Raw genomic sequence first — 115,343 nt, 5'->3', positions numbered from 1 at the left:
AGCATTTTTGATTTTGCCTTCCGCAATATTCTTACGGACAAAATAACCGATGACAAAAGCGACGATTATACCGATAGATAAGATAATTATTAGTATGTCTATAATTTTCACCTCCTCATAAATATTATTTAGAATTTTACTATACTCATCATAAACACTATTTTATACTTTTTTTAAAATAGTGTCAAGAAACAAAGGTGAAAGGGTGTTTGTTATTTTCACAACCTTTAATTATTTCATAAAATGCCGGCAACTAATTGCGTAGCGGTATTCGTATGCACCTTGACTGCGCATCCGGCTTTATTTTAAGCAACGCCTGTTTTTAACAGCCTGTGTTTAATTTTAATCAATTTCTTTTCTTGCTGTTCAAACGCAAAAAAGGAACCAGTTAATGGTTCCTTCAGCTTGTCGGCCAAGCTCAGTTTTTAGTCTGGACTATTTTCTTCGTCAAAAAGGGATTTTTCAGCCGGTTGCTCTTTTTCGATTGCATCGGGTTTAGCCGCCGCATTTTTCAAGGCATTCTGCGCGCGAATTTCCTTCTCGATGGTGTCAGTAAGATCCGGGTTGGCCATCAGGTATTCTTTTGAGTTGTCACGTCCCTGACCCAGGCGCTGCTCTTTATAGGAAAACCATGATCCGGATTTGTCGACGATATCCATCTCAACGCCGACGTCCAGAATATCGCCTTCTTTGGATATTCCTTTGCCGTACATAATATCGAACTCAGCCTGTTTAAAAGGCGGTGCCATCTTGTTCTTGACCACTTTTGCACGGGTCCGGTTGCCGATCAGTTCGGTCCCCTTTTTGAGGGATTCAATCCGACGCACTTCAATTCTGACCGAGGCGTAAAATTTAAGCGCCCGGCCGCCGGTGGTTGTTTCCGGATTCCCGAACATCACGCCAATTTTTTCTCTGAGCTGATTGATGAAGATGACCGTTGTATTTGATTTATTAATGATACCGGTTAACTTTCTCAATGCCTGGGACATCAGTCGGGCCTGCAGCCCCATGTGAGAATCACCCATTTCGCCATCGATTTCCGCCCGTGGCACCAGCGCCGCTACCGAGTCAACGACCACCACATCCAGCGCATTACTTCGCACCAGTGCTTCGACGATTTCCAGGGCCTGTTCACCGGTGTCGGGTTGCGCCACCAGTAAATTGTCAATGTCAACCCCCAGTGCTTTGGCATAGGTGGGGTCCAAGGCATGCTCGGCATCAACAAAGGCCGCATTCCCGCCGGTTTTTTGGGCTTCCGCAATGATATGAAGAGTAAGGGTCGTTTTTCCGGAGGATTCCGGACCATAGATCTCGACAACACGTCCCCGGGGAACTCCGCCAATGCCTAAAGCCAAATCCAAGCCGATTGAAGATGTGGAAATGACATCAACATTGAGTTTTGCACTATCGTCACCCAAACGCATGACCGCCCCTTTTCCAAAGCTCCGCTCAATACCTTTCAGTGCAGCCTCCAAAGCTTTCTGTTTATCCGTGATCTGATCGTTTGTTTTCGTTTTTTCAGCCATTTGCGCCCATCCTTTTCATTATTCGAACATTCGTTCTCTGTTTATTATAGCCAACTTAACTATTTTTGTCAATAACGGTCTTTCTGATCAGATGAAACACCTTGTTGGCCGTTTTTATCTGAACCATTTTTCGTTCCCCGTTAAAATGGCACTTGGTAATCTGGGTTTTCCCCTTGTAGCAGATGCCGACATAGACCAGTCCTACCGGTTTTTCGGCTGAACCGCCTTCGGGTCCGGCAATGCCGGTCACCGATACCGCCAGCTCGGCATCGGCAATTTTTTGCAGGTTTTCGCACATTTCCCGCGCGGTTTCTTCACTGACCGCGCCGAATTTGTCCAGCGTTTCTTTTCTGACATTAAGCAGCTTCATTTTTGTTTGATTGGAATAGGATATGATCCCGGTTCCGAAAACTTTTGAAATGCCTGCCTGTTCCGTGAGTTGTGAAGCAATCAGTCCCCCAGTGCAGGATTCCGCGGTCGCAATGCTGATGTTTTTTTCAATCAACAGCTTGCAGACCGTTTCTCGCAGCGACTCTTTGGAAAAGGTGAAAATATTCTCCTCGAACCGTTCCAGCATGATGGCCTCGTATTGATCCAGCAAGGTGTTGAGCGCTTTTTCATCGTCGCCGTTGGCGGTGATGCGCACCAGCACTTCGCCCATTTTAGCATAGGTGGCGATGGTTGGATTCGTCTGCGTATCGATCAGATCCAGCAGCCGGTCTTCCGCTGCCGACTCGCCGATATCGGACAGATTGTAGTAGCGCGATATCACCAGCTGTTTGCTTTTCTGGGTAATCAGCGGCACGACATCTTCGTCAAAAACACGTGTCATTTCTCGGGGTGGTCCCGGCAGCATGATGATGACTCTGCCCTGTTCCCGCATTAAAATACCGGGCGCCGTTCCACAGGGATTCGCCAGCACTTCGGCGTTTTCGGGCACAAAGGTCTGTTTGAGATTGTTGGGTGTAAATGAAAATTCCCGGTTGGTAAAGTACTGCAGCAGTTCTTCTTTGATTTTTTCATCCTGAATCAGTTCGCGGTTGAATAATTCTGCAATCACTTCTTTGGTCAGGTCATCCTGGGTCGGTCCCAGTCCGCCGGTTGTAATAATCAGGTCACTGCGTTCAAAAGCAATCTTCACCGCTTCTTCCAGCCGTTTGGGATTGTCGCCAACCGTGGTATGATAACAAACGCTCAGCCCCAGATGGGACAGCTCTTTTGATAAATAATTGACATTGGTATTGAGCGTGTCCCCAACCAGAAGCTCGGTTCCCACGCATATTATTTCACATTTCATTTTCTTTCCTTTCAATCTTACGAGTTCAGCAGGTTGTTGATAAAACCCGTACCGACCAATTGTTAATCTGTTGTGGTGCTGCAGAATCGGACACTCTTCGAGATGTCCGCTCTGATGCACACAACATGATGTAACAATTGTCGGTACTCCGTTTGATTTTTACCTTTAGTCCGTTACATCGTGCGGAATACTTTTCGGTTCAGGATGAAATAATCGACGCCGGAGATAATCGTCATGATCGTGGCAATGTAGATCATGATCGTACCGGCGGGAATGTTGATCAGATAGAACGGCCAGTTGCCGAACAGAATGATCACGATGGCAATCATCTGGGTCATTGTTTTGGCTTTTCCCCATTTGCTGGCAGCGATCACGATTCCGTCGGCGGCGGCCAGGGTGCGAAGGCCGGTTATTGCAAATTCACGGGCAATGATGATGATCACGATCCATGCCGGCACCGACCCCAGCTGAACAAAGCAGATCAGGGCGGAACAGACCAGCAGCTTGTCTGCCAGCGGATCCATGAATTTTCCGAAATCGGTGACCAGATTCCGGCTGCGGGCCAGATAACCGTCCAGGCTGTCGGACAGCGCTGCAACAATAAACAGGACGGCGGCAATCGGCTGATGATAAGGGAATTCAATTAACAGGGCAGCGATAAAAAATGGAATCATGATAATACGTAAAAGAGTAATCTTATTCGGCAAGTTCATTTTTAATATCTCCTATCAAATCATATTCTAATGCATTGACTATTTTCACAGCATAAAATTCGCCAATGGTCAGTGGGATTTCCCGACTGTCGACAAACACCGTGCCGTCGATATCCGGGGCATCGCCATAAAAGCGTCCGGTATAGGTATCTTCATCAATCCCTTCAATCAGTACGTCCAGCGTTTTACCGATAAAACGCTGCTTGTTCTTTAATGAAATCGGCTGCTGGGCCATCATGATTTCATCGTAACGTTTTTCCTTGACCGCTTCCGGAATCTGATTTTCAAAATCCGCGGCCGGGGTACCGTCTTCCTGGGAATACCGGAACACCCCCAGGTGATCAAATCCCAACTGCTCAATGCTTTTTAACAGCGCAGTGTGATCGGCCTCGGTTTCACCGGGAAAACCGGTAATGATCGATGTCCGCAGCACCGCCTCCGGCAACGCCTCCCGAATCAGCGCAACCAGGTTTTTGATCTGCGCAAAAGTCATCTGGCGCCCCATTCGCTTGAGGATGACATCCTGGGTATGCTGCAGCGGGATATCAAAATACTGACAGATAGCCGGATACTGCCGGACCACCGCCAGCAGCTGCGGCGTAATCCCTTCGGGATACAGATACATCATCCGGATCCATTTGAAATCAAAATCCCGGGCGATTGTTTCAAGCAGTTTCGGCAAATCATAACCTTCAGCAAGATCTTGGCCATACGGGGCAATGTCCTGACCGATCAGAATCAGCTCGCGGATGCCTTTTTGCTCCAGATAGCGCAGTTCATCAAAAATAGCCTGACTTTTCCGGCTCCGGTAATTCCCCCGGATCTGCGGAATGGCACAGTAGGTGCAATGATGATCGCAGCCTTCACTGATTCTGACATACGTGGATACCGTCCCTTCTTCAATATACCGATTGACCTTGCTTGTTGATTCCTTTTCGATATCGCCGAGATAGGTTTCATCCTGACGGATGATCTGACTGTCGGCAGTGCTGGACGCTTCAAAGCGGTTGATCAGATCGATGATATCATCGAAGTGGCCGACGCCCAGAAATCCGTCAATTTCTTCAATCTCTTCGCTTAATTCCTGATGATAGCGTTCCGCCATGCATCCCGCGACGATCAGCACGTCGCATTGGCCGTTTTTTTTATAATCCACATATTCCAGAATATAATCGATCGATTGTTCCTTTGCCTCCTGAATAAAGCAACAGGTATTGACAATGATGATGTCGGCTTTCTGCGGATCGTCCTGGATTAAAAAATTCTTTTCCTCGATCAGCCCCAGCATCCGCTGCGAATCGATGGTGTTCTTATCGCAGCCCAGCGTTGTTACATGGATACTTTTATTTCTCATTCTTCACCTACTCTTGATTTCTAAGTTCATCTTCTGTTACCAGTATCTGCCGTGGTTTGCTTCCGTTCGGACCGGAAATAATGCCGCGCTCTTCGAGATCATCGATGATCCGGCCAGCCCGTGCATATCCCACTCCCAGTTTACGCTGCAGCATTGAAGTGGAGACCTGATTGTATTCAAAGGCGATTGTGATGGCATCCGCCAGCAGCGCATCGCCTTCGCGCTTATTGCCGGTTTTCTCTTCCGGTTCTTTGGAGATTTCATCTTCAATGGCGGCATCATAATGGTTGCCTTTTTTGACTTTTACCGCATCGATGACGGCGTTGATCTCATGATCGGAAACATAGGTACATTGGGCCCGCGTCGGTTTCGACTGGCCCACCGGGAAATACAGCATATCGCCTTTTCCCAGCAGTTTTTCCGCGCCGCCGGTATCCAGGATCGTCCGTGAATCGGTATTGGAAGCCACCGCAAAGGCGATCCGCGAGGGAATATTGGCTTTAATCAACCCGGTGATGACATCCACCGAGGGTCGCTGGGTGGCAATGATCAGATGGATCCCGCAGGCTCGGGCCAGCTGGGCAATCCGGCAAATGGCGTTTTCAACCTCTTTGGGGGATGTAATCATCAGATCCGCTAACTCATCGACAACAATGACAATGCGGGGTAATTTTTTCGCGCCCGAATTGACCATGATCTCATTGTAGCCTTCAATATCCCGGACGCCGGATTCTTTAAACAGCATGTAGCGGTCAGTCATTTCTTTGAGTCCCCAGTTCAGTGCATACGCGGCCTTCTTGGGATCGGTCACGACCGGTATCAGCAGATGCGGAATGGCATTGTACTGACTCAGTTCAACCATTTTGGGATCGATCATAATGAAACGCACTTCGTCCGGCGCTGATTTGAAAATCAGACTTGTGATGATGCTGTTGATGCAGACACTTTTTCCTGAACCGGTGGCACCGGCAATCAGGACATGCGGCATTTTCCCGATATCGCCGATGATGCTCTCGCCGGTCAGGGTTTTTCCCAGCGCAAAGGTCAATGGGCTCTTGCTCTCCTTAAATTGAGGAGTGTCGATGATTTCGCGCAAACCGACAATTTCTGAAATCTCATTGGGCACTTCAATCCCCACTGCCGCTTTCCCGGGAATCGGCGCTTCAATCCGAATGTCCGAGGTCGCCAGGCTCAGGGCCAGGTCATTGGACAGATTCACAATTTTATTGACCTTCACACCGGCGGCCAGCTGCAGCTCAAAGCGGGTGATGCTGGGTCCGACATTGACTTCGATGATTTTCGCCCTGACCCCGAAGTTTTTCAGGGTATCCTCGATGATTTTCGCCTTTTTGATCACATCATCTTTTTTTGATTTTTTTTTTGCTGCCGGCGGATTGAGCAGATCCATTGATGGAAAGACGTAGTCCTCGATGGGCTCCGGGGCATCAATTGTTTCCTGATTGCTGACCCGGGTTTCTGCTTTTTCTGCTTTCCCGCTGCTTATTTTACCTCTGCTCAAGCCACTTAAATCCGAGATGTCAAGCAGGTCTTCATGAATCTTGATCGGCTCGTTTTTGACCTCAACCTGTTCTTCAATGAAGCCAAACGGATCTGTCTTCGTTATCTTTTTTGGTTTTGCTGCCGGCTTCAGTGGTTCAAACAGGGATTTATTATTGGCATTGTCATTGATCTGAAAGGGTTCAAATAAGGTGGCGTCGCTCGCTTCGTCGCTGACCAGGGGAATCATTGTCGTCTCTGACGTACGGTCTTTGGTCGCCTTGACTTCATTTTTGATTTTTCGTTTGTCTTTGACCGCATCAATTTTATCTTTAATGCGATCTTTTAACGGCGGCGCATTTTTGTTTTTATCTTTTAAATTCTCCCAGTATTTCTTGAGGCTGTTCTTGAAGATAATTGCCAGCATCAGCACCGAGCTGATAAAAATAAGCAGAATCGTTCCCTTGACGGCAAACAGTTTGATAAATAAGGCGGCCAGCAGAATGCCGATGATCCCGCCATATTGACCGTACTGTGCCAGCGTAAACAGTTCCAGAATGCTGTAATCCATTAAGTTTGGCGTATTGATACTGAAGACGATCATCATATTAACCAGCAGCAAAAGAATGAGGACAAAGTTCTGCGCCCAGTCATCAATTTTATTGACACAGAAAATAACGCCCAGCGCCATCAGGTAAAAACAGATAAACAGCGTGACGGTTCCAAAACAATAACTGAAACCCTGGCTGACGATATCGCCGACAATCCCCGCATTGAAATCAATGTATGCGTAGGCCGTAAAACAGCCTAATAAGATCAGGAAAATGCCGATCGCCAGATTGCTGCCAAATGCTTTTTTGGCGGCTTTCCCGGTTCGTCGTTTTTGTGGTGCCGTTCTTTTTTTCTGATTAGGTTGGTTCGTTTTTTTTGTAGCCATGCTTCTCCTCGAATTAATAAAAGATATGATAAAAGGTGTAGGAAAACCTACACCTCGGAGTGTCGACAATCAATAAGGTGCAACAATCATGGTGATCCAAGTTTTGCGACAGCTCCTAGTGCTTGTATATTGTTTTGCTGATATGAAAAAGCGGGACGATCCGGCGTCTTATTTTCCGGAGTGGCCAAAGCCACCGTCACCGCGTTCGCTCGATTCCAATTCTTCAATGCTGGCGACAGCCATGAAATCCGCTTTGATGTATTCGGAAAAAACCATTTGCGCGATTCGTTCCCCCGGTTCCAGTTGATAGGGTCGGTCCAGCAAGTTTATCAGAATAATCTTAATTTCGCCACGGTAGTCCGGATCAATCGTGCCAATTCCATTGACCAGCGCGAGGCCGTGCTTCAGGGCCAAGCCGCTGCGCGCCCTGATTTGGGCTTCAATGCCAAGCGGCATTTCGATGAATATTCCGGTCGGAATCTGATAAACCTTTTTCGGCATGATAATCAGTTTTTCCTCGATATTTGCCCGTAAATCCACACCGGCAGAGCCCTGGGTCTGATACTCCGGCAACGGATAATCGGATTTATTTAAAATCTTGACGTTGCAGTTTTTCATCATCAATCCTTTGGCAGTACTGCCTTGCGCGATAGATTGATTCTTCCCTGGCCATCAATTTCCATGACTTTAACGGTGACTTCATCGCCGATTTTGACCACATCTTCAACGTTATTGACGCGTTCATTGGCCAATTTGGAAATGTGAATCAGACCGTCTTTACCGCCTGGTAACGACACAAAAGCGCCGAAGTTCATGATTCGTACGACCTTGCCGGTTAATATTTCGCCAACTTCGACGACGCGGACAATGTTTTCGATGATTGCCTTGGCCTTAGCGCCGGATTCTGAATCTGTGGCGGCAATGAATACCCGGCCATCATCTTCAATATCGATTTTCACACCGGTTTCATCAATGATTTTATTGATGACTTTTCCGCCGGAGCCGATGACGTCTCTGATTTTATCCGGATTAATCTGCAGAATGATGATCTGCGGTGCGTTCGCTGACAGTTCTTTTCGCGGTTCGGATATCTCTTCGTTCATGATGCCCATAATATGGAGTCTGCCGATACGGGCCTGTTCCAGCGCTTCGGTCAATACTTCTTTGCTGATCCCGTCGACTTTAATGTCCATCTGGATCGCGGTGATGCCTTCAGCCGTTCCAGCCACCTTGAAGTCCATATCGCCCAGGGCATCTTCCATTCCCTGAATGTCTGAAAGAATGGCCAGTTTATCGCCTTCTTTAATCAGTCCCATGGCAATTCCAGCCACGGCTGCCTTGATCGGTACGCCGGCTGCCATCAGCGAAAGCGAACTGCCGCAAACACTGCCCTGAGAAGTCGAGCCGTTTGAACTGAGCACTTCGGATACCACCCGAATCGCATAAGGGAACACTTCTTCTGATGGCAGCACTGGGATCAGCGCCCGCTCAGCCAGATTTCCGTGTCCGATTTCACGACGTCCCGGTCCTCGGGAAGGACGGGTTTCGCCGACACTGTAGGAGGGGAAATTGTAGTGATGCATATAGCGTTTTGACTCATCATTTGACAGGCCATCCAGCGTTTGCGCATCGCGTAAAACGCCGAGTGTCGTCACCGACAGTACCTGGGTTTCCCCGCGGGTAAACAGTCCTGAACCATGAGGTCGGGACAGGTAATCCACTTTGGCGGAGATTGGTCTGATTTCATTCGTTTTGCGATTGTCCGGACGGATCCGTTCTTCAAGAATCAGTCGTCTGATTTCTTTCTTCAGCATTGATTTGAGAACATCATCGACTTCATTTCCCTTGTCCGGAAACAGCTCTTCACAATGTGCTTTGACGGCCTCGTTGATTTTGTCGATATTTTCCATTCGCTCCAGTTTATCAGCCGTATTGACGGCGTTTTTCAACTGGTCGCCGATAAATGTAACAATTTCAGTTGCAACTTCTTCGCAAGGCAAAAAGAGTTTGTATTCCTTTTTTTCCACGCCGACAGTTGCAATGATTTCTTCCTGAAAAGCGACAATTTTTTTGATTTCTTCATGCGCCAGCAGGATGGCATCGAGCATCAGTGCTTCGGAAACGATGTTGGCACCGGCTTCAACCATCATGATGGCTTCCTTGGTTCCTGAGACGATTAAGCTGAGATCGCTTTTGCCCCGTTGTTCTTCGTTGGGATTGATAATCAATTCTCCATCCACGCAGCCGACGGCAACTGCCCCGGTCGGTCCCTGGAACGGAATATCGGAAATCGACAAGGCAATCGATGATCCGATCATCGCTGCGATTTCAGGTGCATTATCCTGTTCGACTGACATAACGGTTGCAATCACGGTCACATCATTTCTGAATCCCTTGGGAAACAGAGGACGAATCGGTCGGTCCATCAGTCTTGAGTTTAAAATGGCTTTTTCGGTGGGTCGGCCTTCACGTTTGATAAAGCCGCCGGGAATTTTCCCAACCGAGTATTGCTTTTCTTCATAATCGCAGCTTAATGGGAAAAAGTCCATTCCTTCCCGTGGCTTTTTAGAAGCGGCTGCCACTACCAGCACTTCTGTTTCTCCGTATCGAATCATGGCAGCGCCTTTTGCGAGCTGGGCTACTTCACCAATTTCCACTTTGAGTGGACGCCCGGCAATTTGAGTTTCAAAAATATTCATCTCTTTCTCGCTTTCTATTTAATTTAAAAAAAAAAGGCGGAATACTCCGCCCCAAATTATTTTCTTAAGCCTAATCTCTGGATTAGTTCACGATATCGGTTGATATCTTTGTTTTTCAAATAAGTTAATAATCTTCTTCGTTGTCCGACCAGTTTTAACAAACCACGTCGGGAGTGATGATCTTTTTTATGAACGGCAAGATGTTCGTTGATATCATTGATTCTGGCCGTTAACAATGCGATCTGAACTTCCGGTGAACCGGTATCGCCTTCATGTGTTTTGTAGTCCGCTACTACTTGTTCTTTTACTTCTTTACTAATCATTTGTTTCTCCTTGTTTTTAAATTATCCATAGACCGAGTAGTTTGTTGGAGTTTCAAAAAACTAAGTGGATGGAATTAACTTATTAAGTATATCATAAACACAAAATTGTGTAAATGCCTTTATTTTATATAGTGATTGCGAATGTCTTCGATATCACTTCTTATTTGGGCAATCAGATCATCGACGGTATCAAATTTAATTTCATTCCGAATTTTATTTTTAAAGACAATCGTCAGTTCCTCGCCGTAAATGTCCTCGTCGAAATCATAAATGTAGGTTTCAATGCTGAAAGGATGTTTTTCGAAGGTCGGATTGCAGCCCAGATTGGTCAGTCCGTTCAGGCATTTTCCCTGATAATAGACCTGGGTGTAGTATACACCGGTATTCGGCAGCACTATTTTGGGATCGAGCTTGATGTTGGCGGTGGGAATGCCGTATTGTCGGCCCAGTTTTTTTCCCTCCACCACCTTGCCGGTTAAGGCATAGTCGCGGCCCAGAAAATCTTTGACCTCGTCAACCTGTCCGGTGCTGATCATCTCGCGGATGAAAGATGAACTGACGGAGTGCTTCTCAATGGTATACTGCGGCAAAATTTCGACTGCAAAACCGTAGATCTGGCCCAGTTCTTTTAATTTTTCGGTGGTCCCGGCACCCTTATAGCCAAAATTGTAATTGTATCCCACTACGACCGCTTTAACGTTGTATTTTTTCAACAGATAGTCCGTAATGAATTTCTCGGGGGTCAGTTTCATCAGGTGTTCCGTAAAAGGGTTTAAAAACACATACTCCAGGCCAATTTTTTGAATCAGCGCTTGTTTTTCAGCATTTGAAGTGATCAGCCAGGGCGTGTAGTTTGGAAAAATCCGTTCCAGTGGATGCTCTTTAAAAGTCATCACACCGGTTTTTATGCCCATTTGATCACCAATCTCTTTTGTTCTTTTCAGCAGGGCCTGATGGCCAAGGTGCACGCCATCAAAAAAGCCGAGTGCCAGAACAATTTCTTCTTCATGATACAATGTCTCTGTCATCTTTTTTCCTCACAGTAATTTGCTGGGTTTTACGTAGTTTTCATCCTCAATGCAATAAAACTTGCCCATTCCCACCAGTTTTTCATCATCATACAGCCGGATGATCTCGGCCGGTTTAAAATCATCAAATGGCTCGACGACATTCCATTGATAAAGTTTGTTCCCATTGATCAAATACTTTCGCCCGGCCTCGGTTGCCGTGATCCGTTTGTATTTGTCGAGCGAATAGGCCAGCGGATAAATATGCGCATCGAGCTGGTCGTCCGTCATTTTTTCTTCGATTTCAGACAGTTTAAGCGCCTCATCAATCATAAACTCGCCGACCTTGTGTCGGATCAGGCTGCCCATACACCCGCAGGTCCCCAGCGCGATCGCGATATCGCGGCATAGTGAGCGCATATAGGTTCCCTTTGAACAGGCGACCAGGATTTTGCCGCGTTGCGTCTGCTCATTGAATTCCAGTAATGTAATCGCAGAGATCTCGACCAGGCGGCTGGGAATATCGACTTGTTCGCCATTTCTGGCATAGTGATAGAGCTTTTTGCCGTTGACGCGAATCGCCGAATAGATGGGAGGAGTCTGGGAAATGGTTCCGCAAAACTGCACCAGTGCTTTTTCGAAGTCCGCCCGGGTAATGCCCCTGTCCGGTTTTTGATTGATCACGGTCCCCGAGGTGTCGCAGGTGTCGGTTTCGATTCCCAAGACCACTTCCGCTTCATAGACTTTTTCGTGATCGGTAATATACTCGACCATTTTTGTCGCCCGGCCAATACAAAGAACCAGAACGCCTTCAGCATCTGGATCAAGCGTTCCGGTATGTCCTATTTTTTTTGTCTGCAGGATTTTTCGGGCTTTGAAGACGACATCGTGGGATGTCATGCCCTTTTCCTTATAGATATTGAGATAACCATTATATTGTTTCATCTTGTTCACACTGAGTTTGATAGACTTCCATCAGATCATCCTTGATCTCTTGAATATCCCCTCTGAAATTAAAGCCGGCTGCCCGTTCATGACCGCCGCCACCGTATTTCAACGCAATTTTATGAATATCAAACGGGAATTTTGCCCGCAGCGACACCCGGTAATCACCCGGTCTGACTTCTTTCAGCAGCGCCGTAATGGCAACGCCGATGGTATTCTGACCGACATTGGCAACATCATCGCTGATGTTGATGGTGCCACCGTATTTCACGATGGTATCGTAATCCAGAACCATCAACGCGATCGGCATGCTGTCGAGAATCTCCAGCGAGTGGATGGCCGCACCGGTCATCTTCATCTGATCCATGTTCTTCTGGTTGTGCAGCCGTTTGGACAGATTGGCATAGCTCGGCTTGACCTTGTAGAGCTCGCCGGCAATGATATGGGTATCGTTCGTCACGTTGGAGAACTGAAAGCTGCCCGTATCGGTGGTGATCGCTGTGAAAACCGCATCCGCCATTTCCTCGTCGATTTCCACTGCCAGAGCCTTCAGGATCCGGTACACAATTTCTGCGGTTGCACCGGTGATTTCAACACAGTTGAGATCACCATAATGCGCATTGCTTTTATGGTGATCAATCACCAGTTTCACCTTGGCTTTGGGCATGGTCTGCGGCGAATAGGCGAAACCGCTGCTGGAACAATCCAGAAAGAGAATCACATCGTAGCTTTCCTTCAGTTGCCGGTTGAAGCAGTCAATCTCTTCAAAGAAAAGCAGTTTATCTTCGATCGGCGTTTCAATATAATAATCAACCGACTTGTTCAGCTGCTTTAAACCCTTTCCCAGCGCAATGGCAGAACCAATTGCATCGCCGTCGGGTTTTTGATGAAGCAGAATTAAATATTCTTCATTTTCCTTCAGGCACGCTACTATTTCATCAGGAATCTTCTTCATTTTCTTCCTTCAATTCTTGATCGTCTTTGGTCGCTTTATTATCCTTCAGGTTTTTTAAGATTGATTCGATGTGCATGCCATATTCGATGGAATCATCAAGTTCGAATTTCAAAGCCGGAATCGAATGAACGGTGATCACTTTTCCAAGACTGGATCTTAAAAAACTTTTGGCATTATTCAACAATTCCACGACCACTTTTTTCTGAGTTTCGTCGCCAAAAACACTGACGTAGACCGTGGCCGATTTCAAATCCGGAGTTGCCTTTACTCTTGTGATACTCACATTGCTGTCTTTGATGCGCGCATCCTTCATTTTATGAATAATGATCAGACTCAATTCTCTTTGAATCTGGCCGTTTACTTTTTCGTTACGATGAGATGCCATATGATTGACCTCCTTGGCCATGGAAGATAAGGTTTTGCTTATCTTTCGATTTTTTCCATGATAAATGCTTCGATGTTGTCGCCATTTTTCAAATCGTTGTATTTTTCGATGCTGATACCGCATTCATAGCCGGTATTTACTTCCTTAACATCATCCTTGAATCGTCTGATTGAAGCAATTTTTCCTTCAAATACGACAATGCCATCGCGGATGATTCGGACATCATCATTTCTGGTGATTTTTCCGTCCGTCACGTAAGATCCGGCAATGGCACCGACGTTCGGTATTTTGAATACTTCCCGCACTTCAGCATTACCCATGATTTTTTCACGGAATTCCGGTGCCAGCATGCCTTCCATGGCTTTTTTGATGTCTTCAATGGCATCGTAAATAACCCGGTAAAGGCGAATGTCAACATCCTCCGTGTCCGCAAGCTTAACGGCATTCTTGTCCGGTCTGACATTAAAACCAATCACAATCGCATTGGAAGTGGCCGCCAGTAGAATATCTGTCTCGTTGATGGCACCAACAGCGCCATGAATCACATTGATGCGTACCGCTTCATTATCAAGTTTTTCCAGCGATTGTTTGACGGCTTCAACTGACCCCTGCACATCCGCTTTGATTACGATGTTAACATCCTGGATATTGCCGTCCTGAATCTGGCTGAAAAGATCATCCAAATTAATATTTGAGCGACGTTGTCGTTCTCCTTTTTGCATTTCTTTTCGTTTTTCGGCCAATTGTCGGGCTTCTTTTTCGTTTTCCAGGACAATAAAATCATCACCGGCTACCGGAATATCAGAAAGACCGGAAATTTCAACCGGCGTGGATGGCCCCGCTTTTTTAAGTCGTTTCCCCTTGTCATCAATCATCGCTTTGATCTTGCCGTGGGTTGTTCCTGAAAGGATACAGTCTCCCACATGCAAGGTTCCCTGCTGAACCAGCAGCGAGGCAACCGGACCTTTTCCTCGTTTCACCTGGGCTTCAATAACAGTTCCACGGGCTTCACGGGTTGGATCAGCGGTTAATTCTTCGACTTCGGACATCAGCAGAATCATCTCTAACAGCGAATCAATGCCCTCGCCCGTTTTTGCCGAAACCTGAACAGCAATGGTTTCGCCGCCCCATTCTTCAACAACAAGACCATATTCGGTTAATTCCTGTTTGACCCGATCGGGATTTGCCCCGGGTTTGTCAATTTTATTAATCGCCACCAGAATCGGTACCCCGGCTGCTTTAGCATGATTAATAGCCTCAACCGTCTGTGGCATCACCCCATCATCCGCAGCCACCACCAGGATCGCAATATCGGTTATCTGAGCCCCTCGTGAACGCATTGCGGTAAACGCTTCATGCCCCGGTGTATCAATAAAAGTAATGGCCTGTTTCTTGATGTTGACGGTATAGGCGCCGATATGCTGAGTAATGCCGCCCGCTTCGCCGGCAATGACATTAGCTTTACGGATCCGGTCAAGCAGTGATGTTTTACCATGATCAACATGACCCATAACGGTAACAACCGGCGGACGTGAAATTTCATTTTCAGTTTCTTCTTCGTCGTATTCTTCAAGAATTTTGGACACGACATCTTCGATCTCAATGGCCTGAACTTCAAGACCGAATTCGGCAGCAACAATGGCGGCTGTTTCAAAATCGATCTCCTGGTTAATGCTGACCATGGAACCTGCTAGCATTAATGTTTTGATAACATCAGTTACGCCGATTTCAAGGATTTCAGCCAGTTCACCGACCGTTACGATGTCGGGAATTTCAAAAACCTGGTTCTGCTGGACGCTTTTTTTCTTTTCGTCCTTCATCTTTTTGTAAACGCTTCGTGCTGTCTTTTCTTTTTTACTGTGGTCTCTTACTTTATTCTGTGGGCCCTGATTTGTTGCAGGTCGTTTTTTATCCGTTGTTTTTTTAGGCACATTGCCCCCTATATTGTTTTGATTTTTTTGATTTTTTTGCGGTGTCTTAGGCTGACTTTTCACAGCCGGCGCTGCCTTCTTTTCGGCATTGACCGGTTTTGGGGCCACCTTGTCCTTAATCACTTCTTTTTTACTCTCTGTTTCTAAACTCTTTTGATACTTGTCTTTGTCGAATTTCTCTTCAAATTCGGCGACTTGCTGATCAGTCAGGGCACTCATATGATTTTTCACAGGAATATTGAATTTATTTAGAATAGCCACGAATTCTTTGCTTGGAATATTATATTTTTTTGCAAAATCGTATACTCTTAATTTTGACATATTATTCCTCCCTTCAAATTTTATTATTTTATTTCATCATTTTTACTCTCTCAGATAATTTTTGTCGAACTGCTTCGACGACTTCTTTATCAACTTTTCGTTTAAATGCCCGTTCAAGGTAATTTTTAGTCAAGAACTGTTCCAGGCAGGCTTCAGATTTGCACACATATGCGCCGCGTCCATTCGCTTTTCCAGTAGGATCAAAAAAAATTTCTCCAGATTTATCTGACACAATCCTTAACAAGTCACGCTTGTCAAATTTTGAATGGCATATAACACAGGTTCTCTGTGGAATTTTTTTCATATATTACCTCTCCGATATTGCTTTAACCGATATTATATCATAAAAAGCAATAGTATTGATTAAAGCTTTAACTTTCCAGTTCCGGCTCTGCCTCCGGTTCGGAATCTGCCAATTCAATTTCTTCAAAATCATCAAGCCCGTCCAACTCTTCCGGCAGCTCAAAATCATCCGCTGATTGACGTTCCTCCTGCTCAAGCTCTTCTTTTAACTCGGCCAGGATATCATCCGGATTATCAGCCGATTTTTTTTCTGTCTGATATTTATTGACATAGTCAATTTTGCTTTTGATATCGATTTTCCAGCCGGTTAATTTAGCGGCCAGTCGGACGTTTTGTCCTTCTTTGCCAATGGCCAGTGAGAGCTGATAATCATCCACGATCGCAACGGCTGTTTTTTCATCCTGATTGGGGATGACTTGGACAACCTTTGCGGGGCTTAAAGCGTTTGAAAGATATTCTTCAACATTTTCGCTCCATTTGATGACGTCAATCTTCTCCCCTTTAAGCTCATTGATGATATTCTGGACCCGAACGCCTTTTTGTCCGACGCAGGCGCCAACCGGATCAATACTGGGATCATTCGCCTTTACCGCGACCTTGGTTCGGGAACCTGCCTCTCTTGATATCGAGATAATATCGACAATGCCATCAAATATTTCCGGCACTTCCGACTCGAACAGGCGTTTCACCAATCCAGGATGGGTTCTTGATACGTTAACCTGAGGTCCCTTAGTCGTCTTTTTGACCATCAGCAAATAAACTTTGATCCGCTGGTTAACCTCGTAAACTTCACCCGGTGTCTGTTCCGATGGCAGCATCACGGCTTCCAGTTTACCAACCTCAACATAAACCATGCCTTTTTCGACACGCTTGATGATTCCCGTCAGCACTTCATCCTGCCGTTCAAGATAATCGTTGTAGATGACATTTCGTTCGGCTTCTTTGATGCGCTGGATGATTAACTGTTTGGCATTTTGGGCAGCAATTCTGCCGAAATCTCGCGGTCGCACCTCTTTGCGGAAGATATCGCCGATATTATAGTTGATATCGATCTCTCTCGCTTTATCCAGTGAAATCTGATTCTGATCATTCTCTGGCACTTCAACTATTTCTTTCAATGCGAACACCTGAATATCACCGTTCACGCGATCGATGGTGATTTCCACGTTGTGCGCATTACCATAATTTTTTTTATAAGCCGTTGAGATTGCAGCTTCAATGGATTGAATCAATTCTTCTTTATCAATCGATTTCTCTTCTTGAATTACATCTAGAGCTCTTATAAACTCCGCATTCATATTTTTTCCGCCTTCCGTCTTATTCAGCAGTTGGTTGAGGTTTGAAATTCAACTCATCCACTCGATTTGCTTTTGCAATTTTACTCATTTCCAGTTCCAGCACTTCGCCCGTTTCAATTTCCAGCGAAAGCGTTTCAGGACTGTATGCCTTTAATATCCCCTGGAAATCTTTTTTTCCATTCAGCGGTGCAAAAAGATGAATGGCTATTTTTTGGTCGATGCACTGCTGGAAATGGCGGTCTTTTTTTAACGGGCGATCCACTCCCGGTGAAGAGACTTCTAAAATATAACTCTGTTCAATCGGATCTTTTCCATCCAGAAATTCACTGACTTTCCGGCTGACATTTTCGCAATCATCCAGTGAAATGCCTGCTGCTGAATCAATATAGAGAACCAGGTACCAGTCCTTGCCCCCTTTTTCAAAGGTAAGATCGGTCAGTTCATAGCCAGTTGCTTCCACAACCGGAGCAATCATTTCTTCTAAAAATACTTCTTTAGATTTTTTTTTCATTTTTAATCCTTTTTGTAATAATCAGGCGTCTGGCGGTTTTCACTGCGTCTCTAACAGCAGTCAGCCGCTTGCCTTTAAAAAATAGTTAAGAGTGGGTCGCCCCACTCTTAATGAAATACTATTTAATTGAATAAACAATTAAAAAATTCATCTTTCGAAAAAACAATTAAACTTCTAAAATTTCAGTTTCTTTGTCTTTTAGAATCCGTTCAACGTTTTTAATCTCGTCATCCGTTACTCTCTGGATTTCCTTCTCACCCTGTTTTAAATCATCTTCGGTGATCAGCCCTTCCTTTTGGCTGTCTTTTAAATCCTGAATGGCATGTCGGCGGATATTACGGATTGCCACTTTACATTCCTCGCCATATTTTTTAACCAGTTTTACCAGGTCTTTTCGACGTTCTTCCGTCAGCTGAGGAATCAGCAGGCGAATGATTTTTCCATCGTTGGAAGGGTTAAAGCCCAGATCCGATTTGATGATTCCTTTTTCGATGGCCGCTATTGCCGTTGCATCATAGGGCTGAACGACAATCATTCTCGCTTCTGGCGTGCTGATATTGGCAAGCTGGTTTAATCCAGTCGGCGAGCCGTAGTAATCAACCATCACTTTATCGAGTATCCGGGGATTTGCCCGACCAGCTCTTAAGCTGCCCAGACTTTCATTTAAACTCTTCAGCGCTTTTTCCATCTTTTCATTTGTGGTTGCTTTGATCTCATTTACCATCTTCTACACCTCCTGAACTATTGTTCCAATTTTTTCGCCCATAACGGCGCGCAAAATATTTTCCGGTTCGTTTAAACCAAACACGAGAATGGGAATGTGATTGTCCATACACAATGATGTTGCCGTTGAATCCATGACTTTAAGGCCTTTGTTCAGGACATCAATGTATGATAATTCGGTATATCTTTTTGCATTCGGATTGATTAGCGGATCTGAATCGTACACCGCATCAATGCTTTTTGCCAGTAAAATAATTTCGGCATCAATTTCCGCTGCTCTTAACGCAGCCGTTGTATCCGTTGTAAAAAAGGGATTCCCGGTACCTGCAGCAAAGATGACAATTCTTCTTTTTTCGAGATGTCGAATTGCTTTTCGTCGAATATATGGTTCCGCAATTTGTTTCATTTCAATGGCGGTTTGAACACGGACCGGAACGCCCATCTCTTCGAGCACGTCCTGGAGTCCGAGGGCATTGATACAGGTTGCCAGCATTCCCATATAATCCGCCGTTGATTTATCCATGCCTTCTCCACTGCGGCCTCGCCAAAAATTGCCGCCACCGACGACAATGGCAATCTCTACGCCTAATTCAAACACTTCTTTGATCTGTCGACAGATGGTTTCAATCGTTGGTGTATCGATTCCGTGACCGGCATTGCCGGCCAATGCTTCCCCACTTAATTTTATGATTACACGTTTGTATTTTGGTTCCAAAAAAATTCCCCCTTTCCTTTTCGTTCATTATATCGTAATTATCTTAAATTCACAACGCCATCAACTGTAAAAAAAGAACACGAATGTGTTCTTTTAAGAGTTTATGCTTTAATTTGTTTTGCAACTTCCTCTGCAAAGTTTTCTTCCTTTTTCTCAAGACCTTCGCCCATTTGGAAACGAGCAAATCGTCTGATTTTTACGTTCTCGCCAATGCTCATGATTTGTTCTTTTACCAAATCCTCAATGGTCATATCCGGATTCTTCACAAAAGGTTGCTCTAACAGGCAAATTTCTTTATAGAACTTGCTGATCCGTCCTTCAACCATTTTTTCAATGATTTTTTCAGGTTTTCCTTCATTCAAAGCTTGTACGCGAAGAATTTCTTTTTCTTTTTCAATTTCTTCAGCTGGTACTTCTTCTTTTGTTACATACAAAGGATTGCTGGCTGCAATATGCATTGCAACATCTTTTACGAAGCTTTTAAATCCTTCGTTTTTCGCAACAAAGTCTGTTTCACAGTTTACTTCAACCAAAACACCGATTTTTCCGCCCATATGTATATATGATTCAACGATGCCTTCAGCTGCAATCCGTCCTGACTTTTTGTTGGTTGCTGCCAGTCCTTTTTCTCTCAACAAAACCATAGCTTCTTCAATGTTTCCATCAGTTTCCACTAGCGCTTTCTTGCAGTCCATCATACCGGCGCCACTTTTGGCTCTTAATTCTTTTACTAATTTTGCGTCCACGTTTATCCTCCTGGTAAGTCTTTAATTAAAATTATTCTGCTTCAGTAACAGTTGCGGCTTCGGTAACTGTTGCTGTTTCAGCAACTGGGGCTGTTTCAACAACAACTTCAGCTTTTACTTCAACTTCTTCAGCTACAACTGGTGCAACTTCAATTTCTTCTTCGATTTGTTCTCCCTGACGGCCTTCGATGATCGCATCTGAAACAACAGACAAGATCAGGGCAACTGCACGGATCGCATCATCGTTACCTGGAATGATATAATCTATTTCGTCTGGGTCGCAGTTGGTATCAACGATTCCGATAATGGGAATCCCTAATTTTTTTGCTTCGGCGATTGCAATTCTTTCTTTCTTTGTATCAATAACAAAAATCGCGCCTGGTACACCCTTCATGTCTTTGATGCCGCCCAGGAATTTCTGCAATTTTTCTCTATCGCGTTTTAATTTAATAACTTCTTTTTTAGGCAGAAGATCAAATGTGCCATCTTCTTCCATCTGTTCCAATTCATTTAAACGATCAATTCGTTTGCTGATTGTCTGGAAGTTTGTTAAAGTTCCACCTAACCAACGGTGATTTACACAGTAGCTACCACTACGTTTTGCTTCTCTTTCGATACTGGTTTGAGCTTGTTTCTTTGTTCCAACGAAAAGAATCTCTTCGCCGTTAGCCGATAATTCCTTGACGAAATTATATGCTTTCTCAATTCTTTTTACCGTTTGCTGCAAATCAATGATGTAAATTCCGTTTCTTTCTGTGAAAATGTATGGTGCCATTTTTGGATTCCATCTTCTTGTCTGGTGTCCAAAATGCACCCCTGCTTCCAATAACTGTTTCATCGAAACACATGCCATAATCTTATTCCTCCTTGGTTTTTCCTCCATTCCCGTCAATTAAGATCATCGACCTGAAAACAGGCACCTGATGTCTCTCGGGGAATGTGTGTAATACATACTTGCTTATAATAGCACATTCAAACTCTTTATGCAAGTTTTTTCATTTATCTTAAATATTAAAACAAATAATTTAAAGTAAATACTTCTGATAATTTTCCCGTTTTTCGGCGATATTGAAAATTCGCTCGACATAATCTTTGTTGATTACAAAATCTTCCTGTTCATAATCGGATGCATAAAAAGAGATTTCTTCCAGCAGCTTTTCCATGACGGTATGAAGGCGTCTGGCGCCGATGTTTTCCTCTTCTTCATTCTGCAGAAAGGCAATCTTTGCAATATGCCGGATCGCATCCTCTTCAATGATCAGATTAACGTCTTCCGTGCGGATCAGCTCCTGATACTGCTTGATGGCTGAATTTTCAGTATTCATCAGGATTTCAATAAAGTCTTCTTCGGTCAGGCTATCCAGCGAAACATTAATCGGGAAGCGTCCCTGCAGTTCCGGAATCATATCTGATATCTTGGACACATGAAAAGCCCCAGCGCCAATAAAGAGCATATAATCGGTTTTAACCGGGCCATATTTGGTGTTGACGGTGCTGCCTTCGACAATTGGCAAGATATCCCGCTGGACACCTTCTCGTGATACATCCGGTCCGTGGTTGCTGCCATTGCCGATTATTTTATCGATTTCGTCAATAAAAATGATGCCGTTCTGCTCCGCTTCCTTGACGCCGATTTCCTGAACCTGATCCATATCGATCAGCTTCTGCGCTTCCTGGTTGATCAGGATTTTTCGTGCTTCTTTAATCGGCACCGTTTTCTTTTTCTTTTTTTGCGGCAGCATGTCACCGAAAATATCGCCCATATTAAACGACATACTGTCGTTGTTCATCCCCTGCATGATCCCGATTGTTTTTGAGCCATCGTCATCGACTTCAATTTCAATGATTTGGTCCTCCAATCGGCCTTCCGCAAGTTCTTTGGCGAGAGATTCTCTTTTTTCTTTTCGGGTCTGTTCTTTTTCGGCATCACCCGCCAGCTCAGCTTGTACGGGTGCGGCTGGCTGGCTCGGTTTCATGAACAAATCAAAGGGCGTTTTCAGCGTCTCTTTTATTTTTTTGGATGGCACCAGAATATCGAGAATGATCTTGTTGACATTCTGTTCGGCTTCTGAATAGACTTCTTTCATTTTTTCCTGTTGCACATTGCGGATCGAGGTGCTCACCAGATCCCGGATCATCGATTCGACGTCTCTACCAACATAACCGACTTCCGTAAACTTGGTTGCCTCCACCTTGATAAACGGCGCTTTGATGAGCTTTGCCATGCGTCGGGCAATTTCCGTTTTTCCCACGCCGGTAGGCCCCACTAAAATAATATTCTTGGGGGTAAACTCATCGATCAATTCCGGTGGCAGCAGCGTTCTTCGGTAGCGGTTTCGTAGCGCCACCGCCACGGCTTTTTTGGCTGCGCCCTGTCCGATAATGTAACGATTCAGTTCAGCGACTATTTTTTTTGGTGTTAATTCTTTCATCACTTATTCTTCCATTTCTATAATACTTCTACAGAAATATTATTATTCGTGAAAACGCAGATTTCAGATGCAATTTTCAGTGACTCGAAAGCCATTTCCCGGGCGCTGAGACTTGAGTGTTTTTTTAACGCCCGGGCCGCTGAAAGCGCATAGGAACCGCCTGAACCGATTGCAGCAACATCGTCATCCGGTTCAATGACTTCACCAGTCCCTGACAAGACCAGCGTTTCGGTTTTATCCATGACGATCAGCAGGGCCTCAAGCTTTCGCAGCACCTTATCCGAGCGCCATTCCTTAGCCAGTTCAATCGCTGCACGTCGCAAATTCCCATTGTATCGCTCCACCATCTGCTCGAATTTCTCGCATAAAGTGAAGGCGTCAGCAACCGAGCCGGCAAAGCCAACCAGAATTTCATCGTGATAAATTTTGCGGATCTTTGTGGCGGTGTTTTTCATAATGATATTTTCACCCATGGTAACCTGACCGTCTCCCGCGATGGCAACCTCGCCATTATGACGTATTCCAACTATTGTCGTTGCATGAAACATTTTATATCTCGCTTTCTTTCATTGATTTATTATTCCCCGGCCGGGGCGATGTATCCGCAATCCTGCTTATCGCAGTAGATTTTCTTGCGTTTGCCCAGTCCTTTTTGAAACAGTGTCGATCCGCATTGTGGACATTTTTCCGGAATCGGCAGATCCCAGTTCATATAGTCGCAATCCGGGTAATTACTGCAGGAGTAAAACGTTCTGCCGGTTTTAGACATTCTTTTGACGATATCACCGCCGCAGATCGAGCAAATTCCACCGGTCTTTTCAAAATAGGGTTTGGTATTCTTGCATTCGGGAAAGCCGGGACAGGCCAGGAATTTTCCATATTTTCCTTTTTTGATCACCATCCGGCGACCGCACAGTTCACAATCTTCGTCTGATTCAGGATCCGCGATGATGACCGACTCCGCCTTTTCCTGCGCATTGGAAAGATCTTTTTCGAATCCAGTGTAAAAATTCTTTAAAATATCTTTCCAGTTGTTTTTACCTTCCGCAACCGAGTCCAGACGGTCCTCCATTTCGGCCGTAAACGAAATGTTGACAACATCCTTGAAATATTCTTTCATCAGCTTGGTCACGGTCACCCCCAACTCCGTTGGTTTGAAGTGCTTATCCTCCACTTCAACATAATCACGGTTTTTAATGGTGGCAATGGTTGGCGCATAGGTACTGGGTCGGCCAATCCCTTTTTCTTCCAGAATTTTGACCAACGATGCTTCGGTATAACGCGCCGGCGGCTTGGTGAATTTCTGGTCTTTGGTCGTTTTTAAACGGATCAACGGATCGCCAACGGCCAGCTCCGGCAGGATGCTGTCATTATCTTTACCGCTGTTTTTGCCGACTCTGGTGAAGCCATCGAATTTCTGGGTTTCACCTTTGGTTTTAAAAATCAGGTTGCCGCAGGCGACATCCACATCGGTCACATAATACTCCGCATCGGCCATCTGACTGCAGATCAGTCTTTCCCAAATCAGTTTGTATAATTTATGCTGATCCTTTTCCAGCGATTCTCTGGCAATATCCGGAGTGATCATGATCGATGACGGCCGGATCGCCTCATGGGCATCCTGGACATTCTTCTTCTTGCTTGTCTTCTTCTCGGTTCCCAGATATTTATCGCCAAAATGCTGGGCGATGTATTCCTTGCTCTCGGCAACCGCTTCATCCGCAATCCGCGTGGAGTCGGTTCGAAGATAGGTGATCAGACCGGTCAAACCGCTGCCCTTTATTTCAACACCTTCGTAAAGCTGCTGCGCCAGGCGCATGGTCCGCTGAGTTGTAAACCCCAGGGTCTTGTAGGCTTCCTGCTGCAGGGTACTGGTGGTGAAAGGGAGCGCCGGTTTCTGTTTTCGCGTCCGTTTTTTTACGTTGTCGACAACAATTGCATTTTCCGACACAATCTGCTCTAATCGCACCGCCTCTTCGACGTTGGCAATGGTCTTCTTTTTGCCATCTTCGGAATAAAATTTCGAAATGAATTGCTTTTCGTCGTCTTCCTTTTTCAGCAGCAAATCAAGATTCCAGTATTCTTCTGGAACAAAAGCAGCGATCTCTTCTTCGCGATCGACAATGATCCGGGTGACGACGGACTGAACCCGGCCACCGCTCAATCCTTTTTTTACTTTTTTCCATAAAAAAGGACTCAGCGAATACCCAACCAACCGATCAAGAATACGACGGGCCTGCTGCGCGTTAACCAAGTCAATATCAATGTTTCGTTTATTGTCGATCGCTGCATTCACAGCTTTTTTGGTAATTTCATGAAATTCGATGCGGCATTTTGTCTCTAAATCGATCTCCAGAAAATTGGCCATATGCCAGGAGATCGCTTCGCCCTCGCGGTCAGGGTCAGTTGCCAGATAGACCTGGTCCGCTTTATTGGCAGCCGTTTTGAGTTTTTTCAGCAGCTGCGCTTTACCTCTTATTTTTATGTATTCCGGTTCAAAATTCTCTTCTATATTAATACCAATGCGACTCTTGGGAAGATCGATCACATGTCCCATAGTTGCTTCAACTTCAAAGCCTTTTGGCAGGTATTTCTTAATTGTTTTAGCCTTAGCCGGTGATTCGACAATCACTAACGTTTTCCCCATTGAATACCTCCTTTTTCTATATCTCTATCTTGATTTTTATTGATTTTTTAACGTAAACAGGCACATTATAGCAAAAATGAACGCTAAATACAAATGAATGTCTTAAAATATACCCGATGTATCTTAAACTAAAACGATATTTCCATATTTTACTTCGATAATTTCGGCAATTTCCATCATCGTCAGCAGACTGTTGACGGTATTGACCGGTAATTCCGACTGGACCACGAGCTCATCAATGGTCCGGTAGCCTTTTTTTATCAGCGTATACAGACGTTGTTCATCCGGACTTTCCAGAATTCTTTCGTCTGTTTGAATGGCGTGGTCTTTTTTTGAGCGCTGATCGATCACGATATAATCCTCCAGAATATCCTCGGGCACGGTCACCAGCTTGGCACCTTCCTTTAATAACTGATTTCCGCCAGCCCACTGCGATTCACTGATCGCCCCCGGTATCACATAGACATTCTTGCCTTGCTCCAGAGCATGATTGACGGTGATTAATGAGCCACTTTTTTTTCGAGCTTCAATGACAAGAACTCCCTGGGATAAGCCGCTGATGATTCGGTTCCGTTGTGGAAAGTGATACGGCAGTGGCTTCGCACCCAGCGCGAACTCCGATAGAATCAAGGCTCTCTCAGCCATTCGATCAAATAATTTCTGATTCGACCGGGGATAGCAAATGTCAATTCCCGTTCCCAATACGCCAATGGTACCACCGATTTCCTCAACACTTCCCCAGTGGCTCTGTCCATCGATCCCGGCGGCCAGGCCGCTGACAACCGTCATCCCAACCGACGATAATGCACTCGCGAATGTCTGGGCATATTTTTTGCCCAGCACCGTTGGATTGCGGGATCCGACAATGCCTATTTTTATCGAATCTTTCAACAGCGCTAAATCACCTTTAGCAAAGAGGCCGACCGGCGGCATATAAATATTTCGCAACGCCTCGGGAAAGAGCGGATCTTCCCGGGTCATCAGATGAATATCATTATCCTTAATATAGTCCATCGAACGATGCGCTTTTTCCAATGATTTGGACTGTTCAAAATAGTCGAGATTTTCTTTTCTGAGAATGCTTGTATTTTTCAGTGATTCACCGCTCATCGGATAAATACATTGGGGTGAACCAAATCGGTCCAACAGCAGGTTTTTTTGTTTGACCGAAATTTTTTCCAACCCCAAAAACCAGATCCAGTAAAGTGTCTCTTCCATCTCTCAGTCTCCCATCTTGAAAACGTTTATATCTATATTATCACAATTCCGGTACTTTATGAATATTTTATCGCATCAAAAAAACTTGATGCGCAAAACATCAAGTTTCAGAAATAATCAATCCCGATTTCCGGGGATCAGCAAAACAGAAGTCGGCGCATTTCTGGCAATATTGTGACTCACACTCCCCACAAATACTTCCCGGACAAAGCCCCGTCCCTGGGTCCCCATCACGACGAGTGAAATATTCTGTTCATTGATAATTTTCAAAATCTCTGATGTTGGCACGCCAAACGGGATTTGCACATCCACTTCGATGTCGCCCAGTGTCAGTAATTCATTTTTTATTTTTTCAAGTCGCTCTTTATCAATTTTGTTGAATTCCAATAGTCGACTCGAAAGATAGGGCTCAATTTTTGACTGATCCTGGACATGAACAAGCGTTACTTTTGCAACACCGCAGCCGGCCATTTCTTTTACATACTGGAATGCGATGTCCGCATTTTCTGAAAAGTCCGTTGAAAAAAGAACGTGATTGATCAGTTCTTTTGGGGCCGGCAAATCTTCGTATTTGCGGTTCTCACGGATCAGGAGGACCGGGATACTGGAGTGATTGACAATGTTATTGGCAACCCCATTAAAAAACAGTGCCCCCATCATCGTGCGTTTTTCGAAATTGATGACGATTACCGAACAGTCTTCCTCAACTGCAATCCTGTTGATTGCATTTTTCTGGGTGCCGGAAATAATGCGTGTTTTAACTTCGAACCCCTGTGCGGTCAGGATCTGCTTTTGTTTTTTCAGATTTTCCTCAAACATTGATATCAAATCCAAATACTTCGAAATCCCGGCATCCACTTCCTTGGGGTTAAAGCACTGCACCAGCAGGCATTCTTTCGTTCCCAGTGCTTTCAAACCGCCAATGCGCTTGATCATTTCAGGAAAAGCGGTCGATATTTCAGAAACAATTGCCATTTTATTAAACATAATAGACCTCCTCAATTCTCAACTCTAACTTGAAATCTCCGGATTTTTAATTATTATATCCAATTTCTATTGTCATCTATCTTTCTGTTCCCAGAAAAAACAGAGCGACGGTACCGGGGCCACAGTGTGCTCCAATCACCGGTTCAATCAGGTGAATCAGAATATCCTGAGTCCCGAATTTTTCGCGGATCTTGTCGGCTAGATAATTCGCATCATCCAGACAATCGCCATGCGAAATATAAACGGTCTGGTTTTCGGGATGAATCGCCGTTTTCTCCATTTGTTCGAGCAAAGCACGCAGTGAATTTTTTCTTCCGCGCACTTTTGAAACCGGAATAAGATAGCCGCCATTATCCATATGCATCACCGGCTTGATGCTGAGAACCGTTCCGACCAGCGCGCTTGATGCCGAAACTCTACCACCACGCATCAAAAAAAACAGATCATCGACGGTAAACCAGTGGCATAGGTGCAATCTGTTCTCCATCAGCCAGTCATATACAAACTCGATGGAATTTCCCTGTTCACGCAGTCTTGCTGCATGGGTTACCAATAAGCCCTGCCCCAACGAAGCGCCAAGTGTATCAACCGATAAAATTTTTCGGTCCGGATATTCGAGCTTCAATTCTTCCAAAGCCTGACACCCGGTCTGATAGGTTGCACTCAGTGCTGACGAAAAACCGATATAGAGCAGGTCTTGACCTTTTTTAAGGATCGCTTCAAATACGGTGCGACAGGAACCAGAACTCATGCAGGAGGTTGTAATCACTTCCTTATTGCGCATTTTGGTATAAAATTCCGTCAGATCAGTTTTTTTGCCGCTGATATAACTTTCATATTCAGTATCGCCAATACGGTATAAAAGAGACAAAATGTGCAAATCATATTTTTCAATCAGTTCGTCCGGTAAATTGGCGGATGAATCTGTTACTATTTCAAAGTTCATTCCCTCTACTCCTTTTTTTAGTGTCGATAACATATTAATACAGATTCATCAACTAATCAAGCAGAAGAGTATATTTCCAGAAATATAGTTGCCATTACGTCATTTTTATTTGCTTGCAGGAGCCATGATCACAGACGCGTTCTGAAGCATCTAGATTATATTTAAAATCTCATCTTCAGGCTTTTGCTCTTGTTCATTAATTACGGCGTCCTCTTTATTGTAATCAGCTTCTTTATCCCCGTGATCTTCATCATCAAGCCGATTAGTGTTTTCAAACGTTCTGCCAATCAGCAAGCTGACGTCTTCTTTTTCATACTTTAAAATATCCAAGGTCCTCTTGATGCTTTCAGAAATCTTATCGATGTTTCTTTGGCGTTTTTGTGAGTATTCGTAAGCCCGGGACTCAAATTCGGCAATTATTTTCTGGGTATTCAATTTTATTTTTGTGGTGATATCCATTAATTCTTCGTTCTTTTGATTGAATTCCCGCAAATCATTCGACAGTCTTCTGTTTTGTTCCGTTAAAACACTGTTTTCGGCCAACAGGGTACTTTTTTCTCTGACAATTTCCTCATACTGTTCCTTCAGGACTTTATTTTCAGAGCGCAGCCCACTTCTTTCCGGTGAAGCTTCATACTGTTCCTGCAACTGTTCTTTTTCAGCCAGCAGGATGTTTCTTTCCCTGGCCACTGTTTCAACCTGTTCTTTTAACCGCTCGTTTTCAGCTATCAGGGTATTTCTTTCACCAGCTGCTGCTTCAGCCTGCATTTTTAACGCCTCTTTTTCCGCCAGTAAGTTCTCATATTCCGCTTCCGACAACTCGGATTTTGAATAGTTTTCAAGCTCGCAACTAAGATCCTTAACCATTAATTTCACCTGATCAAGCTGCTCCTTCAGATTCTCGCATTCCTGTTCGTAATTTCTGTTTTCATTTAGTTCACTTTTCAATTGCAGATTTTGAACGGCGATCTCATCGTACAGGTGATTTTTTTCCTGATAAATATTTGCTTCTTGTTTCAATTCTTGGTTTTCTTTTGTCAAGCTGTCAATTTGAGCTTCCAGTTCAACTTTTGAATCTTTGCAGCTGTTGAACATTTCCCCATACTGGTCTCGTTCCTGTTTCAACATGATTGTCATGGAAGCATATTCATCCAATCGATTATTAAACGACTCCTCCGCATTTTGCAAATTTTCCGTCAGGTTTTCAATATATTCCGATACCTGCTTCGCGTTATACCCTCCCAGAAATTTCTTTTTGAATGGAACTTCAGTATGCTTTTCCTGAGCTTCGTCCCTTAGTTGATTTAGTGTCATCTGATCTGTTTTTTTGGACATTTCATTTTCCTCCTATAGCTGCATTTGCCTTTGTAAACGTGATTTTTTGATGTGTTTCCAGCTTCTGTCTGGCCACCGCCCCGGATTCAAGTTCAAGGACCCAGTATGCTTCTTTGACGTGACGGCTGATCCGGCCAGGGACCATGTTTTTTTCCAGATCCAGTATTTCGCCTTCACGCGATAAAAAAACGACATCGATGTTAAACTTCATTCCAAAAGTATGCACTTGCCGGCATTTTTTGAGCAACAGACCTTGTTGCGAATCCAGTGATTTTGTTTTTAAAAGTCCAACCAGTCTGGTAAAAAAATCATTCGCCAGCTTCACCTTTGTAAAAAGCACGATATCGTCGCGAATTGCCTGATAAATTTCCATGTCTAAATGCCTCCGAATTGATCAATCACCTGCAAGATGGTCGGGCCCAATAACACAATAAATAGAACGGGTAGCACAAAAACGACCAGCGGAATCATCATCTTTACCGGCGCCTTCATTGCTTTTTCTTCCGCTCTTTGTCTTCTCTTGATCCGCAGTTCTTCGGCCTGAGCTTTCAGCACCTGATTGATGGGAATCCCCAGTTGCTCTGCCTGAATAATCGAACCCACAAAGGTCTTCAATTCTTCAACCGAATTTCTCTCCGCGAGGCTTTTGAGTGCCTCCCGTCGCGGTTTTCCATAGTTAATCTCGGTTTGCGCAATATTCAGCTCGGCTACCAGCACACCGCTTAAGCGTTCACCTATTTTCACCATTGCGGCATCAAACCCCAGTCCCGCTTCCATCGATACACACAAAAGATCCATCACATCCGGCATCTCATTGGCGATCGCGCCCTGTCGCTTGGTGATTTTCAGCTTAAGAAATAACGTCGGTATGATTAGTGAAAACAGAACACTTAACAACACGATCAAAGCCTCAAGAGCCAATCCCAATCTCACGAAGGCCATCAATATAATTGTCGCCAATACAACGACTCCTGAAAAAACCAGTCTTGCCGCATTGTATTCATTGACGGCGAGATGCAAACCCGCCAGCCGCAGATTTGTCTCAATCTTCTGCGTATTGTTTCCTTTTTTCTTTGGAAAAAGACCAGACAAACGCTTAATGATTGAATTGTACAATGGCAGGATGACCCTTTGAAAAAACGGTTTCTCAAACTCATCATCCAGCGCCGGCCGGTTTCTTTTCCGGATCAAGTCAAGCCGTCTGCTTTTGGTATCAATGGTCTTTCCTTTACTGTAAAAAAGAATCATCGTCAGCACAAACGCAAGCAAAGATCCGCTTATTGTTAATAGTATCATCATCCTGACCTCTTTTCATCAACTTTGATTTAAAACTTTATATCAACAATTTTTCGAATCACCAGGTAGCCAATGGCTTCCATCGCCACCGCAACCACCAGCATCATGATGCCAAGATTCGACTCAAAGAAAATGGTCACGTAGCTTGGGTTGAACAGCAAAAATATCAGGATAATAAAAATCGGCATCAGACCAACCACCATCCCTGATGTTCTTCCCGTCGCAGTCAGTACCTTGATTTCATTTTTTATTTTAAACCGTTCCTTGATGGTTCCGGAAATATTGGTTAAGATTTCGGATAGATTGCCACCGGTTTGACGCTGAATCAAAATTGCCGACACGATCATCATAAAATTCTGACTGTTTATTTTTTCCGAGAGTTTTGTCAGCGAGGTCTCAATTGAGCTGCCCAGCTTCAGTTCCTTTACGACGCGTCCAAATTCACCCGATATCGGTTCCGGCATTTCTGTTGAAATGCTGACAAGTGCCTGCTGAAATGTCAATCCCGCTTTTAAACAGCTGCTCATGATGCTGATGGCATCCACCAGCTGCTGTTCAAATAGTTCAACCCGCTTGACTTGTTTTTTATGCACATAAAAGGGTGGAATAAAAACACCGATCAGTAATGCAATCAGTGCCAGAATAAGATTGTGACTTAAGAGGATCAGCAGGATTGACGGCACAAACGCCATCACAACCCAGATCATCAGGAACTCAGACGGTCTCATTAGAATTCCCGACATGGATAAGTCATTTTCGAGTTTCTTCAGCATTTTGATCTTTGAATCATCCACGCCGTTGCGTTTTCTTTTTTGTTTTATTTGAGCCAGCAGATCCACTTTATGCAGATCCGTTATTTTGTCAATTCTGTTTTGCATGTGGCGCTTTTCCCTAAACAGAAAAGACAACAGTGTCAGCACGAGAACAAAAACACCGGCCGCGACAATTAAAGCGATGGAAAATGCATTCATTTTTTTTACCTAGTTGATGATCCCTTTCCGCATCCGGTTTATTCAATAAACCAGTCGTCATTGACTTTGACACCATTATGCATAATTTTATCCAGACACCGTGGTTTGATACCGAGGCTCCGGAACCGGCCTTTGAATTTTCCGTCACTGTCCAGTTGCCCGGTCATTTCATAGTTGAAAATATCCTGCATGACAACGACTTCGCCTTCCAGGCCATTGACTTCGGTAATGTTGACCACTTTTCGGGTTCCATCCCGCAGCCGCGATTGCTGGATAATGATATCAATGGCCGAAGTGGTCTGATCCCTGATTGCCCGAAGCGGCAAATCCATGCCGGACATCAGCACCATCGTTTCGATTCTCGACATGGAGTCACGCGGCGTATTGGCATGAATGGTTGTCAGTGAACCATCATGCCCGGTGTTCATGGCTTGAAGCATATCAATGGTTTCTGCTGAACGAACCTCACCGACAATAATTCGGTCCGGTCTCATTCTCAGCGCGTTGACAACCAGCTCCCGGATCGAAACTTTGCCTCTGCCTTCGAGATTGGCCGGCCGGCTCTCCAACGTGATGACATGGTCCTGCAGCAGCTGAAGTTCTGCCGAATCTTCGATTGTAATAATGCGCTCATTGTTGGGAATAAAACTGGACAGCACATTGAGCATCGTGGTTTTTCCGCTGCCGGTTCCTCCGGAAACGATAATATTGAGTTTCCCTTTGACACACGCTTCCAAAAAAGCCACCATTTTTTTTGAAATGGAGCCAAACTCCATCAGCTGTTCCACGGTAATCGGTGTTTTTGAGAACTTACGAATGGTGATGACGGGCCCAACCAGCGAAAGCGGTGGAATGACCACATTCACTCGGGATCCATCCTGCAGTCGCGCATCCACCATCGGGCTTGATTCATCAATATGTCGACCGACTGATGATACAATCCGGTCAATGACATTCATGACATGCTGATCATCTCTGAAAACAACGCCCGACAACTGAATTTTTCCCTTTTTTTCTATATAAATACGATCATAACCGTTAACCATGATCTCTGTGATATCCGGATCGCTGAGGAGTTTTTCCAGCGGACCATAGCCGATAATCTCGTTGAGCAATTCTTCCGTCATTTTTGTTCGGTCGCGATTATTGATGTGTTCCGCTTCAACCGCCATGACGTCTTCCAGAATTTTCAGAATTTCTACCGTGTTGTCCCGACCGACTGATTCGATCTTGCTGTCATTTATTTCATTGATGACTTCCTGATGAACCCGATTTTTTAAATCTTCGTGAATATCAACGTAGTGACTGTCCCTTTTCCCTTCATCCGGAACTTTCTCTTTTTGACCCTGTCGCTGCTGCTCCATCTTTTCCAGTAGTCCCATCGTTTTACCTCATCTATTTCTTTTCTAAATTATACATTATCATCAATCATGCTCACGACATTTTTGGCCAGTTTGACCAGATCTTTTCCAATCTCGGATTTCGGCGAATCCAGTACAATCGGAAGTCCCTTGTTGTGACAGTTCGCAGCGATTTTAAAATCCAAAGCGATGGTATTTTTCACCTGCACGCCAAGCACCCGCTGCATATCTTTGATGCTGATCATCCCCTTGGTCAATCGATTGACAATGATTTCCGTCTTCTCCCGCTGCTGCAGCGATTCAAGAATATTCAGGCTTATTTTGGTATTCCGCAACGTTGATATATCGGGAGCGGCAACCAGCAGCACCAGATTGGCATTCTCAATGGCGGCCATGGTCACATCATTAAACTGCGGTGCGGTATCAACTAAAACATAATCGTAATACGGTCGCATCGTGTTGATCATCGTTTCAACGATAGTGGCAGTGACGTACTCGGCATATTCAGGGCTTTTGGGGGCGCACACGACGCTGACGCCGGAAAAGTGCAGCGCCATGATGCGTTTGATTGCATCGATATTTCCCGAGTCTTTTCCCTGGGACAGTTCGGCGATTGTATCCTTGGGATCGATGTCAAAATATACATTCACATCACCAAACTGCAGGTCCGCATCGATGATGGCGACCTTTTTCCCCATTTTAGCAAGCAGAACAGCCAGGTTTACGGCTATCGTCGTTTTTCCGATACCGCCCTTGGCGCCGAAAACCGTGATGATCCGGGACTGCATATTGGCAGTCGTTAAATCAGCATTTTCCAGCCGTGATTTTTCAATATTATAAGCGATTTCGATATTTTCCATTAATATCTTTACGTCAATGGGAAGTTGTAAAACTTTGCGCACACCGGCCAGCATCACTTCTTCAATCATCGATCCATCAAAATAATCGCACAGAAAGATGACGGCACAGCCCGGCATTTTCATATAGATTTTTTTTGCTAAATCGATGGCATCACGATAGTCATCATCACACTGCAACAGAATGACATTGGGTTTCAATCCAACGGCCTTTTCAAGCGCTATTTTATCTTGCTTCGAAAAGCCGACAAACGCGATTCTGTCGGTTCGCAGCAGGCTTTTTATTTCATATATTCGATTATCGTTATTGCCGATAATCATTACCTTGATTTTTTCCACAACCATCCCTCATTTCATTTGAAAAGCCGCGATTATCACACGTCTATTTATTCGCAACACTAAGGTGTATAAGTCACAGGGCCTGCAATTCCATTGTCAACTGGTGAACGTAAAACAAGACGATAAAGCCCCGTGTCAACGTCAGAAACCAATGAATAACTCAATTTCGTCACATCTCCTACCGGCACAGCAATGGTAACCGAAGTATAATCTTCGCCATTTTTATTGGTTGCTGTCGATCCGATCTCCAGAATCTCAACATTTTCCACTACAAACTGCGTCACCCCGGATATGGATGTCGACACAACATCGACATGATCACCTTTTGTCAAATAGCCAGCTACCCCAACTACTTCATCAGTCTGAATCGTCACGGCCCGATAATTTGTAGGAATTGCATATGACAAACTGTTATTCTCCTGATTCACATCACTTAATCGGCTTGTCAGCACTTGTTCATCAGCTTCAATCGTTTCTTTCGTGATGCGACCAGCAACATCCTCGACGTTGCCAATTGACAACGGATGAACCGCATCGACCGGCAGCTGTTTTACCAAAACCATTTCCGGTAATATTGTTGTACCTTTTGGAATCGTTTTTGTTGCAACAACCACTGGCTGCGTTTTTTGATTCGATCCGTTTTGCAGCGAAGAAGCAAATTGAAAAACCGCAAAACCAGTAATAATCGCAACCGCTAAGGCAATAAGAATAAGTTTTTTCATTGAATTCTCCATTTTTCAGCATCATCAAATCATCGTCTGAAATCATGCGATGTTTGACTGATTCTATCATTCCGATAATAATAAATTGTATAAACCAAAATCCGCTTCTGAACCTTCGCCGACGTTGGCTCCGGAAGGTGATCCGTCAGATACCATATTCAGGAAAGTACCGGTAATATAGCCGTCGTTGGTTTGCGATTCCAACAGAAAGGCGGCAAAGCCCTCAACGACGATTGTTTTTTTGTCGATCCCATACGAATAGATGGGCACTTTGACAATCCGGAGACAGGACGGTTCGTAGTGATCAGCCGTGCAACCGGAACCGCCGATCGGGGCAACACCCGTCGTCCTGATCACTGGTGAAAGTTTCGCAACTGCCGATCTGCTGATATTGAGCGAATCAACCCCAAAAACTCTGGCGAAATTCATGACGACTGTTTTTGACACGGTTACCTTAATATCGGTATACTGCCCATTCTTGACGTTGCCCAGCGTAACATCACCGCTTTGCAAAGCATCAAACTCATTCAGACTGGCATAGTGAATGGCCGAGTCTTTGATTTCATTGATCGCAGTGGTATCACCCGTATCGATTGGAAGCAGTCGGCCGGCCGAATATACCGCTGCATCAGCTACTTTCTGCTGATAATTGGTGCTCAGATATGCTAGCCCCAAATCAATAACCAAAGCCAGGATAATCATGATCACGACCATTGAAACGGCAACCAGGATGACAACATTGCCATTCTCACACTGCCGGATGCGATTAACCGCTTGAAAAACACTTCGCGGGTCATCTCTGTTCTTTTTTAGTTGAAAAAAAGAGTCTGTTTTTCCAGCCGTCTGCCTGCCGCTAAGCGCTTTTAATTTAAAATAGTCCCTTTTTTTTTGCATTTCTTATTCCACCTTCATGGTGGAGGATGATTTCAAGTTCATCGTGTCACCCTGAACAAATACGCCCGTTAAGGGAGTCAGAACATCGACATCGCTGCTGACTTCAACCTTCACATCTCCTAACCTTGGACTTGCAGAATTCGTAAATGTCACTTTGATAACCAAAGAATCAGCGAGATAATCCGGAGCAACTGCGCGGACGTGGTCGGCAATGGCGGTTGTGCTTGATGAATGAACGATTGCAAACCGTGCCCCCTCCCGGGAGCAGTTATCAATGCTATTCTGGTTTGTGAACAGCCATCCAAAGTCGATGATTGCGCACAAAATCATAATCAGAATCGGCAGCGTTATCGCCAGCTCCACAACTGCCTGACCTTCTTCTTTTTTTACCCATCTGATTATATTCGCAAACATTTTTCCTCCCCGATACCCAAAAGCTCCGGACATTCTATTTAGTAAAAGTTTAGTCTAACAAATATTTGGAATGCTCCATTTCGTTTGATATTAACCATAAAAGGCATATCCGCAACGTAAATGATTGGTTCAACGCACATTGCTGATATGCCGGTGGTTATACTTAATGAATGCTCTTTTCAAGTTTAAGTTAATTTTGTATTGATGTTGGTGAACATTGTTGATAATGTGGGGCCCAGTAACCAGATGGCCGCAATTGCGGCAAGTGCGATGCCGGCAATGATCAATCCATACTCTACCATTCCCTGACCGTCTTCTTCTCTGATTATTCCTTTGAACATGTCTTTCATTTCATCTTTCTCCTTATCTGATTCTCATTTTATTTACGCTAATTCTGTATTAACTTCAGTGAAAAATGTTGCTAATGTGGGGCCTAATAACACAATCGCGGCAATGGTGGCTAACGCTATGCCGGCAATAATAAAAACGTATTCAACGATACCCTGACCATCTTCCTGACTGCAGATGCCTATTAATATGCCTTTAATCACCTTTTTCTCCTTGTAATGTTATTACCCATTAATGAAAACACCCAGATCAAACAATGAATTGTTGCTGTTGATGATATTCAAGACCAGTACGGCGACAAATCCTGAAGCCATGAATGGTCCCAAAGCAATTTTTGATTTCAAGCTCCCCTTCCCTGTGAGAATGATGTAAACCGTATATAACGCCAGAAACAATGTCATAATCAATACGGCAGCTAATATTCCATACGCTCCCAAACAGAATCCAACAGCAGCAGCATATTTCACATCTCCCCAACCGGCTCCTTTTCCTATCATCGCCGGCAAGAAGAATATAATAAAACCAAGAACAAATCCGAAAATATTGATCCCCAGGCTCCCGATCGGCTGACCGGTTACCAAAAATGAAGCGCCAATGACCAGTGTCATGAGAATGAGTTCATTGGGGATTTTTTTAATGCTGATGTCGACTGCCGATAGTACCATGCAAACCGACAACATCATCATGCATTCCAGGGTATTGGACTGTAACCCATTGATCCTAACCAGAATCAGCCATCCTACCGCATTGACCATGCCCCAAAGAATCGTTTTCCCGATACTTCCAGAAAACCGATACGGCATGAGCAGATTCACTCGTCTTTGGATTAAACAGACTGCGGCTTTCTCCATGAGCACTCCGCAAATTGCTCCGAGTGCCAGAATCACCATGTGCATCATTGTCACTTCATTCATCTCTGAACCTCATTATTCTTCAACCACAAGACAGCCACTTTGCCGGATTTCTTTGAACTGCCTGCAATAAAAAAGCAACGTTTTGACACGTTGCATTAAAAGTACACTCCGAACGAAGTACACCGATTCTTTGCAACTGGCTGTCATGTAAAAAATTATTTAGACCCTATAGCTTTGCGCCCTTACCTTTCGGTAAGTATGCTAAATATTAAGTTGTAAGCTTCTGATTTTTTTCTGCTGCCAGAACCACTCCACCGGTTTTTTTCTTTGCTCAACAGATTCCCCGGCAAAACCCTCACTGCCTGAATCATTTTGACAAATAAAAAAGCAACGTTCTGACACGTTGCATTAAAAACATAACATACACGAAATACCAGGTATATCGTTTGTATATCAATTATCTGCAACTGGCTGTCATGTAATAAAATTATTTAGACCCTATAGCTTTGCGTCCTTACCTTTCGGCAAGTATGCTAAATATTTAATTTAGAATATAGTAATATACTTTTTTTCCATATGTCAATCATTTTATTTCGAAAACAATAAATTTTTGAGCAAAATAATAAACCGGATGAAAAGCGCCGTAAAATGCCGGCAACTCAAATGTGAATTGCCGGCATTGATTAGTCAAACCGTCATCTTGATAAAAAAGATATCCTGCTCCGTTATTATTTATTCTTCTAGTCGCTTCAGTCGCTCCAGTTGCTTTTCTGCCATCTCAAAAATTCTGTTTAAATCTTCTGTTTCATCATATTTTGTACAATAACCGAAGGAAACCGACAGTTTGATCGACTGGACATTTGCCTCATCCATAATCTTTTTAATTCGCTTGATCGCCCGTTCTCCATTGGCGCCCTCTGTTTTTGGCATCAGAATAACAAATTCGTTACCTTCCAGACGGACAACCACATCATCGCCTCGGCAGGTGGTTTTAAGAATTTGCGCTACCTGTTTAATAATCAGATCGCCGACTGCACGTCCATATTTATCGTTGATCTGATCCAGGCGATTAACCGACAGCACAATGATTGACAGTGGATAATACAATTTATCATCGAGTCTTTCCAGTTCCTTCTCGTAATATTTGCGATTGAATGCCCCGGTAAGCTGATCACAAAATGTCAGGGATTCAACGTTATCCTGATTTTTTCTTTCTTCAAGCATCGCCTTTAAGAACCGCTTGTTTTCTGTAACATCCTCAATAAAGCAAACGATACCGGTAATTTCACCCGTTTTGTTTTTTACCGGCGCCCAGTGATTTTTTCCCAATGTCACATTGCCATCCACATCATGATGCTCTTCAACGGAACAAAACTGTTCCCCCGCTAAAACACGATCGAGAAATCCCTTCAGGTTTTTCCATTCCTCATTATCCTCTATTAAATCAAGCATATTCGTCCCGATCTCAATGCTTTTTCCCCATTGGGATTTTGCCATCTCCTGATGCCGATTGTTAAAGCTTACATACCGATATTCGCTATCCAAGGCAAAAATAATAAAATCGTGGGTTGTTTCAAGAATTGCTTTTAAAATGCTATTTGCAAGATCCAGTTTTTCAGACAATGTTATGATGCATTCTTCTAATCCCTGGTCCCCTTGTTTTATTCTTTGATCCGCCATGATTGTTTCAATTGTAATTTTATTTTCACGATTGCTCACTATGTGCCACCCTCCTAAAAGATCATTCCTAGTTTTTACGTCAATTTATGTCAGCCTATTTTCATAACCAACTCCGTTAAATGAAACAACCAACAAGTCATTAGTTTATTTTAACATTTTCATCAGTAACTTTCTACTTCTTTTCATCACATTCCTTCATAGAAAATAAATATTTTATCCATAATTATCCAAACGAGAATTTTGGCCATTATTTTGAGAGAATAAATCCTCTGTCATCACACCTTTTTAATTCCTTTGCGAATATGTTTTGGGTCAAAATCCAGATCACTGCCATAACCTAATCGGTTTCTTTTAATTGACGGTTTTGCCCCGTTGGGATAGAATAATTATATTCAGCAGCGCTTGTCGTCGGTAGTTGTTTAGAGAATTCGCCGTTTCGACTTCCAGCTGTTTGCAAGGAGAGAAAAACACCAGTGAAACCATCCGATGAACGCTCAGAAACAAATAAAAAACTAATTCTTTTCGACCTCGTGTTAATCACATTCATGTCAACTTTGGACACCAGCATTATCAATGTTGCCATGCCCAGCATGGTAAAAGCATTATCAACCACAACTCAACTCATTACCTGGGTCGTGACAATTTATCTCATTGTTATTTCATCAACCATTTTAGTATTTGGCAGACTTGGCGATCTCAAGGGAATCAGCAACATTTTCATTTTTGGTATTGGCCTATTCACTTTTGGTTCTGCTTTATGTGGACTGTCCGGTTCTCTAACGCTTCTGGTGATTTCCCGAATGATCCAGGGAATCGGCGCAGCTGCAACGATGGCGACCAGCTACGGCCTCATCACGCAGGTATTTCCACTTCACGAACGCGGGAAAGCGCTGGGTATTTCCGGAACTTTTGTCGCCATTGGATCGATGACCGGCCCCACTTTAGGCGGTTTCATTGTTGATGCTTTGAGTTGGCACTATATTTTTCTGATTAATATCCCCTTCGGAATCTTCGGCTTTATCTTAGCCGTAAAAATTCTCCCGAAAGCCACCCCCAAAACAGGTGAAAAGCTTGATATTAAGGGTTCGCTTTTATTTGCATTAACGGTTTTATTGTTATTTTTATCACTGAATATTGGCGGAACTTTGGGCTACACACACCCCATCATTATTCTCTGTCTTTCGCTTTCGTTGATATCATTTACTGCTTTTATTCTTGTTGAAAAACGTCTTGCTACCCCACTTCTGCAATTGAATATTTTTAAAAACGCTTTGTTTTCACTGAGCATCTTTTGTGGCTTTATTTCATTCATTGCAATTGGCAGTTTCAATATCATTCAGCCTTTTTATCTGCAAAACACATTGAATCTAACCCCTTCCATGACTGGGTTGGCGATGATCGTTTACCCGTTGTTTCTGTCCGTTGTTTCCCCCATCAGCGGTTATTTGTCAGATAAAATCGGATCGGAAATGCTCACTTTCGTCGGGTTGTCTTTGCTGAGCTTTTCACTTTTCCTGATGGCAGGGCTAACCGAGACTTCTCCCATCTGGCTGTTTATCATTTTTGTTATCATCATGGCCGTTGGAAATGGTCTTTTTCAGGCTCCCAACAATGCCCTGGTTATGTCCAGCGTCCCGGAGGATAAACTCGGTATTGCCGGCAGCGTTAATTCTCTGGTAAGAAATATTGGCGTTATTTTTGGGGTAACCTTGTCCACTAACCTTTTGTACTTTAGAATGAGCAACAAAATCGGATACCTGGTTTCTGATTATGTTGAAGGTCGAGCCGACATTTTCATCTTTGGTATGAAAGGCGTTTATTTAACCATCGCTGCCATTTGTACCCTGGGAGCCGCTATAACCGCAACCCGTTTTTTTAGAAAAAAGGCCGAACTCCGAACCGATAACCTTAAATTATAGTGAAGTGACCACCGGCGCAAGTCTTCTGCCACCATCATCGATATCGATCCATTCAACACACTTTGCCGACTTTCTGCCGGGACGAAAAAAAAGCCCTTCTGTAAAAGAAAGGCAAAACAAAGAGGTGATTGTTTCTCAATTCATTCTTTGTTTTTGGGGGATGTTTCTTCCCTAATTAAATAAATCTGTTCTCCGTTTTCCTTATCCTAGCACAGTTTTTACCACAATTCAATATGTGACAAAAACTGTGCCATGTTTTTTTTCAAAAGCAATTAAAAATTTAGCTCAAAATTGAAGCCTGCAAACAAAAGAGCCATTTCCTACAGTCTTCGGTATTTTTTCAATGCCAGCACATTCACGAAAAACAGTACACCGATAAATGCAGCCGACCCAGCTATCCAGGGCCATATTTCCATAAATCCCTTGCCCTGAATCATGATCTTTTCAAGCGCGGCACAGCCGTAATAGATCGGCGTTAAATAGCACAGGTTGCCCAGTCCAAAGGGAATCGTATCAATCGGGATCAGTCCGGAAAAAAAGATCTGCGGAATCAGAACCACCGGAATAAACTGCACCATCTGCAGTTCATTGTTGGCAAAAATGGATACCAGGGCGCCTATGGACACAGCCGAAAATGCCATTAAAATCATGACTAAAATACAAAGCGATACGGATCCCGCCACACTAAGCTGCAACACATAAACCGCGAAAAGAATGATGACCACACTTTGAATCGCCGACAGCAAACCGTATCCGAGGGTATATCCGCCGATGACATCCATCCGGCTGATCGGTGTCATGAGCATCCGCTCCAAAGTCTGGCCAAAACGCTCCCGCACAAATGACATTCCTGAAAGAATAAAAACAAAGAAAAACGAGATGACCCCGAGAAAAACATAACTCAGTGAATCCAATTGATTGTCGTCCGCCGTTTCATAGACATAACTGATGAGCAGTTCGCTTTGAGCCGGGGCCGGCTGCAGGGCTTTATTGGTATCCTGGATGGCTTTTAAGGCGGTGGCTGATTTGGAATTCTGCTCCAGCAGTTCAATGTGCGTTCCTGTTGTATCTTTCCAGAGCAGCGCTTCTATTCCATTCTCTTCGAGATACTCTTTCGTCTCAGGTTTCTCGTTCAATTCAACAACATGCGCATTTTGTTCCAGTTCAGTAACAAATTTTTCATTCATATCATAAACGGCAATCTGGGGAACATAATTGGAATCGCCCAGAATAAAATAAAGCAGGGTTAATACCAGCAGTGGTGCAAACAACAGCAAGCCCATTGAACGTTTATCGTTTTTTATTTGACCAAGAATTCGTTTGACAATGCTTAACATAATGCCGCCTCCATTTCCGACTCACCGTCCATAAAAAACAATTCTTCAATGTTCCCGCATGACGTCCTCCCGATCAGATTTTCAACGGTATCCTTGGCGATAATATGGCCATTGCGAAGCAATGCCGCATCATCACATTGAGTGACTTCATCCATGACATGGGTCGTAATTAAAATCGTGATGCCGCTGTTCTTCAATTGTTTGAGATATGCCCATATTCTTCTTCTTAAAACCGGATCAACCCCCACCGTCGGCTCATCCAATAACAGCAGTCGCGGCTGATGAATCAGGGCAACTGCCAGGGAAATTCTTTTTTTCATTCCCCCTGAGCAGTCACGCACCAGTTTGTTCTTTTCCGGCAGCAGATCCACCACCTGCAGGAGTTCTGTTGCCTTTTTTTCAAATGTTTTTCGGCTCAGCTTGTGGAGTCCGGCAAAAAACTTCAGGTTTTCCCATACCGATAACTCTTCATACAATGCGTCATTTTGTGGCATATAACCCATTTCAGCAAGGAGTTTTCGGTCGGGAACCTTCGTCCCCCCGACTGTGACCGTTCCGTTTTCAGCAGGAATCGCTCCCATCATGATGCGCAATAATGTTGTCTTTCCTGAGCCGGATGCTCCCAGCAAACAGAATATTCGGCCGGAATCGATGGTCAGACTGATCTGACTCAAGACCCGCTGTTTTTTGAATGCTTTTTCAACTTGATTGACTACTACTTTCATTTAAACCGCTCTCCTCATATTTTTTTGTTACCCACATTGTAGATCTGATACTTCTCCCAATCAACCAACAGTCTTTTTTAAAGTGTCGGATTTTCTTGTGCCGAACACCCGACTGGTTTATAATCATCATAAAATAACTGTGTCAAAGAGGAGGACCTGAAATGAAAAATGCCTTGTCAACCACGGCCAAAATCACCAGACAAAACCTGGTTGATGCATTTTGGCAATTGTATTGCAAAAAAAAGATTGAAAAGATCACCGTAAAAGAAGTTTGTGATCTTGCCGGTTACAATCGTTCAACATTTTATGCCTATTTCACGGATGTATACGAAATTTTGGAAGAAATTGAAGAGCAGACGATTTCGGCGGATGACTTTAAGCAAATTGTTTTAAAAAAGCTCTTTCACGGCAAGCATTTTCATGCCGATCGAAAAAAAATAGTTTTGACCTCGGTTATTGATTTTTTTGAAAAGAACCGAACCTATCTCCCGACGCTTTTAAATTGTGATCCGCTTTTCAGGCAGAAACTCCTGAAGAAACTCACCCCGGCGGTGCTGTCAATGTACAAGCGGTTGACGCCTCAGGAAATAATGGAAGTGAAATATCTGATGGAATACCAGAGCGCGGCAATGCTCAGCACTATTTCCAAATGGTACACCGATGGCAAGGACCTGCCCATGGAACAATTTATCGAACTGCTGCTGTCGGTCACAACAAATGGCATTCAACACGAATTGTCAAAATATTGATTGTTCTCAGAACGACGCGACGCCCCTCTTGCAGTTTTCTCAGCAATACTTATTTGGCACTGCTCTCCATTTTGCGTCAGTTTTTGTTTGAATTATACATCAATATTATAGCAATCCGCTTTATTTTCTGCTATTGTCGTAGCATCCTCCCACTTTCTACCATTTTTGCAACTTCCTGCATATCAAAGCGCGGTTTAACTCGGCCCACAATCAGAGACCGAATTAAACCGCACTTTTCTTTTACAATATCGGTGTTTTTAAGGCAATTAACATATTAATACTGGCCAATAAAACAATGGCCATACCGCCAAGTACCAATGCCCCAACCAATTTACCGCGGCTAAGCTGAGCGACTTCCATGAAAAACAGGATGTACAAAATAGCTTTCCAGATCAGTAACCCAACAAAAGCAATTGAAAAGAACAGACTCCAGAACGCACTGTTCCAAAACAGGAAAAAATAATTCTCCGTGAATGCGACAATCAGTGCACAGAGCAGTGTCGGGATGTAGGTAATTCCCCAGGTTCGAATATAAGTCTGCCAGGGGACTGGACTTCCGAATATTTTTGCGATCGCCCAAAATGCTGTACAGATCGCGCAGTAGGTAGCCACACCGGCGGCCGACAGTGCCATCACCTGAATAACATTGATCCCCGGATTGACGCCGGTTATATCTGCCGTCATTCTCAAAACAGGATCGAGGATTACAGCCATTCCAATCGTTAAAGCCACCAGTGTCCATGACAGTCTGGCATCAGCCCTCCTGAAAGCCTTTACCGGTTTATTGAATGCTTCCAATAATAAATTCATTTTCAACCTCCCAATAGACTCATAATGAAATGTGTATAGCTTGTGCCAAAAATCAGGGTACACACCGACGATTGCACAAAAGCCGCACCGAAGGCAAACCGCCAGGGATAATCAGCGACGATTTTTCTCAGACTGTAGCCTGACCGTGTGGGCTGAATATCTGAATGCTGTCTGACATCAGTCAGAATCGTCTTAAAAATGCGTTCTTTTTGTTCATCAGTGGGTCTTGAAACCTCATCTAGCGTTTTGAACATCGCTTCAAAAAATTGTTTATCTTTTTCCATAACTAAACTTCACCTTCCTGAATTTTCTGATACGCCCTGATAAAGGCGGCTTTGGCCCGCTGCAAAATACTTTCCACTGCTTTATCGGATTTTTCCGTCATTTTCGCAATCTCATTGATGCTTTTGCCGTCGACATATTTAAGCAGCAGCGTCATTTTATAATGATCCGGCAGCTGTTTCAGACATTCTAGAATCTGCTGGCTTTGAAACGATGCTTCTATTCTCATTTCGATACTTTGCGTGGGATCCATCATCTGATCCGCCATTTCGTCGCTGATACCGCATGTTTCAATACACTGCCGGTATTTGGTCCGGTAAAAATCGGAGACCTTGTTTTTGGTTATTCGGTAAACCCAGGTTCGCTCTGAACACAGGCCCTTAAACCGATCCAAACCTTTAAAAACATCGAAAAAGATTTCCTTGGCAATATCTTCGGCAGTCACTTTATCCAGGCCGGTTCGCAGAAAAACATAGTGATAAATTTCGTCGATATAGATTGCATACAGTTTGGAAAAGCGCTGCTCTTTTTCACTTTCATGCATAACGCCACCTCATTTTATGGTGAAAGATTGTTCCGTTACGACCTTATCCCGGTATAAAACCTGAAACGTTAAATTTCCCGGCATCACCTTGTCGGCTTCCAGAGAATAGACAATGATCCCATGCTGATCCGTAAGCATGGCTTTTTCTTCTGATTTGATTTCCTGATCATTCAGCAACCATTTGGCGGTATATTTCATGCCTTTGGGGGACTCAATGAAATAGATACTGGCATACAGCGCATCTTGGGCGGCAAATTCTGCCGGTGTTTCTGCCTGTTCAAGCGCTGCCTGCTCTTCATAGGGCTGATTGTCGATGACGAACTTCATAACCGGATTATCTTCGCAGGCGGTCAGACCGATCATCAGAAACATACTTCCCAAAATGAGGGCGATCATTTTTATTACTTTATTTTTCATCTGTAAAACTCCTTTCACACTGGGTTTCATCAGGATAGTCGTTCGATTCTCGAAAATCCTTCGCATAAAATATTTTTTGTATTTCCAAAATTCAACAAAATTAAATAAACAATGTTATAATATGGTTAAGTATATCATATTTAGCAAACAAGTTGAGAAAAGAGGTGTATTATCATAAATATAGAAATTAAACAAGGCGTCAAAGAATATCTGAATTCAAAACAGACTCGGGATATTTATATCGAAATGGCCAATCGTGGGGGGTGCTGTTCAGGTCCTGTTTTTGTACCGGTCGTCAAACTGGGAAAACCGACTTACAGCAACATGTATGCTCCTTTTGAAAAAGATGAAATGACATTATATCTTCCCAAAAAGGTGATCAACAAAGAAACTGAAAACGTTACGATCAAACTGCGCAATTTTTTAGGACGCAAGTCACTGGCTGTGAATGGCATTCTTGCCTACAAAGAAAAAACATGGGATAAGGATAAGAAAAAATATTAAATCTGCCGTATCCACAGGAAAGGTTTTTATGGAAACAGAAGTAAAATTGACAAAATTGGCAAGTTGTGCCGGTTGCGGGGCCAAAGTCGGCGCCGGTACCTTAGCCGAAATTTTAGATAAATTGCCGACCCGGCACGATCCGCAGCTGATTGTCGGCTTCGACAAAAGCGATGACGCATCCGTCTATGTCATCAATGACGAGCTGGCCCTGGTGCAGACCCTTGATTTTTTTCCCCCGATCGTCGATGATCCCTTCATGTTTGGCCAGATTGCGGCGACCAATGCATTAAGCGATATTTATGCAATGGGTGGTGAACCGAAACTGGCGATGAATATTATGGGTGTCACCAAAGAGATGAGCCAGGATACCATTTATTCGATTCTGCGCGGCGGTTATGAGAAAGCCTATGAAGCCGGCGCAATCATTACGGGCGGTCATACCATTGAGGATGTTGAACCCAAATACGGATTGTCGGTCTCCGGATTCGTCCACCCCCAGCGGGTATTAAGAAATTCCGCTGCCAAAGAAGGCGATGTGCTTATTCTGACGAAGCCGCTCGGGATCGGAATCCTGACAACTTCCGCCAAAGCCAACATGGTCGGTGAGCCAGTTTTAAAACGCATTTATGAACAAATGGCCACTTTAAATAAGGCCGCACGGGATATCATGGTAAAATATGAAATTCACGGCTGCACCGACATCACCGGTTTTGCCCTGCTTGGCCATACCTACGAAATGGCGCAAGGGAGTCATTTGACCATCCATCTGGACAGCAGCGCAGTCCCCTATCATCCGGAAGCCTACAGTCTGGCCGAAATGGGTATGATTCCGGCAGGAGCCTACCGCAATCGGGATTATGCCGAGCAGGGCGTGACGGCATCAAAAAATGTTTCCGTCGCCATGCAGGATATTATGTATGACCCCCAAACCTCCGGTGGACTGCTGATTGCTGTCAGTGAGAAGGATTCCGCCGCTCTGATCCGGGAACTAAAAGACGCGATCCCCTGTGCCGCCGTTGTGGGACATGTTACAAAATACGAATCTTCCTCAATCATCATCGATTGATGCTTTCTCAAGAACATAAAACAACAAAAAGAGACAACGGATGCTGTCTCTTTTGTTGTTTTATGTTCAGATTTATCTTTCGATTCCGGTTACAGGCTGATTTCTTTTTTCCAGCATTCAATCAGTTTCTCCAGGGAGTATCTCGCATTGGCGGGACTTGTGGAGGGCAGCTTAATGATCTTTCGATTGGTCCGCTCAAAACAATAACGGGTATACAGCTCATCGGCCTTGCCGCCGTTGGCATAAATGGCTTCAATATTGGCCTCATTCAACACCTTTTCAATTTCGTTCGGTACCACATTTTTGATCGAACTGTCACTTGAACCATTGATGTCGCAGGAATAGATCACATCCCAGATGGCAATATTGCTTTTTAGAAGCATCGCCTTTTGTTCTGCTATCGTTTCAGGCACCGGAACGCCGACAAGCGCACTGACGACCTTCCAGAAGCGGTTCTGGGGATGCTGATAATAAAAGCTGACCTCCCGTGACTTTACTGACGGGAACGACCCCAAGATCAGAATTCTTGATTTTTTATCGTAAACCGGTCCAAATTCATGTATCATCAGTTTCTTCTCCCTTAAAAGCTTTTATTCATTTTAACATATTTCCCGGACAGCATCTACCAGGCTGGTGCTTCATCGAGCATCTTTTGGAAATCTTTCAGGGCTGCCGGAATGTCAATATTCTGCGGGCAGACCTGTTTACACTGGCCGCAGTCAATGCAGGCACCCGGACGTTTTTCCTCGTCCATTCCGGCAATCGCCATCGGCGCAATAAAGCCCGGCTGAAATTTGTGATCATTATAGTGATGGAGCAGCGTCGGAATATCCAGTTCTTGCGGACACTCGGAACAGCAATATTTACAGGCTGTACAGGGCAGCATCTTCAGCATGCTGTCTCTGATTTCTTCAATCACGGCGACTTCCGCTTCGGTCATGGGTTTTAAGGCTTCAAAGGTTTTTAGATTATCTTTTACCTGTTCGATGTTTGACATCCCGGAGAGAATCACCTTTACCCCGGGAAGCCCCTGGAGAAAACGAAATGCCCAGGCAGCTGTACTTTCATCAGGACGCAGATTTCGGAGTTTAACGGTCATTTCATCCGAAACACTGGCGAGGGCGCCACCACGCACCGGTTCCATCACCCAAATTGGGATATTCTTTTCTACCAGCATCTGATAAATTTCATTGGCTTTCTGCAGCTTCCAATCCAGGTAATTCAGCTGGATCTGGCAAAACTCCATGTGCTCTCCGTAGCGTTCAATAAAACGCTCAATCGTCGGCAACAAGCCATGCGTGGAGAAGCCCAGATGCTTGATCCGGCCGTTTTTCTTTTGTTCAATCAGATACTCAACGATTCCCCAACGTTCGTCAAAATAGACGTCGATATTCCGCTCATAGACATTGTGAAGCAAATAAAAGTCAAAATAGTCGACCCCACATTTTTCCAGCTGCTCCTCAAACTGTGCTTTCGGATCCCAACTCTCTCTGACCTCATGGCCGGGAAACTTGCTGGCTAAATAGTAACTATCCCGGGGATAGTTGCGAAGAATCTGTCCCATCACCCGCTCGGATGCTCCGGCGTGATAGCCATAGGCCGTATCAAAATAATTGATCCCATTTTTGGTGGCAACATCCACCATCTTTGCCGCTTCTTCCTCATTGACCGGGGCATCAAAGCCCTCGCCAATAATGGGCAATCGCATGGCCCCAAAACCCAATGCCGATAGTTTTTTGTCTTGAAAATCCTGATAAATCATTTTTTCTCCATTTTTTTGCGAATACGCAATTTATTTCTGATTAACTTCAATCTTTTTGATGATCTTTGCCGGGACTCCGCCGGCAATCACATTAGCCGGCACATCTTTAGTTACCACCGCTCCGGCCGCAACAATGGCCCCATCACCAATGGTAATCCCGGGAAGCACCGTGGCCTGGGCACCAATCCAGACATTATTGCCAATTCGAATCGGAGCCGGATACATATCTCCGCGTTTTTGCGGATTAATATCGTGGTTGAGGGTGGCTAACACCACATTTGGGCCGATCAGAACTCCGTCACCAATAAAGATGCCGCCCTGATCCTGAAAACGGCAACCTGAATTGATAAACACATTTTTGCCGACGTGAATATTTTTACCACAATCGGTAGAAAATGGCGGAAACAATCCAAAAGTATCATCTACTGGTTTACCCGCCAGTCGGGAAAAAATTTCGCGGATTTCTTCCGGCGGATGATAGCTGCCATTGAGCTCTGCCGTCAGTTTCAATGCTTCCTGTGAGATGGTATGCATCATCATATGCACTTCCGAGCCACCTTCAACCACCGTTCCCCGATTCAACTGTTCCAGGAAATTATTAATATCCATTTTTTACCTCATTGATTCTATTTTTTAATTTATTACATCTATTGAATTCCGATTCTGAATATGCTATACTCTGTTCAATAACTTCGACACCATTGTACAACCTAAAGTGAACTTTAAGTCAAGCTTTTTTTTGAAAATTTTGGGAGGAATTATTATGATTTATACCGTCGGCGAAGCCGCCAAGCAACTTAATGTGACCCCTTCGACATTAAGATATTATGATAAAGAGGGATTATTGCCTTTTCTCGAGCGATCTGGCAGCGGGATTCGAATGTTCAGAGATGAAGATATGTCCTGGTTAAAAATGATTGATTGTCTGAAGAAAACCGGGATGTCCATCAAGGGCATCAAACATTTCATGGACTGCTGTATGGAAGGAGATAGCACCATCGATGATCGTCTAGCAATTATGGGATCGCAGCGGGATTCCGTCGTTCAACAAATGCAAGAAATGCAGGAGATGCTTGATATGCTCAATTTTAAATGCTGGTATTATCAAACCGCGAAAGATGCGGGCACCTGCACCGTTTTTGATACAATGGCGCTTGAAGACTTCCCGGAGCATTACCGGAAATTCATCGACCCTGCCAAAAAGAATCAATAATCATTTTAAAACCCGTTTGTCCTAGAGATAATCTTTTTTGAACAGGGGGCGCAATGACGCAATACATGCAATGACCCCGGAATGAAGTGTCATGGACAGACTTTTCAGGGCCGTCTCGAGCACCTGCTGATCCGCTCCCAGATCCAGGAGTGCCGCAACGGTCATATCGCCACTGATACCGGAATAGCATTCCAGATATAAAGTCTGACTCATGATCGCACGCCCAATCGGTTAATCTGGGTGGCCGTGTAACCCGCACCGTAGCCGTTATCGATGTTGACCACCGAGATACCATTGGCACAGGAGTTGATCATCGTCAGCAGCGCCGAGATGCCACCCAGACTGGCGCCATACCCGATCGAGGTGGGCACACCGATGACCGGCTTGTCTACCAGCCCGCCGAACAGACGGCAATTTTCCCCACGCGCTTCTTGTCGGGTTTTTCTATTTTGATAATCCGGGATATTTCATCGTACACAACTTCCGGATAGGCTGCTTTGATCATTTGATATTGATGCTGCGAGGCCCGAGTTCCCATCACCTCTCCATCTTCTTCGTATAGTTTTCCAAATATATTCAGCAGATGATCATCTGCCTTGCCGCTGCAGAAGATCACCTCGGCAAAACCGGACCGCATCTTTCGGTGAGTATCCAGTTTGGCATAACCCATTTCTTCAAAGGGCTGCCTGCGAAAAAAAAGCTCTGCTTCTTCCACAGAGATCTCGCCCGTTTTTACTTTTTTTAATATTTCCTGTGTTTCCATGTCCACCTCTGGTTTTACTTGTTTTATCTCATTGATATTATCTTATACTTTATCACTTGGAGTTCACTTCAAGTCAATACCTATTTATTCTTTTCTTAAAAAAAACTCCGTACCTTTAAGATACGGAGTTTTTATCAACTATCAATTTGATTCTAAAACTGCTCGGACATTTTTCAACTCCTGGATAATAGCAATGTTCTGGGGACAATGTTCTTCACATTTTCCACATTCAACACAATTCGACGCCTTGGCCGCTTGCGGAAACATCATCCCATATTGACCTTTGGCCTTGGGGAGCATATCAAATAGATAGGCATTGTTATAAAGAGCAAAATGTCCTGGTATATCGACCCCGTTTGGACACGGCATACAATAGCGGCAGCCCGTACAGTTGACCTTCATTTTTTCTTTGATTGTTTTCTTGGCAAAATCCACTAACGCCAGTTCTTCGTCCGTTAAGGAATTGGCGACACCTTCGTTTGCCGTATTGATATTCTCAACCACCTGCGCCATCTCATTCATGCCGCTGAGGACCACTGATACCTCGGGATGATTCATAACCCACCTGAGTGCCCACTGGGCCGGGGTTCTTTTGATTGGTGCTTCCTTCCAGACGTCTAAAACTTCATTGGGTAATTTGTCGACCAGAGCGCCGCCTCTGATGGGTTCCATGATGGTAACCCCCATTCCCTTGCTGGCAGCATATTCTAATCCTTTTGTACCGGCCTGGTAGTTTTCATCCAGATAATTGTATTGGATTTGACAAAAAGACCAGTCATAAGCATCGATAATTTCGACGAATAAATCAAAGTCATCATGAAAAGAAAAACCAGCATGTTTGATTTTACCGTCTTTGATTGCCTGATCCAGAAATTCACCGACGTTCAGTTTTGCCATGTTTTGCCAGAAACTCTTATTCAGTCCATGCAGCAGGTAAAAATCGATTGTATCAGTTTCCAGCCGTTTAAGCTGCTCATCTAATAATCGCTCCATATCAGCTCTGGTCTGAACCATCCACACCGGCAGTTTTGTTGCCAGATTTACCCGTTCCCGATAGCCATCCTTTAATGCCCTGGCCACGAAAGGTTCGCTCGCTCCCCCTTTGTCAGAACCGTTGCCGTGATAAGGATAGGCCGTATCAATATAATTAACCCCATGGTCAATGGCGTATCGCAGCATTTCAATGGCTTTTTCATCATCGATATTCGATTGAACCCCGTCGATAACAGGTAAGCGCATACAACCAAACCCTAAAACAGAAACTTCTTCATTTGTTTTTCCGAATTTTCGATACAACATCTTTCAATCTCCCTAATTTTAGATTTAAACAATCTGTGACAGACTATTTAGTCAAATATATCTATATTGGATTATTTGTCTACTAATATTATAGTACCATCTGAACTTTACACCAAGTCAATATCTTTTATTTTCAAAAAAATCTCCAACCATTTAAGGTGCGGAGATTTTAACAATGTGCATATGCTTCAGTCACTCATTAAGATCTATTTGTCCCAGGACAAAACCCCGGTAACTTCGGCCTTTTCATATCGATCGATTTTGTAATTGAGCTTGTCCATGGTTTTTTGCATGTCTTCCATTTTTTCCAGAAGCTTTCTTCGCTCTTCAACCAAAAGTTCTTTTCTGGCACCGATCGTCGAGTCGCCCTGCTGAGTAAGTGCACAATATTCAATCAGGGCCTCAATGGGAATCCCGGCCGAACGCATACATTTTGCCAACTCAATCCATCCGCAGGATTCTTCTGTATAGTCCCGAATCCCATTTTTTCTACGGTTCACTGCCGGTATCAATCCAATCCGCTCATAATAACGCAGGGTATCCTGCGAAATATCATATTTTTTACTAACTTCTGTTATGGTCATGAAAATCCACCTCGGTTAATTTTTTAATTAGAAATTCAATGGGGCTTCAAATACTTCAGCCACATCTTTCAGAGTGGTGGGATCTTCCTGATTGGTGACGGGTAAGCGCATAAATCCAAATCCTAATTTCTTTTGTGGCATCGTTGTTCTCCTTGTGATTGTATTCGTTATTTATTCTTTTGTTCACTTTATCATCTGGAGTGAACTCCAAGTCAAGACATTTTTTAAATTGCCCGAAATTCTGTCCATTTTCCGGAAAAATACCGCCACACAAAAATAACAGCTTTGACGATCCAGTCTACAAACATGGCTAACCAGGTTCCGATCATGACCATATTAAAATAAACACCAAACACATAGGCCAACAAGATCTGGCAGAAAATCATTGTTACAATGCTGATAACCATTGGAAATTTGGCATCCCCAGCAGCCCGAAAGGTGACTGGCAGGGTATACGCCAGCGGCCAGATCAGAATCATCATGATGGCATTCCCCCAGACAATCTCGGTTGTCCACTGCGTCGCTTCTGGCGAAAGGGCATAAATATTTAAAATCGCGGGCAGTAAAAGAATCACAATGGCTGAACTGATGATCTGGGCTACATAGAGCGCCGCGGTGATTTTCCTGGTATAATATCGAGCCTGTTCATAATCCCCCGATCCAACACAGCGGGATATGACGACCGTTAAGCCCAGTCCCACCGCCATACCAGGCAGCACCTCAAACATAATAATGGTTCCCCCCACCGAATTGGCGGCGATGGCAGCCGTTCCAAAGGTGGACACCAGACTTAAGATGATCAGCCGACCAAAATAGAACATCCCATTTTCAAAATCAGCTGATTGGCCGCCTTGTTGGCTGCTTTTTCCTGCTTATTTCCCAGATACTGCCCGGCAATAACAGCCCCACCGGTTGCTAATGCGGCAAAGACACTGATCAGCAATGCCATCACAAATTCCACCAGCGATACCCCGGATACCGCTGCCTCACCTACATGGGCCACTAGAATGGAAGCAGTCAGACCCACCGAATATTCTAAAAACTGCTCAATAACTAGAGGAATAAAAAGCTTTGACAAATCCCTGTTGGTAAATAAATGCTGACTCAATTCTGACTTTTTGATCTTTAATGCTGCTGTTTTCTCCAATTTTAATTATCGCCTTTCTTTTCTGCTACAAACACTACGCTCTGTTTTATCATTCTAAAGTAGTCTAACTTCCATCGGATTAGAAGCCTTTTGCGCTTCAACAATTGTTAGACTGATTTATATATTAAGCTTAACACTTGGAGTTTACTCCAAGTCAATTGTTTTTTTATGATGGACGTTTTCAAAAAAAACAGCCCACTGATTTTCATTTCATGAAAATCAGTGGGCTTTCCGTCTATTCTTTATTGAGTTTTTTACATCTTATAAAAATCAGTCACTATATTATTGCTTTTGGTTTCAGGCATTTATGCCTTTTTAACAAACTCCGATTTTAAAGACATGGCGCCAAAACCGTCAATTTTACAGTCGATGTTATGATCGCCATCAACCAGTCGGATATTTTTTACCTTGGTTCCCTTTTTCAAATCCTGAGAACTGCCTTTAACTTTCAGGTCTTTGATCAGGATAACCGTATCACCGTTTGTTAAGACATTTCCATTTGAATCTTTGACGATCTTTTCATCGCCGCCGTTTTCGTTTGTTGCCTCCAAAGTCCATTCATGGGCGCATTCCGGACAGATCAGCAGTTCTCCATCTTCATAGGTGTATTCTGAATTGCATTTCGGGCAATTTGGTAATTGTTCCATTTTATTGTTCTCCATTCATAATTGTTTTTACCGGGGCACGAGCCCTTAATATTATCATAATCCGGCTCGATTAACAAGGCTCTTCTAATACTGATATGATTGGTTACCTCATCCTTCCATTTTTTGTTTCTTTTTATCCGCATACATCTGTTCATCAGCAATTTGAAGCAATGCATCAATATTATCACCATCTTCCGGGAATAATGCAGTGCCAATACTGACCGCTATTTTAGCAGGATAGTCGGCCAGATGAAATTGATTTTCAAAACTACTTGTTAGTCTTTCCAGGGCATAATTAAGTCCTGTTCGGTCTTCCATTTCCGGCATGATAACGAGAAATTCATCACCGCCCAGTCGAAAAACTGCCTCTTCTATCCGAGTATTTTCGGTTAAAACCCGTGCTGTTTCAACCAGAACCAGATCACCAACGTTGTGCCCGTAAGTGTCATTGATGTTCTTGAAATGATTTAAATCCATACTTAAAAAACCGACATGCCGATTATTTCTCTTGGCTGCTGCCAAAACCATAGTCTGATATTCATTTAAATAATGCCGGTTGAAAAGACCGGTCAGGGAATCATGACTGGACATAATGCGCAATTGATCATTTGTTTTTATGGCTCTATGTGTTAATAGGCCCGCCCCGGCGGCGATTAAAACTGATAGAAAAATGGCACTCCAAAAAATGAACTGATTATTTTCCCAGCCGTCTTTGGGTGAAACTGACACCTTCCAGTTAATAAAATCCGGATCGATGTCAAAGGTCAGTGCGGATTCTCCAACTGTACTCATGGAACCATAAAAAGGAACCGTTTTATTTTGATCATTGAAGATAGCGACATTTAAGTCGGCATCTTCGGCATAGGCATTAATGTCTTCAATGATTTTATCCCCTTTCAGCACGATACTAATCTGTCCCCAATAGCCGGTGTCCTTTCTGACAATGGGAAGTCGGATAATAAAACCGGTTCCGCCCTGAACCAGTTCAACCGGTCCCTGCAGAATCGGCACCTGTTCATTTTTAACCTTAAGCACCAGCTCTTTCTGACTCTCAGACTTGGATAAGTCAACGCCGATTGCTGCTGTATTTCCTTCCTTTGGATAATTCCAGATGGCGGTCGTATCCTGACATACCCCAACGTTCCTGATTTGATTTTCGTTTTTAGATAAGAGATTATTAAGATAGGTATAGGCCTCTGATTCATCCAGCCCCGGATTCATCAGGATATAAGCCTCAAAGCCCTGAACCAGCGTTTTGTTTGTATAAACCAAATGTTCCACCTGACTTTTAAAATTAATAAATTTATCGGTAGTTTTTAGCATCTCCTGCTGTTTGAGGTTATTCATGAACATGCCAATAATCAGCAAAAAAACCGTCAGTAGAAAAAGGGATAGCGCTATTGAAATGATGATTGCAATTTTCTTTTTAAAAAGACTTTTGTTCTGATCCAACTTTAATTCTCCTGTAAATCCTTCGATATTTTAACCACTTTAGTTTATCATAAAAAATGAATAAACACCATATCTTAATAGATACTGCTGCTATAAATATCGGCAATCTTTTTAAAAGGGTTAGGACTGTCTGGTCAGCGAATTAGACCTATTGAGTGTTTGAAGTTTTACTGGCCATGTTCGATCCTATTTTTTAGACAATAGCTATCCGCTAAAATTAAAACGAGAGCCGATTTTACAGACAATGTGTAAAACCAGCTCTCGTTTTTATAAAACTTTTGCGCGTCTATGTTTTGTTTAGCAGAGTGGTGAATCAGAAAGAGCCCAGCCCTCAACAACACGAACCCCAATATCGCCATCGTTATCCTTGAATTTAACAAATTCCATTGTATTTTGACTTACTTCTTTGCCCGTATCAAGATTCCTGATCTTGACCGTATAGCGAATCGCGCACCAGTCATCCTTGATGATCATGTTTTCAAAGGCACCAAGCTCCATCGTGAAGTGTTCAAACAGTTTTCCCATCATGTCTTTGTATTCCTGCAATGTCAGGCGCTTCTGAGAGCCTTCAAGGGGAATATTGTAATGGGCGTCCGGTTCATACAAGGTGTTGCACCATGTCAGCCAGCCATCATAACCGCCGTTCCAATTTTCAAATCCATTTTCCAATCTGTCTCGAATAGCATCTTCCATTTTTACATTATTCATCGTTTTTTCTCCTTAAAATTATTTATTTATTTATTTGAACAGGTATCGAATAACCCTGAACTAATCTAATGTAATTTTTTGCTTACTCAAAAGCTTTTCGCCTTGCTTCGTGTTAATTTCTTTTGATAGCCTTATATTACGCTTCAACTATTCCTCAACGTTAATATTTTGTTAAGTTCGTGTTAAAGTGACCATTTTCGTAATTTTTTGCACAAAAAAACACCGAAAATTCGGTGTAAAATTAAACTGGACGGCGAGTTGTTATTCCCATCCATCCACAGTTCCATATTCCGCAGTTTTAATCAATGCTCTGACAAGGCAACCGCATAAAAAAGCAAGACATTCAAACTCCAGAAATTCCGGTGCGCTTTCATCAAATTGAGTTTGAATCTCAACCGGGAAGTCCTCGTCGGCTTCCCGATAGATAATCTTAACCGGTATTTTAGGCAGCACTTCCAATAGCCAGCAGCGACTATACGGTTCTTTGCAAAGCTCCGGTTTTCCACCTAATTTTACGACCGCTTCTGTTAATTTATTGACGTCATTGCCAAAAGCTTCAATCAAGGGGGCATCCATCATGCTGGCTTTTCCGGTTTCGCCGCTTGTAAACATAGTGGTCATCCGAGAAAGGGGTTTGAACGAATAAACCGGATCGCCTGTGCCTTGAGACAACACGTAATGAATCAGGATGGATCGGTTATTGATATTGACCGGTTTTCCATCAATCGGTATTACGCCGGTATTGGTAATGCGATAATCCCGTTTTAAAAAATTGATGGTAATCTGTCCATTTGAATCAATGTTCAGGTCAAAACGGGCTGCACTTTCCGCTAGGTTACACTTAGCCAGTTTGGGCAACAGCGCTTCGTAAATAACATCGTAAGAACTCGGCATCGAGTATCGCTTATTCATTAAACAGTACCATGCTGAAATAGGTGACCGTATTGGTTCCATTATTGTAGCTGATATTTAAAGACGGAGCCATCTGCATCACCATGATGCCATAACTTTCGGTGGCCGGATACATGCGATCCTGAAATCGACAGGGCGCATCAGGGTAGGTGCATTTTTTACAGACTGTGCATCCTTCAGTCGATAGAATCAAAGCATCTTTGTCATAGCAGCGAAAAACCGCAGCCACCTGATCAGTTAAGGCCTCATGCTCGACCCGAGCACGCATCCATCCTTTCATATCAAAACTGCTGGCCATTTCAGTGGCTGTGGTAAAAAGCATCGCCTTATCATATGCCTGACATTTTTCTATGCAACTCTCGACACTGCCCACTGCCGGCGGGCAGGCCCAGGATGTATTATACAACCCGCAGCTGTTACCTTCACAGAGATCCCGAACTTCTTTGGAAAAAATAATATCTTCGGGTTTAAAGAATTCATATTCCAGGATCGGCAGTTGCGCCAGCTCTTTTTCGATTTCAGTTTGTTTATTCATCGCTGCTCACCTTTTGAATACAGTGACCACAACGAATTTTCTCTGACATACCAAACTAGTTCTGCTTTAATCATCTCTTTCATATTATGCTTTTTCTCACTTTCTTTTAGTGTATCTACACGATAAAGCTAAAAAATTAAGGCGCTAAGACCTCAATTTTTAATAACAGGGCTTGGAGAGTTTTCGTATCTTCCTGACCCAACTGCGCTTCAATCCGCTTCTGGGCCAGTTCCCAGTAAGCATTGGCTTGTTCGATTCTTTCTCGGCCCGCTGCCGTCAAACAAAGCTGCCGGTTTCGCGTTCCCGGCGGGGCAATATCATGAATCAGTCCCTGCCGTTCAAGCGGTTTTAAATTGCGAACCAAGGTGGTTCGATCCAACCGGATTTCTGCGGCCAACTCACTGACACTCACCGGTTCCATTGCATGGGTATGCTTTAAAATTGAGAATTGACTGACACTGAGCTGGCAGGGAGCCAGGTAATGGTCGTAAATTTCGGTAATCGCCAGGGAGGCCCGCCGCAAATTGAGGCAATTGCATACTGACGATTTTTTGTTTTCTGTTTTCATGTGATCACCCGTTATTTTAGTGTATATACACGATTATTATACAGGACTGCTGCGCTTTTGTAAAGTTAATTGGATATTTTTCAGGACCAAACGCTAAACCTCTTAATATCCCGGTTTTTGATAAAGTTCGGTCTGAAGTCAAAGCAATGAACAATTTGTTTTGTGCTTTGACTTCAGGCCGAAAAATCAAAGAGGATTAAAATTAGCCCAGACATACACCGCCGTCAATAATGATCGAAGCTGAGTTTACAAAGCTTGATTCATCACTGGCCAGATATACTGATAATGGCGCGATATCATCTGCCATCCCGATCGGCTTGCAGGTCCATTCACGGCAATGCGCATTGTACCCGGTTGCAAGATGCACAGCAACGCCGGCTTCATTGCGCGTGATCGAATTAGCAATATTCGTCATAACCGGACCAGGGCAAATTGAATTGCAGCGGATGCCCTTGCGGCCATATTCATATGCAATGGCTTTCATCAGTCCATTTGCCCCTGCTTTTGCGGCACTATATGCCGGGCCACCAGTTGCACTTTCAAATGCAGCGTTGGATGTAATCATAACAATCGAAGCCTTGATCTCATTTGCTACAAAATATCGCAGTGCTGCCCGGCTCATCTTCATCTGCCCAGTTAGATTCACGCTAATCAAGCGATCCCATTGTTCATTGGTAATATCTTCCACCAGTGAAAAATCATCAGCAATACCCACATTGCTGGTCAAGACATTACATGTACCAAAGGTATCCACGCATACCTTCACGGCATTTGCACAATCATCATCATTGGTAATATTGCATTTAACTGCTTTGAACTGTGAGATCAGTCCAAGCTCGGATACTTCCTTCGCCAAGTCCTCCAAACCGACTTCGTTAAAATCAGCCGCAACAACATTTGCACCCTCCTTCAAATAGGCAATCGCAATCGCTTTGCCCATACCGGAAGCTGCACGGAAAGATTTATAATCAGTATCTGCTGAATATTGACAAACACTGGAGTACTTTGTATCTTGAATACTATGCAAAGACTGCTAACGGCTATTGTAAACCGTTAAAAAATTTGCGGGAAAATCCTACCCAACCAACCATCAATATCCGTACATGGAAAAAAGAAATGTCGACAGAGTTTGTTTCTAATTACATTCATTCCCGGGGGCTTAATTACTCCCTTGGTTTTGTTCTGTTTGATACCAACGGCAGACCGCGAACTTTATTTGCCCTGGACAAGACTAAAGACGCAAACTTCACCGACACTGAGTTAATGACACTGTCGCTGGTCGTTCCTCAGCTAAACAATCTCCATAAAAATTTTTTCTGTCAGCAGACACGTCAACAGGCTGTGAATCAGCTCTTCTGGGAAACAACCGACCTAACTGCTCGGGAACTCGAAATTGTCAATCTGCTGTGCCAAGGTATTTCGCCTGCTGTCATCAGTCAGTCGCTGTATATCTCCCAGTCTACCACCAATAAACACATCGCCCATATCTATAAAAAGATGCATGTTTCCAACATACAAGAACTACTTGTCCGCATGCTGGCTAAAGATTGACTGTTAGCCCCCTGGGGTGATCGCTATTTCTTCGGGAACACCTACTCCAGGGGGCAATTCAATATAAAGCAACAGATCATGTTTTTCCGGGAATTCTCAGTCAGGCTATCTTACGGTGTACTTTTGTTCCAATTGGTTTAAAAATTTATCGAGTTCCTTCTCTTCCATGTGGAAACCATGCTTATCTTCAGGATATACGCCAGTCCGGACATCATTGGCCCATCCGCCGTAGGCAGTGGCCGCCCATTTGAAGAAGTCAGCATAGACCTTGGCATGAGAAGCCAGCGACGGCATCATATTGAAGGTGTCAAAATCGACCATTTCTGAACCGTCAGCAGCACCGCCGGCACAGATGGAGACGACCGGTACGCTCAGCTTCTTGGCGATGGCATTGGTGACTTCAATGGGGGTCAGCTCGATGGTCATGCCCATCATCCCGTTTTCCTGATACTCATAAGCCATCCGGAAGACATCCATCGCGTCTTCAGCGGTTTTTCCCAGGCGCTTGTAGCCGCCATGTTTGCTGGTCTGCCAGCCGGACAGAGCGCCGACGTGGCCGAACACGACCAGGTGGTTATCTGCCATGTACTTCAGGGTCTCGTTGCTGACGCCCATCGGAAGCAACGAGTCAGCACCTTCGGCCATGTACATGGAGCCATACTCCAGCGCTTTTTCCTTGGAGCAGAAAGTCGGAGTCATCATATAGAAGTTAATATGGATAATCTGAGCAGCCGCACGGATATCACGGATTCTCCAGGTTGCGTTGGCAATCTGCATCTCGGTGTTCTCACCGGGTGTTGTCAAGCGACAGATGTCGCAGTCGGCCATTTCAGCCGCCATGACAAAATACTTGTCCCGGTCAACCGGGCACATCTGCACGATCTTTTCGCCGTTATCCTTCTTTTCTTGAAGAAATGCAATTGATTTTCGTCCCTTTTTCATCTTGGACGCTTTAATACCTGATTTTTCTTCCTTGCTGATTTCGACTTCTTTGTTTTCTTTTTCATTTGACATACTATGTTTCCTCCTTTATTTTGGGTCATTGCTCACCATCTTTTACAAGTAACTTTACATCAATTCAAATGGATCGTTACTGTTTGCAACATGAACATAAATTTGTCCGTCAGAAGATGTAACCCTTTTCACATTTGCTATGATCACAGTATATCAAAAAGATATTTGCTGGGTAATTAGCAGAATTGCGTATAAAATATTAGTAATTTTAGCCATTTACAAACTTTTTTTCTTCGCTTAGAAAAGACCATCATCATAATGCATAATATTATTTGACAGAATCAGATCCCACACCAGTCCCCACTGGGCAATTATTGAATATCGCAGAGGTGCGCCGTAGGAAACCATCATCAGCACAAAACCCATAAACAAGAATCCTTCATTTGCATGCGAGATAAGTGGTGCGTATGATGTCACCCAAATATTGTCCCAGATCATTGCATGAACAACTATAAAAGAGAGGGTACACATGATTTTGTAATGATCGGTCTTGCGGTAGACAGCCGCAACAATGGCAATCAACGACAGCAACAGAATTCTGCGCATCAGGGAATCCCATTCCAAATACTGATAGGCATCAAAATCTACTGCAAATAAAATGATAAATGCAAATCCTGACGCAGCCAGCGCCAGCAGATTGAATTTCTTATAATGATCATATTTGGATTGGTAAAAATCATTTTTTGCCTTGCCGCGCAATTTTAATAATTCCTTCATGATATACCCTCTTTATCTATCGGCTGTATACGATCCTTACACTAATAGCTGACTGGCCTTTTCACAGGCTTCATAAATCGCATCGTAATTGCTTTCAATCATCGGATTCACACGGTCGGTACTTTTCTTGACATTTTTTTTATAAAGAAAATAGGGTAGTCCCCAGCCGATAAATCCCGGAATTGCCAGCACGATGGACAGTGGAATCATGGCTGCCAGGTAGGCAAAGGTTGCACCGGCTAAAAACACCGTCCCGACTATCCCCACACCCAGAGCTAGCGCCATTGCTCTTGTGTTCTTCGAACGTTCCAGTTTTTCAATGTTGATAAAGGCATCTTCGCACTTTCGCTGGAGATCGCATAACGCCACTCGGTTTCTGATTTTTCTATCCCGCTGGAGTTTCAATTTCACCGTGTCAATCCCGGAACAGGAATTGATAATCGTCCACCCCAAAGCATGATAGCAGTCACTGCAAAGCTGTACTAAATCCGGCTTTACGCTAACCTCCAGGTACTCGTTCATCACCACTCTGTTTTCAATTGTTTTAATTTCACTCATCACACTTCTCCTTTGATCGATGTATTTTCGTTCATTCGATATTTGTATCTTACGCTACAAATGTTCCTCAAAGTTATCGAAACATCCACGGTCCGAGGCGTGCTTTCCGTATCATACCCCCAGAATTCATCCATGAGCTGAGCTCGGGTAAAGGTTCGTTTGGGATAGGACAGCAGTTTGAAAAGAATGTTGAATTCCCTGACGGTCAACTGTACTTCTTCCCCATTGAGTGTTGCGGTGGTTTCCTCTTCATTTAAAATCAGCAAGCCCGCCTCCAGTTTTCGCTCATTGCGGATATTTGCCCGACGCAATAAGGCCGAGACCCGCAAAACCAGTTCGTCCATCTCGATGGGTTTGACCATATAATCATCTATGCCCAGGCTGTAGCCCTTCTGTTTGGCACTAATATCGTCCCGCGCGGTCATAAACAGAAGCGGAATGCTTTTATCCTGCTTCCTGATTTCAGAGGCAAATTCAAATCCATCCATTTCAGGCATCATAATGTCCGAAATAATCAGGCTTATTGGCTCCTCCAAAATCCGATCAAACGCTTCCATCCCGTTTTCACAGCTGATGGCACGGTATCCGTTATCATTTAAAAATGAACAGACGATGTAATTAAGTTTGACATCATCTTCAACAACTAATATATTAATCATTTTTCTTTCTCCTAAATCTTAAGGGGTGAGATTATTATATGCTTAGGATGTTAAAGAAATGTTAAAATTCGCTTATTTGTACTAGATGTACAAAACTTTCATTTCCTCGCTCTTCACTGTCGGTTTCTGGTTCGCAAGCGTCTATCAAATGGTCTTAAGCCATCAACCGTTCCACTTGCGCTTTCTGATCAAACAAGGTACAGCCGCCGTGGTTTCCGGCGCTGGCGGCAATTTCCCGAAGATCAGCAAAATACTGGGACCTCAGAACGGCTTCGATGGAATCATTTTTCAGGTTCTGTTTGGCATGAGGTGAAAAGGGACAGGGCTCGGCATCGCCATACGGATTGATGTGAAAAAATCCCCGGCCGGATGCCAGACATCCGCCCAACTCTTCCTCATCACCAGGAAAAGACAGGACCACCATGCGACGAAAGAATTTTTTCAACTCCAGGCAAATTGTCTGGAGCATTTTAATCTCTTTTTTGTCCAGTACCAGATGTTCGGTTCCAGCTTCTGCCGGTACATACTCAACATACAGAGTCACGCCACAGCCTTTATCCTCCAATGATGACAGAAACGCCTGCTCCGTAACCAGATTCATGTTCTCCTTAGTAACCGTGATAGATGCCCCAAAGAGGATATGACGTTTTTTTAAAGCTGCCATTGCGGCTTCAATCCGGGCATGGGTTCCTGCCCCTCTTCGGGAATCTGTTTCTTCCGCATTGCCTTCAATACTGAGAATGGGGATCAGGTTTCGGTGCTGATCGAGAAATTCAACCACATCGTCATCCAGCATGGTGCCATTGGTGAAAATAGGAAAAATCAGATTCGGGTACTCGCCGGCAATTTCTAAAATATCTCTGCGTAAAAAGGGTTCGCCGCCGGCCAGTAAAATGAATGCTGTCCCTAGCTTGGCAGCCTGGTCAAAAATATTTCCCCATTGAAGGGTATCCATATCAGATTTACCTGAGCTGCTGCCACATCCCCCGCCGGCTCGGGCATAGCACCCGGCACAATGCAGATTGCATTGGGAGGCAATGCTGGCGATCAGAAATGGCGGCACATGCAGGCCTTTTTTCTCCTGCTGTTTTCTGACCGCCGTACTTTTTGCCATCGCCGGTAGCATCCCCATTAAAAACGCCCGTCCTTTGGCGTTGTTCATATAGAATCGACCGGCTGTCTTCATAATCTGGGTAATACCCTGGTCCATCATCAAATTTAAATTCATCAGTCTTCCTCTTTTCTGATTTGATAAATAGAAGCAAATTGCTCAATATGGGCCTTCAGGATTCCGAGTGCTTCATCCTCTTTTCCCGGCATGCTGTCATATTGACATAGAAGGGTGTAGAAAGGGCTATAAAACTGCAGCGCGATAATATGTGGCGGTCCTTCCCTGAAAGTTCCCTGCCGCATCATCTCGCTAAACAAATCGGTCTGAAACTTGATGGCATCATCGAAAAACCAACTGCCTAAGGTTTTTGATGCATCACTATTTTTGTACTGCTCAATGGTCAACATCTTTCTGAACTTGGATGCCTGCGGATCTTTCAGAAAAAAAAGAAAAATCGTTTCGCAGGCCTTTTTGAGCCAGGCCAGATCATTCCGGCCATATTCACGGGCGACGCTTTCAATCTCCCCCTGAGGCAACTGGTAAAAAGCCACAGTTGCTTCAAACTTTTGATCCATCCACTCCAGCAGAGTATCATAAATGGCCTGTTTACTTGCAAAATGCTTGTAAAGTGAGCTGTCCTTGATTCCCACCGCATGGGCAATCTCTTTAACCGTCACACTCTGATAGCCTTTTACTGAAAACAGATTCAGTGCTTCTTCTAAAATTAGTTCTCTTGTATTACGTTTTGTCATATTACCTCCCAGTAAAAAAATGCAGGCTAGCGATCACTAGCTTTAGTATAGCTAGTGATCGCTAGCCTGTCAAGTTTTTCTTAGAATCTTTCCATATGGATGACTGGTATCCCGATTACCAACAACTTTCAGATAGGTGTCGTCAATCATCTTTTTTATCCGTAGTGCATACCATCCATCGCTAACGCCGAGCGGGTATTTACTCAGAATATTCCCCATCAGCCGAGCCATCACGAATTCGCCTTCGGGAATATTTTTAATAATGATCGGGTCATAAAAATCTTCGGGAACCGAAACTAATCGCCCCTTATCCAAAGCACGCAAGGCGGCATTTTCTCTTTTCAACTTCTGCCAAAGATCGCTTTGCGTCCACTTTTCTTCAAGTGAAATCTCACGTTCCAGATATAAAAAGCGATGAAACTCACTGGGATGAAGACTCGACCAGTCAACATAAGCGGGTACTTTATTTTCTTGAGTCGGCGTATATTTTGGAAAACTAACAACACTTATTTTGCAGTCGATGGCTCTCAATACATCGCATAAATAAGCATAGCCACAGGTAGAAAAAGGTGTATTGCTTTTCCAAATCCTTATCGGAGTACCGTTTTTCGCCATGCTGACGAGTTTTTCCAAGTCATCACGTTGATAGTTAAAGAACTCTTCGATTTCTTCTTGATTAAAATCAATTGAACCAAATAGTTTAACAAACGTATGCTTGCGTTCATCCCCATCAATCTCATGGGCGATGTCTCCGATATCCAGGTTGAAGCCAATACAGACAACATCTTCTGCGCTTCCGCCGATGCACTCCTCTTCAAACTGCTGTTGTGATTCTTCGCCTCCGGTAGGTACAATCGATTCACGAATCACATCTTCATTTCCATATTTTTTGGCCATTGTCATCGCGCCTTTTGCGCTATCATTAAAAACAACTTCAAGCATGTATTCTCCTCTTGTAATATTTTCATTAATGCTAATTATTTCACCCACTGTAATTCATCTCTTCATCCGGAGCTTTACTAAATCATCGGCCATTTTTCAGTTTCTGCAAAAGTATCCACCAGTGAGTTGGCCTTTCCGATGATTTCCTGATCGAATTCTAAGTAGTTTAACAGGGCAATAGCATTTTTAGTCCGGGCTGGTCCGGTATGTAATTGATAGTCAAACCAAATTGTTTCATCTGTAATTGTCTCCTGAAAGTGATAGTTGTCATACGTGTTTGCCAAAATATTGGTGATTTCAATATCGTGGGTCGCAATCAGGCAAAGACAATTATTTCGATCCAAATAATCCAGAATCGCTGATGAGGCAGCAATTCGCTCAATGGTATTGGTGCCTTTTAGTATTTCATCAATAAAGCAGAGACAGGGATAGCTGCTTACCTGATCAATGGTTCGTTTAAGCGATTTGATTTCAGCCATAAAATAACTGTCCCCGGTAAGAATGTCATCCTTCACTGCCATCGAGGTAATCGGCAAGCAGTGGGCCAGTGAAAAACTGCTGGCTGTGCAGGTGTAAATGGTTTGGGCAAAAATGCTGTTGATTGCCAAGGCCTTTACAAACGTCGACTTTCCAGAAGCATTGGATCCTGTGATCAGGCTGTTTTGTCGCAGTTCGATATCATTTGCTATGGGTGCTTTCAATAAGGGGTGATATAAATCGGCGGCAATCACTTTGAATTCTTCCGTAAATACTGGGTTCACAGTATTGGGCAGACTTTTCCTGAATGAAGCCAACGCAATAGCCATATCCAGTTCGCCAATATTCTGATAAATGCGATGGAAAGCCTCTTTGTTCTTAGCTATCAGGGCAATGGCTTTATTGTAGGTTCTGTAGTCGTAGAGCGTAATAATTTTCAGATAGTCCAGAATCAAATCAAGATCAGAAGTACCGCCCATCATGACTCCTGACAGTTTACCGGCAAGCACTTTAAAGTGACGATTGTCCTGATTTATTTTCTCAATAAAATCTTCAAGCCCGTAGGTTGTTTCATATGCCAACAGTCTGTTGCAGCATCTGAGAATGGCCGATAAATAATGAATGGTCAATAAGTTCTTGGCTATTTCTTTCTTGAAATAGTAATAGACAATCCCATTAATGATGATTGAAAAAATAAAGAGCATCAGGCCAATTGTCACATTGAACAGACAGATTCCAATACAAAACAAAGGAATAATTGACAGGATTGTATATACCATGGGATTTTTTAACGCTTTTAATTCACTTTCGAAAATAAGTGCTGAAACATCGTTGTAACTTGATTTGCCTAATTTGGATAGGAGCATTTGAATTTCCAGACGTTCTTTGGGATTCTCAGTGAAAAAATTGATCAGCTTTTCTCTGTCTTTAAATGTGTCCTCTTTCCATTTGGGTTCGTGGAGGGTTGCATATAATACCTCGTCACCAACTGAGGTTAAGCAGGTGTCCAGCCGTTTAAAAACATCGTCCATATCCAAATCGCTCCAGGTTAGTTCATCAATGGCGACATCGATCTTTTCGTATTTGAGTTTTCGATCCCAATAATCAGACACACTTCCCCAAATATCCGGATTAAAACCGGTTGGTGCTTTCCCAAACTCATTCACTAATCGTTGCCGAAATTTAATTCTGGCTTGCTTGTCGGAAACCAGACTATAACCGATAAAGACAATGATGCCAATGCCCACAAAAAATAATATTCCCATTCATGCTCCTCTATTTCCCGGCGTTTTCATGAAATTTAAAAATGATTGCCGGAAAAACATGAGTTTAATATACACTTTGGCATAATTAATGTCAACTTCCACAGGAAGCATTTGGGATGCTCGGATTACTTTAAACACTCAACCGTCTTTTTAGTTCTATTATAAAAGCTCTGCAAGGAGAGATCTCATCATGTCATTGAAAATATTTATTTTATTATTGACCTTTCCATTATTTATTAGGTATAATTGTAGCATGCTACATATTATGTGAGGATAACTATGCATCAACGTGATGAAATCGGATTTTTTATAAAATTGATTAATGATTGTATTGAAAAAAAAGCCAATCAAACGCTTAAACAGTTTGATTTGACCTTATCTCAAGCCCGTATTCTTTTTTATTTGCATGATCATAAAGAGACTACAACCTCGCAGAAAGATCTTGAAGATTTTTTTGAGGTAACCCACCCAACCATCATCGGCATCTTAAATCGATTAGAGCGAAAAGAATTTATTCGCAGTGAAACGAATTCGAAAGATAAACGGGTGAAGAATATTTTTCTCGCCGATAAAGGCGGTAAGGTTTTTTGCTCGATGGATCATTTCAAAAAATCAACCGAACAGAAAATGCTTCAGGACTTAACAGTCGATCAGATCAAGGAATTGCAGTCATTATTGAAAATCGTCTATAAAAACATTCAAACATTTTAATCGGAGTCACAAAACACTTTATTTACCACCGTCATGTAGCACGTTGTGGGATATAAGGTGTTTAATTTTAAGCTCCACTGAAGGTGCTTATCTCAAACATCAAAACAGATTTGAAATACAATCTAATCAAAACCAATAAGGAGGGATATTGATGACTCAATCACCCAAACAAACCAGCCATGAAATTGGCACTAAACAGACTTATCTGGGACATAAAGGACTCGTCGCTTTTATGGCTCTGATGAATATGTTTATTCCTCTTTCGACAGACATGTATTTACCAGCACTTCCAAGTATGAATTCATATTTTGGAAGCAGTTCCACCATTACCAATTTAACCTTAAGCGCATTTTTCCTGTTTTACGCTGTCGGTATTTTATTCTGGGGGCCGCTCAGTGACAAGTACGGCCGTAAACCGATCCTCTTAGTGGGCAGTATTATCTATGCTGCAAGCAGTATCGCCTGTGCACTTTCTGTAAATATCTACTTCCTGATTATTGCCAGAATCCTTCAGGGAATCGGTGCCGGTGGTATCACTTCCGTATCGATGGCAATCGTAAAAGACGCTTACTCCGGGAAAAAACGGGAATCCGTTTTGGCGATTTGTCAGACCATCGCTGGACTGGCACCGATGATTGCACCCATTATCGGCGGCTTAATACTACGTTTTTCCGATTGGAGAGGCTCCTTCTGGACGCTTGCGCTCATCAGTCTCGTTAACCTGGGCTTCTCTGTTTTATTCCAGGAAACATTAAAAGACGAAGATCGGTATAACGGAACATTGTTTGGTTCTATTGGACGCTTGATTGTTGTCAGCAAAAACAAGAGCTTTATTGTCCCGGCACTGATATTTTCTATCAGTTCGCTTCCATTTATGGGATATATCGCCGTTTCATCCTATATTTATGTGGATTATTTTGGTCTCAGTGCTCAGGTTTATAGCTATTTCTTTGCGGCAAATGCATTGCTATCCATCGTGGGGCCTTACATCTATGTGAAGTTCTTAAGCAACATGGATAAGAAACTCTTTGCTTCTATGATAATGGCCATCTCGACATTGAGTGGTGTCTTAGTGATGACGCTGGGCACTTTAACGCCGATGCTATTCTGGGTTTCGTTCCTCTTGATGTCTTTAGCTGGTACCGTGATACGTCCCTTCAGTACCAATTTATTACTGGATCAGCAGGAAAACGATACGGGTTCAGCATCTTCCGTCATTGGTACATTATTCACCATATTGGGAAGCGTTGGCATGTCTCTGGCTTCCATTCCATGGGGAAATATCGTCTTCGGACTTGGCATCATCATCACCGTTTTCTCATTATTATCGCTGCTTTCATGGAATGTGTTTATGAAATCAAATATTCCCTGTCTGGGAGTCAAAAACGCCTCATCGAATTAAGCTGATTTTCATAATTTTTTAAGTATGGTTAACCAAAATTGATAACCCGACCGCCGACTGCTGAACGTATCGTTCGGTAGCCGGCGGTTGCTTTTTGACACTGCTAAATGCTGATATTAATCATAACAGGCTTCTACCCTGTCATCATGCTATGCCTTTAATTAAAATCCCCTTAGCCATTCATCCAGTTCCCTTTCTTTTTCTGCACCGGTCTTAAATTCCCTGCAGGCAGCAATCTGACCATCCTGAATATAAAGAACCTTTTTTGCTCTGGCAGCGACACGGGGTTCATGGGTCACGATCATGATGGTCATTCCCTCGCGATTGAGGTCTTCAAGGATTGCCAGGATCTGATCTGTGGCGGCTGAATTCAGCGCTCCGGTCGGTTCATCCATAAACAGAATTGCCGGATGATTGATCATGGCACGGCAAATGGAAGCCCGTTGCAGCTGTCCACCAGAAACTTCCCGGACATCACGCGCTTCGAGTCCTTCAATGCCCATTTTCTTCATTAAGTTTGATGCCCGCCGCCTGATGACAACCGCTGGTTCTTTTTTTGCGACCAGACCGGGCAGAATGATGTTATCCAAGACCGAAAGATTTTTTAACATCTGGGCATTCTGAAAGACGAAGCCCATTTTTCTCAGCCGGATATCGGATAATTCTTTCTCCTTCATTTCGGACAGGTTTCTTCCTTCAAACAGCACCCTGCCGCCGCTGATGCTGTCCATCTGGCTGATGCTGTAGAGCAGTGTCGATTTACCGGAACCGGAAGGCCCCATCACGCCGACGAAATCCCCCTTGTTGATTTCAAACGATACGTTATTCAATATCGGTGTGTCTTTAAATGATTTACTGATCTGTTCAACTGTTATCATCTTTTTCTCCTTATTTTGGTAATTTGTATTCCTAAAATACGAACAAAATTTGCTTTGCTGGCGGTTTCGCAATCAATTTGGTAACGTGTAGGCGAACAGTCGACAGACTGTCCACCGTACAGTGTACAAATTGATTCGCGAAACCGGCAGCAAAGCACGTGGCAGTTTCGCTAACGTCTACTCCGTTATCTGATCTCTGATATGATAATTTCTGACCACTTTTCCCAATTCCGCAGCATTCAGATCAGAGAGGGCCATTTCGCTGCTGTCAACCGGCGCGCTTCCTTCAAGGTATTCTAAGGGAAAAACCGATTCATCACCACTCTCCACCCGGATATAGCTGTTTTCTCCCAACCCGTTCTGAGACTGCACATATCCATTTTTGTAAATTGCAAGCTTCGCAATTTCGGGATCCTTCTCCAGATAGGATACAATATCATTTTTTTGTGCGATCAGGTTATCCGTATACTGAATATCGATACGGATGTCGCTCTGTCCCACCCCCATGTAAGTCATGAAAGACGGATTTTCAACGGTACTCTTCATGTTCATCGGCAGCAGGATCAAAAATGATGAAAAGACAAAGACTAAAAAGAGAACGACATTTTCCTTCCATTTGCATTTCAGTTCGCCAAGGGCAATCGTCAGGTTGCGATGTTTCAATCCGGAAACAGGCAGTGAATAATGCCCTTCTTTGGTGATCTTCTCTTCCCCGCGCAGCAGTTCCACTACGGTGCTTCTAAGACTTCTGCGGATGATTCGGTGGCATCCCAGCACTACGAGCAGACTGAGCAGCATCACCCCGATCAGCGGCAAGCCCCATTTCATCCACTCGCTGCTGCCGTCTCCACAGTACATTATGATTGATGCACAAAAGAAATCTCCGAACGGGATGGCTAACAGATAGCCGATGACTGCTGCAGTAAGCACCAGGATCAGGTATTTTATCTGATACAGCTGTCCGATTGCTTTGAGCGGAAATCCAATTGCTTTCATCGCGCCGATGGCAGCATGCTCTTCTGATAGGGTTGCCCGGATGATGTAAGACAGACACAGCACTGAGATGATGATCAGAAGCAGACTGATCGCTATGATGATGAAGGCGACCAGGCCGTAAGATAGAGTATTCATCAGCGTCAGAACGCTGCCAGTTATTCCAACGCCGTTGGACGGCATGCCTGCATCCCTGCTGTCTTTCTCCAAAGCCGATGTCAATGCCCCATCCTTTAACAGGAATTCAAAGCTATATTCCCATTCGCCCATGTAGCGACTGATTTCATTAAGGTCTGACGGGCTGATCAGAAAACGCTTGGAAGATGCCAGCGCTGAGTTCATCGACGCGTCACGAATGATGGTTGCTACCGTCAGCTCTTTACTGTAATCCCCTTCCCGCAGGGTAATGACATCTCCGGCTTTAATCCCAAGCGCCTGCGCATAAAAAACTGGCACCCCGATTTCACCTGCCGGTACAACGGCGATTTCATTGTCCAGATCGAGCAGGTAATCAAATCCCGCGTTCTGAACAACAAATCCGTTATCCATCAGACTCTTTTCAAGCGTTTCACCCCGATAAATAATATCTGCGTTTCGGATATCCAGCATCTTGACGGTCTGTGAGTCCTTAATATCATCATGGGACTTAACAAAGTCCGCCACCCCAGCCGCATCATAGGTTCCCTTATGCATCTGAATGTAATCAGGCGGTACCGCCGATTCATTCAACCCATCCACTGCCGACATCATCGTACCGGCCACCCTGAGGCCGCCAGCCATCAAAAAAGCGGAGAGGATCAGAAAAACTGCCAGAACAGCAGTGATAACCCGGTTTCTCTTAAAATCCTTCCGGACAAGATTCAGCAGCAGCTTCATATCCATTCTCCTCTTCCAACGATTTTACACTCTTCAATCGGGAAACAGCAATACCAACCCCGGCCAATACCAACCCGGTGATCACGATCAGCAGTGCATTTCCTCTCCCTGCACCGGCGCCGATTACGGTACCGATTTTTATGGCAAGCATACTGTTACCCTTCATAAACGGCTCAAACACATAATCCGAAAGGATTCCCGATGCAATAAAAGCCGCGATGTAACCCATCTGAGTAATCAGTCCAATCAGCCCAAACGCCCGCCCCTGTACTTCATTGGCAAGATTTCGGCGGATCAGAACTTCCGCCCCGATCTGGACTGCCGGCATGAAGACAAACATCATGAATCCAAATGCCGTTATTAAAAGCAGATTTTCACTGACGCCAATCAGGGCAAAAAAGATTCCGCAGCCGAATAATCCGATCGAAAGCATCCGTCCATAAGATTTTGTATGCTTCAGGCAGCTGATGACGATGCTGCCGACCATCATGCCCAGTGCAATGATCGTGGTCAGAATGCCCAGCTCGGTTTCCCCTGCCAGAGCCAGCACAAGGGGTTTACTCAAAATTTGTACGAAACCAAGGCAGAATACTGACATGGTCATGATCACAATCATTGTCATAATGCCACTCTTCCCGCGTATGGCGGCAATTCCTGCCTTCATTTCAACACCAATACTTAATGAAGCATTACCGCTGTGTTTGCTCGCCATGCCTTTTTTAACCGCAGCGATCACCACAACTGTTGTAAAGAAAGTGAGGATATCAATGATGATCAGCGTGCTGACGGTCGTAACCTGCAGCAGCAGTCCGGCGAGGGCTGGGGATATGATAAGCTTGGCACTGTTTGCAATCTGCACCATTCCACCCGCTCTGGCAAAATCTTCTTCCGACAATAGATCCGTGACGGTTGCTTTAAAGGCCGGTTCCGATAACGACGTAAAAATTGAGCTGACCCCGACGCCAATGCAAATGACCACGATGGAAGGACTGCTGCTGATCACCGAGAACAGGCAGATCAGCAATCCCAGGCCGGATAACAATTCCCCGAGAATCATCATCAGCCTTCGATCATAACGATCCGCCAGAACGCCTCCCACCGGAGCGAGCAAAATAGCTGGCAGGAAAGCGCAGATGCTAAAAACACCGGTTGCTGCAACCGAGCCTGTCATCGCCAGGACATAGATGGCCAGACCAAAGTCCGTCAATCCGCTGCCGATACTGGATATGAACGCCCCGGCAACCAGTATCATGAACTTTTTCATGCCCGTTTCCGTTTTTTTTGTTTGCATTTTTTGTATTTCTTTTTGTTGATTCATTGTGAACCTCCTTATAACCAATCGTATTTTTTCATCAGCATCGACCGTCGGTCGGTTCCGGCGTAAAAAAAATGGATTTACAGATGTCCAGCCGTTTTACGGCATTTGTCCGAACATCTGTAAAAAGCCACTCAGTTCTCCCTCTTTTGTTCCCAGCATTCGCTCGGCATGGCATAAAAAAGCCTGGATCTTTTCGGGATACGCTTCCATCTTCCATTCAAACGTATCGCAGTCAAACATCATATGCCCCAACAGCAGAATCGTTTCAATGCATTCGGTTGGATACTCCGTATGCACAATTCCCTGTTCCAAGCATTCCCGCACCGGTTCCTGTAAAACCGGCGTCATCCGCTTTAGCATCGTTTTTAAATAAAGCCGTTCCAGCTTGGCATTCTCAACTTTATGCAATTCTTCCTTTATCTCATCCGATCCCTCAAACTCCGGCGCCTGCGCCATGATCGCCATCATAATGCGATTCAGCAAAGGAATGGATTGATCTTTGACGATCCTTTCTGCCCTCCTCGCACCTTCTTCGACAATATCAAGAATGATTGCCTCCAGTACTTCTTCTTTTGAAGCAAAATAATAATAAAAGGTGCCTTTGGCGATATCCACTATCTTGAGGATATCATTCACGGAAGTCTGGTCATAGCCTTTTGTGATGAATAATTCCTGCGCAACATCCAGAATCTCGCGTCTTCGTATTTCACCTTCCTTGACAGTTTTCATATTTCACCCCGCTCTATCGACCATCGGTCGATACTGTTATAATATATAAACCTGTTGCCAATGTCAAGCGTTATTTTAAAAAATCGCGATTTGTTTTGGAAATTGCATTGTTATTAAATTGAACAAAAACGATTAAGTTTTATCAAAAGCTGCCGATATTACATTATAAGACATGTAATTGATTGTTGAAATGCCATGCGCTTCGCAACCGGTTTCCATCGAACAATTTTCAATTTAATTGTGCACAGTCGCCAGCTGTTTCAAAAATTGTTCATAAACCGATCACAAAGCAATTGACATTCGCGCTTCACAAGTTTTGCAAATGACAAAAATGACTAAAAAGGAGAAAGGCAATGAACAAGAAAAAAGGGCTACTCTTACGTATGCTGCTCACTTTCGGATTACCGGTTGCAATCATTTTTGCAATCGTCGCATGCATCTCACTGTATGTTGTGAACCAGGCCATCACCAACATTACCATCAATGAACTATCAGCACGTTCCCAGGCTGTATCAAATGAGGTAGAAGGCTACCTGAACGGCTACATTGAGGTAGCTCAACAAATGTCCACCAATCCGGAAACCCGGAAAATTTTTGAAGAAGTGACACCGGGGGTTCCCATCACGTCGTCTGCTTCCTACCCGGAGGTTAAACAGGCTTTAGATAACGTAAAAGCCACCGATCCCGATAATATTGTCGTCGCCTGGATCGGCGATTTCGATTCCAGTCAGTTTACCCAGTCCGACGGTTTTACTTCCGATGCCGCCTATGACATCACTTCACGCAGCTGGTACAAGGATCTCCAACTGAAAAAAGCCGTGTTTATTACCGAACCCTACGAAGACACGGTCACCAAAAAGATGATTGTCAGCGTGGTAGCTCCGGTGTTTCGGCCGGGCACTCAGGATATGATTGGTGCTACCTGCATCGATGTTTCCATTGATCATATCAAACAGATCGTTGCCGAAAATAAAATTGGCGATACCGGGTTTTTCGTGATCGCAACCGATAAAGGCACGGTTTTTGATCATCCCAATGGTGATTTTATCAATAAACCATTGAGTGATACTGATATGTCGACGAACATCATCACTGCCCTGACCGATAAAACCGCCGGTTCCCTGACTTACACAACCGGTAAAACAAAAAGCCAGGGTTATGTCGCAAAAGTTGGTGATACCGGATGGGTTTTGGCCACCGGACTGCCGATGAAGGAATTCAACCAGCAGTTTGTCGGCATTCAAGTTATGATGCTTGTCATCTTCGGCTTGGGACTTGTGGTGATTGTCGGACTCATCGTCTTTTCCACCCAGCAATTCATCAAACCGATCAAGAAACTGGCTGAAGCGGCTGATCGTCTTGCTGTTGGAAACATCGATATCGACTATGCCATGGCTGATCACGCTAGCCAGGACGAAATTGGAGATCTTACCATTTCATTTGTGAATATGGCTGAAAACATCAAGGATCAGTCCGAAGCAGCACGTTTTATGGCAGAGGGCAATCTCGATATCGCTATCCAACCCAAATCTGAAGATGATGTTTTGGGCGTTAGCATGACCGCCATCAAAAATGCCATCGGCAATCTGGTATCCGATACCATCATGCTGTCAGATTCAGCCATTCACGGAGATTTTACAAAACGTGCTGAAGAAGACCGACACGCTGGAGATTATTCAAAAGTTATTGCCGGTGTTAACCAGACGCTCGATACTGTTGTGGATAATATGTTCTGGTATGAATCGATTATTGATAATATTCCTTTCCCGATCCATGTTACCGATAATAACATGAAATGGACCTTTATGAACCGGGCCTTTGAAAATTTCCTGGTAACTAGTGGCGTTATAAAAGACCGCCGTTCTGCCTGTGGTATGGACTGCTACAATGCCGGAGCCAGCATCTGTCAGACTGATAACTGCGGAATCCGGCAACTGGTCGATCAGGGTATATCTGAGAGTTATTTTGAATGGGCTGGTCGAAGCAAAAAACAGGATACCGCCTATCTCAAGAATAAAAACGGTGAAAACACTGGTTTCGTGGAAATCGTCACCGATTTAACCGCCATCATGCGCGTCAGTGATTACACCAAAACCGAAATTAGCCGCTTGGCCGGTAATCTCATCCGTCTGTCTGAAGGAAATATGGACTTTGATATGAACATCAGCGAAGCTGATGAATATACCTCTGAAGTCAGTGCCCAATTCAATGAAATCAGCAATAGTTTAGTCACCGTCAAAGACTCAATTGGAGAAATGATCGACGGTGCTACCATGATTACCAACGCAGTTATCGATGGCAACCTCCAGACGCGGGCAGACACCAGTAAGTTCCAAGGTGCCTGGGAAGAACTGGTTGGCGGCATGAATGCCATTCTGGATGAAATCAACAAACCAATCCAGGAAATCATGTCCGTCATGGATGCCATTTCCAATGGCAACCTTCAGGCCCGTATTACCGATAATTATAAAGGTGATGTTGAAATATTGACAGAAACCGTCAATTCGACCGCCATGCTTTTGGATGCGATTGTCAGTGAAATCACCGAAAAAATCGGCCAATTATCTCAAGGGAACCTGGATATTGACCATGCCACGGCATTCAAAGGGGATTTTGTAACGATCTCCAATGCCATCAATGTGATCATTGATTCTCTGAACGACATCATGGGAGAAATTAATACCGCCTCTGAACAGGTAGCCTCCGGCTCTGGTCAGGTATCTGCCGGAAGTCAGTCGCTGGCTCAGGGTTCCACAGAACAGGCCAGCTCCGTTCAGGAATTAACCGCCTCGATTGCAGAAATCGCTGATCAGACTAAGAAAAATGCGGTTGACGCTAATAAGGCCAGGGAATTAGCTGACACAGTCAAGGTCAATGCTGCCAAAGGCAATGCCGAAATGTCATCGATGCAGAGTTCGATGGTCGCTATTAACCAGTCTTCTGAAGACATTTCAAAAATAATCAAGGTCATTGATGACATTGCTTTCCAGACCAACATTCTAGCCCTTAATGCCGCCGTCGAGGCTGCCCGGGCCGGCCAGCATGGCAAAGGTTTTGCCGTCGTTGCCGAAGAAGTAAGAAGCCTGGCCGCACGAAGTGCTGACGCCGCCAAGGAAACCACCAGCTTGATTGAAGGTTCCATCGATAAAGTTCAGGAAGGTACTAAAATTGCGAATGATACCGCTGCCGCTCTGGATGATATAGTAGAAGGCATCGAGAAGGTCACCACTCTCGTTGGGAATATTGCTATTGCATCGAACGAGCAGGCCTCTGGAATCGCCCAAATCGATACCGGCGTGGAACAAGTGGCTCAGGTCGTTCAACAGAACTCCGCCACTGCTGAACAAAGCGCTGCGGCCAGTGAAGAACTCTCTGGTCAAGCCGAACTGCTCAAACAAATGGTTGGCACCTTCAAAATTAGATCTAAAAAGAGCTCAAAATCCACTGCCAAATCAATTGAGCAGCATCCGAACACGACACCGACAAAAGAACCTCCACGACCTGCTTCCGAGAGCAATATCGACTCCGAAGAAATAACCATCGATTTTGATAAATATTAAAGATGTGATGATGTAAACAAAAAACATAACCAGAGGGCGACTATTTATTAAATAGTCGCCCTCCGGTATTATCTAATGTATTAGCGATCTCAACTCACTCATACCTAGAAAAAGGCAAAAAACAGGCATTTTCATCCTGATTTTTGCCTTTATTATTTACGGAGTCGTTTTTTATTTCATGATCATCTCGCTGATAGCATTGCCCGATGGTACAATTGGCAGTACATTTTCTTCGCGATCAATGATAAACTCAATGATTATCGGTCCGGACACATTATTTTTGGCACGATAAAAAGCGCTCGCAATATCCTCGGCCTGTTTAACACGAATCCCCTTTGCACCGTAGCTTTCGGCCAGCATAACAAAATCTGGGGTATATTCCGGGCAGGTTCTGTCCGGATCGCCGCAAGCGCCTCCACAGCTCTTTCGATAAAGCAAACAGGTGCTGGAATACCGTTTATTATAAAACATTTCCTGCCACTGACGGACATTTCCCAGATAGCCATTATTCAAAATTATGATGATCAAGGGAACTTCATAGACCACTGCGGTTGCCATTTCCTGTATGTTCATTTGAGCCCCGCCATCACCTGAAATGACAAGTACATCTTTATCTGGATTACCCATTTTAGCACCCAATCCTGCCGGTATGCCATAACCCATGGTTCCCAATCCTCCAGAAGTCAGCATCTGCCTGTTTTCATCCAATTCCAAATATTGAGTTGTCCAGAGTTGATTCTGACCCACGTCGGTAACAACGATTGAATTAGTAAAAGTCCGGTTTATTTCATCAATAATAAACTGCGGTGTCAACCCCTTCTGATCCCTCTTCAGCGGATAGTTCCGGATCCAATTTGTTATTGCTTCAGTCCATTTGGGAATTTCCAGAAGTACTGCATTTTTTAGCATTTCTTTTATCGCCATTTTTGCGTCAGCTACAATCGGAATATCAACTCTGATGTTTTTGGAAATTGAAGCTGGGTCAATATCAATATGGATAATTGTCGCATATTTAGCGAATTCACTGATTTTTCCTGTGATGCGATCATTGAATCGTGTTCCGATGGAAAAAAGAAGATCGCACTCACTGATTGCGGTATTGGCTGCAAAACAGCCATGTATACCCAAATTTCCCACATACAAAGGATGAGTCGTTGGTATCGCGCCTTTTCCCATTATGGTGGTAATTACCGGAACTCCTGTCCGTTCTGCCAATTCCTGCATTTCTTTATTGGCATGGGCGATATTCACTCCGCCGCCGATTAGAAACAAAGGTTTTTTTGCCTGATGCAATGCCGTCATTGTCATTTTGATCTGCTCAGGATCGACATCGTTATCTGGTTTATAGCTTACAATGTCGATCGTCTCCGGGTATTCACTACTGCCGTAGGCACGCTGTATGTCTTTTGGAACATCAACAACCACAACACCAGGTTTTCCTGTCTTTGCAATGAAAAAAGCTTTCTTGATGATATTTCCCAGATCTTCTCTTTTTCGTACCGTCACGGCATATTTGCAGATACTGCTGGTTATCCCCACAATATCCACTTCCTGAAAAGCATCATTTCCAATCAGGTGGGTTGGCACTTGACCTGTAAAACAGACAAGAGGAACGCTGTCGTAGTCTGCCGTTGCAATTCCCGTTACCAGATTCGTAGCACCAGGACCGCTTGTTACAAGACAAACGCCCACCTTGCCTGTTGAACGCGCATAGCCATCGGCAGCATGAACCAACCCCTGCTCATGTCTCGGTAGAATTACCCCAATATCACGCTGGTCATATAAGGCATCGAAAAGATCTATTGCCTGTCCCCCAGGGTAACCAAACAGAATTTCGACTTTTTCTTTTTTCAATGCTTCTACAAATAAGGCAGCGCCTGTTATTTCCATCACCTTAATCCTCCAATCATTGCATGCAAGTGCTTGCTTGCTTCTAAACTATTTTTTTGGCACTATTACAAACGAATAGTGCCATGAGACTCAACTGTTTTTTTGAATGCCGTTTATAAACATTTTTACACTTTGTTCAACATAGTCTTTCTGCTTGACATCAATCAGTTTATCTTCAAAGGAAGCTTTTAAAAAAGTGTATCCAAATGTTGAAGAAAAAATAGTGATTGCCAGACTGTGAAAATCCATTTCCGCCAGTTTGCCTTTATCATGCATTTTCTCAAAATATGTCGTTAAATATTGAATAAATATCTCTGGGATTTTCATTATCAAAGCGGCTGTCTCATCGTATATCTGGGGTGCCCGCAGTCCGATCGAAAGATTCACAAAATCCGCGTTTACCCGATCTAGATAATTGTTCATAAACATTTCCAGATCCTCCTGCAAATTCCATTTCACATTCTTAAAAACATCGGGGGTTATGTTTGCCCGCCATTCTTGCTGCTTCATGCCGCTTAACACGATATCCTTTTTTCCTTTGAATTTCCGGAAAATTGTGCATTCATTAATCTGGGCATCCTTTGCTATATCTTTCGTAGTTGTTGCAACATAGCCTTTGTCTCTGACAAGAGCCATCGTGACATCAATGATTTTCTGACTCGTTTCGTCCAATGCGACACCTCCACGCAAGTGAGTACTTGCAATGAATTTTATCTAATTTTTTTCGTATTGTCAAGAGAAATCAACAACTATACCGGGATTGTTCGTGGAAATCATAACGTGACTAAACCATTTTTTTAATCTTATCGCGGTATACCGCCTTTTATAACCATCTTACAGATATTCCAGCTCGCTGAACGCTTTGATGAATTCTTTGCTGCCGTAATGTTCGAAATCCGCTTCGATCATCGTCTCATCCTCTTTTATGACTATTCCGATGCCATATTTCTGATGCCGCACTCGTTTTTCAGGCTCTGCGATGACAGTTTCGCTTTCGGCCGATTCGATTTCGGCTGCGCTCTGCGCTTTTTCTTCTGCGACTTTAGCCGCCTGAATCTGTTTTTTCAGTTCCTGCAGATTGACCGCTGCCGCCGGTTTGGCCAACTGATTCGCAACAAGCTGGGGCGGAATCATGTTGATGTATCGGCTTTCCCCGGGGATGACCCGGTAGTCATCCGGGTTGGTATAGAAGGAAAGCTCCAGAACATCCTTCGCCCGGGTCATGCCGACAAAGAACAAACGCCGTTCTTCCGCTTCCTCTTCCGGACTTTTCATATGCAGCGGAATCAGCCCGTAATTGATGCCGATAATGAACACATATAAAAACTCCAGCCCCTTGGAAGCATGCAGGGTCATCAGTTTAACCGAATCGGCATGGCTGTCGATGTCTTTTTTGAGAATATTGATGCCATAAAGGGCTGAGGAATTGACAAAATCGGTCAGGCCTTCCAGCAACGGCATCTGCTTTTCCTCGATATAGTCGATGATGAGCTTCAGCAGACGTTCAATGGACGCCTTGTCTTCTCCATAGGTCGAAGCCGTTGGCCGGATATAGCGGTCCAGTTCAAAATAATGGTAAATCTCCTCCGGTTTCTTCACTTCCGAACAGTGACTGACAAACCCGTTCATTTTTGCAAACAGCTCGGACTGATCGGCCGCCGGTTCTTTCAGTATTTTTCGGGCCGCTTTTTCGGTCCTTTTTTCCCCATACTCCTTATTGCAGAGGACATCGATGCCCGATGACCAATCGTCATGATTAATCGAAAAGCGCAGAAGTTTAATCAGCCAGTTCAACACCGGAATATCCCGGATCGTCTTCTTCAGGGATACTTCATGGGGAATGTTGTTTTTCAAAAACACGTCTTCAAAAACCCGGGACTGGTTCTGGGTCCGGTAAAAGATGGCGATCTCATGGTAAGGAATCCCCTGCTGATGAATTGCTTCAATCCGATCGGCCAGATAGCAGGCCTCATTGAAAGGGTTATACTGGTTTTTGACCACGATTTTGCTGCCCGTTTCCCGGATGCCGGTCAAATCGCTGCCGTCTTTCAGAAAGCACCTCGCCGCCTCCAGAATCGAACGGCTGGACCGGTAGTTAATCGGCAGGGTCCGTTCGCTGGCATCGTATTTCTGAATGAGTGTTGCAAACACATTCAAGGTACTGCCCCGCCAGCTGTAGATGATCTGGTTGGGATCGCCCACCGCAAATAGTCTGGTATCCGTTCCTTTTAACCGATCAATGAACGCCAGCTGCAACTGGTCGCTGTCCTGTACCTCGTCGATGATGATCCACCTGGGCGCTGGCTGATCATCCGCCAATAAGGCCGTGGCATTCTGGATTAAATCCGCAAACGACATTTTGTTCTGTCTTTTTTTTTCTTCTGTCAGCAAAACAATCAGCGCAAAGATGTCATCCTGATAAGGTGAAATTTTCTGGGCTTCGTCCTGAATAGCGATTGCTTGCTCCAGCCTTTTTTTTAGCCGGTTTTTAAATTTAATGCGCAGCTTCTTTTCCCGGATGATCGGCAAAGCAATATCCAATTCTTCATCGGGGGCGATGACCAGAAAGTCTTTTTTATAGCCCATTTTTTCCACCGGCAATTCGTCTTTGAGAAGATGAAGCGCCACCTGGTGAAAGGTGCCAAACCCAACCAGATCTTCCTTTGAGATGCCATCATCAGCACTAAGCAGCCGTTCTTTGATCTCATTGGCGGCTTTGTTGGTAAAGGTTAAAACAATCATATCCCGATAGCTGATCTTTTTCACATGATGAAGATACATAATCTTTGAAATCAGGACGGTAGTTTTCCCGCTGCCGACCTGAGCGTTGACAATGCAGACCTCGCTCTGATCCAGTACGGCTGCCTTCTGATAATCATTCAGTTTCTCCAACTCTTTGATCGGTTGCATTGACGCCTCCTATTCCACAAGATTTTCGTATCTTTTCTGTAATTTATTTTTCACATCGGATCGCGCATCATCGGTGGGATCAATTCTGATGCTCAATTCGATCTCAGCGGGAGCTTCGGTATAAAAGAGGATCATGTTGATCAGGCTGCGTTTGTTGGTTTTTTCCATGACCCACTCCTTGTAAAAATCATGATGCAGAACCAGAGTCAGCACCTGGCCGCACACTACCACTTCCGGCACGGCGCTTAAAAAGGCGGCAAACGGGTCGCCCTTTTCCAGCATGTAGTCACAGAATGCTGGCCATTTTTCCTGGAGTTGGTTAAATTGAAACGGTTTTTCAATGAAGATGGACGGTGCATATTCCACCAGTTTGATGCCTTTCGGGGCCTCCATTTCGGCCAGAAAATTCCGCAGTCCCCAGAGAATCATCGCTTTATCCAACTTATAATCGCCGATGCAGGCTGCGCAGCCATCTTCGCATTGGCAGCCACTGACCATTTTAATGGCATTTTCAAGTATTGGTGCAATCAGGTCAAACACTTTTTCACCATAACCGAGGCCGCCGATGTACTTGTCATAAATGAACAAATAGACCGCATCCCCGAAGTTTTCGCCGATTTCAATGGCGTTGTTCGACATAGCCACGCCAATGTCTTCCCGTTCGGTCATGGTCGCCATCATGGCCACACTTTTAATGGCATAGCACAAGCCCTCGAAATGGTTGTTCCGGATCAGCTGGCCATTTTGACTCCGTTGGAGCAGTCTGCGATAGACGTTCACCACGTTATCAGGAATCTTTAACCAGGTGCTTTCGGTATCATAATCCTTTGCCAACGGCTGTTCCAGTTGTTCAAAGCCTAAATTCTGATGGTTGTGAAACTGCAGCTTTTTATACATCAGAACCATTTCATTGACGTTCACATCACCAAATGCAACGCTGAGACGCTGATAATCCTTCACCTTACTGCCATTGATGATCCGGATATTGGTATGGCTTCCCGGCATGGTATAGTAGTTGCCGTTGAATGGGATGGCAAAGGCCGTTTTGCTTTCCAGATCCAGTTTGAGCACCTGATACTGGACACCGTCATGCATATAAATCGCGCCATTGTGAATTTCACGGAATGCCTGCATTTCATCCATTTCGGTAATTCCTTTATTGTTCTCCTGGTTAATCAATTTGTATCGGGCTTTATCGATGTTTCTCAGGCTGAAGTCCCCGGCTGGGAAAACATTTCCGGTCCAGGCAAACTTGCCGTTCATATTGGTTAATTCATTAGCCCGGATCAGCACCGGAATGGTTTCTCCCAAATCAGGGAAAAGCGAAATGTCATCCAGGGTTAATGGTATTTCAGCTGCCGCTGCCCGGATGTGGGCCAGCTGAATCAACAGATTATTCTTGTCGATGACGGCATTTTCACAACTGTTTTCAAAAAGCCAGTCCGGATTGATGGCGATGTACTGGTCGAAGGGCAGATTATCAAGAATCAGAAAATTCGTGCATTCTTTGCCGCTTCTGCCAGCTCTTCCGGTCTGCTGCCAGAAGGATGCCCGGGTCCCCGGATATCCCACCAGAACAGTGGTATCGATTTTTCCGATGTCGATTCCCAATTCTAGAGCATTGGTCGATACCAGACCCCGCAAGGCGCCGGTGATCATTTTGTTTTCAATTTCCTTGCGTTCCAGGGGGGTATAGCCGCCCCGGTAGCCGGATATTTTATCGGTTAAGGAGGCGCCGAAAAAATGTTCGGTTTCCAGTTTATCCCGGGATTCTTTCAGAACGACCTCAACGTTTTTTCGGGATTTTGCAAAAGCGATAAAACTGTGTTCATTTTCCACCAGCTCCGGAATCAGCTCCGCTGCAACAACAGTGGTCTGAACCTGTCCGATCGTTTGTTTATCATACCCCACCATCTTTGGCGGCTGGACCAGCACGTATTTTCGCTGCGCCGCCGGTGAGCCATCCTTTTCGATCCGAATAAATTTCTGTCCGCAGATTTCTTCAGCCAACTCGACCGGATTGGCGATCGTCGCCGAGCTGCACAGATACTGCGGGGCGGCGTTATAATAGCGACACACTCTTCTGAGTCTCCGAAAAACATTAGCCAGATGGGAACCGAAGGCGCCACGGTAGGTATGCAGCTCGTCGATGACCACAAACTTCAGATTGGAAAAAATGAAATCAAAGCCAAACTTGCTGTGATTCGGCAGAAAGGCGCTGTTCAACATTTCCGGGTTGGTTAAAATGATGTTCGCGCTTTTTCGGATCCGGCTGCGTTCATTAACCGGCGTATCGCCATCATAGACCCCGGCCGACACTCTGTTTTCCCCGAAATATTCCAGATAGGGCCGGATCGCGCGGTACTGATCACTGGCCAGGGCTTTGGTGGGATAAATGAAAATGGCTCTCGCCAGAGGATTGGCCAGAATTTCCTGAAGCACCGGCAGTAAAAAACTGAGGGTTTTGCCGCTGGCGGTCGAAGTGGTGATCACGATATGCTTTTGCTCTATTGCGCGCTCAAACATTTCCGCCTGATGGCAGTACAGTTTTCCGATCCCCTTCTGAGAAAGAAATGCTGATAGTTCCGCTGATAATACCTCGGGGAAATCTGCATACTCAGCTTTCCGTTTCTCGATGGTTTTCGTGTAAATGATTAAATCCTGTATCTCCATTGGCTTTGCTCCTGTTTGGGGGTTGTATTTTTATATTATAATTTTATCATAAAAAGCGGTTTTCTGACATAGGACAATCTTTCTGGAAATTATTCTTCATGACCATTCATGGTCTTTTCCATGTATGGTATAATATTTCTAAATTTGCAGTCAGTGTTAGTCATTTCTGAGATAAAAGCGATTATTAAAACACTGTACAGAAAAACAAGTGCCAAAACCTGAAAAAATTCGAAAGAAAGAAGCCGGTCATTTAATGACGGGAGTAGGTTGATGATGAAAGAAAATGAATTAAAAGCATATACACAACTGACGAAAACAAGGTTTATGGAAGATCCTGGGGTCCTGTTTCAGATAAAAGATCTGGAGCGTGCCGGATTGCTGATTGAATTGCAGTTTGAGGGACAGATCCAGGCTTTTATGGAAGAAAATGCGGTAAATGTGCTGGATGGTGGTAAAGGGTTACTGATTGGCTACTCAACAAACGCGTTGCCTGAAGACAAACTGATTCCAGTCATGCAGCGTTCATCCCGACAATTGATCGAAGTAGTCACAGAAGCAGAACTTCAAATACTCCAGGACCGGGCCGTAAAACAAGTCGAAATCATACCTCAAAACTGGCATACCGCCTATTTTGATGGGGATGTGTATCATCTGCTGATTGTCGCCACTGATAAATCCCTGAAGGGAACAGGTGCTTTCAGAGCCTTGATCACACCTGTCATTGAAATGTGCGAGTTAAAAAAAATGCCCATGGTTTTGGAGACCTTCAATCCTGATAATGTACCTCTTTACGAGCACTTTGGATTTCAACTGAAGGAATCCCATTCCTCTGACGAAATGAATTTAACCTGCTACTGCATGATGCGTTCATAAATTTATTATGTCATGTTTTTCAGGATTTCATTATAGCGCCTGGTTGCCAACACACTTGGTTTGCCTTTTCTACAGAAAGAAAGACCTGCCAGCTTGGGGACAACACGCTCCACAACAATCTGGCCGTCAACCATTTTGGCCTTCAACGCTTCAAAGGCTTCCAAAAAACGTTTATCCTTCTTAGCCCTGTTATAGAAGGACAATATATAGACATAAACAAAAAGGTTGTAGTTACGGAACGGATACTCAACCTGCATAAACAATGTACCGATCCCATAATGACACGGACCGATCGGTTTCTTGATTGTCCAGTGTTCCAGCAGAAAATCTACCGCCTGATCAAGCGCCGGTTCTTGGTTTAAATAAGCGGTAAAACGGAACGCATTCAAAGCGGTAAGCGTCGGTAACGGATTTGAAAACGCTGTTTCCGGTCCGCGACCGAAGCTGAACTTGTTGCAGTGCCAACCACCGTCAGACTGTTGACTATCCAAAAGATGCTCGAATGTTCTTTTGAGTCTGACATCAGTTGCATACCCCATGCAGCACAATACCTCGGCGGCGTTGACGGTGTGGCACGGATATACAGAGCCTTTCGGGTATAATTTAAAGCTGCCGTCTTCTCTCCATGTACTGAATATCAAGTCGGCGCATTCTTTTATCAAAGGTTCGGTCGGCTCCATGCCTAATTCCAGCAGATAATGCACGCTCTCTAGCGTAGAAAAAGGAGCGCCTTTTATTAGGCGCTTGTCAGGTGTGGTCCAGTAGTCGGCTCCATTGTCATACCGACGTGTTAGTATTGCTTCAACATCAGATGAATACTGTTTATCAACAGCCATTATTCAGTCCCCCAGTTCGTATAATTTGTTTTTATTTTTGTTATTCAGCCGTCCAGAGTCTGAGTATCAATCATTCTTTTTTTAACAACAACTCGTTTTTCCTCTTTCCTTAATCGTACTTTTAATCATCCTAACATGAAAACTTTATATTGGCAAAATTTTTCAGGCTTTCATTTGTTAATCTAGAACAGCAATATTATCATCTCAATGTGGTTTAGTATCTAATAAATATTTATGCTATTCTCTATTCTTCAGTGCTGCTGACAACTGAATTTTATTGATTCGTCTCATATGGATAAAATTGATAACAAAGTAGGATGCCATGCCGATTGCCACAATCTCTGCGTAGAGATACATGGGAATATAGACAGGCAGATAACCGCTCAACTTCATCTGGACAATCAGAAAGCAACCTTGAATCCCAAGATTAACCAGGGGCAAGCAAAGAAGCAGCGATCCCAGGACGACAAGCGTCGTTGCTTTCAGATAGATCTTTCTGATTTCCGACGTCTCATACCCGAATACCTTCAAGAATGAAATGCTCAGGGCATTTTTGTCAATCACCAGTTTGGTGAGCACAACCATCAAAACCAGATAAATGACAATGGCCGCAAAGAGACATAGGGGTGCCATCTGTTTAAAGGACGAAAGCATCTGATCTCCGAACTTGGACATATCTTCCGGGGTGATCACCGTCGCCAGACTGTTTTTATCCGTAAAGGTCAGTTCCTGATCAGAAAAATAGCCGTTAAAATAACTGCTGTCCCGGTCAAGAAGTTCATTCAGCTGTTTCTGACTCATAAACACCGTCAATGCGCCGGGATAATCGGTGATGCCAATGACCTTTATAGAATATTCCTTATCCGTATAGGGATTAACGAAATCAAGCGTGTCACCCGGTTTTGCACCCAGCTTTTTAGCCAGGCCATCTGATAAATAGCCCCCTTTTTCATCGTCGGATATCGGCAAATCATCAAAATAATCAGAATCTTCCCTGAGTCCGAAAAAGGAAACTTCGATATTTTTTCCAGCCGGACTGTAATATGTTTCCAGCGCAGAGAATGTCATTTTTTCGGCATTCCCCGGGTTTTCCGGTTCCACTGGGCCTTTTAAAATATACTGATAATCAGAAACCGCTGATTGTTTAATGGAATCCACATAATGACTGATCATCGGCGTAATAACAAGTCCGAACATCAGGATAAAACTGGCCAGAAAAATTCCGACAAAAAGAGTGATATAACTTTTTTTATTTTGAATGATCACCCGGAGGCGAAAGCGATTGAAAAAAGAGACATTGGGCAGTTTGACAGCCCGTCTGTTTTTGCTTTTCTTCAGTTCTTTTCTTAAAAAGTTAAGTGGCGAAATCGACAGTTTCCGGTATAAAGCCACAAAATTAATGCCGATCATCATCGCAATGGGCAACACTGTGGTCAACAGCAGGGCCTCCATATTCAACTCTATATCCATGGGTGGCAGGCTGTAACTGCCGTAATACATCCCTTTGAAGAAATCCGGCATCATCGTATAGCCGATGATATTGCCAATCATTGCGCTGACCAGAGTCACCGCAATGGGCATGGTGATATAATGACGGATTAATTCATACTTTGTATACCCCGACGCCAGAAGCGTTCCAATAATCGGAGCTTCCGTTTCAATCGTACTGGTGATGACAATTGAAAAGACAAAGGCCATGATGAGGATAATCAGAGAAAGGAACACCTTCATCATGGGAACATCCGAGCCCATATCATCATCGATAAACGAAATACTCTGATTGTTCTCGGCCGTGACAAAACTCGTCAAGATCGCGCCATTATCGACCAGTTTATCTTTGATATCAGTGGACAGATTTCTTTTTTCTTTCTCGGTCAAATCTCGATTGTCAAAATAATAGGAATAGTCCATGACGATTTCATTGGCCGGAAAGCTCTGCAAGACCCCCGCGCTGACGATGCCAACCCCAAAATGAAAGGAATCCATCATCAGATCCGAATTGTTTTTAAACAGGGCGCTGTAATCCGGCACACTGATTAGACCGGTGATGATCATGGGTACTTCATTAATGGTTAGCGATTCCCCTACCTCAAGTCCATAACTCTCAGCAAACAACCGGTCAACTGCAATTTCATTTTTATTCACTGGGCTTTTTCCATCGATGACCGTAACCAGATTAATCTGCTCTCTGTCCTGGTAGATCCGAAGAGTGGCTTCATCCGGTAATTTCTCATTCACATAATCATTTTCATAAACAGAAACTCCCAGTTTTTCGGTTTCGGCCTGGGCAGCAGTGCTTATTTTCTTGACTGCGGTAAATGAACCATCTTCTAATTTGCAGTCTGCCCGATTCTCGTTTAATACTTTCTGAGCCCCGTCTGCCACCGCTAAAAAACCCGACATAATGGCGATGGTAACCGTCATCATCAATAATATCGCGAAGTACCGTCCTTTGTTGCTTTTTAAATCACGTTTAAAACGTTTTCTCAATGGATTTTTCATGATCATTCCCCCTTACCATTCCAGATCTTTAGCGGAAAGTTGGGTTTCATTCACATAATCCTTGACAATGCGACCGTCGTGAAGTTTAAGCACCCGATGGGCCATGTTCTTGATCGGCTCGTTGTGGGTAACAATAATAATGGTGTTATGATAGGTTTGATTGATTTTTTCGATTAACGCCAGTATCTCTTTTGCTGTTTTATAATCGAGGGCACCGGTGAGTTCATCGCACAACAATAGCGCAGGATTCTTTACCAGCGCACGCCCGATGGCACAGCGTTGCTGCTGACCTCCGGACAGCTGATTCGGAAACTTGTCTTTGTGCTCCCAGAGCCCCAAGGTATGCAAAAGTTCGTCAATTTCAAGGGGATTTTTACTGAGATATGCGCAGACTTCAATGTTTTCCTTAACCGTGAGATTGGGGATGAGATTGTAAAATTGGAACACAAAACCCAGTTTATCGCGTCGGTAGCGACCCAGACTTTTGGGATCCATTTTCGAAATATCCTGTCCATCAATCGTGATGCTGCCCCCATCGATGCTTTCAAGTCCTCCGGCCACATTTAAAAAGGTGGATTTACCGCTTCCGGAAGGTCCTAAAATTACGCAGATCTCGCCTTCATAAAGTTCTGTTGAAACACCATCCAGCACCTTTACTTTTGCGCTCCCGGTACCATAACTTTTTTCAATGTTTTTTACCGAAAAAAACGCCGTGTTGATTTCATTCTTTTTCTCCATGATATTGCCTCCATTAATGAGATTTAATTGCTCAACGACAGCTGCAAATCCAATTCACTTGTCTCTTTTGCGTAAATAAAAAGCACCTGTGAGACAATAGTAAGTAAACTACTGTCCCACAGATGCTTGATTGTTCTCATCTGTTGTCACATTCTGTGACCCGGCCCCATAAATTTTAAAGTGGATGCCTTCAAAATTCATCGCCTGCTCAGTTTGTACTGTAGATAAATATGCAGTGCAAAGAGTATTTATAGATAATATAATATTTCAAACGGTTTGTCAAGGACTCTGATTTAAACCATAATCAAAATCGGACGAATAATGGCTACTCATATGATGATCCCTGCGATGCCTTGCTTACAATCTATGGTATGGGGCTGCTCCTGAGACTGACGGAAAGGATTTTTAACCTTTCCAATTTATTATTCTAAAACAACACAAAAAAGACTGAAGCCGATTCCACATTTTTATCTGCAGAACCGGCTCAGTCCAAAATCTCTGTTGTCATCCGTTTGGATTCCTCCTATTGATTTTTTATCAAAAATCTTCTTTTTCACTTTTCACTGTAAATTTCATCAACCTTTGTTTTACTCTTAAGATTTGTTTGTTTTATACTCACCAGATGCTTATTTACTTGATTCTTTACTCGTTATTTTTGATTCGGAACTTTTTTCTCTTTTCCAATTTTTCTTTGGATATGGCTTTCAGAAACCCTGAGAACTTTTCTTGTTTCATCAATATCTTTCAATCATCGTTCCTTTAATTCTTGCGAGTTTACCTGCATTTCCTAATTTCTTCAGAATCTGATTTTATTCAAATTCTTTTTCGCCTTTAATTTAATCGATTTTTCTTTATTCAGTCTTTTAGTCTGATTTCAGTTATTTCTTTTATTTTATTGGCTGGTTGATTACTCTTTACTTTTCAATGATCGGAATCATTCAATTCTGAAAAGGATTGGTTGATCTTTGATTAATTGTATTATAGCACCTTTGGAAAATAAGTAAATAGTTTTTTTGTAAACGTTTGTATTTATTTTGTGAATAGAGATCAATACTTTGTAAAAAGGTCTTCCAAGTTGCGTCAACATTTCCAGGTGATTTTCGCCGGATTTGATTCCTTTGCCTCAGCAATGACCTGCCGCGCATCATCCGCCCGCACGCGTTGCGAACGTTCAGGTGCAGCTATCATATATTAATATATTCAATATGTTTATTAATTATTTCAATTTCTATATTGACATATTTAATATATAGCAGTATATTATAATCAAATCAAAACAGGAATGGTGAAAAGAATGAAGTACAAAGCTCCGGGCAAATGCCCCGTATGTGGTGAAAAACTTTCCATTACCAAACTCAGCTGTCCCAAGTGTACCACAACCATTGAAGGTGATTTCCAGCCTTGTGAATTCTGCCGGCTACCAGATGAAGACCTCGAATTTATCAGAGTTTTCATAAAGTGTCGTGGTAACATCAAAGATGTTGAAAAAGAAATGGGGATCTCGTATCCGACGGTTCGCGGTAAACTGGATACAGTTATAAAAGGACTCGGCTACGAAGTCCCATCAAAAGAACTAGTTAAAGAGAAAACCGCTAAAATTGCTGCTAGAAATGAAATTCTTGAACAATTATCAAAAGGTGAAATTTCTTCAAAAGAAGCAACGGAACAAATCAAAAATTTATAGAAAATAAGGAGATTAGTTAATGAGCGAACAACAACGAATATTGGAAATGATCGAAAAAGGGCAGATAACTGCTGCGGAAGGGATGGAACTTCTGGAAGCGCTGAATATGACAAATGATCTGGTAACCATTCAGGATGTTGAACCGACCACAAAACAGATCTACAAATTTTTCAAGGTGAAAGTGACATCGGATAATAATTCCGTCAATGTCAATGTCAATATCCCGATCCGTCTGCTGACAACCATCGGTGAAATTGCCGACAGAATGACGGCGATGGTTCCCCCCGATGCCAGAAAAGACATGGAGTCGAAAGGGATCGATCTTTCCAGTATCGATTTTGCCAAAATAATCGAAGAAGTGATCAATGGTACCCTGGATGAACCGAATATCGTGGATGTGGAAGCCTGGGATGAAAGCAGTCAGTCGATGATCAAGGTACGGGTCTATGTCGATTAGGGGATTTCGCACATTATGGATCCGGCTTCAGATTGAGGACAGACGGTTCATAAAGATTCCCTTTCCAATCCAATTGTATATTTTCGAAGAATTACTGGACTGTTTTCTGGACATTCTGATTATCGGGTGTTTTTTTGCACCAAAAGTACCTGCCCCAAATTCATCATCCCGAATCTCAATCCATTTCATAAAAGAACTCGTCATCGATGTCATTCAACTGCTGAGGTCTTTAAACGGCGATGAACCGTATGATCTTATCGATGTGACCACTAACAAAGTCAAAGTTTTGATTAAAGTCAGATAAACTGTTTTAGGAGGTAAAAATGACAAAACTGTTCTTGAAATATCTATCGATCATCGTGACGATCTATTTGCTGTCACTGATCTTTTATACCATTCAAATCAGCAGCATCCCGGCACTGCTCATCATGGGATTGGTTCTGTTGGCAGTCAATTTATTACTAAAGCCAATTCTGCTATTGATTACACTACCGCTGAGCCTTTTGACACTGGGATTATTCAGTTTTATTGTGAATGCCTGGACGATCATGATTGCCGACCATTTTGTGACCAGTATCAGCATGGGTGGTTTTTTTAATTCATTGCTTGCTGCTTTCATCATTGTTTTCTTCAATCAGCTCTTCACCGGGATGAATAAGGGCGCCTGCTAACCAGTTGTCATTGACAGCCAATGATTTGCAATTATGATTTTGCAATCATAAAAAAGTTCGGACCGGGAATTTATGATCCGAACTTTTTTTAAGTTTACCGATTTTGGGGCTGTCAATGTCTGACTTGATTTTATCAGCCCTGCGTTTTAAGCACTAAGCGATTGGGTGTTTTTGTGCATATTCCCTGCCGTATTTCGACAACTCATCCATGAAGATGTTGTTGTTCCATTCCCGGAAGCAGATGCCATTGGGGATAGACGGATAGAAACGTCCGCCGGGACAGTAAGTATCGACGGCGCGGCGCACTTCTTCCCGAATTTTTTCTTCCGTAATATTTTCCACATCGATCTTCGGTCCGTCAATGCCGCCCACCATAGCCAGTTTTCCTGCTGTGATCTCCTGGATTTTTACGATATCGTTCTGGGCGATGACACCCTGCCAGATATCGATACCAATCTCAACCAGATCCGTTGCGATAGGTTCCAGGATGCAGTCTGCATGATGCATATAGATCATGCCGCATTCATGGATGGTGGCGGCGATTTCCTTCTGCAGGGGCTTGATGAGCTCCCGCCAGGTGACGATGGGGTGACGATGGGGACGTTTCGTTTGTCATGCCTGAATCAGACGACGATCCGGTTTCGGCCGGAGGCTCTGGCTTGATACAATTTTTGGTCGGCGCGGTCAATAAAGGCCGTGACCGCCTCCCTCTTACCACTTGTTCTGTTCTTATTATTGTAGTATTAAGATAGAAAAAAAAAGATGTTGCCAATGTAACACCTTATCCCTGCCCGGATAAATCTTTTTATCTTGCTAAACAATTGTTCAACATCTTTTTAGTATCTTCAAAATTAGATTTTCGAACGTGTTCGATTATCTTTCGCACTAACGCGATTGTTTTGAAACGCCAAAAACTGCTCCCGTCGGCCGGTGTCTCAAATCCTTTTTGCCAACGCCCCGGTGGGTTCATCCAAAAACAGCATCCCGGGATTGTTGATCATGGCTCGGCAAAATGAGCTTTATATTTTGAGCAGATAAGCCGATCGCTCTGGCCAGTACGCATGCAGATAACGGCGCGGGACACATTGGGCTAAAGAAAACCAATCATTGGCCTTCGCTAAAAAAACAGCTATTATTTAGCTTTCGTTGCAAATGCAACCTCATTCCCGGATGACATCGGGTATACTTTTGATGGCATGACAAGCGAAACGTCCCCATGTCATGCTGTTATAGGCGATTTTCGTATATGATGCGCACATTGAATTGACAATATGATCATTTCGAACTATAATGATGGTAGGTAAGGAGGTGCTTAAAATGGCTGCTAGTACAAATTTGAATATTCGTACCGATAAAGATATCAAAGAAGCTGCAGAAAAAATTTTTGGAGAGCTTGGTCTTAACATGACAACGGCAATCAATATTTTTCTCAGACAAGCAATCCGGGAAAATGGGATACCTTTTGAAATGAAATTGTCTGTTCCAAATCAGGAAACAGTCGCTGCAATTACCGAAGGTAGAAAACTGGCTAAAGACAGTAGTATCAAAGGTTATTCCAATATGGATGATTTGCGAGCTGCTCTGGAAGAATGAAATACGCAGTTAAATTCACTAATCAGTTTAAAAAACATCTTAAATTTTAGTCGTTTTTAAAATATGGTTAGAGTGTCAAAAACACCCATTTTAAATAGCCAGACTTAAGTTAAGTGTGCCTGGCACCGCCAGCATGAAGCCGCCGGCTTCCCAGGCGATCGTTGCCGCTTCAACTTTGCCGTCTGCGTGCGGGCTCCGCTAGCGCTCCACCCGAGCTACTACTTGTTGTCGCTTTAGCCGTGGCGGTTTCCCGGCTCCAACTCAGCTATATGTGCAAAGCGTCATACACATTATATAAACCAAAAAATAAAAAACCCCCGGCCACAACGGCCGGGGTAATAAAAAAAAGCTCTCATATGAAATTTTTAATAAATAATCTGGTTTCGTGGCGGAACCTGAAAATGACAAAACAACTGATTGGGATAGCGGATCACGCCGATTTCCTGGCTGATCGCATCGTCGGCCATCTGGGCCATCACCGCTTCATTCATCTGACCAGGGAAATAACAGTCAAAGGCTTGACCAGTGAGGTGGCAGGAATCCGGCACGCCGCCAACCGCCGCATTGACGGTTGGACAGCGGGCCCCGGAGGAAATCACCAGGGGCCAGCCAAATTGATCCCGGAGCCTTTGGGCAAAAGCCTTCAGCCGGTCGCAGACATCAAGGCCGCAGCCGCATTCGCAGGTAAATTCATCTTCGGTAAAATTTTTCAGCAGCAGCTTACCATCCTGATCCATTTTCAGGTCAATCATACTGCGGGCCTGTATCAGGGCACTGTGGGTCAGTTCGCCCACTTGCCCATCCACCGCCAAATCATTTTCTTTCTGAAACAGCCGGATGGCGGCATCCGTTTTTTCACCGTTCACCCCATCGACCGGGCCCGGATCATAGCCCAGAGCCTGTAACTGTTCCTGAATCCACTTCACATAGTCACTCATTTTTCTTCCCCCTTTTTTATTTCTTCTTTTATTTCTTCTTTTATTTCTTCTTTTTCCCTCAGGGCTTCCAGTGCCTGGCTAATGATTGCCGGCAGCGGTACCCCCATCAGACCGATATTCTCGGTGATCGATAAAAGCTCATTGCCGCAATAGGCAATGATGGTGGCGTCCCGGATAAAGGTGGCGCCCAGCAGCAGATCCAGCCGGCAGGCAATCAGTACCACCCCCAGGGTAACCCCCTTGCGGCACAGGCCCTTCCAGGCCGCCAGACTTTCCAGCGCCCCTTGCTGGGATTTGCGGCTTTTCTTAAAGACGCCGGCCACGATTAACCCGGTGATATAATCGATGGCCATAAACAAAAACAATGACTGGAGGCCGGCATCCCAGCCGCCGAGCAATTCGGCGATGCAGCCCCCCAGTAAACCAAGCGCTGTTAGCGCCGTTAATTTAAACTCAGCCATAAACTGAAAAAAAAGAAGCCCGTAACGGGCTGTCTCAGACTGTCAAAAAAGATAAAGTAGTACCGACAATTGTTACATCATGTTGTACGCATCGGAGCGGACACGGCATCGCCTGTCCGCTTCCGCGGCGAACAACCGATTAACAAGGGTCTGACCCCTTGGTCATTGGTCGGTACGGTAGTTTATTGACAACCTCAGAAGCCCGTTACGGGCTATCTTTTGTGGCACACAACCCTTACGGGACGTTGTAGAAGTCAGAAGTGGTGGTTTCCACCATCTTACAATCGACCTTAGACACCAGTGCGATATTATCAGGGGTGAAAATACCCACCGTTAGAATGGTGTCCATTAGGGCCACGGCTTCCGCCTGGGTGACGGTGGGTTTAACATCAGGGATCGTCATGGATACATTTTTATCCATGGCATTTTTAAAAACCATTGCTAATTTTAATTCTGCCATATCTTGCTCCTTTCATTTTTAGTTTTTTTAGCATTCAATCTTACAGTCCGTCATTAAAGATCAGATCTTGCTGAAGCTGATGGACTTCTTCCAGTGTCGGGACTTGCAAAGCGGTGATTGCAGTCGCCACCTGATGGATTTCGGCAATGGTGGCCGTTTGTTTGACATTGGCATAGGATTTGCTTTTGATGACTTCCTTGCCATTGACCATGCCGTAGTTCAGACGGGTGACCATCTTATTGGACAAAAAATCTTTTACAATTGCCATTGGTTATCCTCCTTTCAAAAAATTTTATAGCAAAGCCAGAAAACTGGCGGATGCTCAAACAGAAAATACTTTGTGAACCCGGTAAACGGTTTTGTTGTGGGCGTTAATGGCGGCGGACCGGGTTCGTTTCAGCTCGGATTCATTGCCGCAGCTGCTGCAGACCACCCGGTATTTTTTACCAGGTTGATCCAACTCCACAACCAGACATTCCCCCTGACAGATTTCGCAGGGCTTGATGGGTTTTTCCATAACGACCTCCCAATTGATTTTTTATTTGTTTTTTTTTATTTGTTCTGTGATTCAGCATCGCCAGGCTTTAAATTTTTTCCCGGCTGATACCTGACGCCGTATTCACCTCGTTTTGGGCATCAGAAAAGCCACCATGAGATTTCTCCCGTGGTGGCCTGCGCTTACTTTTTTCACACTATCATTATAGCACATTGGTCACTAACATCAACTCTCCTTTACTCTCCACTTGCGCTGACCACGATTTTCTTTAAAGCGCGATCCCGCATCCGGTAGGTGTGCTGGATACTAAAGCCCATCTTGCTGGCAATTTCCTCCCAGGTATAACCACACAAAAAGCGGAGTTCAAGCAAGGTTTGAAATTCTTTATTGTCCACCGCTTTAATACAGGCAACAATCCGCCGCTTGATGTCGATCAACTGCTGGATATCGCGGTCAATTTCGCTTTGTAGGTCAACGATCTGAGCAACCGTATCGGCCATCGAAGAAATGCGCTGGTTGTGGTTGCGGGGCATATCGCTGATGGTGGCGGTGCATTTTGTCGCCAGTTCATTTAAAAAATTAAGCTGTTCCAGTTTACTGTCGATGCGAAGATCCAACCGGTAAGCCTGGCTTAAAAAATCCAAAGCGGTCATCTCAGCCCTCCTCCATTTCACAAACTTTTTTTAACAGCAGCTCGCCATCCAGGTTGGAGAGCATCGCAAACCATCCCGACCGGAAGAAGTGCTCAATCGCATCCCGTTCATTCTCATTTTTGATCACTTGATCGCGCCGCGCATGTTGTTGCGGCGCATGTTGTTGTAAATCAATATCAAGGTCTGGTGGGTGATGCTTCACAAAACGCAGGGCTTTGCGGTAGTCTTTAACCGCCTGAATAATAACCGCACTTGCTAAAATTTGATAGGGTTCCATCATCGTACCTCCTAAAAATAGTTTCCTTAGGTAATTGCGAAAGTGCCGTGAGCTCTGTGCCCAGTTTCGCACGAAACAATTTCTACACTGTACGGCGGACAGTTCGATGAACTGTTCGCCTACACGTTACGAAATCGTTTGTGGAAACTGCACCCAGAGCAGCCATTGTTCGATGCCTTTTAATTTCGCAATTACCTAACAGTTTCCTCAGATTATCATTGATTGTCGCCGCTTTTCAGATCAGCTTTCACGGCATCAATCAGTGATTGCTGGGTCAGCTTCTTTTCAGACAGGGCTGTTAAGATCTGCTCGTCAATGGTGCCGGTTGTGATCAGGTGGATGATGATCACGGTTTGGCTGCTTTGTCCCTGACGCCATAGGCGGGCGTTGGTTTGCTGATACAACTCAAGCGACCAGGTCAGCCCAAACCAGATCAGGGTTGATCCACCAGACTGCAGGTTCAGGCCGTGGCCGGCTGAAGCCGGGTGAATCACGGCGACCGGAATTTTCCCGGCGTTCCAATCCGCGATGTCCTGGCTGGATTTGATCGCTCTGACAGTGAAACGCTTTTTAATCCGCTGCAGGTCATGCCGAAACCAGTAGGCCACCAGTACCGGCTTTGCATTGGCGGCTTCAATTAAATCCTCCAAAGCGTCCAGCTTCCGGTTGTGGCATTCAATGGTGTCGCCGTTATCAGAATAAATGGCGCCATTGGCCAGCTGGCAGAGCTTCCCGGAAAGAGCAGCGGCATTGGCGGCGGTAATATCACCATCGGGTGTTTGCAGCACCAGATCACGCTTCAATTCCTGATAGCGTTCTTTTTCAGAATCAGAGAGCTGCACTTCATATTGAGATGAAAGCAGTGCTGGCATTTGCAAGTGATCCGTCGCTTTCATGGCGATGGTCATATCGGCAATGCGGGCATAGATCGCTGCTTCGGCGCCGGGTAGCGGTTTATAAGAAAAAATGACCTGGCCATTGCGTTTGTCCGGCTTAAAATAGCGGGTGCGGTACTGGCCAATGAACCGGCCCAGCCGCTCGCCCAGGTCAAGCAGTCTAAACTCGGCCCATAAATCCATCAGGCCGTTAGCACTTGGCGTTCCGGTTAGGCCAACCACCCGTTTAACTTTCGGCCTGGCTTTTAAAAGCGCGCGAAACCGCTTTGACTGGTGATTCTTAAACGACGACAGTTCATCGATGACCACCATCTCAAAATCAAAGGGGATACCACTCTTTTCAATTAACCACTGCACATTCTCCCGGTTGATCAGATAAATATCCGCCGGTTTGGATAAGGCGGCTTTGCGCTCCGCGGCCGTTCCCACCGCCACCGATGCGATCAGGCCATGAAGATGCTCCCATTTCTTTATTTCGGATGACCAGGTATTTCTGGCTACCCGCAGCGGGGCAATGACCAGAACTTTATGAACGTCAAAGCTGTCAAATAAAAGATGATTAACGGCTGTCAGGGTAATAACGGTTTTGTCAACCCAAGCCCATATCCAACAGCAGGGCTGTCATTTCATGGTTTTCAACATATTCAATGGCATATTTTTGATAATCATGTGGGATGAACTTCATCTGGCATCACCTCCCATCTTTTTTACCGCTACTAGCAGTTTTCCTGCGATTGTTTTTTCCCGCATCCATTCCCTGTCCTTTCTACCGAATCAATATAAAAACAATTTAATTTCCGCCATGTTCTTAGAAACTAAAAATCCCTATACGCGCGTATCTGTGCGCTTTACCGTAATTACTGCTGATTATTAAACCTTTCCATTTTTAGAAAAATATCAGGAACACCGGTACACCGCGGTTAAAGTTGGTTACCGCCCCCGCCCCGGGACTGTTCCCGCAACGGTTCCTGCTACCCATTTACGGAACTGATCAGATGGACTGGAACAGCCCCATGGGAACGGAACAAACTAGGAACAACCTTTGGGAACGAAAATATACTGGGGGCCATAAAGGTCGGTTCTCACTTTATTCGGCAGCCGCTGCCAGTCCAGCTTGATCAGAATACTCGCCAGTTCATTGGAATCCATGCGCTTTAGGTTTGCCCGCTCTTTTCCAAAACACTCACACCAGATTTCCATGTTGCAGACCGCAGCCCGCTTGACATGGCCTTTTAATCCGATGTCAGCAAAACCCGTCCCGTTTAGATAATTCCGCCGTTCGAATAGATCCATGCTTTCCCAGTTGTCCGGCAGCAGGGTATCCAGGTAATCACGAACAAGGCCTTCACGTTCGTCGGCCTCCATTGCCTCACGTTGTTCCATCTTGGCCAGTTGGTTGACCCTGGCATCGAGATACAAGGGTTCTCCGGCCTTCACGTAGACCAGGGCTTCGGCCCAAATCTGCCTGACCGTTTGATCGGCGATTTCCCAGGAATACTGACTGCTGCTGCCCGGTGTTTTGACCGGCCAGAAACGACGGTTCCCGGTCGTATCCCGCAGATATCCGGACTCGGCATTGGTCGTCCCAAAAAAGATACATTGGCGCTGATGCGGCGTTGCCCGTTTGCCAAAGGCGGCGCGATAAATATCATTCTGGCGTGACAGAAAGGATCGCAGCGTTTCGACCTCGGCTTTTCGCAGCCCGGCCAGTTCGCCAATTTCCAGCAGCCAATAGCCCTGCAGTTTCTCAGCCGCGGTCTTATCCCTGGTATCGCCAAGATTTAAACTGTCCGAGAACCATTCCCCGGCCAGTCTGGAGATCAGGGTACTTTTGCCAACGCCCTGGGGACCGTTAAGGACCAGCATCGAATCAAACTTGCAGCCTGGGTTTAATACCCGCATGACGGCCGCACACAGGGTTTTTCGGCTAACGGCCCGGACGTAATCATTATCCTCGGCGCCCAGATAATCGATCAGAATGGTATCCAGTCTCTGAACCTGATCCCATTCGGGCAGGGCCTCAAGGAACTCACGGATGGGATGATAGGAGCGGTCATCCGTTACCTTGGCGACCGCAATCTGATAATTCCGGGCCGAGAAAGTGCCATAATGAGCATCCACATAGCTGATCAACTGCGCATCATCGGCATCCCGCCAGTATTTTGATGGGTGCTGCCAGGGCACCTGATCCCTGATTTCCATGCCATCCAACTGCTGGTTAAAGACAATACCTTTCAAATTTTGATCATTTTTGAGGATCAGGGTCAGATTTCTGAGCGAGTTTTTCAAAACTGTGGAACGCGGTTCATATTCCAGCTGTTGCTCCCATGAATCGTCGTCGCCATCGACAAAATCGCTGACCGCCCTGGCCTGCCGTTCCGACAGCAGCAGTCGTTTTACTTTTTCATTCTGACTGGCAAAATCAGCCATGGCCTGGAATGATTTCTGATCATCAGTATCACTGAATTGGTGGATGCGCACCAGATCAAAGGCATTCAGCAGTTTTTCGCAGGCTGGATCGGAGGTGTGAAATGAATAAGCAAATTTATCGTCATAAATAATTACCCCGGCACTGCTGTCAGCGGGAATGTAATCATATCGGTCTGCCGTCACAGATGGCTCATAGACAGTTGGTAGAAATTCGGCAATGGCATTGCTGATTGAATAAGCCCGACAGAACACACCCACGATGCCAACTTTTTCAAGCGGATCAGCCTGGGATTTTAATGTTCGACTGATAACCTCCGATTGTCTGTTTGAGGTCGGCCATTGCGTTACGTCACGCCAGTCTTGATACATGGATAGATATTTATCGGTATCAAGTGCTTCTCCCCTATTTTCTTCAAATACAAAATCCCCATTGACCGGACAAGAAGCCCAGAACATCATCCGGTTTGCCTGGTAGGTGGAATCATCAAAATAATCCATCCCAATTTGTTTTGCCACCATTCGCATCAATGCCGGGTATTCATCTTCGCTGACATCCCGGGAGAAAAGGATAACCACCCGGTATCTTGGGGCTTCCCGGGTATGGCTATGGGTGGAGTAAATAAAATAAGTCACTCCGGTCAGCGCTGCCCGCGTGCTCTGTAAAAATTCGGTACTGTCTAAAATACTGTCAGCATCGAGCATGCCAACCATCCGGCTGATAACATTGCCATTTTTTCGAGACCCACCTTTTAACCAGCCACCGACAAAACCGCCATGATCCTTTAATTCATCACGCTGCTTTTTCGGCAGTTTTGGATATTCTTCAACCGTTTCGGACGTGCGGATTGGCGTCCGATTTCTGCCAACGATGTCGTCCCAGTCCGGTTCCTGATTGTGATATTTTTTGTCAGTCTTGCGGTTGCAAACGGCGATTTTTATCTTTTGGTTCATAATATTAGCTCCTCCTAAATTTTCTGCCATCACCAGGGCCATAAAAAACGCCCCTGTGAGAATTACCCAACGCATCGGTAATCGACAGTGGTATCATCACCTCTGCCGATAAGCCAAGAATCCGCATCAATCGAACCCCCAGCATTAAGAATTATTAATCTTTTTTATAAAAACGGCATGCATAGCCCTCGGCATCAAGCAGCAGTCCCTTCGCCCAGGTCGGCGTTCTGGCCATTTGCGCACAGACAGCGGAAACAGACATCCGCATATCCGCCTCAATGATTATTTCATCATGGACATGAGCCACAATCAAACAGGTCCGGAGTCTGGTCATCGCTTCAGCCAGAATATCCCGGCTGATGGCCTGAACGATATTCTCAACGAACTTTGGCCCGTAACTCTCAATCCGCTGCCATTTCTTGGTGGACCCCACCCCTTCATAGGTCACCGACTCACCGCCAAAGCGGTTCTCACCAATCCGCGGTTTTACATAAGCCAGTTTTCGGCCGGAAGGAAGGGTGATCAGCAAAAAACCACGCTGATAAGAAAAGTAAAGACCATGGGTCTCCGTGGGAATTTTTTGTTTGATGCATTCTTTTACCGCCCGATCCACCGCCCACCAGAAACGGACGATCTTGGGATTGGCCAAACGCCAGGCATTTACCAGCGGCTGCAGCTCCTCTTCAGCCATCCCCGATTCCAGGGCGCCCATGGCCTTTAGCGCGCCGACTGATCCGCCATAGCCACAGCTGAGTTCGCATTGCTTGCCTTTCTGGCGGAGCGCTGCGTTCTCACCGTGTTTGACTACCTGGCAGTGAAACATTTTTGCTGCGGTTGCACAATAGAGGTCCCCGTTATCTGCAAAAACATCCATCCGCCAGCTTTCACCCGCCAGCCAGGATAGCACTCGCGCTTCAATCGCTGAGAAATCGGCCACAATAAATTTCATGCCATCGCGTGGGACAAAGGCCGTCCGGATCAGTTCGGATAGGACTTCCGGCACGGAATGATAAAGCATTGAAAGCGCATCCGCATTTCCGCTTCGGACCAGGGCGCGTGCCGGTTCCAAATCGGGGATGTGGTTCTGGGGCAGATTCTGCAGCTGGATCAGGCGGCCCGCCCATCGTCCCGTCCGGTTAGCGCCATAGAATTGAAAGGTGCCGCGAACCCGGCCATCCTGACACACCGCATGGTCCATGGCCTGATATTTTTTGACCGAGGATTTAGCCAGTTGCTGGCGCAGCGAAAGCACCGCGGCCAACTGATCCGGAGCTGTTTTTAGCATTTCCGCCACCGCTTTTTTCCCGAGCGTATCTGTTTCCAGCCCGTTATCGGCCAGCCAATTTTTCATCTGCAGGACTGAATTGGGGTTATCCAGATGGGTCAGGGCCTGCATCTGGGTGATCAGTTCTGCCCGGGAAAGCTGATCAATGGCCAGCGCCTGTTTGACAAAGGTCATATCCAGGGCGATGCCCCGGTCATTGATTTCCTGGTCTAGCTGATACTCATCCCAGACAAAATCAGGCACCGGGGTCTTGGCCAGTTTTTGCTGGATGGCCATCTCCACCTGAACGTCCCGCCGATTATATTTTTTAAAGCGTTCCCATTTTTCGCTGTCATGCTCCGGCATATTGCGGATACGGCCACCATTGGCGGTGGTGCTTTTACACGGCCTGCAGAAATACCGGATCAGCTCTTTTCCTTGCTTTAGCTTCTGATCTGCCAGGCCCAGCACCGCCCCCACCCCTTCCAGCGACAGCGGCAGCCCCATATAGGCGGACCAGACCATCGAACACCGCCAGGCTGAGGGGTCCAGATAAGCCCTGACGGTATCGGCGGCGATCCTGTAACGGCAAAAATCCTGGGGATAATTTCGTCTCAGCCACTGAGACAGGCAGACCCGCTCAAACTGACTGTTAAAGGCCCATTTGATCACGGTATCATCCACCAGCGCGGCCATCACTGCCGCGGGGATCGCTTCACCACTGGCCAGATCAACCACCTGCACCTCACCGCCATCCACCGCATAGCCAAAAAGCAAAATGTCAAAATTGGGCGACTCTGAATATTTGTAGACCCCCGCTTTTGACAAGTCCACATCGGAGTAGGTCTCGATATCAATTGATAAATTTTTCATTTTTAATCTCCGTTCTGATATAAAAATACTCATACAAACAAACTTTTATAAACAAAGGCTAGGCATTTACAAAATTAAAAAACGTCGAACAATGGTTGCTCTGGGTGCAGTTTCCACAAACAATTTCGTAACGTGTAGGCGAACAGGCGATAGCCTGTCCGCCGTACAGTGTAGAAATTGTTTCGTGCGAAACTGGGCCCAGAGCTCACGGCAGTTTCGCAATTACCTATAAACAAAGGCGGCGGGGATGATTCCCTGCCGCCCGGTGATGTTTTTTCTTTTTTTGTTTGTCCGTTTTAAGCCAGAAAGTCATCCTCGTCTGCGAAATCGTCCTCAGCCCGGGCTTTTCCGCCCAGATTTTCCCCATCTTTAATCTTCTGCAGGTTGTTTAAATGGCAGGCAATGCCTTTATTACCGTTGGTATTAAAGGCATAAAAGTTAATACTGGCCCGACCATAAACGCCACTATAGACTTCCGATCGGTCGCTGATTTCCTGGCGATTGCCGTCCACGATGCCGGGAGCGGTGTTACTGTTGGCATTGAGGAAATAGCAGTTTTCATAGGCGGGATCATCGGGCCTTTCGGTGTCGCCGTCGCGAAGTGGTGTCTTGAGAACGGATAACGCCGGAACGCTTTTCCCCGTACCCTTCAGTTTAGACTCGCCTTCCTGATAAGCGGCTTCAATCGCCGCTGTGATTTTTGACACGGTATTTGTGTCTGACTTCGGAATGATCAGGCTGACACTGTACTTCGGGGTGCCGCCATTAATGGATTTTGGCTCCCAGACATTGGCATAGCTCCAGCGGGTTTCAGGTCCGGTGATGACCTTCATGGGATTTGCATTTTTTACATTTGACATCAGTTTTCTCCTATTCTTCGATAAAATTAGGCATTTGCGAAATTAAAAAACGCCGAACAATAATTGCTTTGGGTGCAGTTTCCACAAACGATTTCGTAACGTGTAGGCGAACAGTTCATCGAACTGTCCGCCGTACAGTGTAGAAATTGTTTCGTGCGAAACTGGGCCCAAAGCTCACGGCAGTTTCGTAATTACCTATTCGATAAAATCATTTTTGACGGTGTTCATTACCGGTCGCTTGTCACGCTCCGGCACCAGTGTTGGTTTGCCCTGGGGTCGGCAGATCAGCTGACCGAGGACTTCTTCAAATTGCTTCTTGCCAAGCGCGGCTGTCATGGCGGTGATCCCCAGCAGTTTCTGTTCATAGGGGTTAACGCCAGTGGCAATAACCGCCGCCGCGACGGCTTTTTCATCGCGATACCTGCGGTTGGCCCGGCCTTCAACCAGTTTCCAGCCCGCCCACGCTTTACCACAAAGGGCGCCTTTTAGGGCGTAAACCTTGATGTCCGATGCCCAGGACAGCAGATCATCCACTTTGAGCAGAATCGCTTCAATTTCTTCATCGGCCAGGGTGGCCGGTGGGGCAAAATCATAAGCGGCCAGCGCAAGATTTTCTTCGGCCCGTTTTCGGCAGGTCGCTTTGGCCTGACAGAAAGTGCAGTGTTCTCCCGCTTCAAAGTCCCCGTCACCGGCAGCAGCCAGTCGGGCGGCGGGAACCAGCACATCGTCGGCCCATAGCAGCAGTTCGGCTTTCGATAACGTATCGGTGCTGATGTTTTCCCGTCGGGGCTGGTAAATGGTCATCGTGATGGTGTCAAAATCAAAAATACCATCAAATAAGTCGACCGCCCCCAGGGCATAAAGCCGCATCTGTGGGTTGTTCTCGGCTGCCACCAGGATGCCTTTGCCATGCTTATAGTCAATCACGGATAAGGCCCCGTCGGCAATAATGACACAGTCGCCCGTGCCAAAGCCGGACTCGACCCAGCGGCCAAAATCCAGTTGCTGTTCAATTAAGACCACCGGATCGGCGCAGGTTTCTTTGGCTTTGGCCACCTGCTCGATCACATAGAGGGCATAATTTTCGGCACAGTTTTCCATTTCCGCATCGTAAAAAGCAAGCTCAGCCCTGGGATCCGTTGTTTTAATGCCCAGCATCGCTTCCAGTTTATACTGGCACAGGCGATGGGCTTCACTGCCCTGTTTGGCGTAGTCACTGCCCGACTCTGCGAAATTTTCACAGAGCCGGGCCGATGGTGGACAGCGGATCCAGCGATGGCTAGATGATGCCGATAATAAGGCATGGCTCCGGTCGGCTGGCGGTGTGCCGCTATCCTTAATCGCTTGCTGCGTTTTCATCCCAGCAACTCCGCATCTTTTAGCAGCGCCGGATATTTTTGCGGATCAATCTCCGACAGCTTCGCTGCCCCGTACTTCGTCAGCAATTCTCTTACCGCTGCGGTATGGCCCATCCGGGACTTATTGGCGAGCACCGCCCGCACATCTTCCAGTTTGATTTCTGGCGTTTTTTCAAGCCTGGCAGCGATCGGTTCTGCCGCCAATACAGCTGGACCTGCCCCGGCAACCGGGTCATTTGTAAACAGCCCATCAGCAACCGCCTGCAGGCTGTCAGCCAGGGACCGGACATCAGCAATGACGTCAAGCAGTCGTTTTGTTCGACTCATGGCCTTTACCTCCCATCTGATGGATTTCCACCGTTTCAACCGAGTCTCCGGGGGTGAGTACCAGCACATTTACTTTTTCGCCAAACAAAAATTTCAGCAATTTGTTGCGAATCGACATGGACCCGCTTTTAATAACCGAAGATGTTCTGCCGTCGGCTTGGGCAATACGAATTGACACCTTGTGTTTTACACGCATTATTTTGTCGCTCCTTTCCGGGAATGTTTTCATTCCTCTGTCCATATGCGAAAATCCGGGGGGATTCGAACCCCCCTTTTTTAGATTTTCTTTTATTCAGATTTTCTGTCTTAGATTTTCTTTCTTAGCTTATTAAAGATCTTTTTTAGTCGATTTCGAATCGCTGCCTCAGTAACCCCCTCCTCGGCGGCGATATCCACGTAGGTGCGTCCTTGATCAAACACTTTTTGGATTAACGCTTTCTGCTGCGGCGGCAGACTGTCGGTGGCTGCTCTTAGTCTTGCCAAGCGATCCGCGTGCGCATCGGCGTCAAGCGACGCAATCAGGCACTCCAGCGGGTTGGGTTCCGGGTCAATCAGATAGGGATTGCGGTCGCTGGCGTCTGCATCACTTGCAGTTTGGTAGGATTCGAGATGGACTGGAGCATGGTAGTCTTCTCTGCGTTTGGCATCGACTTCCTGATCATCGAACGCATGAAGGGCAGCAATCACAGTGTTGCTTACGCCTTCTTCATCTGACATAATTTTGATTTTTGATCCATCAATTGAAAAATAAGTGTAGCTCGTCCGATTCTTTTCTGTGGTCTTATACTTTCTCATTAAAGTTTCCTTGCCTTTCCCCTGGATGGTTGGGGCGGCAAGGATACAAAAAGAGCCGATGCACTGGTACGCACCGGCTCCCACACCTGAAAAATGGCATCGTAAAGCACGGTGGGTACATCAGTCGCTTGTCCACAGCTAAGCTGTGTAAAAGACTCTTGATGTATCCCGCCGCCCTCATGCGCATCTCAGGCTTTGAGATCATTTTTTATGAGAAGCTTCAATCTCCGGATTTTTTCGTTCAAGACAAAAATTAACTTGTCAAAAGGCTGCTTGGATTATCGCCTGTAAATTTTTGACGTTTCGTATGTTTTCACATTTTTATGATATAATAGTTTTTTAAATGTATTCATTTCTACTTTTTCTCTTAATAAAACAAAAATCCATAAAATAAAAATCCTCAGAGATTTTTCTTCTCTAAGGATTAATGTATCGTTACTTAAGTTACTTGCAATAGTTACTATCGCTTACTTTGGTTACTTTACTTACGGATGACAGAAAAGAGGGAGCCTATGGCTAACGACGCTGTCCCTTACCTTTGCGGTGGTATTTTTTTCACCTTATTGTTACAGGTAAAATGCCAGGGTACTGCTGCTGATAAGGTCAATAATCAATACGATGGCATTTCCGATCCGGTCCTGATGGCACACTTGATCCACGTTGTAACCGGAACGATGCCCGATTCAAACGCAGGTGGTTTTAAAAAGGATGTCTCCCAGTACCGGAATTGTCTGATAAATGGGGGTAAAAATATCCCCTTCGATCAAAAGCCGGTTATTTTTGGTTTTGATGATCGCTTTAAAAACAGCTGCATTGCGGTCCTTAATCGCATGATTGAGCTGACCGACGCCTGTCTTTTCTTCGAAAATCCCGAGTCCATGGCCTGGCTTGTGAAATCACTGCTGGCAGTCATCAAGAACGATGCGTCAATCGCCGATTCTGATCTGTTCTACCTTTTTAAAAATGGCATGGCCCTGACCAAAGCTGAAATCGTTAACTATCGGGACTTTGAATTACAGCCTTTCCTGCTGGGGGTCCTCCATTATCTCATTACCAGGCCCACCATAAACAAAGGCGGCAAAGCAACTTATGATGCCTTTTACCAAAATCGCGTCCAACATACAGAGGGTACATTTGACGACGGCTTTATTCCAGCCGTAGAACATCATATTTCAGTCACTAATCTGCCCAAAGAAAAAGAGCCTGCTGCCGATACGCAACAGACTCAAAGCGATTTTGCAAGGCCCGACCGGGATGGGCTTGACGACGAAAGCGACGACACTGCCTCGGCAAAAATTATCAATCAGACGATTATTAACCCCACCGTTGTCAATCAATACGGGGAGAATAACATTCATATTGACCATGTGGAAAATCTAAAAATATGACGGGAGTAATATAAGTGAAGAATGAATTAGAAAACATCTCTACCATTAATGCACCTTCTGCTGTGGTAAATCAAACCGGTGAAAAAAACGTTCATATAGATCATGCAGAAAATATTACACAGCATATAATTTTAAACTTCCCTTATATACAGCAACTACCAAGCGGAATGTTAAAACCAACATCTCGGAATATCAATCAAAACTTCTATAATCTTTTCGTTGTCGGAGGTGAAATCTTCGAACAAAATCACTTTGTCATTTCACGTGAGAGATCACTTTCTCGTGGCTACTCATCAGAAGATTTGCGAAACCAATATGCATCTCTTTCAGCGGAAGCTATCGAAGAAATTAAAACGTTCCCCTCCCTCTTCATGCCAGAGGCAAATAACTACAACGCCAAATCAGGTGATGAGCAGCAAGCTATATTTGGTTTTGTTGATGATGTCCATAAACAGGATAATGGAATTAAAATCAAATGCCAACTCGTATGGCCAATACCAATGCAACAAATCAGCAACATTGGTTTCAAGCTTGGCATGAAAGATATGGATAAACTGATAACTGAAATGAACGATACCCACTGGGCAATTAAACGCATCAACCTGATTGAGGAACTAACTGATGCCAATATCAGCCTAATGGGCATAAATCAATAAGGGGGACGCTATGCGAGAAAAAATACCTTCCGAAATTACGGAGCTTTCACTTAATGATACAACCTATAAAGGTTGCTGTGTTTCGATTCAACCCACGCTTGTAAATTTTTTCTTTGGCAACAACGGATCTGGAAAGTCGACTATTGGCAAAGCAATAAAAATTGACAATGGTGTATGCTGGAAACCTGGTAAATCTGCATCTGATTATACCGTCCAAGTATATAACCAAGATTTCATAAATGCCAACTTTCAGAATTACCATAATTTGCCGGGAGTTTTTACGGTTAATGAAATAAACTTTTCTATTCAACAACAAGTTGAGGATAAAACTGCTGAAAAAATCAAATCCTCTGCCGCTTTCAAAAAAGCGATTGAAGATGAAACCCAAAAAAAAGCTGATTTAGAGCAGGTTTTTATTAACTTTCAAAAATCCAGTTGGGATAAAACCTCCGATTTACGTAGTACTTTCAAAAAAGCACTATCTGGTAAAATGAAAGCGAAACTTTTTGCTGAGGCAGTACTTGAAATAAAGAATAAGAAAGATCACGACCTGGAAACTCTTAAACGGTTATATGATACAACCTATTCAGCGGATGCAAAAAAATACAATTTGTTTAATGCAATAGCAGACCCAGCCATTCTTGATAACCTTTCCGGAAGGCGTATTCTTTCGGAATCTATTGTAAGTAGTTCAGATACACCGTTTGCCCAGTTTGTTAAAGCGATTAATGCGACTAACTGGGTTCAACAGGGCCATGAAAATTTTAATTCCCCTCCGAACGACAAGTGCCCGTATTGTCAGCAAAAATTACCAGATAGCTTTGAAGAGGACATTAAGGCCTGTTTTGACACACAATATCAAGACTCGATCAAAACCGTTTCTGATTTTCACACCGCATACAGGAATGAAGCCAACACGCTATTTATACCTTTGCAATCAATACCTCAGGAAATATACCCCGAAATTGACCTTACCGTTTACAATGATAAGCTGGCTGCCCTGAAAGGTTTAATTGCCTCAAATATTCAACTCATTGATGAAAAAAAATCTGATCCTTCAAAAGTTGTCGAAATTGAGAACACTACCACGCTGCTCCAGGAAATTTCTCAGATTATTACTGGATTTAATAATCTAATCAATGAGAATAACTCAGTCTTTGCTGAAAAACCAAAGAAGCAAGCGGAGTGCAAAACCTTTGTGTGGGAATTGATTGCCTTTATTCTTAAGGATGAAATTGCACACTATACCGCTAGTAAACGCACCCTGGAAATAGAAATCAAATCCCTTACTGCAGAGATTTTAAAGCACCAGGCAACTGTTGTCAGTCTTGGTAAGGAAATTGCGGAACTTAACAAAAATATCGTAAACACCCTTACGACCATTGATAATGTTAATACTTTGCTTCGAGATTCCGGCTTTCAGGGATTCAGCCTAAGGGAAAAAGAAGACACCCCTAATGTTTATGAAGTGATTCGCCCCGATGAATCTATTGCTGAAAACCTCAGCGAAGGCGAGCGGAATTTCATTGCTTTCCTCTACTTCTATCATCTTGTCAAAGGCAGTGAAAGCGCTGACGGTGGCCAACTTGATCGCATTGTGGTCATCGACGACCCGGTTTCCAGCATGGACAGTAGTTCTTTGTTCATCGTCAGTGCCTTAGTCCGTGAAATGATAGAAATCTGTGAAAACAATGCCGTAGGCGGTGATCCTGTCGCGAAGGGTAGATTTATCAAGCAGATTTTCATTCTCACTCATAATACCTATTTCCACCGCGAAATCACCTACAACAAAGTGAAACACTATTTATATGTCAACTTCTACCTGATCAGCAAAGTCGACAATAAATCGTCAATTCGTCTCTGTGCTAAAACGAACCCGGATGTTCAAACCGAGCAGATCAATTATAACCCGGTCCAAAACTCCTATGCTTCTTTGTGGCAGGAATATAAAATGGTCAACTCACCGATTCCACTGATGAACGTGATCCGCCGAATCCTGGAATATTATTTTCTGCAATTGTGCGGATATGACGGTGCCGTTCTTCGCAAAACCATTTTAAGTAATGATAATAAAAATAATTTCATTTCTGTTGATGCAAATGGTAAAGAAGATACTACCCAATATCAAATGGCTGCGGCCATGCTCGCCTACATCAATGCAAATGCGCTCGGCTTCAACGACGGCATCAATTATGTCGATGAATGTATTGATATTAGGCAGAGCCGTGAAACGTTTAAGATGATCTTCGATCTGATGAATCAAGGACAGCATTATGAGATGATGATGGGTGCATAGAGAAAATTGTCATGTGTGGGGGTAACTAAATAAATTAGCCACATATCGGGGACCAGGGCCGGCGTTTATGCTGGCCCTTTTTATTTGGAGGAAATCGTATGGGATTGAAACCACCCCTAACTTATGACGATCAAATTGAACGGTTAAAGAAAAACGGTGTTGAAATTTCTGATCATGACACGGCCTTGTCCGTTTTAAGCGAAGCAAATAAGTTTAAGCCGGTGTCAGGTGCCCGTACGCACCAGTTTGTATTTCTTTTTAAACGTGTTATAATAAACCGTGCTTAAAAAAATAAATATTACGCACAGATTAGGTGATAAATTGAAAAAAAATGAATCTATTATGTTACTAAACAATGATAAAACTATATATACAAGGCAAGAACTGCTAGACTCTGGTATATCTGATACATTAATTCGTATTCTTATCCATGATGGCATACTTGTCCGATTGCAGCAAGGGCTGTATACGAGCCAAAAAATTGAAATCGATACAGAGTATATATTACAACTGCAATACAGTAAATGTATTATTTCCCACGAAAGTGCATTATATCATTTAGGATACTCTGAACGAATTCCTGAAAAAATTGCAATAACAGTCCCTCAGCACTTTGGTACTAGCCGACTAAATAATAAAAATTTAAAAATCAGATACTGCACGCCAGAATTAATTTTTTATGGAATAACCGAAATGGAATCGATTTACGGAAACACAATAAAAATTTACAATCTTGAGAGAACGATATGTGACGTTATTCGACATTATAAGTCAATCGATATCGAGATTGCAAATAAAGCAATACAAAAATACTATACTAATAATAAAAAAAAATTATCAGTCCTTATGCTCTATGCTAAAAAAATGGGGGTTGCAGATAAAATTCAAAGTAGATTGGAGATACTTATATGAATGCTGAAGCACTCAAAGCAAGAATAAGAAATATTTCAAAAGATAAAAATATTGATCCTCAAGTATTAATGCAACTGTATTTCATGGATCAGTTCCTTCTAAGGCTATCTAAATATGAAAAAAAAGATCACATCATAGTCAAAGGCGGTATGTTAATGGTGGCACTTCTTGGCATTACAACACGTAGTACAATGGATATTGATACAGCTATCAAATCATATAGGCTCAGTGAAGAAACTAGCATCAAAATATTTACTGATATTGCAAAAATTCCTCATGATGATGGATGTAAATTCATATTCAAGAAGATTGAAAAGATAATGGATGATAATGAATATCAGGGTTATCGTATCTATTTTACAGGTAATAAAGAGGTAATCAACCAATCTCTACATTTAGACTTATCAACTGGCGACAAAATCACACCAAAAGAAATCGACCTAACCTATAAGACATTTTTGGTTGGAGATGAAATTAAAATCAAATCATATAATATTGAAACCGTTATTGCAGAAAAACTTGAGACAGTATTCACAAGAGGTACAGCAAATACACGAATGAAAGATTTCTACGATCTTTTTATCATTAATAAAATATTACGAGATAGTCTAGACAATACAGTGCTAAAAGAAGCATTTGCAAATACTGTTAAGAATAGAGAAACCGAATTCATCGTCGATTTGAAGAATGATATCATTGCAGATATTGAATCAAACAGCAATATGTTTGACCGCTGGATGAAATATAGCAAAAGCTATAGCTTCGCCTCCATTATTCCTTTTAAAGATTGTATCATCGCAATCAAGGAACTTACAGATATTACCTTGTAATAAATGATGAATTATCAAGTCACGTGCGCCACTGTGTTTAGAAATACTTGAATTGATCAGGCAACTCACAAGAGAAGATATATATTTTATCAGGAAACGCACGTGTATTAGCATTTCTTGAAATCATTATAGCAAAGGATGTGATGTCTGAAAAGAGATAAATGAATAAAATAGAAATTATCCACAAATATTTTTATCGAGGGGAAGTCTAACTATATGGTGTGGATAACTTTTCTGAAAAAAATGAAAATAGCCTCACCGCGGACGGTTAAGGCTTGATCTGTGTTTTCATTGTATCTCAACAACTGATAAAATACAATGGGTTATCAGGGGGACGGTTCTCTTGTGTCCTTTGGTGATCTGGGGCTATTCACTGAAGACCCTTTTTCATGCCTTTCTGACGACACCAAAACTGATTCCAGTCAATCGTTCAATCTGCCGGATCGACAACC

General features: G+C 44.2%; 115 protein-coding genes, 3 pseudogenes and 3 riboswitches (1 of these 121 running past the window's edge). Of the genes and pseudogenes, 21 read left to right on the top strand and 97 right to left on the bottom strand.

Annotated features, from left to right (window positions below; all coding sequences use genetic code 11):
- From rny to GH808_RS07835, 40 genes are all read right to left on the bottom strand, one after another.
- Positions 1 to 111 carry the 5' end (the start) of a ribonuclease Y gene (gene rny, locus GH808_RS08030; RefSeq protein WP_186842262.1) on the bottom strand. Its footprint begins 1,434 nt before the window's first position, so the window shows 111 of its 1,545 coding nt (coding positions 1-111); it begins with the start codon at positions 109 to 111; its stop codon lies off the left edge, out of view.
- A gap of 314 nt (positions 112 to 425) precedes the next feature.
- Positions 426 to 1,526, bottom strand: coding sequence for a recombinase RecA (recA, locus tag GH808_RS08025; RefSeq protein ID WP_186842261.1), 1,101 nt, complete (start codon positions 1,524 to 1,526; stop codon positions 426 to 428).
- Between the two features lie 55 nt (positions 1,527 to 1,581).
- Positions 1,582 to 2,823, bottom strand: coding sequence for a competence/damage-inducible protein A (locus GH808_RS08020; RefSeq protein ID WP_186842260.1), 1,242 nt, complete (start codon positions 2,821 to 2,823; stop codon positions 1,582 to 1,584).
- 173 nt (positions 2,824 to 2,996) lie between these two features.
- Complete coding sequence (pgsA, locus tag GH808_RS08015) at positions 2,997 to 3,536, bottom strand: CDP-diacylglycerol--glycerol-3-phosphate 3-phosphatidyltransferase (protein ID WP_186842259.1); 540 nt, start codon at positions 3,534 to 3,536, stop codon at positions 2,997 to 2,999.
- Complete coding sequence (gene rimO, locus GH808_RS08010) at positions 3,520 to 4,890, bottom strand: 30S ribosomal protein S12 methylthiotransferase RimO (RefSeq protein ID WP_186842258.1); 1,371 nt, start codon at positions 4,888 to 4,890, stop codon at positions 3,520 to 3,522. The genes pgsA and rimO overlap by 17 nt, the downstream gene beginning before the upstream one ends.
- 7 nt (positions 4,891 to 4,897) lie before the next feature.
- Entirely contained in the window at positions 4,898 to 7,324 is a 2,427-nt protein-coding gene (locus GH808_RS08005) for an FtsK/SpoIIIE family DNA translocase (protein ID WP_186842257.1), read from the bottom strand.
- Positions 7,325 to 7,492: 168 nt separating this feature from the next.
- On the bottom strand, positions 7,493 to 7,945 hold the full coding sequence (dut, locus tag GH808_RS08000) for a dUTP diphosphatase (RefSeq protein WP_186842256.1): 453 nt from the start codon (positions 7,943 to 7,945) through the stop codon (positions 7,493 to 7,495).
- Entirely contained in the window at positions 7,945 to 10,023 is a 2,079-nt protein-coding gene (locus GH808_RS07995; protein WP_186842255.1) for a polyribonucleotide nucleotidyltransferase, read from the bottom strand. The genes dut and GH808_RS07995 overlap by 1 nt, the downstream gene beginning before the upstream one ends.
- 56 nt (positions 10,024 to 10,079) lie before the next feature.
- Positions 10,080 to 10,346, bottom strand: coding sequence for a 30S ribosomal protein S15 (gene rpsO, locus GH808_RS07990; protein WP_186842254.1), 267 nt, complete (start codon positions 10,344 to 10,346; stop codon positions 10,080 to 10,082).
- 119 nt (positions 10,347 to 10,465) lie between these two features.
- Complete coding sequence (locus GH808_RS07985; RefSeq protein WP_186842253.1) at positions 10,466 to 11,374, bottom strand: bifunctional riboflavin kinase/FAD synthetase; 909 nt, start codon at positions 11,372 to 11,374, stop codon at positions 10,466 to 10,468.
- Between the two features lie 9 nt (positions 11,375 to 11,383).
- Entirely contained in the window at positions 11,384 to 12,298 is a 915-nt protein-coding gene (truB, locus tag GH808_RS07980; protein WP_186842252.1) for a tRNA pseudouridine(55) synthase TruB, read from the bottom strand.
- Positions 12,285 to 13,253: a DHH family phosphoesterase gene (locus GH808_RS07975; protein ID WP_186842251.1), complete on the bottom strand. Its 969-nt coding sequence runs from the start codon at positions 13,251 to 13,253 to the stop codon at positions 12,285 to 12,287. Before GH808_RS07975 ends, truB begins: the two co-directional genes overlap by 14 nt.
- Positions 13,237 to 13,638: a 30S ribosome-binding factor RbfA gene (gene rbfA, locus GH808_RS07970; protein ID WP_186842250.1), complete on the bottom strand. Its 402-nt coding sequence runs from the start codon at positions 13,636 to 13,638 to the stop codon at positions 13,237 to 13,239. Before rbfA ends, GH808_RS07975 begins: the two co-directional genes overlap by 17 nt.
- 38 nt (positions 13,639 to 13,676) lie before the next feature.
- Complete coding sequence (gene infB / locus GH808_RS07965; RefSeq protein WP_186842249.1) at positions 13,677 to 15,890, bottom strand: translation initiation factor IF-2; 2,214 nt, start codon at positions 15,888 to 15,890, stop codon at positions 13,677 to 13,679.
- 28 nt (positions 15,891 to 15,918) lie between these two features.
- Positions 15,919 to 16,194 (bottom strand): RNase P modulator RnpM, encoded by a 276-nt coding sequence (gene rnpM, locus GH808_RS07960; protein ID WP_186842248.1) that lies wholly within the window; start codon positions 16,192 to 16,194, stop codon positions 15,919 to 15,921.
- A 67-nt stretch (positions 16,195 to 16,261) separates the two neighbouring features.
- Complete coding sequence (nusA, locus tag GH808_RS07955) at positions 16,262 to 17,491, bottom strand: transcription termination factor NusA (protein WP_186842247.1); 1,230 nt, start codon at positions 17,489 to 17,491, stop codon at positions 16,262 to 16,264.
- A 19-nt stretch (positions 17,492 to 17,510) separates the two neighbouring features.
- Complete coding sequence (rimP, locus tag GH808_RS07950; protein ID WP_186842246.1) at positions 17,511 to 18,002, bottom strand: ribosome maturation factor RimP; 492 nt, start codon at positions 18,000 to 18,002, stop codon at positions 17,511 to 17,513.
- A gap of 166 nt (positions 18,003 to 18,168) precedes the next feature.
- Positions 18,169 to 18,726 (bottom strand): ribosome recycling factor, encoded by a 558-nt coding sequence (frr, locus tag GH808_RS07945; protein ID WP_186842245.1) that lies wholly within the window; start codon positions 18,724 to 18,726, stop codon positions 18,169 to 18,171.
- A 3-nt stretch (positions 18,727 to 18,729) separates the two neighbouring features.
- Complete coding sequence (gene pyrH, locus GH808_RS07940) at positions 18,730 to 19,440, bottom strand: UMP kinase (protein WP_186842244.1); 711 nt, start codon at positions 19,438 to 19,440, stop codon at positions 18,730 to 18,732.
- A gap of 101 nt (positions 19,441 to 19,541) precedes the next feature.
- The gene (tsf, locus tag GH808_RS07935; protein WP_338000871.1) at positions 19,542 to 20,186 is read right to left on the bottom strand and encodes a translation elongation factor Ts; all 645 of its coding nucleotides are present in this window, start codon (positions 20,184 to 20,186) and stop codon (positions 19,542 to 19,544) included.
- Between the two features lie 31 nt (positions 20,187 to 20,217).
- Positions 20,218 to 21,039, bottom strand: coding sequence for a 30S ribosomal protein S2 (gene rpsB, locus GH808_RS07930; protein WP_186842243.1), 822 nt, complete (start codon positions 21,037 to 21,039; stop codon positions 20,218 to 20,220).
- Positions 21,040 to 21,211: 172 nt separating this feature from the next.
- The gene (gene hslU, locus GH808_RS07925; protein WP_186842242.1) at positions 21,212 to 22,618 is read right to left on the bottom strand and encodes an ATP-dependent protease ATPase subunit HslU; all 1,407 of its coding nucleotides are present in this window, start codon (positions 22,616 to 22,618) and stop codon (positions 21,212 to 21,214) included.
- 17 nt (positions 22,619 to 22,635) lie between these two features.
- Positions 22,636 to 23,166, bottom strand: a complete 531-nt coding sequence (hslV, locus tag GH808_RS07920; protein ID WP_186842241.1) for an ATP-dependent protease subunit HslV — start codon at positions 23,164 to 23,166, stop codon at positions 22,636 to 22,638.
- A gap of 29 nt (positions 23,167 to 23,195) precedes the next feature.
- Complete coding sequence (gene topA / locus GH808_RS07915; protein ID WP_186842240.1) at positions 23,196 to 25,265, bottom strand: type I DNA topoisomerase; 2,070 nt, start codon at positions 25,263 to 25,265, stop codon at positions 23,196 to 23,198.
- Between the two features lie 123 nt (positions 25,266 to 25,388).
- The gene (gene dprA / locus GH808_RS07910) at positions 25,389 to 26,483 is read right to left on the bottom strand and encodes a DNA-processing protein DprA (protein ID WP_186842239.1); all 1,095 of its coding nucleotides are present in this window, start codon (positions 26,481 to 26,483) and stop codon (positions 25,389 to 25,391) included.
- Positions 26,484 to 26,600: 117 nt separating this feature from the next.
- Positions 26,601 to 27,470 carry a universal stress protein gene (locus GH808_RS07905; RefSeq protein ID WP_186842238.1) on the bottom strand — a complete coding sequence of 290 codons (870 nt, stop codon included), beginning with the start codon at positions 27,468 to 27,470 and terminating at the stop codon, positions 26,601 to 26,603.
- Positions 27,471 to 27,546: 76 nt separating this feature from the next.
- Positions 27,547 to 28,416, bottom strand: a complete 870-nt coding sequence (locus GH808_RS07900; RefSeq protein ID WP_186842237.1) for a DegV family protein — start codon at positions 28,414 to 28,416, stop codon at positions 27,547 to 27,549.
- A 150-nt stretch (positions 28,417 to 28,566) separates the two neighbouring features.
- The gene (locus GH808_RS07895) at positions 28,567 to 29,751 is read right to left on the bottom strand and encodes a coiled-coil domain-containing protein (RefSeq protein ID WP_186842236.1); all 1,185 of its coding nucleotides are present in this window, start codon (positions 29,749 to 29,751) and stop codon (positions 28,567 to 28,569) included.
- A gap of 1 nt (position 29,752) precedes the next feature.
- Complete coding sequence (locus tag GH808_RS07890) at positions 29,753 to 30,124, bottom strand: DUF192 domain-containing protein (protein WP_186842235.1); 372 nt, start codon at positions 30,122 to 30,124, stop codon at positions 29,753 to 29,755.
- Between the two features lie 2 nt (positions 30,125 to 30,126).
- A complete protein-coding gene (locus tag GH808_RS07885) occupies positions 30,127 to 31,050 on the bottom strand; it encodes a type II secretion system F family protein (protein WP_186842234.1) in 924 nt (307 codons plus the stop codon).
- Between the two features lie 26 nt (positions 31,051 to 31,076).
- Positions 31,077 to 32,018 (bottom strand): type II secretion system F family protein, encoded by a 942-nt coding sequence (locus tag GH808_RS07880; protein WP_186842233.1) that lies wholly within the window; start codon positions 32,016 to 32,018, stop codon positions 31,077 to 31,079.
- Positions 32,019 to 32,056: 38 nt separating this feature from the next.
- Entirely contained in the window at positions 32,057 to 33,400 is a 1,344-nt protein-coding gene (locus tag GH808_RS07875; RefSeq protein WP_186842232.1) for a TadA family conjugal transfer-associated ATPase, read from the bottom strand.
- 29 nt (positions 33,401 to 33,429) lie between these two features.
- Positions 33,430 to 34,575: a CpaE/TadZ family protein gene (locus GH808_RS15630; RefSeq protein ID WP_186842231.1), complete on the bottom strand. Its 1,146-nt coding sequence runs from the start codon at positions 34,573 to 34,575 to the stop codon at positions 33,430 to 33,432.
- A 59-nt stretch (positions 34,576 to 34,634) separates the two neighbouring features.
- Positions 34,635 to 35,297, bottom strand: a complete 663-nt coding sequence (gene cpaB / locus GH808_RS07865; protein WP_186842230.1) for a Flp pilus assembly protein CpaB — start codon at positions 35,295 to 35,297, stop codon at positions 34,635 to 34,637.
- A 66-nt stretch (positions 35,298 to 35,363) separates the two neighbouring features.
- Positions 35,364 to 36,191, bottom strand: a complete 828-nt coding sequence (locus GH808_RS07860) for a pilus assembly protein TadG-related protein (protein WP_186842229.1) — start codon at positions 36,189 to 36,191, stop codon at positions 35,364 to 35,366.
- A 3-nt stretch (positions 36,192 to 36,194) separates the two neighbouring features.
- Positions 36,195 to 36,605, bottom strand: a complete 411-nt coding sequence (locus GH808_RS07855) for a TadE/TadG family type IV pilus assembly protein (RefSeq protein ID WP_186842228.1) — start codon at positions 36,603 to 36,605, stop codon at positions 36,195 to 36,197.
- A 185-nt stretch (positions 36,606 to 36,790) separates the two neighbouring features.
- Complete coding sequence (locus GH808_RS07850) at positions 36,791 to 36,955, bottom strand: Flp family type IVb pilin (RefSeq protein WP_186842227.1); 165 nt, start codon at positions 36,953 to 36,955, stop codon at positions 36,791 to 36,793.
- Positions 36,956 to 36,988: 33 nt separating this feature from the next.
- A complete protein-coding gene (locus GH808_RS07845; RefSeq protein WP_207722284.1) occupies positions 36,989 to 37,156 on the bottom strand; it encodes a Flp family type IVb pilin in 168 nt (55 codons plus the stop codon).
- Between the two features lie 21 nt (positions 37,157 to 37,177).
- On the bottom strand, positions 37,178 to 37,867 hold the full coding sequence (locus GH808_RS07840) for a prepilin peptidase (protein ID WP_186842226.1): 690 nt from the start codon (positions 37,865 to 37,867) through the stop codon (positions 37,178 to 37,180).
- 128 nt (positions 37,868 to 37,995) lie between these two features.
- Positions 37,996 to 38,080: riboswitch (cyclic di-GMP riboswitch) on the bottom strand.
- Between the two features lie 186 nt (positions 38,081 to 38,266).
- Positions 38,267 to 38,352: riboswitch (cyclic di-GMP riboswitch) on the bottom strand.
- Between the two features lie 187 nt (positions 38,353 to 38,539).
- A complete protein-coding gene (locus GH808_RS07835; RefSeq protein WP_186842225.1) occupies positions 38,540 to 39,526 on the bottom strand; it encodes a sensor domain-containing diguanylate cyclase in 987 nt (328 codons plus the stop codon).
- 434 nt (positions 39,527 to 39,960) lie between these two features.
- On the opposite strand from GH808_RS07835, the gene GH808_RS07830 reads away from it, so the two are divergent.
- Complete coding sequence (locus GH808_RS07830; RefSeq protein WP_186842224.1) at positions 39,961 to 41,406, top strand: MFS transporter; 1,446 nt, start codon at positions 39,961 to 39,963, stop codon at positions 41,404 to 41,406.
- 320 nt (positions 41,407 to 41,726) lie between these two features.
- Here the strand turns inward: GH808_RS07830 and GH808_RS07825 are convergent, their stop codons facing one another.
- Together GH808_RS07825 and GH808_RS07820 are read right to left on the bottom strand one after the other, a co-directional pair.
- On the bottom strand, positions 41,727 to 42,743 hold the full coding sequence (locus GH808_RS07825) for an ABC transporter permease (protein ID WP_186842223.1): 1,017 nt from the start codon (positions 42,741 to 42,743) through the stop codon (positions 41,727 to 41,729).
- Positions 42,737 to 43,468: an ABC transporter ATP-binding protein gene (locus tag GH808_RS07820; protein WP_186842222.1), complete on the bottom strand. Its 732-nt coding sequence runs from the start codon at positions 43,466 to 43,468 to the stop codon at positions 42,737 to 42,739. Before GH808_RS07820 ends, GH808_RS07825 begins: the two co-directional genes overlap by 7 nt.
- A gap of 161 nt (positions 43,469 to 43,629) precedes the next feature.
- Here GH808_RS07820 and GH808_RS07815 point away from each other — a divergent pair, with 161 nt between their 5' ends.
- Positions 43,630 to 44,217: a TetR/AcrR family transcriptional regulator gene (locus GH808_RS07815; protein WP_186842221.1), complete on the top strand. Its 588-nt coding sequence runs from the start codon at positions 43,630 to 43,632 to the stop codon at positions 44,215 to 44,217.
- A 240-nt stretch (positions 44,218 to 44,457) separates the two neighbouring features.
- Here the strand turns inward: GH808_RS07815 and GH808_RS07810 are convergent, their stop codons facing one another.
- Genes GH808_RS07810 through GH808_RS07795 form a run of 4 tightly spaced genes read right to left on the bottom strand, consistent with a single transcriptional unit; the run spans position 44,458 to position 46,270 of the window.
- A complete protein-coding gene (locus GH808_RS07810) occupies positions 44,458 to 45,027 on the bottom strand; it encodes a YIP1 family protein (protein ID WP_186842220.1) in 570 nt (189 codons plus the stop codon).
- Positions 45,028 to 45,029: 2 nt separating this feature from the next.
- Positions 45,030 to 45,311 (bottom strand): hypothetical protein, encoded by a 282-nt coding sequence (locus GH808_RS07805; protein WP_186842219.1) that lies wholly within the window; start codon positions 45,309 to 45,311, stop codon positions 45,030 to 45,032.
- A gap of 2 nt (positions 45,312 to 45,313) precedes the next feature.
- Complete coding sequence (locus tag GH808_RS07800; RefSeq protein ID WP_186842218.1) at positions 45,314 to 45,853, bottom strand: RNA polymerase sigma factor; 540 nt, start codon at positions 45,851 to 45,853, stop codon at positions 45,314 to 45,316.
- 9 nt (positions 45,854 to 45,862) lie between these two features.
- A complete protein-coding gene (locus GH808_RS07795; RefSeq protein ID WP_186842217.1) occupies positions 45,863 to 46,270 on the bottom strand; it encodes a hypothetical protein in 408 nt (135 codons plus the stop codon).
- A gap of 168 nt (positions 46,271 to 46,438) precedes the next feature.
- Here GH808_RS07795 and GH808_RS07790 point away from each other — a divergent pair, with 168 nt between their 5' ends.
- Positions 46,439 to 46,774 carry a CC/Se motif family (seleno)protein gene (locus GH808_RS07790; RefSeq protein WP_311135767.1) on the top strand — a complete coding sequence of 112 codons (336 nt, stop codon included), beginning with the start codon at positions 46,439 to 46,441 and terminating at the stop codon, positions 46,772 to 46,774.
- A 28-nt stretch (positions 46,775 to 46,802) separates the two neighbouring features.
- Entirely contained in the window at positions 46,803 to 47,840 is a 1,038-nt protein-coding gene (selD, locus tag GH808_RS07785; RefSeq protein WP_186842215.1) for a selenide, water dikinase SelD, read from the top strand.
- Positions 47,841 to 47,929: 89 nt separating this feature from the next.
- Here selD and GH808_RS07780 read toward each other — a convergent pair whose 3' ends face one another.
- Genes GH808_RS07780 through GH808_RS07770 form a run of 3 tightly spaced genes read right to left on the bottom strand, consistent with a single transcriptional unit; the run spans position 47,930 to position 50,211 of the window.
- Positions 47,930 to 48,406, bottom strand: a complete 477-nt coding sequence (locus tag GH808_RS07780) for a DNA-deoxyinosine glycosylase (protein WP_186842214.1) — start codon at positions 48,404 to 48,406, stop codon at positions 47,930 to 47,932.
- Positions 48,407 to 48,462: 56 nt separating this feature from the next.
- The gene (locus tag GH808_RS07775) at positions 48,463 to 49,602 is read right to left on the bottom strand and encodes an aldo/keto reductase (RefSeq protein ID WP_186842213.1); all 1,140 of its coding nucleotides are present in this window, start codon (positions 49,600 to 49,602) and stop codon (positions 48,463 to 48,465) included.
- Between the two features lie 30 nt (positions 49,603 to 49,632).
- A complete protein-coding gene (locus GH808_RS07770; protein WP_186842212.1) occupies positions 49,633 to 50,211 on the bottom strand; it encodes a sugar O-acetyltransferase in 579 nt (192 codons plus the stop codon).
- Positions 50,212 to 50,365: 154 nt separating this feature from the next.
- Between GH808_RS07770 and GH808_RS07765 the strand changes: the two genes are divergently transcribed.
- The gene (locus GH808_RS07765) at positions 50,366 to 50,815 is read left to right on the top strand and encodes a MerR family transcriptional regulator (protein WP_186842211.1); all 450 of its coding nucleotides are present in this window, start codon (positions 50,366 to 50,368) and stop codon (positions 50,813 to 50,815) included.
- Positions 50,816 to 50,890: 75 nt separating this feature from the next.
- Here the strand turns inward: GH808_RS07765 and larC are convergent.
- The 13 genes and pseudogenes from larC to GH808_RS07705 form a co-directional block, all read right to left on the bottom strand.
- Positions 50,891 to 51,028 (bottom strand): annotated as a pseudogene (gene larC / locus GH808_RS07760) (nickel insertion protein); the annotation flags it as partial.
- A pseudogene (locus tag GH808_RS07755) lies at positions 51,025 to 51,578 on the bottom strand (AIR carboxylase family protein). The pseudogenes GH808_RS07755 and larC, both read right to left, overlap by 4 nt.
- Before the next feature lie 141 nt (positions 51,579 to 51,719).
- Positions 51,720 to 52,877, bottom strand: a complete 1,158-nt coding sequence (locus GH808_RS07750; protein WP_186842210.1) for an aldo/keto reductase — start codon at positions 52,875 to 52,877, stop codon at positions 51,720 to 51,722.
- 206 nt (positions 52,878 to 53,083) lie between these two features.
- Positions 53,084 to 53,461: a MerR family transcriptional regulator gene (locus GH808_RS07745; protein ID WP_186842209.1), complete on the bottom strand. Its 378-nt coding sequence runs from the start codon at positions 53,459 to 53,461 to the stop codon at positions 53,084 to 53,086.
- Positions 53,462 to 53,685: 224 nt separating this feature from the next.
- Positions 53,686 to 54,282 carry an MATE family efflux transporter gene (locus GH808_RS15625; RefSeq protein WP_311135765.1) on the bottom strand — a complete coding sequence of 199 codons (597 nt, stop codon included), beginning with the start codon at positions 54,280 to 54,282 and terminating at the stop codon, positions 53,686 to 53,688.
- Positions 54,261 to 54,608: an MATE family efflux transporter gene (locus GH808_RS15620; RefSeq protein ID WP_311135764.1), complete on the bottom strand. Its 348-nt coding sequence runs from the start codon at positions 54,606 to 54,608 to the stop codon at positions 54,261 to 54,263. The genes GH808_RS15625 and GH808_RS15620 overlap by 22 nt, the downstream gene beginning before the upstream one ends.
- 305 nt (positions 54,609 to 54,913) lie before the next feature.
- Positions 54,914 to 55,255 (bottom strand): zinc ribbon domain-containing protein YjdM, encoded by a 342-nt coding sequence (locus GH808_RS07735; RefSeq protein ID WP_186842208.1) that lies wholly within the window; start codon positions 55,253 to 55,255, stop codon positions 54,914 to 54,916.
- Between the two features lie 108 nt (positions 55,256 to 55,363).
- Positions 55,364 to 56,707 carry a diguanylate cyclase domain-containing protein gene (locus tag GH808_RS07730; RefSeq protein WP_186842207.1) on the bottom strand — a complete coding sequence of 448 codons (1,344 nt, stop codon included), beginning with the start codon at positions 56,705 to 56,707 and terminating at the stop codon, positions 55,364 to 55,366.
- A gap of 297 nt (positions 56,708 to 57,004) precedes the next feature.
- On the bottom strand, positions 57,005 to 57,415 hold the full coding sequence (locus tag GH808_RS07725; protein WP_186842206.1) for a nuclear transport factor 2 family protein: 411 nt from the start codon (positions 57,413 to 57,415) through the stop codon (positions 57,005 to 57,007).
- Between the two features lie 261 nt (positions 57,416 to 57,676).
- Positions 57,677 to 58,327, bottom strand: coding sequence for a DUF3786 domain-containing protein (locus GH808_RS07720; RefSeq protein ID WP_186842205.1), 651 nt, complete (start codon positions 58,325 to 58,327; stop codon positions 57,677 to 57,679).
- Entirely contained in the window at positions 58,320 to 58,862 is a 543-nt protein-coding gene (locus GH808_RS07715; RefSeq protein ID WP_186842204.1) for a DUF2284 domain-containing protein, read from the bottom strand. The genes GH808_RS07720 and GH808_RS07715 overlap by 8 nt, the downstream gene beginning before the upstream one ends.
- A gap of 136 nt (positions 58,863 to 58,998) precedes the next feature.
- Entirely contained in the window at positions 58,999 to 59,430 is a 432-nt protein-coding gene (locus GH808_RS07710; protein ID WP_186842203.1) for a MarR family winged helix-turn-helix transcriptional regulator, read from the bottom strand.
- A gap of 202 nt (positions 59,431 to 59,632) precedes the next feature.
- The gene (locus GH808_RS07705; RefSeq protein WP_186842202.1) at positions 59,633 to 60,370 is read right to left on the bottom strand and encodes an SDR family NAD(P)-dependent oxidoreductase; all 738 of its coding nucleotides are present in this window, start codon (positions 60,368 to 60,370) and stop codon (positions 59,633 to 59,635) included.
- 65 nt (positions 60,371 to 60,435) lie between these two features.
- Between GH808_RS07705 and GH808_RS07700 the strand changes: the two genes are divergently transcribed.
- Complete coding sequence (locus tag GH808_RS07700) at positions 60,436 to 60,981, top strand: helix-turn-helix transcriptional regulator (RefSeq protein WP_186842201.1); 546 nt, start codon at positions 60,436 to 60,438, stop codon at positions 60,979 to 60,981.
- A gap of 105 nt (positions 60,982 to 61,086) precedes the next feature.
- Here the strand turns inward: GH808_RS07700 and GH808_RS07695 are convergent, their stop codons facing one another.
- The 8 genes from GH808_RS07695 to GH808_RS07660 all read right to left on the bottom strand — a co-directional run bounded on the left by GH808_RS07695 (position 61,087) and on the right by GH808_RS07660 (position 68,476).
- Complete coding sequence (locus tag GH808_RS07695) at positions 61,087 to 61,995, bottom strand: 3-methyl-2-oxobutanoate hydroxymethyltransferase (protein WP_186842200.1); 909 nt, start codon at positions 61,993 to 61,995, stop codon at positions 61,087 to 61,089.
- Between the two features lie 237 nt (positions 61,996 to 62,232).
- Entirely contained in the window at positions 62,233 to 62,712 is a 480-nt protein-coding gene (locus GH808_RS07690) for a hypothetical protein (RefSeq protein ID WP_186842199.1), read from the bottom strand.
- A gap of 36 nt (positions 62,713 to 62,748) precedes the next feature.
- The gene (locus GH808_RS07685; RefSeq protein ID WP_186842198.1) at positions 62,749 to 63,270 is read right to left on the bottom strand and encodes a hypothetical protein; all 522 of its coding nucleotides are present in this window, start codon (positions 63,268 to 63,270) and stop codon (positions 62,749 to 62,751) included.
- Entirely contained in the window at positions 63,270 to 63,929 is a 660-nt protein-coding gene (locus GH808_RS07680; protein WP_186842197.1) for a response regulator transcription factor, read from the bottom strand. The genes GH808_RS07685 and GH808_RS07680 overlap by 1 nt, the downstream gene beginning before the upstream one ends.
- Positions 63,930 to 64,083: 154 nt before the next feature.
- Entirely contained in the window at positions 64,084 to 65,157 is a 1,074-nt protein-coding gene (locus tag GH808_RS07675; RefSeq protein ID WP_186842196.1) for a radical SAM/SPASM domain-containing protein, read from the bottom strand.
- On the bottom strand, positions 65,157 to 65,792 hold the full coding sequence (locus GH808_RS07670) for a TetR/AcrR family transcriptional regulator (protein WP_186842195.1): 636 nt from the start codon (positions 65,790 to 65,792) through the stop codon (positions 65,157 to 65,159). Before GH808_RS07670 ends, GH808_RS07675 begins: the two co-directional genes overlap by 1 nt.
- 69 nt (positions 65,793 to 65,861) lie before the next feature.
- Entirely contained in the window at positions 65,862 to 66,782 is a 921-nt protein-coding gene (locus tag GH808_RS07665; protein ID WP_186842194.1) for a DUF3658 domain-containing protein, read from the bottom strand.
- Positions 66,783 to 66,811: 29 nt separating this feature from the next.
- Positions 66,812 to 68,476 (bottom strand): MutS-related protein, encoded by a 1,665-nt coding sequence (locus GH808_RS07660; protein ID WP_186842193.1) that lies wholly within the window; start codon positions 68,474 to 68,476, stop codon positions 66,812 to 66,814.
- A gap of 279 nt (positions 68,477 to 68,755) precedes the next feature.
- Here GH808_RS07660 and GH808_RS07655 point away from each other — a divergent pair, with 279 nt between their 5' ends.
- Both GH808_RS07655 and GH808_RS07650 read left to right on the top strand, forming a co-directional pair.
- The gene (locus tag GH808_RS07655; protein ID WP_186842192.1) at positions 68,756 to 69,187 is read left to right on the top strand and encodes a MarR family winged helix-turn-helix transcriptional regulator; all 432 of its coding nucleotides are present in this window, start codon (positions 68,756 to 68,758) and stop codon (positions 69,185 to 69,187) included.
- A gap of 151 nt (positions 69,188 to 69,338) precedes the next feature.
- Positions 69,339 to 70,589, top strand: a complete 1,251-nt coding sequence (locus GH808_RS07650; RefSeq protein WP_186842267.1) for a multidrug effflux MFS transporter — start codon at positions 69,339 to 69,341, stop codon at positions 70,587 to 70,589.
- Between the two features lie 161 nt (positions 70,590 to 70,750).
- On the opposite strand, the gene GH808_RS07645 is transcribed toward GH808_RS07650, so the two are convergent.
- From GH808_RS07645 to GH808_RS07630, 4 genes are all read right to left on the bottom strand, one after another.
- Entirely contained in the window at positions 70,751 to 71,467 is a 717-nt protein-coding gene (locus GH808_RS07645) for an ABC transporter ATP-binding protein (protein ID WP_186842191.1), read from the bottom strand.
- A 177-nt stretch (positions 71,468 to 71,644) separates the two neighbouring features.
- On the bottom strand, positions 71,645 to 73,336 hold the full coding sequence (locus GH808_RS07640; RefSeq protein ID WP_186842190.1) for an FtsX-like permease family protein: 1,692 nt from the start codon (positions 73,334 to 73,336) through the stop codon (positions 71,645 to 71,647).
- On the bottom strand, positions 73,299 to 74,654 hold the full coding sequence (locus GH808_RS07635) for an MFS transporter (RefSeq protein WP_186842189.1): 1,356 nt from the start codon (positions 74,652 to 74,654) through the stop codon (positions 73,299 to 73,301). Before GH808_RS07635 ends, GH808_RS07640 begins: the two co-directional genes overlap by 38 nt.
- A 96-nt stretch (positions 74,655 to 74,750) precedes the next feature.
- Positions 74,751 to 75,383 (bottom strand): TetR/AcrR family transcriptional regulator, encoded by a 633-nt coding sequence (locus GH808_RS07630; RefSeq protein ID WP_186842188.1) that lies wholly within the window; start codon positions 75,381 to 75,383, stop codon positions 74,751 to 74,753.
- Positions 75,384 to 75,736: 353 nt separating this feature from the next.
- Between GH808_RS07630 and GH808_RS07625 the strand changes: the two genes are divergently transcribed.
- Positions 75,737 to 78,943: a methyl-accepting chemotaxis protein gene (locus GH808_RS07625; protein ID WP_186842187.1), complete on the top strand. Its 3,207-nt coding sequence runs from the start codon at positions 75,737 to 75,739 to the stop codon at positions 78,941 to 78,943.
- Positions 78,944 to 79,114: 171 nt separating this feature from the next.
- Here the strand turns inward: GH808_RS07625 and ilvB are convergent, their stop codons facing one another.
- From ilvB to GH808_RS07605, 4 genes are all read right to left on the bottom strand, one after another.
- On the bottom strand, positions 79,115 to 80,833 hold the full coding sequence (gene ilvB, locus GH808_RS07620) for a biosynthetic-type acetolactate synthase large subunit (RefSeq protein ID WP_186842266.1): 1,719 nt from the start codon (positions 80,831 to 80,833) through the stop codon (positions 79,115 to 79,117).
- Between the two features lie 90 nt (positions 80,834 to 80,923).
- Positions 80,924 to 81,505, bottom strand: coding sequence for a TetR/AcrR family transcriptional regulator (locus GH808_RS07615; protein ID WP_186842186.1), 582 nt, complete (start codon positions 81,503 to 81,505; stop codon positions 80,924 to 80,926).
- Positions 81,506 to 81,667: 162 nt separating this feature from the next.
- Positions 81,668 to 83,743, bottom strand: a complete 2,076-nt coding sequence (locus tag GH808_RS07610; protein ID WP_186842185.1) for an ATP-dependent helicase — start codon at positions 83,741 to 83,743, stop codon at positions 81,668 to 81,670.
- Between the two features lie 9 nt (positions 83,744 to 83,752).
- Positions 83,753 to 86,416, bottom strand: a complete 2,664-nt coding sequence (locus GH808_RS07605; protein ID WP_186842184.1) for a DEAD/DEAH box helicase — start codon at positions 86,414 to 86,416, stop codon at positions 83,753 to 83,755.
- A 270-nt stretch (positions 86,417 to 86,686) separates the two neighbouring features.
- Between GH808_RS07605 and GH808_RS07600 the strand changes: the two genes are divergently transcribed.
- Positions 86,687 to 87,289, top strand: a complete 603-nt coding sequence (locus tag GH808_RS07600) for a hypothetical protein (protein ID WP_186842183.1) — start codon at positions 86,687 to 86,689, stop codon at positions 87,287 to 87,289.
- A gap of 5 nt (positions 87,290 to 87,294) precedes the next feature.
- On the opposite strand, the gene GH808_RS07595 is transcribed toward GH808_RS07600, so the two are convergent.
- The 3 genes from GH808_RS07595 to GH808_RS07585 form a co-directional block, all read right to left on the bottom strand.
- On the bottom strand, positions 87,295 to 88,125 hold the full coding sequence (locus GH808_RS07595; RefSeq protein WP_186842182.1) for a prenyltransferase/squalene oxidase repeat-containing protein: 831 nt from the start codon (positions 88,123 to 88,125) through the stop codon (positions 87,295 to 87,297).
- 237 nt (positions 88,126 to 88,362) lie between these two features.
- Complete coding sequence (locus GH808_RS07590) at positions 88,363 to 90,627, bottom strand: ABC transporter permease (RefSeq protein ID WP_186842181.1); 2,265 nt, start codon at positions 90,625 to 90,627, stop codon at positions 88,363 to 88,365.
- A 12-nt stretch (positions 90,628 to 90,639) separates the two neighbouring features.
- Positions 90,640 to 91,365: an ABC transporter ATP-binding protein gene (locus GH808_RS07585; protein WP_186842180.1), complete on the bottom strand. Its 726-nt coding sequence runs from the start codon at positions 91,363 to 91,365 to the stop codon at positions 90,640 to 90,642.
- Positions 91,366 to 91,474: 109 nt separating this feature from the next.
- Positions 91,475 to 91,587: riboswitch (NiCo riboswitch) on the bottom strand.
- A gap of 1,072 nt (positions 91,588 to 92,659) precedes the next feature.
- Between GH808_RS07585 and GH808_RS07580 the strand changes: the two genes are divergently transcribed.
- The 3 genes from GH808_RS07580 (at position 92,660) to GH808_RS07570 (ending at position 94,177) form a co-directional block, all read left to right on the top strand.
- Positions 92,660 to 93,049 (top strand): DUF2089 domain-containing protein, encoded by a 390-nt coding sequence (locus tag GH808_RS07580; protein ID WP_186842179.1) that lies wholly within the window; start codon positions 92,660 to 92,662, stop codon positions 93,047 to 93,049.
- 19 nt (positions 93,050 to 93,068) lie between these two features.
- Positions 93,069 to 93,506 (top strand): SHOCT-like domain-containing protein, encoded by a 438-nt coding sequence (locus GH808_RS07575; protein WP_186842178.1) that lies wholly within the window; start codon positions 93,069 to 93,071, stop codon positions 93,504 to 93,506.
- Positions 93,507 to 93,829: 323 nt separating this feature from the next.
- A complete protein-coding gene (locus tag GH808_RS07570; RefSeq protein WP_186842177.1) occupies positions 93,830 to 94,177 on the top strand; it encodes a phage holin family protein in 348 nt (115 codons plus the stop codon).
- A gap of 153 nt (positions 94,178 to 94,330) precedes the next feature.
- Here GH808_RS07570 and GH808_RS07565 read toward each other — a convergent pair whose 3' ends face one another.
- Entirely contained in the window at positions 94,331 to 94,684 is a 354-nt protein-coding gene (locus GH808_RS07565) for a uroporphyrinogen decarboxylase/cobalamine-independent methonine synthase family protein (protein WP_207722283.1), read from the bottom strand.
- Here GH808_RS07565 and GH808_RS07560 point away from each other — a divergent pair.
- Positions 94,676 to 94,840 (top strand): hypothetical protein, encoded by a 165-nt coding sequence (locus GH808_RS07560; protein WP_186842176.1) that lies wholly within the window; start codon positions 94,676 to 94,678, stop codon positions 94,838 to 94,840. The two genes, GH808_RS07565 and GH808_RS07560, sit on opposite strands and share 9 nt — an antisense overlap.
- Positions 94,841 to 95,494: 654 nt before the next feature.
- Positions 95,495 to 95,770, top strand: coding sequence for a type II toxin-antitoxin system RelB/DinJ family antitoxin (locus GH808_RS07555; protein WP_186842175.1), 276 nt, complete (start codon positions 95,495 to 95,497; stop codon positions 95,768 to 95,770).
- 365 nt (positions 95,771 to 96,135) lie between these two features.
- On the opposite strand, the gene GH808_RS07550 is transcribed toward GH808_RS07555, so the two are convergent.
- The 15 genes and pseudogenes from GH808_RS07550 to GH808_RS07480 all read right to left on the bottom strand — a co-directional run bounded on the left by GH808_RS07550 (position 96,136) and on the right by GH808_RS07480 (position 108,809).
- Positions 96,136 to 96,708: a peptidoglycan-binding protein gene (locus tag GH808_RS07550; protein WP_186842174.1), complete on the bottom strand. Its 573-nt coding sequence runs from the start codon at positions 96,706 to 96,708 to the stop codon at positions 96,136 to 96,138.
- On the bottom strand, positions 96,705 to 97,169 hold the full coding sequence (locus GH808_RS07545; protein WP_186842173.1) for a phage holin family protein: 465 nt from the start codon (positions 97,167 to 97,169) through the stop codon (positions 96,705 to 96,707). The genes GH808_RS07550 and GH808_RS07545 overlap by 4 nt, the downstream gene beginning before the upstream one ends.
- 235 nt (positions 97,170 to 97,404) lie before the next feature.
- Entirely contained in the window at positions 97,405 to 97,629 is a 225-nt protein-coding gene (locus GH808_RS07540; RefSeq protein ID WP_186842172.1) for a DUF2922 domain-containing protein, read from the bottom strand.
- A 40-nt stretch (positions 97,630 to 97,669) separates the two neighbouring features.
- On the bottom strand, positions 97,670 to 97,897 hold the full coding sequence (locus GH808_RS07535) for a DUF1659 domain-containing protein (RefSeq protein WP_186842171.1): 228 nt from the start codon (positions 97,895 to 97,897) through the stop codon (positions 97,670 to 97,672).
- Positions 97,898 to 97,951: 54 nt separating this feature from the next.
- Positions 97,952 to 98,146 (bottom strand): hypothetical protein, encoded by a 195-nt coding sequence (locus tag GH808_RS07530; protein WP_186842170.1) that lies wholly within the window; start codon positions 98,144 to 98,146, stop codon positions 97,952 to 97,954.
- 215 nt (positions 98,147 to 98,361) lie between these two features.
- Positions 98,362 to 98,778 carry a DUF1492 domain-containing protein gene (locus GH808_RS07525; protein WP_186842169.1) on the bottom strand — a complete coding sequence of 139 codons (417 nt, stop codon included), beginning with the start codon at positions 98,776 to 98,778 and terminating at the stop codon, positions 98,362 to 98,364.
- A gap of 1 nt (position 98,779) precedes the next feature.
- Complete coding sequence (locus GH808_RS07520; protein WP_186842168.1) at positions 98,780 to 99,058, bottom strand: hypothetical protein; 279 nt, start codon at positions 99,056 to 99,058, stop codon at positions 98,780 to 98,782.
- Positions 99,059 to 99,270: 212 nt separating this feature from the next.
- Positions 99,271 to 100,636, bottom strand: a pseudogene (locus tag GH808_RS07515) (SNF2-related protein).
- 344 nt (positions 100,637 to 100,980) lie between these two features.
- Positions 100,981 to 103,332, bottom strand: a complete 2,352-nt coding sequence (locus GH808_RS07510) for a virulence-associated E family protein (RefSeq protein ID WP_207722282.1) — start codon at positions 103,330 to 103,332, stop codon at positions 100,981 to 100,983.
- A gap of 154 nt (positions 103,333 to 103,486) precedes the next feature.
- Complete coding sequence (locus tag GH808_RS07505; protein WP_186842167.1) at positions 103,487 to 105,469, bottom strand: DNA polymerase; 1,983 nt, start codon at positions 105,467 to 105,469, stop codon at positions 103,487 to 103,489.
- Positions 105,470 to 105,765: 296 nt separating this feature from the next.
- The gene (locus tag GH808_RS07500; protein WP_338000870.1) at positions 105,766 to 106,329 is read right to left on the bottom strand and encodes a DUF2815 family protein; all 564 of its coding nucleotides are present in this window, start codon (positions 106,327 to 106,329) and stop codon (positions 105,766 to 105,768) included.
- A gap of 195 nt (positions 106,330 to 106,524) precedes the next feature.
- Positions 106,525 to 107,688: a DUF2800 domain-containing protein gene (locus tag GH808_RS07495; RefSeq protein ID WP_186842166.1), complete on the bottom strand. Its 1,164-nt coding sequence runs from the start codon at positions 107,686 to 107,688 to the stop codon at positions 106,525 to 106,527.
- The gene (locus tag GH808_RS07490; RefSeq protein ID WP_186842165.1) at positions 107,685 to 108,014 is read right to left on the bottom strand and encodes an rRNA biogenesis protein rrp5; all 330 of its coding nucleotides are present in this window, start codon (positions 108,012 to 108,014) and stop codon (positions 107,685 to 107,687) included. Before GH808_RS07490 ends, GH808_RS07495 begins: the two co-directional genes overlap by 4 nt.
- Entirely contained in the window at positions 107,989 to 108,210 is a 222-nt protein-coding gene (locus GH808_RS07485; protein WP_186842164.1) for a hypothetical protein, read from the bottom strand. Before GH808_RS07485 ends, GH808_RS07490 begins: the two co-directional genes overlap by 26 nt.
- Positions 108,211 to 108,320: 110 nt before the next feature.
- Positions 108,321 to 108,809 (bottom strand): RNA polymerase sigma factor, encoded by a 489-nt coding sequence (locus tag GH808_RS07480; RefSeq protein WP_186842163.1) that lies wholly within the window; start codon positions 108,807 to 108,809, stop codon positions 108,321 to 108,323.
- A 512-nt stretch (positions 108,810 to 109,321) separates the two neighbouring features.
- Between GH808_RS07480 and GH808_RS07475 the strand changes: the two genes are divergently transcribed.
- The 6 genes from GH808_RS07475 to GH808_RS07450 all read left to right on the top strand — a co-directional run bounded on the left by GH808_RS07475 (position 109,322) and on the right by GH808_RS07450 (position 114,891).
- Positions 109,322 to 110,197 (top strand): hypothetical protein, encoded by an 876-nt coding sequence (locus GH808_RS07475; protein ID WP_186842162.1) that lies wholly within the window; start codon positions 109,322 to 109,324, stop codon positions 110,195 to 110,197.
- 14 nt (positions 110,198 to 110,211) lie between these two features.
- A complete protein-coding gene (locus GH808_RS07470; RefSeq protein ID WP_186842161.1) occupies positions 110,212 to 110,853 on the top strand; it encodes a hypothetical protein in 642 nt (213 codons plus the stop codon).
- 10 nt (positions 110,854 to 110,863) lie between these two features.
- Entirely contained in the window at positions 110,864 to 113,149 is a 2,286-nt protein-coding gene (locus tag GH808_RS07465; protein WP_186842160.1) for an AAA family ATPase, read from the top strand.
- Positions 113,150 to 113,247: 98 nt separating this feature from the next.
- Positions 113,248 to 113,436, top strand: coding sequence for a hypothetical protein (locus GH808_RS07460; RefSeq protein WP_186842159.1), 189 nt, complete (start codon positions 113,248 to 113,250; stop codon positions 113,434 to 113,436).
- Between the two features lie 34 nt (positions 113,437 to 113,470).
- Entirely contained in the window at positions 113,471 to 114,061 is a 591-nt protein-coding gene (locus GH808_RS07455) for a type IV toxin-antitoxin system AbiEi family antitoxin domain-containing protein (RefSeq protein WP_186842158.1), read from the top strand.
- Positions 114,058 to 114,891: a nucleotidyl transferase AbiEii/AbiGii toxin family protein gene (locus GH808_RS07450; protein WP_186842157.1), complete on the top strand. Its 834-nt coding sequence runs from the start codon at positions 114,058 to 114,060 to the stop codon at positions 114,889 to 114,891. The genes GH808_RS07455 and GH808_RS07450 overlap by 4 nt, the downstream gene beginning before the upstream one ends.
- Positions 114,892 to 115,343 lie beyond the last annotated feature (452 nt).

Origin of the sequence: Acetobacterium fimetarium (assembly GCF_014284475.1) — a bacterium.
GTDB classification, from domain to species: domain Bacteria; phylum Bacillota; class Clostridia; order Eubacteriales; family Eubacteriaceae; genus Acetobacterium; species Acetobacterium fimetarium.
Note: the sequence above shows the minus strand (reverse complement) of the source record. Positions and strands in the feature narration are given on the sequence as shown.

Bases quoted from the DNA above. Each gene is read 5' to 3' on its own strand.
- GH808_RS07540 (WP_186842172.1), bottom strand. From the start codon at position 97,629: ATGGCAGAATTAAAATTAGCAATGGTTTTTAAAAATGCCATGGATAAA.
- GH808_RS07855 (WP_186842228.1), bottom strand. From the start codon at position 36,605: ATGTTTGCGAATATAATCAGATGGGTAAAAAAAGAAGAAGGTCAGGCA.
- topA (WP_186842240.1), bottom strand. From the start codon at position 25,265: ATGGGGAAAACGTTAGTGATTGTCGAATCACCGGCTAAGGCTAAAACA.
- GH808_RS07465 (WP_186842160.1), top strand. From the start codon at position 110,864: ATGCGAGAAAAAATACCTTCCGAAATTACGGAGCTTTCACTTAATGAT.
- GH808_RS07720 (WP_186842205.1), bottom strand. From the start codon at position 58,327: ATGAATAAGCGATACTCGATGCCGAGTTCTTACGATGTTATTTACGAA.
- cpaB (WP_186842230.1), bottom strand. From the start codon at position 35,297: ATGAAAAAACTTATTCTTATTGCCTTAGCGGTTGCGATTATTACTGGT.
- GH808_RS07805 (WP_186842219.1), bottom strand. From the start codon at position 45,311: ATGGAAAAAGATAAACAATTTTTTGAAGCGATGTTCAAAACGCTAGAT.
- GH808_RS07695 (WP_186842200.1), bottom strand. From the start codon at position 61,995: ATGTCAAATGAAAAAGAAAACAAAGAAGTCGAAATCAGCAAGGAAGAA.
- hslU (WP_186842242.1), bottom strand. From the start codon at position 22,618: ATGAAAGAATTAACACCAAAAAAAATAGTCGCTGAACTGAATCGTTAC.
- GH808_RS07480 (WP_186842163.1), bottom strand. From the start codon at position 108,809: ATGAGAAAGTATAAGACCACAGAAAAGAATCGGACGAGCTACACTTAT.
- GH808_RS07555 (WP_186842175.1), top strand. From the start codon at position 95,495: ATGGCTGCTAGTACAAATTTGAATATTCGTACCGATAAAGATATCAAA.
- GH808_RS07890 (WP_186842235.1), bottom strand. From the start codon at position 30,124: ATGGAAATTTATCAGGCAATTCGCGACGATATCGTGCTTTTTACAAAG.
- rnpM (WP_186842248.1), bottom strand. From the start codon at position 16,194: ATGAAAAAAATTCCACAGAGAACCTGTGTTATATGCCATTCAAAATTT.
- GH808_RS07775 (WP_186842213.1), bottom strand. From the start codon at position 49,602: ATGATTTATCAGGATTTTCAAGACAAAAAACTATCGGCATTGGGTTTT.
- GH808_RS07860 (WP_186842229.1), bottom strand. From the start codon at position 36,191: ATGCAAAAAAAAAGGGACTATTTTAAATTAAAAGCGCTTAGCGGCAGG.
- GH808_RS07485 (WP_186842164.1), bottom strand. From the start codon at position 108,210: ATGCGTGTAAAACACAAGGTGTCAATTCGTATTGCCCAAGCCGACGGC.
- pgsA (WP_186842259.1), bottom strand. From the start codon at position 3,536: ATGAACTTGCCGAATAAGATTACTCTTTTACGTATTATCATGATTCCA.
- GH808_RS07525 (WP_186842169.1), bottom strand. From the start codon at position 98,778: ATGACCGCTTTGGATTTTTTAAGCCAGGCTTACCGGTTGGATCTTCGC.
- GH808_RS07780 (WP_186842214.1), bottom strand. From the start codon at position 48,406: ATGATACATGAATTTGGACCGGTTTACGATAAAAAATCAAGAATTCTG.
- GH808_RS07640 (WP_186842190.1), bottom strand. From the start codon at position 73,336: ATGAAGCTGCTGCTGAATCTTGTCCGGAAGGATTTTAAGAGAAACCGG.
- GH808_RS07560 (WP_186842176.1), top strand. From the start codon at position 94,676: ATGATGCATATAGATCATGCCGCATTCATGGATGGTGGCGGCGATTTC.
- GH808_RS07475 (WP_186842162.1), top strand. From the start codon at position 109,322: ATGGCTAACGACGCTGTCCCTTACCTTTGCGGTGGTATTTTTTTCACC.
- truB (WP_186842252.1), bottom strand. From the start codon at position 12,298: ATGAAACAATATAATGGTTATCTCAATATCTATAAGGAAAAGGGCATG.
- GH808_RS07715 (WP_186842204.1), bottom strand. From the start codon at position 58,862: ATGAATAAACAAACTGAAATCGAAAAAGAGCTGGCGCAACTGCCGATC.
- GH808_RS07735 (WP_186842208.1), bottom strand. From the start codon at position 55,255: ATGGAACAATTACCAAATTGCCCGAAATGCAATTCAGAATACACCTAT.
- GH808_RS08020 (WP_186842260.1), bottom strand. From the start codon at position 2,823: ATGAAATGTGAAATAATATGCGTGGGAACCGAGCTTCTGGTTGGGGAC.
- GH808_RS07680 (WP_186842197.1), bottom strand. From the start codon at position 63,929: ATGATTAATATATTAGTTGTTGAAGATGATGTCAAACTTAATTACATC.
- GH808_RS07605 (WP_186842184.1), bottom strand. From the start codon at position 86,416: ATGGAGATACAGGATTTAATCATTTACACGAAAACCATCGAGAAACGG.
- GH808_RS07495 (WP_186842166.1), bottom strand. From the start codon at position 107,688: ATGAAAACGCAGCAAGCGATTAAGGATAGCGGCACACCGCCAGCCGAC.
- recA (WP_186842261.1), bottom strand. From the start codon at position 1,526: ATGGCTGAAAAAACGAAAACAAACGATCAGATCACGGATAAACAGAAA.
- GH808_RS07685 (WP_186842198.1), bottom strand. From the start codon at position 63,270: ATGAGTGAAATTAAAACAATTGAAAACAGAGTGGTGATGAACGAGTAC.
- GH808_RS07490 (WP_186842165.1), bottom strand. From the start codon at position 108,014: ATGAGTCGAACAAAACGACTGCTTGACGTCATTGCTGATGTCCGGTCC.
- hslV (WP_186842241.1), bottom strand. From the start codon at position 23,166: ATGTTTCATGCAACGACAATAGTTGGAATACGTCATAATGGCGAGGTT.
- GH808_RS07725 (WP_186842206.1), bottom strand. From the start codon at position 57,415: ATGAATAATGTAAAAATGGAAGATGCTATTCGAGACAGATTGGAAAAT.
- GH808_RS07850 (WP_186842227.1), bottom strand. From the start codon at position 36,955: ATGAAAGACATGTTCAAAGGAATAATCAGAGAAGAAGACGGTCAGGGA.
- GH808_RS07635 (WP_186842189.1), bottom strand. From the start codon at position 74,654: ATGAATCAACAAAAAGAAATACAAAAAATGCAAACAAAAAAAACGGAA.
- GH808_RS07510 (WP_207722282.1), bottom strand. From the start codon at position 103,332: ATGAACCAAAAGATAAAAATCGCCGTTTGCAACCGCAAGACTGACAAA.
- GH808_RS07900 (WP_186842237.1), bottom strand. From the start codon at position 28,416: ATGAACTTTGAAATAGTAACAGATTCATCCGCCAATTTACCGGACGAA.
- GH808_RS07450 (WP_186842157.1), top strand. From the start codon at position 114,058: ATGAATGCTGAAGCACTCAAAGCAAGAATAAGAAATATTTCAAAAGAT.
- infB (WP_186842249.1), bottom strand. From the start codon at position 15,890: ATGTCAAAATTAAGAGTATACGATTTTGCAAAAAAATATAATATTCCA.
- GH808_RS07610 (WP_186842185.1), bottom strand. From the start codon at position 83,743: ATGCAACCGATCAAAGAGTTGGAGAAACTGAATGATTATCAGAAGGCA.
- GH808_RS07825 (WP_186842223.1), bottom strand. From the start codon at position 42,743: ATGTTAAGCATTGTCAAACGAATTCTTGGTCAAATAAAAAACGATAAA.
- GH808_RS07705 (WP_186842202.1), bottom strand. From the start codon at position 60,370: ATGGGCAAAGCGATTGCGATTGCCTATTTGAAGGAGGGTGCAAATGTT.
- dprA (WP_186842239.1), bottom strand. From the start codon at position 26,483: ATGGAAGAGACACTTTACTGGATCTGGTTTTTGGGGTTGGAAAAAATT.
- GH808_RS07590 (WP_186842181.1), bottom strand. From the start codon at position 90,627: ATGAAAAATCCATTGAGAAAACGTTTTAAACGTGATTTAAAAAGCAAC.
- GH808_RS07645 (WP_186842191.1), bottom strand. From the start codon at position 71,467: ATGATAACAGTTGAACAGATCAGTAAATCATTTAAAGACACACCGATA.
- GH808_RS07895 (WP_186842236.1), bottom strand. From the start codon at position 29,751: ATGTCCAAAAAAACAGATCAGATGACACTAAATCAACTAAGGGACGAA.
- GH808_RS07650 (WP_186842267.1), top strand. From the start codon at position 69,339: ATGACTCAATCACCCAAACAAACCAGCCATGAAATTGGCACTAAACAG.
- GH808_RS07800 (WP_186842218.1), bottom strand. From the start codon at position 45,853: ATGCATGAAAGTGAAAAAGAGCAGCGCTTTTCCAAACTGTATGCAATC.
- rbfA (WP_186842250.1), bottom strand. From the start codon at position 13,638: ATGGCATCTCATCGTAACGAAAAAGTAAACGGCCAGATTCAAAGAGAA.
- GH808_RS07630 (WP_186842188.1), bottom strand. From the start codon at position 75,383: ATGAAAACTGTCAAGGAAGGTGAAATACGAAGACGCGAGATTCTGGAT.
- GH808_RS07505 (WP_186842167.1), bottom strand. From the start codon at position 105,469: ATGAAAAATTTATCAATTGATATCGAGACCTACTCCGATGTGGACTTG.
- selD (WP_186842215.1), top strand. From the start codon at position 46,803: ATGGAAACAGAAGTAAAATTGACAAAATTGGCAAGTTGTGCCGGTTGC.
- dut (WP_186842256.1), bottom strand. From the start codon at position 7,945: ATGATGAAAAACTGCAACGTCAAGATTTTAAATAAATCCGATTATCCG.
- GH808_RS07550 (WP_186842174.1), bottom strand. From the start codon at position 96,708: ATGAGTGACTATGTGAAGTGGATTCAGGAACAGTTACAGGCTCTGGGC.
- GH808_RS07885 (WP_186842234.1), bottom strand. From the start codon at position 31,050: ATGATGATACTATTAACAATAAGCGGATCTTTGCTTGCGTTTGTGCTG.
- GH808_RS07710 (WP_186842203.1), bottom strand. From the start codon at position 59,430: ATGAAAACAGAAAACAAAAAATCGTCAGTATGCAATTGCCTCAATTTG.
- GH808_RS07750 (WP_186842210.1), bottom strand. From the start codon at position 52,877: ATGTTGTATCGAAAATTCGGAAAAACAAATGAAGAAGTTTCTGTTTTA.
- GH808_RS07520 (WP_186842168.1), bottom strand. From the start codon at position 99,058: ATGATGGAACCCTATCAAATTTTAGCAAGTGCGGTTATTATTCAGGCG.
- GH808_RS07745 (WP_186842209.1), bottom strand. From the start codon at position 53,461: ATGACCATAACAGAAGTTAGTAAAAAATATGATATTTCGCAGGATACC.
- GH808_RS07880 (WP_186842233.1), bottom strand. From the start codon at position 32,018: ATGAATGCATTTTCCATCGCTTTAATTGTCGCGGCCGGTGTTTTTGTT.
- rpsO (WP_186842254.1), bottom strand. From the start codon at position 10,346: ATGATTAGTAAAGAAGTAAAAGAACAAGTAGTAGCGGACTACAAAACA.
- GH808_RS07670 (WP_186842195.1), bottom strand. From the start codon at position 65,792: ATGACAAAACGTAATACAAGAGAACTAATTTTAGAAGAAGCACTGAAT.
- GH808_RS07585 (WP_186842180.1), bottom strand. From the start codon at position 91,365: ATGGAGAAAAAGAATGAAATCAACACGGCGTTTTTTTCGGTAAAAAAC.
- GH808_RS07815 (WP_186842221.1), top strand. From the start codon at position 43,630: ATGAAAAATGCCTTGTCAACCACGGCCAAAATCACCAGACAAAACCTG.
- GH808_RS08005 (WP_186842257.1), bottom strand. From the start codon at position 7,324: ATGGCTACAAAAAAAACGAACCAACCTAATCAGAAAAAAAGAACGGCA.
- nusA (WP_186842247.1), bottom strand. From the start codon at position 17,491: ATGAATGCGGAGTTTATAAGAGCTCTAGATGTAATTCAAGAAGAGAAA.
- GH808_RS07905 (WP_186842238.1), bottom strand. From the start codon at position 27,470: ATGTTTAATAAAATGGCAATTGTTTCTGAAATATCGACCGCTTTTCCT.
- GH808_RS07975 (WP_186842251.1), bottom strand. From the start codon at position 13,253: ATGAAGAAGATTCCTGATGAAATAGTAGCGTGCCTGAAGGAAAATGAA.
- GH808_RS07545 (WP_186842173.1), bottom strand. From the start codon at position 97,169: ATGGCTGAGTTTAAATTAACGGCGCTAACAGCGCTTGGTTTACTGGGG.
- GH808_RS07500 (WP_338000870.1), bottom strand. From the start codon at position 106,329: ATGTCAAATGTAAAAAATGCAAATCCCATGAAGGTCATCACCGGACCT.
- GH808_RS07840 (WP_186842226.1), bottom strand. From the start codon at position 37,867: ATGAATGAAGTGACAATGATGCACATGGTGATTCTGGCACTCGGAGCA.
- rimP (WP_186842246.1), bottom strand. From the start codon at position 18,002: ATGAAAAAAAAATCTAAAGAAGTATTTTTAGAAGAAATGATTGCTCCG.
- GH808_RS07535 (WP_186842171.1), bottom strand. From the start codon at position 97,897: ATGGCAATTGTAAAAGATTTTTTGTCCAATAAGATGGTCACCCGTCTG.
- GH808_RS07820 (WP_186842222.1), bottom strand. From the start codon at position 43,468: ATGAAAGTAGTAGTCAATCAAGTTGAAAAAGCATTCAAAAAACAGCGG.
- GH808_RS07530 (WP_186842170.1), bottom strand. From the start codon at position 98,146: ATGGAAAAACCCATCAAGCCCTGCGAAATCTGTCAGGGGGAATGTCTG.
- GH808_RS07985 (WP_186842253.1), bottom strand. From the start codon at position 11,374: ATGACAGAGACATTGTATCATGAAGAAGAAATTGTTCTGGCACTCGGC.
- GH808_RS07600 (WP_186842183.1), top strand. From the start codon at position 86,687: ATGATGAAAGAAAATGAATTAAAAGCATATACACAACTGACGAAAACA.
- GH808_RS07660 (WP_186842193.1), bottom strand. From the start codon at position 68,476: ATGGGAATATTATTTTTTGTGGGCATTGGCATCATTGTCTTTATCGGT.
- GH808_RS07765 (WP_186842211.1), top strand. From the start codon at position 50,366: ATGATTTATACCGTCGGCGAAGCCGCCAAGCAACTTAATGTGACCCCT.
- GH808_RS07875 (WP_186842232.1), bottom strand. From the start codon at position 33,400: ATGGGACTACTGGAAAAGATGGAGCAGCAGCGACAGGGTCAAAAAGAG.
- GH808_RS07570 (WP_186842177.1), top strand. From the start codon at position 93,830: ATGACAAAACTGTTCTTGAAATATCTATCGATCATCGTGACGATCTAT.
- GH808_RS07625 (WP_186842187.1), top strand. From the start codon at position 75,737: ATGAACAAGAAAAAAGGGCTACTCTTACGTATGCTGCTCACTTTCGGA.
- GH808_RS07770 (WP_186842212.1), bottom strand. From the start codon at position 50,211: ATGGATATTAATAATTTCCTGGAACAGTTGAATCGGGGAACGGTGGTT.
- GH808_RS07995 (WP_186842255.1), bottom strand. From the start codon at position 10,023: ATGAATATTTTTGAAACTCAAATTGCCGGGCGTCCACTCAAAGTGGAA.
- GH808_RS07810 (WP_186842220.1), bottom strand. From the start codon at position 45,027: ATGAATTTATTATTGGAAGCATTCAATAAACCGGTAAAGGCTTTCAGG.
- GH808_RS07460 (WP_186842159.1), top strand. From the start codon at position 113,248: ATGGGATTGAAACCACCCCTAACTTATGACGATCAAATTGAACGGTTA.
- GH808_RS07565 (WP_207722283.1), bottom strand. From the start codon at position 94,684: ATGCATCATGCAGACTGCATCCTGGAACCTATCGCAACGGATCTGGTT.
- rimO (WP_186842258.1), bottom strand. From the start codon at position 4,890: ATGAGAAATAAAAGTATCCATGTAACAACGCTGGGCTGCGATAAGAAC.
- GH808_RS07690 (WP_186842199.1), bottom strand. From the start codon at position 62,712: ATGAAGGAATTATTAAAATTGCGCGGCAAGGCAAAAAATGATTTTTAC.
- GH808_RS07655 (WP_186842192.1), top strand. From the start codon at position 68,756: ATGCATCAACGTGATGAAATCGGATTTTTTATAAAATTGATTAATGAT.
- ilvB (WP_186842266.1), bottom strand. From the start codon at position 80,833: ATGGAAATAACAGGCGCTGCCTTATTTGTAGAAGCATTGAAAAAAGAA.
- GH808_RS07575 (WP_186842178.1), top strand. From the start codon at position 93,069: ATGAGCGAACAACAACGAATATTGGAAATGATCGAAAAAGGGCAGATA.
- frr (WP_186842245.1), bottom strand. From the start codon at position 18,726: ATGGTAAATGAGATCAAAGCAACCACAAATGAAAAGATGGAAAAAGCG.
- GH808_RS07675 (WP_186842196.1), bottom strand. From the start codon at position 65,157: ATGAATTTAAATTTGATGATGGACCAGGGTATTACCCAGATTATGAAG.
- GH808_RS07795 (WP_186842217.1), bottom strand. From the start codon at position 46,270: ATGAAAAATAAAGTAATAAAAATGATCGCCCTCATTTTGGGAAGTATG.
- rpsB (WP_186842243.1), bottom strand. From the start codon at position 21,039: ATGGCATGTGTTTCGATGAAACAGTTATTGGAAGCAGGGGTGCATTTT.
- GH808_RS07580 (WP_186842179.1), top strand. From the start codon at position 92,660: ATGAAGTACAAAGCTCCGGGCAAATGCCCCGTATGTGGTGAAAAACTT.
- GH808_RS07595 (WP_186842182.1), bottom strand. From the start codon at position 88,125: ATGGCTGTTGATAAACAGTATTCATCTGATGTTGAAGCAATACTAACA.
- GH808_RS15625 (WP_311135765.1), bottom strand. From the start codon at position 54,282: ATGTTCTATTTTGGTCGGCTGATCATCTTAAGTCTGGTGTCCACCTTT.